This is a genomic window from Vibrio sp. VGrn 2, assembly GCF_009361695.1.
GTDB lineage: Bacteria > Pseudomonadota > Gammaproteobacteria > Enterobacterales > Vibrionaceae > Vibrio > Vibrio diabolicus.
In genome coordinates this window covers 287,925-403,267 of the sequence record NZ_RBWD01000003.1, presented here as the reverse complement: position 1 = coordinate 403,267, position 115,343 = coordinate 287,925, and the positions used below count along the sequence as shown (strand labels likewise).

At 45.1% G+C, this 115,343-nt stretch carries 102 protein-coding genes and 1 tRNA gene (2 of these 103 cut by a window edge); 45 read left to right on the top strand and 58 right to left on the bottom strand.

The features are described 5' to 3' along the window. Positions 1 to 664, bottom strand: partial view of a 2-succinyl-5-enolpyruvyl-6-hydroxy-3-cyclohexene-1-carboxylic-acid synthase gene (menD, locus tag D8S93_RS08460; protein ID WP_152812765.1) — the start only. Its footprint begins 1,055 nt before the window's first position; only the first 664 of its 1,719 coding nucleotides appear in the window; it begins with the start codon at positions 662 to 664; its stop codon lies beyond the left edge, outside the window. Next, on the bottom strand, positions 661 to 1,968 hold the full coding sequence (locus tag D8S93_RS08455) for an isochorismate synthase MenF (RefSeq protein WP_152812763.1): 1,308 nt from the start codon (positions 1,966 to 1,968) through the stop codon (positions 661 to 663). The genes menD and D8S93_RS08455 overlap by 4 nt, the downstream gene beginning before the upstream one ends. Positions 1,969 to 2,185: 217 nt before the next feature. On the opposite strand from D8S93_RS08455, the gene D8S93_RS08450 reads away from it, so the two are divergent. The 3 genes from D8S93_RS08450 to D8S93_RS08440 all read left to right on the top strand — a co-directional run bounded on the left by D8S93_RS08450 (position 2,186) and on the right by D8S93_RS08440 (position 5,413). Further along, positions 2,186 to 3,400, top strand: coding sequence for a pyridoxal phosphate-dependent aminotransferase (locus tag D8S93_RS08450; RefSeq protein WP_005390543.1), 1,215 nt, complete (start codon positions 2,186 to 2,188; stop codon positions 3,398 to 3,400). Positions 3,401 to 3,490: 90 nt separating this feature from the next. Continuing rightward, on the top strand, positions 3,491 to 4,075 hold the full coding sequence (gene yfbR, locus D8S93_RS08445; RefSeq protein WP_031780152.1) for a 5'-deoxynucleotidase: 585 nt from the start codon (positions 3,491 to 3,493) through the stop codon (positions 4,073 to 4,075). Positions 4,076 to 4,090: 15 nt separating this feature from the next. Next, positions 4,091 to 5,413: an anti-phage deoxyguanosine triphosphatase gene (locus tag D8S93_RS08440; protein WP_005390538.1), complete on the top strand. Its 1,323-nt coding sequence runs from the start codon at positions 4,091 to 4,093 to the stop codon at positions 5,411 to 5,413. A gap of 6 nt (positions 5,414 to 5,419) precedes the next feature. Here D8S93_RS08440 and D8S93_RS08435 read toward each other — a convergent pair whose 3' ends face one another. Further along, positions 5,420 to 6,034 (bottom strand): tRNA-uridine aminocarboxypropyltransferase, encoded by a 615-nt coding sequence (locus tag D8S93_RS08435; RefSeq protein WP_152812761.1) that lies wholly within the window; start codon positions 6,032 to 6,034, stop codon positions 5,420 to 5,422. A 3-nt stretch (positions 6,035 to 6,037) separates the two neighbouring features. On the opposite strand from D8S93_RS08435, the gene rrtA reads away from it, so the two are divergent. Further along, complete coding sequence (rrtA, locus tag D8S93_RS08430) at positions 6,038 to 6,589, top strand: rhombosortase (RefSeq protein WP_047009480.1); 552 nt, start codon at positions 6,038 to 6,040, stop codon at positions 6,587 to 6,589. 98 nt (positions 6,590 to 6,687) lie between these two features. Here the strand turns inward: rrtA and D8S93_RS08425 are convergent, their stop codons facing one another. From D8S93_RS08425 to tig, 7 genes are all read right to left on the bottom strand, one after another. After that, the gene (locus D8S93_RS08425) at positions 6,688 to 6,972 is read right to left on the bottom strand and encodes a ComEA family DNA-binding protein (RefSeq protein WP_031780151.1); all 285 of its coding nucleotides are present in this window, start codon (positions 6,970 to 6,972) and stop codon (positions 6,688 to 6,690) included. 255 nt (positions 6,973 to 7,227) lie between these two features. Further along, positions 7,228 to 9,087, bottom strand: a complete 1,860-nt coding sequence (ppiD, locus tag D8S93_RS08420; RefSeq protein ID WP_152812759.1) for a peptidylprolyl isomerase — start codon at positions 9,085 to 9,087, stop codon at positions 7,228 to 7,230. Between the two features lie 201 nt (positions 9,088 to 9,288). Next, positions 9,289 to 9,561, bottom strand: a complete 273-nt coding sequence (locus D8S93_RS08415; RefSeq protein WP_005382341.1) for an HU family DNA-binding protein — start codon at positions 9,559 to 9,561, stop codon at positions 9,289 to 9,291. A gap of 191 nt (positions 9,562 to 9,752) precedes the next feature. Further along, on the bottom strand, positions 9,753 to 12,104 hold the full coding sequence (gene lon / locus D8S93_RS08410; RefSeq protein ID WP_005390529.1) for an endopeptidase La: 2,352 nt from the start codon (positions 12,102 to 12,104) through the stop codon (positions 9,753 to 9,755). A gap of 130 nt (positions 12,105 to 12,234) precedes the next feature. After that, entirely contained in the window at positions 12,235 to 13,515 is a 1,281-nt protein-coding gene (clpX, locus tag D8S93_RS08405; protein ID WP_005390528.1) for an ATP-dependent protease ATP-binding subunit ClpX, read from the bottom strand. Between the two features lie 70 nt (positions 13,516 to 13,585). Continuing rightward, positions 13,586 to 14,212, bottom strand: a complete 627-nt coding sequence (clpP, locus tag D8S93_RS08400) for an ATP-dependent Clp endopeptidase proteolytic subunit ClpP (protein ID WP_005382347.1) — start codon at positions 14,210 to 14,212, stop codon at positions 13,586 to 13,588. Positions 14,213 to 14,317: 105 nt separating this feature from the next. After that, positions 14,318 to 15,625 carry a trigger factor gene (tig, locus tag D8S93_RS08395; protein ID WP_005390526.1) on the bottom strand — a complete coding sequence of 436 codons (1,308 nt, stop codon included), beginning with the start codon at positions 15,623 to 15,625 and terminating at the stop codon, positions 14,318 to 14,320. A 526-nt stretch (positions 15,626 to 16,151) separates the two neighbouring features. Between tig and D8S93_RS08385 the strand changes: the two genes are divergently transcribed. From D8S93_RS08385 to D8S93_RS25000, 3 genes are all read left to right on the top strand, one after another. Next, positions 16,152 to 17,957, top strand: coding sequence for a sensor histidine kinase (locus tag D8S93_RS08385; RefSeq protein WP_152812758.1), 1,806 nt, complete (start codon positions 16,152 to 16,154; stop codon positions 17,955 to 17,957). Between the two features lie 4 nt (positions 17,958 to 17,961). Beyond that, on the top strand, positions 17,962 to 19,299 hold the full coding sequence (locus D8S93_RS08380; RefSeq protein WP_005390512.1) for a sigma-54-dependent transcriptional regulator: 1,338 nt from the start codon (positions 17,962 to 17,964) through the stop codon (positions 19,297 to 19,299). Positions 19,300 to 19,377: 78 nt separating this feature from the next. Further along, a complete protein-coding gene (locus D8S93_RS25000; RefSeq protein WP_041853050.1) occupies positions 19,378 to 19,560 on the top strand; it encodes a hypothetical protein in 183 nt (60 codons plus the stop codon). A 42-nt stretch (positions 19,561 to 19,602) separates the two neighbouring features. Here D8S93_RS25000 and D8S93_RS08370 read toward each other — a convergent pair whose 3' ends face one another. The 9 genes from D8S93_RS08370 to D8S93_RS08330 all read right to left on the bottom strand — a co-directional run bounded on the left by D8S93_RS08370 (position 19,603) and on the right by D8S93_RS08330 (position 32,386). Continuing rightward, on the bottom strand, positions 19,603 to 20,964 hold the full coding sequence (locus D8S93_RS08370) for a TRAP transporter large permease (protein WP_053807126.1): 1,362 nt from the start codon (positions 20,962 to 20,964) through the stop codon (positions 19,603 to 19,605). Positions 20,965 to 20,967: 3 nt separating this feature from the next. Further along, positions 20,968 to 21,642, bottom strand: a complete 675-nt coding sequence (locus D8S93_RS08365) for a TRAP transporter small permease (protein ID WP_005390505.1) — start codon at positions 21,640 to 21,642, stop codon at positions 20,968 to 20,970. Positions 21,643 to 21,712: 70 nt separating this feature from the next. Then, a complete protein-coding gene (locus D8S93_RS08360) occupies positions 21,713 to 22,711 on the bottom strand; it encodes a TRAP transporter substrate-binding protein (RefSeq protein WP_005390503.1) in 999 nt (332 codons plus the stop codon). 212 nt (positions 22,712 to 22,923) lie between these two features. Next, positions 22,924 to 24,393, bottom strand: a complete 1,470-nt coding sequence (locus D8S93_RS08355; protein WP_152812755.1) for a protein adenylyltransferase SelO — start codon at positions 24,391 to 24,393, stop codon at positions 22,924 to 22,926. A 176-nt stretch (positions 24,394 to 24,569) separates the two neighbouring features. Next, positions 24,570 to 25,382, bottom strand: coding sequence for a sugar transporter (locus tag D8S93_RS08350; RefSeq protein ID WP_152812753.1), 813 nt, complete (start codon positions 25,380 to 25,382; stop codon positions 24,570 to 24,572). Between the two features lie 174 nt (positions 25,383 to 25,556). Then, positions 25,557 to 28,541: a M6 family metalloprotease domain-containing protein gene (locus D8S93_RS08345; protein WP_193621590.1), complete on the bottom strand. Its 2,985-nt coding sequence runs from the start codon at positions 28,539 to 28,541 to the stop codon at positions 25,557 to 25,559. Positions 28,542 to 28,897: 356 nt separating this feature from the next. After that, positions 28,898 to 30,265 (bottom strand): TrkH family potassium uptake protein, encoded by a 1,368-nt coding sequence (locus D8S93_RS08340; RefSeq protein WP_152812751.1) that lies wholly within the window; start codon positions 30,263 to 30,265, stop codon positions 28,898 to 28,900. After that, positions 30,262 to 30,924, bottom strand: coding sequence for a potassium channel family protein (locus D8S93_RS08335; RefSeq protein WP_006742864.1), 663 nt, complete (start codon positions 30,922 to 30,924; stop codon positions 30,262 to 30,264). Before D8S93_RS08335 ends, D8S93_RS08340 begins: the two co-directional genes overlap by 4 nt. A 253-nt stretch (positions 30,925 to 31,177) precedes the next feature. Next, entirely contained in the window at positions 31,178 to 32,386 is a 1,209-nt protein-coding gene (locus D8S93_RS08330) for a DEAD/DEAH box helicase (RefSeq protein WP_046874220.1), read from the bottom strand. 143 nt (positions 32,387 to 32,529) lie between these two features. Between D8S93_RS08330 and D8S93_RS08325 the strand changes: the two genes are divergently transcribed. Next, a complete protein-coding gene (locus tag D8S93_RS08325; RefSeq protein WP_104970040.1) occupies positions 32,530 to 33,867 on the top strand; it encodes a hemolysin family protein in 1,338 nt (445 codons plus the stop codon). 9 nt (positions 33,868 to 33,876) lie between these two features. Here the strand turns inward: D8S93_RS08325 and D8S93_RS08320 are convergent, their stop codons facing one another. From D8S93_RS08320 to D8S93_RS08305, 4 genes are all read right to left on the bottom strand, one after another. Further along, positions 33,877 to 34,617, bottom strand: a complete 741-nt coding sequence (locus tag D8S93_RS08320; RefSeq protein ID WP_152812749.1) for a transglycosylase SLT domain-containing protein — start codon at positions 34,615 to 34,617, stop codon at positions 33,877 to 33,879. A 220-nt stretch (positions 34,618 to 34,837) separates the two neighbouring features. After that, on the bottom strand, positions 34,838 to 36,082 hold the full coding sequence (locus tag D8S93_RS08315) for an NAD(P)/FAD-dependent oxidoreductase (protein ID WP_152812747.1): 1,245 nt from the start codon (positions 36,080 to 36,082) through the stop codon (positions 34,838 to 34,840). A 7-nt stretch (positions 36,083 to 36,089) separates the two neighbouring features. Continuing rightward, a complete protein-coding gene (locus D8S93_RS08310) occupies positions 36,090 to 37,157 on the bottom strand; it encodes a methyltransferase (RefSeq protein WP_319802972.1) in 1,068 nt (355 codons plus the stop codon). Between the two features lie 27 nt (positions 37,158 to 37,184). Further along, entirely contained in the window at positions 37,185 to 37,583 is a 399-nt protein-coding gene (locus D8S93_RS08305) for a hypothetical protein (protein WP_005390458.1), read from the bottom strand. 77 nt (positions 37,584 to 37,660) lie between these two features. On the opposite strand from D8S93_RS08305, the gene D8S93_RS08300 reads away from it, so the two are divergent. From D8S93_RS08300 to D8S93_RS08220, 17 genes are read left to right on the top strand one after another with little or no spacing between them, the layout of a single operon-like run. Beyond that, complete coding sequence (locus D8S93_RS08300; protein WP_152812743.1) at positions 37,661 to 38,389, top strand: beta-ketoacyl synthase chain length factor; 729 nt, start codon at positions 37,661 to 37,663, stop codon at positions 38,387 to 38,389. Beyond that, the gene (locus tag D8S93_RS08295; RefSeq protein ID WP_006742871.1) at positions 38,386 to 39,153 is read left to right on the top strand and encodes a lysophospholipid acyltransferase family protein; all 768 of its coding nucleotides are present in this window, start codon (positions 38,386 to 38,388) and stop codon (positions 39,151 to 39,153) included. Before D8S93_RS08300 ends, D8S93_RS08295 begins: the two co-directional genes overlap by 4 nt. 13 nt (positions 39,154 to 39,166) lie before the next feature. After that, complete coding sequence (locus D8S93_RS08290) at positions 39,167 to 39,427, top strand: phosphopantetheine-binding protein (RefSeq protein WP_005382278.1); 261 nt, start codon at positions 39,167 to 39,169, stop codon at positions 39,425 to 39,427. A gap of 15 nt (positions 39,428 to 39,442) precedes the next feature. After that, the gene (locus tag D8S93_RS08285) at positions 39,443 to 39,700 is read left to right on the top strand and encodes an acyl carrier protein (protein ID WP_005382279.1); all 258 of its coding nucleotides are present in this window, start codon (positions 39,443 to 39,445) and stop codon (positions 39,698 to 39,700) included. Beyond that, on the top strand, positions 39,700 to 40,260 hold the full coding sequence (locus tag D8S93_RS08280; protein ID WP_152812739.1) for a hypothetical protein: 561 nt from the start codon (positions 39,700 to 39,702) through the stop codon (positions 40,258 to 40,260). The genes D8S93_RS08285 and D8S93_RS08280 overlap by 1 nt, the downstream gene beginning before the upstream one ends. Positions 40,261 to 40,264: 4 nt before the next feature. After that, a complete protein-coding gene (locus tag D8S93_RS08275) occupies positions 40,265 to 41,665 on the top strand; it encodes an AMP-binding protein (RefSeq protein ID WP_152812737.1) in 1,401 nt (466 codons plus the stop codon). Between the two features lie 10 nt (positions 41,666 to 41,675). Continuing rightward, on the top strand, positions 41,676 to 42,044 hold the full coding sequence (locus D8S93_RS08270; RefSeq protein WP_021449611.1) for a hypothetical protein: 369 nt from the start codon (positions 41,676 to 41,678) through the stop codon (positions 42,042 to 42,044). Further along, the gene (locus D8S93_RS08265; RefSeq protein WP_258686016.1) at positions 42,037 to 43,743 is read left to right on the top strand and encodes a glycosyltransferase family 2 protein; all 1,707 of its coding nucleotides are present in this window, start codon (positions 42,037 to 42,039) and stop codon (positions 43,741 to 43,743) included. The genes D8S93_RS08270 and D8S93_RS08265 overlap by 8 nt, the downstream gene beginning before the upstream one ends. Next, complete coding sequence (locus tag D8S93_RS08260) at positions 43,727 to 45,280, top strand: HAL/PAL/TAL family ammonia-lyase (RefSeq protein ID WP_152812735.1); 1,554 nt, start codon at positions 43,727 to 43,729, stop codon at positions 45,278 to 45,280. Before D8S93_RS08265 ends, D8S93_RS08260 begins: the two co-directional genes overlap by 17 nt. Further along, positions 45,280 to 45,726 carry an acyl-CoA thioesterase gene (locus D8S93_RS08255; RefSeq protein WP_152812733.1) on the top strand — a complete coding sequence of 149 codons (447 nt, stop codon included), beginning with the start codon at positions 45,280 to 45,282 and terminating at the stop codon, positions 45,724 to 45,726. The genes D8S93_RS08260 and D8S93_RS08255 overlap by 1 nt, the downstream gene beginning before the upstream one ends. Continuing rightward, positions 45,726 to 46,346, top strand: coding sequence for a LolA family protein (locus D8S93_RS08250; RefSeq protein ID WP_152812731.1), 621 nt, complete (start codon positions 45,726 to 45,728; stop codon positions 46,344 to 46,346). The genes D8S93_RS08255 and D8S93_RS08250 overlap by 1 nt, the downstream gene beginning before the upstream one ends. Next, the gene (locus tag D8S93_RS08245; RefSeq protein WP_152812730.1) at positions 46,318 to 48,660 is read left to right on the top strand and encodes an MMPL family transporter; all 2,343 of its coding nucleotides are present in this window, start codon (positions 46,318 to 46,320) and stop codon (positions 48,658 to 48,660) included. Before D8S93_RS08250 ends, D8S93_RS08245 begins: the two co-directional genes overlap by 29 nt. Then, the gene (locus D8S93_RS08240) at positions 48,657 to 49,268 is read left to right on the top strand and encodes a DUF3261 domain-containing protein (protein WP_152812728.1); all 612 of its coding nucleotides are present in this window, start codon (positions 48,657 to 48,659) and stop codon (positions 49,266 to 49,268) included. Before D8S93_RS08245 ends, D8S93_RS08240 begins: the two co-directional genes overlap by 4 nt. Positions 49,269 to 49,288: 20 nt before the next feature. Continuing rightward, positions 49,289 to 50,476 (top strand): beta-ketoacyl-[acyl-carrier-protein] synthase family protein, encoded by a 1,188-nt coding sequence (locus D8S93_RS08235; RefSeq protein WP_152812725.1) that lies wholly within the window; start codon positions 49,289 to 49,291, stop codon positions 50,474 to 50,476. Next, positions 50,469 to 50,933 carry a hotdog family protein gene (locus tag D8S93_RS08230; RefSeq protein WP_152812723.1) on the top strand — a complete coding sequence of 155 codons (465 nt, stop codon included), beginning with the start codon at positions 50,469 to 50,471 and terminating at the stop codon, positions 50,931 to 50,933. The genes D8S93_RS08235 and D8S93_RS08230 overlap by 8 nt, the downstream gene beginning before the upstream one ends. Beyond that, entirely contained in the window at positions 50,930 to 51,655 is a 726-nt protein-coding gene (gene fabG / locus D8S93_RS08225) for a 3-oxoacyl-ACP reductase FabG (protein ID WP_047123143.1), read from the top strand. The genes D8S93_RS08230 and fabG overlap by 4 nt, the downstream gene beginning before the upstream one ends. Beyond that, positions 51,652 to 52,875, top strand: coding sequence for a beta-ketoacyl-ACP synthase (locus D8S93_RS08220; RefSeq protein WP_152812721.1), 1,224 nt, complete (start codon positions 51,652 to 51,654; stop codon positions 52,873 to 52,875). Before fabG ends, D8S93_RS08220 begins: the two co-directional genes overlap by 4 nt. Positions 52,876 to 52,969: 94 nt before the next feature. On the opposite strand, the gene D8S93_RS08215 is transcribed toward D8S93_RS08220, so the two are convergent. Both D8S93_RS08215 and D8S93_RS08210 read right to left on the bottom strand, forming a co-directional pair. After that, positions 52,970 to 54,661: a class I SAM-dependent methyltransferase gene (locus tag D8S93_RS08215; protein ID WP_152812718.1), complete on the bottom strand. Its 1,692-nt coding sequence runs from the start codon at positions 54,659 to 54,661 to the stop codon at positions 52,970 to 52,972. 163 nt (positions 54,662 to 54,824) lie between these two features. After that, positions 54,825 to 54,901: transfer RNA gene (locus D8S93_RS08210), tRNA-Arg, on the bottom strand. A gap of 203 nt (positions 54,902 to 55,104) precedes the next feature. Here D8S93_RS08210 and folD point away from each other — a divergent pair. Continuing rightward, on the top strand, positions 55,105 to 55,965 hold the full coding sequence (gene folD / locus D8S93_RS08205; RefSeq protein WP_005396027.1) for a bifunctional methylenetetrahydrofolate dehydrogenase/methenyltetrahydrofolate cyclohydrolase FolD: 861 nt from the start codon (positions 55,105 to 55,107) through the stop codon (positions 55,963 to 55,965). 67 nt (positions 55,966 to 56,032) lie between these two features. Here the strand turns inward: folD and D8S93_RS08200 are convergent, their stop codons facing one another. The 4 genes from D8S93_RS08200 to D8S93_RS08185 form a co-directional block, all read right to left on the bottom strand. Further along, complete coding sequence (locus D8S93_RS08200; protein WP_104969178.1) at positions 56,033 to 57,232, bottom strand: NupC/NupG family nucleoside CNT transporter; 1,200 nt, start codon at positions 57,230 to 57,232, stop codon at positions 56,033 to 56,035. Between the two features lie 256 nt (positions 57,233 to 57,488). Next, complete coding sequence (locus D8S93_RS08195) at positions 57,489 to 58,433, bottom strand: LysR family transcriptional regulator (RefSeq protein ID WP_017634801.1); 945 nt, start codon at positions 58,431 to 58,433, stop codon at positions 57,489 to 57,491. A 91-nt stretch (positions 58,434 to 58,524) separates the two neighbouring features. Next, entirely contained in the window at positions 58,525 to 59,496 is a 972-nt protein-coding gene (locus tag D8S93_RS08190; RefSeq protein ID WP_046874238.1) for a lytic transglycosylase domain-containing protein, read from the bottom strand. 48 nt (positions 59,497 to 59,544) lie between these two features. Further along, complete coding sequence (locus D8S93_RS08185; RefSeq protein ID WP_005382303.1) at positions 59,545 to 59,826, bottom strand: YcgL domain-containing protein; 282 nt, start codon at positions 59,824 to 59,826, stop codon at positions 59,545 to 59,547. 197 nt (positions 59,827 to 60,023) lie between these two features. On the opposite strand from D8S93_RS08185, the gene minC reads away from it, so the two are divergent. Genes minC through minE form a run of 3 tightly spaced genes read left to right on the top strand, consistent with a single transcriptional unit; the run spans position 60,024 to position 61,782 of the window. After that, positions 60,024 to 60,686, top strand: a complete 663-nt coding sequence (gene minC, locus D8S93_RS08180; protein ID WP_005382304.1) for a septum site-determining protein MinC — start codon at positions 60,024 to 60,026, stop codon at positions 60,684 to 60,686. 17 nt (positions 60,687 to 60,703) lie between these two features. Continuing rightward, positions 60,704 to 61,516 carry a septum site-determining protein MinD gene (minD, locus tag D8S93_RS08175; protein ID WP_005388331.1) on the top strand — a complete coding sequence of 271 codons (813 nt, stop codon included), beginning with the start codon at positions 60,704 to 60,706 and terminating at the stop codon, positions 61,514 to 61,516. Between the two features lie 2 nt (positions 61,517 to 61,518). After that, complete coding sequence (gene minE / locus D8S93_RS08170; protein WP_005396037.1) at positions 61,519 to 61,782, top strand: cell division topological specificity factor MinE; 264 nt, start codon at positions 61,519 to 61,521, stop codon at positions 61,780 to 61,782. 76 nt (positions 61,783 to 61,858) lie between these two features. On the opposite strand, the gene rnd is transcribed toward minE, so the two are convergent. From rnd to D8S93_RS08135, 7 genes are all read right to left on the bottom strand, one after another. Next, positions 61,859 to 62,977: a ribonuclease D gene (rnd, locus tag D8S93_RS08165; RefSeq protein WP_082244853.1), complete on the bottom strand. Its 1,119-nt coding sequence runs from the start codon at positions 62,975 to 62,977 to the stop codon at positions 61,859 to 61,861. A gap of 79 nt (positions 62,978 to 63,056) precedes the next feature. After that, the gene (gene fadD, locus D8S93_RS08160; protein ID WP_268979821.1) at positions 63,057 to 64,748 is read right to left on the bottom strand and encodes a long-chain-fatty-acid--CoA ligase FadD; all 1,692 of its coding nucleotides are present in this window, start codon (positions 64,746 to 64,748) and stop codon (positions 63,057 to 63,059) included. Between the two features lie 106 nt (positions 64,749 to 64,854). Continuing rightward, positions 64,855 to 65,709: an alpha/beta fold hydrolase gene (locus D8S93_RS08155; RefSeq protein ID WP_152812716.1), complete on the bottom strand. Its 855-nt coding sequence runs from the start codon at positions 65,707 to 65,709 to the stop codon at positions 64,855 to 64,857. Positions 65,710 to 65,715: 6 nt separating this feature from the next. Further along, positions 65,716 to 66,273 (bottom strand): Slp family lipoprotein, encoded by a 558-nt coding sequence (locus tag D8S93_RS08150; RefSeq protein WP_152812714.1) that lies wholly within the window; start codon positions 66,271 to 66,273, stop codon positions 65,716 to 65,718. A 41-nt stretch (positions 66,274 to 66,314) separates the two neighbouring features. Continuing rightward, a complete protein-coding gene (locus tag D8S93_RS08145) occupies positions 66,315 to 66,620 on the bottom strand; it encodes a hypothetical protein (RefSeq protein ID WP_012842040.1) in 306 nt (101 codons plus the stop codon). A gap of 60 nt (positions 66,621 to 66,680) precedes the next feature. Continuing rightward, a complete protein-coding gene (tsaB, locus tag D8S93_RS08140; protein WP_005396049.1) occupies positions 66,681 to 67,382 on the bottom strand; it encodes a tRNA (adenosine(37)-N6)-threonylcarbamoyltransferase complex dimerization subunit type 1 TsaB in 702 nt (233 codons plus the stop codon). 29 nt (positions 67,383 to 67,411) lie between these two features. Continuing rightward, positions 67,412 to 69,352, bottom strand: coding sequence for an ATP-dependent DNA helicase (locus tag D8S93_RS08135; protein WP_152812712.1), 1,941 nt, complete (start codon positions 69,350 to 69,352; stop codon positions 67,412 to 67,414). Positions 69,353 to 69,570: 218 nt separating this feature from the next. Between D8S93_RS08135 and purU the strand changes: the two genes are divergently transcribed. Then, positions 69,571 to 70,404 (top strand): formyltetrahydrofolate deformylase, encoded by an 834-nt coding sequence (gene purU / locus D8S93_RS08130; RefSeq protein ID WP_005382206.1) that lies wholly within the window; start codon positions 69,571 to 69,573, stop codon positions 70,402 to 70,404. Between the two features lie 74 nt (positions 70,405 to 70,478). Here purU and D8S93_RS08125 read toward each other — a convergent pair whose 3' ends face one another. Beyond that, positions 70,479 to 71,078: a VOC family protein gene (locus D8S93_RS08125; protein WP_152812710.1), complete on the bottom strand. Its 600-nt coding sequence runs from the start codon at positions 71,076 to 71,078 to the stop codon at positions 70,479 to 70,481. 220 nt (positions 71,079 to 71,298) lie between these two features. Between D8S93_RS08125 and argS the strand changes: the two genes are divergently transcribed. Then, positions 71,299 to 73,032 carry an arginine--tRNA ligase gene (gene argS / locus D8S93_RS08115; protein WP_047009521.1) on the top strand — a complete coding sequence of 578 codons (1,734 nt, stop codon included), beginning with the start codon at positions 71,299 to 71,301 and terminating at the stop codon, positions 73,030 to 73,032. Between the two features lie 126 nt (positions 73,033 to 73,158). After that, positions 73,159 to 73,587, top strand: a complete 429-nt coding sequence (locus tag D8S93_RS08110) for an HIT family protein (protein ID WP_152812706.1) — start codon at positions 73,159 to 73,161, stop codon at positions 73,585 to 73,587. A 93-nt stretch (positions 73,588 to 73,680) separates the two neighbouring features. Here the strand turns inward: D8S93_RS08110 and D8S93_RS08105 are convergent, their stop codons facing one another. The 5 genes from D8S93_RS08105 to znuA all read right to left on the bottom strand — a co-directional run bounded on the left by D8S93_RS08105 (position 73,681) and on the right by znuA (position 81,705). Beyond that, positions 73,681 to 73,911, bottom strand: coding sequence for a FeoC-like transcriptional regulator (locus D8S93_RS08105; protein WP_005396058.1), 231 nt, complete (start codon positions 73,909 to 73,911; stop codon positions 73,681 to 73,683). Beyond that, complete coding sequence (gene feoB, locus D8S93_RS08100; protein ID WP_152812705.1) at positions 73,908 to 76,184, bottom strand: Fe(2+) transporter permease subunit FeoB; 2,277 nt, start codon at positions 76,182 to 76,184, stop codon at positions 73,908 to 73,910. Before feoB ends, D8S93_RS08105 begins: the two co-directional genes overlap by 4 nt. Further along, entirely contained in the window at positions 76,184 to 76,411 is a 228-nt protein-coding gene (locus D8S93_RS08095; RefSeq protein ID WP_005382190.1) for a FeoA family protein, read from the bottom strand. The genes feoB and D8S93_RS08095 overlap by 1 nt, the downstream gene beginning before the upstream one ends. Before the next feature lie 827 nt (positions 76,412 to 77,238). Continuing rightward, the gene (locus D8S93_RS08085) at positions 77,239 to 80,616 is read right to left on the bottom strand and encodes an AraC family transcriptional regulator (RefSeq protein WP_152812703.1); all 3,378 of its coding nucleotides are present in this window, start codon (positions 80,614 to 80,616) and stop codon (positions 77,239 to 77,241) included. A gap of 201 nt (positions 80,617 to 80,817) precedes the next feature. Then, positions 80,818 to 81,705: a zinc ABC transporter substrate-binding protein ZnuA gene (znuA, locus tag D8S93_RS08080; protein ID WP_006742703.1), complete on the bottom strand. Its 888-nt coding sequence runs from the start codon at positions 81,703 to 81,705 to the stop codon at positions 80,818 to 80,820. Positions 81,706 to 81,783: 78 nt separating this feature from the next. Here znuA and znuC point away from each other — a divergent pair, with 78 nt between their 5' ends. Both znuC and znuB read left to right on the top strand, forming a co-directional pair. Then, entirely contained in the window at positions 81,784 to 82,572 is a 789-nt protein-coding gene (gene znuC, locus D8S93_RS08075; RefSeq protein WP_006742704.1) for a zinc ABC transporter ATP-binding protein ZnuC, read from the top strand. Further along, on the top strand, positions 82,565 to 83,350 hold the full coding sequence (znuB, locus tag D8S93_RS08070) for a zinc ABC transporter permease subunit ZnuB (protein WP_005396067.1): 786 nt from the start codon (positions 82,565 to 82,567) through the stop codon (positions 83,348 to 83,350). Before znuC ends, znuB begins: the two co-directional genes overlap by 8 nt. A 71-nt stretch (positions 83,351 to 83,421) precedes the next feature. Here the strand turns inward: znuB and sucD are convergent, their stop codons facing one another. The 8 genes from sucD to sdhC form a co-directional block, all read right to left on the bottom strand. After that, complete coding sequence (gene sucD / locus D8S93_RS08065; RefSeq protein ID WP_005382181.1) at positions 83,422 to 84,294, bottom strand: succinate--CoA ligase subunit alpha; 873 nt, start codon at positions 84,292 to 84,294, stop codon at positions 83,422 to 83,424. Then, on the bottom strand, positions 84,294 to 85,460 hold the full coding sequence (gene sucC, locus D8S93_RS08060; protein WP_046874251.1) for an ADP-forming succinate--CoA ligase subunit beta: 1,167 nt from the start codon (positions 85,458 to 85,460) through the stop codon (positions 84,294 to 84,296). The genes sucD and sucC overlap by 1 nt, the downstream gene beginning before the upstream one ends. A gap of 213 nt (positions 85,461 to 85,673) precedes the next feature. Next, positions 85,674 to 86,882, bottom strand: a complete 1,209-nt coding sequence (gene odhB, locus D8S93_RS08055; RefSeq protein WP_005393012.1) for a 2-oxoglutarate dehydrogenase complex dihydrolipoyllysine-residue succinyltransferase — start codon at positions 86,880 to 86,882, stop codon at positions 85,674 to 85,676. Between the two features lie 28 nt (positions 86,883 to 86,910). After that, on the bottom strand, positions 86,911 to 89,736 hold the full coding sequence (sucA, locus tag D8S93_RS08050; RefSeq protein WP_005393014.1) for a 2-oxoglutarate dehydrogenase E1 component: 2,826 nt from the start codon (positions 89,734 to 89,736) through the stop codon (positions 86,911 to 86,913). A gap of 170 nt (positions 89,737 to 89,906) precedes the next feature. Next, positions 89,907 to 90,617 (bottom strand): succinate dehydrogenase iron-sulfur subunit, encoded by a 711-nt coding sequence (locus tag D8S93_RS08045; RefSeq protein WP_005382174.1) that lies wholly within the window; start codon positions 90,615 to 90,617, stop codon positions 89,907 to 89,909. A gap of 15 nt (positions 90,618 to 90,632) precedes the next feature. Continuing rightward, positions 90,633 to 92,399: a succinate dehydrogenase flavoprotein subunit gene (sdhA, locus tag D8S93_RS08040; protein ID WP_005393016.1), complete on the bottom strand. Its 1,767-nt coding sequence runs from the start codon at positions 92,397 to 92,399 to the stop codon at positions 90,633 to 90,635. Further along, positions 92,400 to 92,744, bottom strand: a complete 345-nt coding sequence (sdhD, locus tag D8S93_RS08035) for a succinate dehydrogenase, hydrophobic membrane anchor protein (protein ID WP_005382169.1) — start codon at positions 92,742 to 92,744, stop codon at positions 92,400 to 92,402. Next, positions 92,738 to 93,130 (bottom strand): succinate dehydrogenase cytochrome b556 subunit, encoded by a 393-nt coding sequence (sdhC, locus tag D8S93_RS08030; protein WP_017634811.1) that lies wholly within the window; start codon positions 93,128 to 93,130, stop codon positions 92,738 to 92,740. Before sdhC ends, sdhD begins: the two co-directional genes overlap by 7 nt. Before the next feature lie 396 nt (positions 93,131 to 93,526). Between sdhC and D8S93_RS08025 the strand changes: the two genes are divergently transcribed. Further along, positions 93,527 to 94,816, top strand: a complete 1,290-nt coding sequence (locus D8S93_RS08025) for a citrate synthase (protein WP_005382163.1) — start codon at positions 93,527 to 93,529, stop codon at positions 94,814 to 94,816. 92 nt (positions 94,817 to 94,908) lie between these two features. Here the strand turns inward: D8S93_RS08025 and D8S93_RS08020 are convergent, their stop codons facing one another. Further along, a complete protein-coding gene (locus D8S93_RS08020; protein WP_152812701.1) occupies positions 94,909 to 95,667 on the bottom strand; it encodes a Nif3-like dinuclear metal center hexameric protein in 759 nt (252 codons plus the stop codon). Positions 95,668 to 95,899: 232 nt separating this feature from the next. On the opposite strand from D8S93_RS08020, the gene D8S93_RS08015 reads away from it, so the two are divergent. Next, positions 95,900 to 96,673, top strand: a complete 774-nt coding sequence (locus D8S93_RS08015; protein WP_152812699.1) for a DUF1853 family protein — start codon at positions 95,900 to 95,902, stop codon at positions 96,671 to 96,673. A gap of 62 nt (positions 96,674 to 96,735) precedes the next feature. Here the strand turns inward: D8S93_RS08015 and pgm are convergent, their stop codons facing one another. Continuing rightward, positions 96,736 to 98,382 carry a phosphoglucomutase (alpha-D-glucose-1,6-bisphosphate-dependent) gene (gene pgm, locus D8S93_RS08010; RefSeq protein WP_152812696.1) on the bottom strand — a complete coding sequence of 549 codons (1,647 nt, stop codon included), beginning with the start codon at positions 98,380 to 98,382 and terminating at the stop codon, positions 96,736 to 96,738. Between the two features lie 92 nt (positions 98,383 to 98,474). Continuing rightward, positions 98,475 to 99,017: a replication initiation negative regulator SeqA gene (gene seqA, locus D8S93_RS08005; RefSeq protein WP_152812694.1), complete on the bottom strand. Its 543-nt coding sequence runs from the start codon at positions 99,015 to 99,017 to the stop codon at positions 98,475 to 98,477. A 92-nt stretch (positions 99,018 to 99,109) separates the two neighbouring features. On the opposite strand from seqA, the gene D8S93_RS08000 reads away from it, so the two are divergent. The 3 genes from D8S93_RS08000 to fldA all read left to right on the top strand — a co-directional run bounded on the left by D8S93_RS08000 (position 99,110) and on the right by fldA (position 100,793). After that, a complete protein-coding gene (locus tag D8S93_RS08000; RefSeq protein ID WP_012842048.1) occupies positions 99,110 to 99,877 on the top strand; it encodes an alpha/beta fold hydrolase in 768 nt (255 codons plus the stop codon). Between the two features lie 112 nt (positions 99,878 to 99,989). After that, positions 99,990 to 100,211, top strand: coding sequence for a DUF2788 domain-containing protein (locus D8S93_RS07995; RefSeq protein WP_005393038.1), 222 nt, complete (start codon positions 99,990 to 99,992; stop codon positions 100,209 to 100,211). Positions 100,212 to 100,259: 48 nt separating this feature from the next. After that, positions 100,260 to 100,793 carry a flavodoxin FldA gene (gene fldA, locus D8S93_RS07990; protein WP_152812692.1) on the top strand — a complete coding sequence of 178 codons (534 nt, stop codon included), beginning with the start codon at positions 100,260 to 100,262 and terminating at the stop codon, positions 100,791 to 100,793. 50 nt (positions 100,794 to 100,843) lie between these two features. Here the strand turns inward: fldA and D8S93_RS07985 are convergent, their stop codons facing one another. Continuing rightward, positions 100,844 to 101,347 (bottom strand): DUF4442 domain-containing protein, encoded by a 504-nt coding sequence (locus D8S93_RS07985; protein ID WP_005393042.1) that lies wholly within the window; start codon positions 101,345 to 101,347, stop codon positions 100,844 to 100,846. A 200-nt stretch (positions 101,348 to 101,547) separates the two neighbouring features. Between D8S93_RS07985 and fcrX the strand changes: the two genes are divergently transcribed. Beyond that, a complete protein-coding gene (gene fcrX, locus D8S93_RS07980; protein WP_005382141.1) occupies positions 101,548 to 101,997 on the top strand; it encodes a ferric iron uptake transcriptional regulator FcrX in 450 nt (149 codons plus the stop codon). A 288-nt stretch (positions 101,998 to 102,285) separates the two neighbouring features. Here the strand turns inward: fcrX and glnS are convergent, their stop codons facing one another. Continuing rightward, positions 102,286 to 103,956, bottom strand: coding sequence for a glutamine--tRNA ligase (gene glnS / locus D8S93_RS07975; protein WP_005393044.1), 1,671 nt, complete (start codon positions 103,954 to 103,956; stop codon positions 102,286 to 102,288). 237 nt (positions 103,957 to 104,193) lie between these two features. Then, positions 104,194 to 105,765, bottom strand: coding sequence for an N-acetylglucosamine-specific PTS transporter subunit IIBC (gene nagE / locus D8S93_RS07970; protein ID WP_006742711.1), 1,572 nt, complete (start codon positions 105,763 to 105,765; stop codon positions 104,194 to 104,196). A gap of 489 nt (positions 105,766 to 106,254) precedes the next feature. Here nagE and nagA point away from each other — a divergent pair, with 489 nt between their 5' ends. The 4 genes from nagA to asnB all read left to right on the top strand — a co-directional run bounded on the left by nagA (position 106,255) and on the right by asnB (position 112,174). Beyond that, positions 106,255 to 107,391, top strand: coding sequence for an N-acetylglucosamine-6-phosphate deacetylase (gene nagA / locus D8S93_RS07960; RefSeq protein ID WP_047009534.1), 1,137 nt, complete (start codon positions 106,255 to 106,257; stop codon positions 107,389 to 107,391). A 2-nt stretch (positions 107,392 to 107,393) separates the two neighbouring features. Continuing rightward, positions 107,394 to 108,608, top strand: a complete 1,215-nt coding sequence (nagC, locus tag D8S93_RS07955; RefSeq protein ID WP_005393050.1) for a DNA-binding transcriptional regulator NagC — start codon at positions 107,394 to 107,396, stop codon at positions 108,606 to 108,608. An 81-nt stretch (positions 108,609 to 108,689) separates the two neighbouring features. Next, the gene (locus tag D8S93_RS07950) at positions 108,690 to 110,279 is read left to right on the top strand and encodes a cation:proton antiporter family protein (RefSeq protein WP_005393052.1); all 1,590 of its coding nucleotides are present in this window, start codon (positions 108,690 to 108,692) and stop codon (positions 110,277 to 110,279) included. A gap of 230 nt (positions 110,280 to 110,509) precedes the next feature. Continuing rightward, the gene (asnB, locus tag D8S93_RS07945; RefSeq protein ID WP_005393054.1) at positions 110,510 to 112,174 is read left to right on the top strand and encodes an asparagine synthase B; all 1,665 of its coding nucleotides are present in this window, start codon (positions 110,510 to 110,512) and stop codon (positions 112,172 to 112,174) included. A 147-nt stretch (positions 112,175 to 112,321) separates the two neighbouring features. Here the strand turns inward: asnB and rfaH are convergent, their stop codons facing one another. After that, complete coding sequence (rfaH, locus tag D8S93_RS07940; protein ID WP_005393056.1) at positions 112,322 to 112,822, bottom strand: transcription/translation regulatory transformer protein RfaH; 501 nt, start codon at positions 112,820 to 112,822, stop codon at positions 112,322 to 112,324. 334 nt (positions 112,823 to 113,156) lie between these two features. Here rfaH and D8S93_RS07935 point away from each other — a divergent pair, with 334 nt between their 5' ends. After that, complete coding sequence (locus D8S93_RS07935) at positions 113,157 to 114,545, top strand: peptide MFS transporter (RefSeq protein WP_005393058.1); 1,389 nt, start codon at positions 113,157 to 113,159, stop codon at positions 114,543 to 114,545. 47 nt (positions 114,546 to 114,592) lie between these two features. On the opposite strand, the gene hemH is transcribed toward D8S93_RS07935, so the two are convergent. After that, positions 114,593 to 115,343, bottom strand: partial view of a ferrochelatase gene (gene hemH, locus D8S93_RS07930; RefSeq protein ID WP_152812690.1) — the 3' portion only. The gene runs 212 nt beyond the window's last position; 751 of the gene's 963 nt are visible here — the last part of the coding sequence; the start codon falls outside the window, past its right edge; the stop codon is at positions 114,593 to 114,595.

The window sequence follows — 115,343 nt, the reverse complement described above, 5'->3', positions numbered from 1 at the left end:
TATCCGCACAAGACGGGATTTGCGCCTGTGATAAGTGGCTAAAACGCTGGGTATAACTACCACTTCCTTTTCGCCATCCGGCTACCGAGTCTAAGTAGGTTTGATAATCCGCTTTTGCACCGTTGGAATACAAAGGCTCTGGAAATGCACAGTTTATATGAACAGCACTGCCTTGCAGTTGCTGAGTAAACATCACTTCGTCAACAGAGGTCAGCAACCAATTAAGCGATGTTGTTAAAGTTGGGCTTGGTAAATTCAAGCTCGCCGAGACATGATGTGAAAAAATACCCAACTGGTTAATCGCTTGGTTTGCGCCACAGCCAACGAGCTCCACCGGACGATCCGCAGTGAGCAGCACCAGCTTTTCACCAGTAAGCCTAGCCTCCGCAACGGCTGGTAATAAATTCGCCACTGCCGTACCAGAAGTAACGATGATTGCCACTGGATCTTGAGTAGCTTTCGCTAAACCAAGCGCCATAAAGCCGAGACCACGCTCATCAAAGTGAGTATGAATAGAAAAATTGGACTGTTCTGCCGCCTCTAAAGTTAAAGGAGTAGAACGAGAGCCAGGAGCGATACAAACATGCTTAACGCCAAATCGCTGAAGCTCAATCAATATGGTTTCTGACCAAATTCGATTGAGCACCGCTTGGTCATGATTCATGATGCGACTCCCAACGGAGGGTGATCAGAAATCAGCGTAAGTAACGTCGACATTTTCTTATCAAGTTCCGCCCACTCATGCTCTGCTACAGAACCTGGCACAATACCTGCGCCCGCAAACAGTTGTACTTGGTCACCGAGCACAAGCGCGCTTCTGATCGCGACACAAAACTCTGCTCGTTCATGGCTTATGTACCCCATTGACCCCGCGTACCAGCCGCGTGCAAAGGGCTCATTATCAAGAATAAACTGCATGGATTCTTGTCGAGGTAAGCCAGCAACCGCTGCCGTTGGCTGAAGCGCCGATAACAACTGAACACCGTTTATTCCCGTCTTTAGGCTCGCGTGAATATTTCGCTTGAGGTGTTGCACTTTTCGTAGCCTAACCAAACTTGCCTCGGCCTCCACTTCAACCGCTTCGGAATGTGGTGATAGGCGATCAATAATATCATCAACTACATATTGGTTTTCGTTGAGGTTCTTTTGGTCTTGGGATAACCAATTCGCCAACTCCATATCGTGAGTGGCATTGTCCCCTCGACCAATCGTGCCTGCTAACGCTTCGGTATGAAGTTCGTGCCCTACGCGAGAATACAAACGTTCTGGCGTAGAGCCCATAAAGCTGTGTTTGCTGTCTAAGCTCAGCATGAAATGGAAACTATGATGGTTATTTAAGTAACTCGCTTTCAGCAACTGTGCAGCGCTTAATGTGTTATCAAGCTGCACGGTAGAGCGACGCGCCAATACCACTTTCTTAAAATCATCATTCTTTATACCAGTCAGAACTTTATGAACTAACTCATTCCATTGAGGCTGACTTGGCGTATGAAAAATAGAGCGGATGTGAGAAGAAATCGGAGCTAAGGTCGCGACCTCACAAACCAGTTTATGCAGTCCTGCTAGGGTTCGCGCTTTGTCTTCTGAAATATTAACTGCGAGAGACCATTGTTGGTCAAAACGAATTAACTCAATTTGAGGCAAAAAGAAGAAAGAAGGCATACAGCGACGATTCTTCTCATGCTGGCCGTCAAAAGAGCGTCCGCCCCAGACTCGTTGCCCTTCACCTAAAATGGTATAAGCAGGGCCTGGCTCAACAAAAGCGTGTAATTGCCCTAGTGCAACGACCTCTTCACGAGTATCACGGGACTGCCAGTAGAATTTAGGGAAAAGTGGTTGTGCATCAAGCCAATCAATAAATGAGAAATTAGGTTTCTCGCTCAGGGGCTCGACCAGACGTGTTTGATTGCCTTCCGCTTGCTGAACTCGCTCGATAATTCTCTTTACGGCTTGATGGAACTGTGACAAATCAACCTCGTAGTATGTGAGGATAAATGGTAACTGACGGCTACTCTAAGTTTAGACCCAAAGCAAATCAAGGTCGTATGCGATCTTTTGCAAAATCCTGTGATAGCAAACGAGCAAAACTTAACCAGCAAACAGATAATTTACAGATATATATTCTAATAAAAAACAAATTATTGTATTTTAATAAAGAAATTAACGAATTTTTAGGAATTATACAATGCAAAATATCGGGATGTCGTCAAAACTCGATAATGTCTGCTACGACATTAGGGGTCCTGTACTCAAACATGCTAAGCGCATGGAGGAAGAAGGGCATAAAATCCTAAAGCTAAACATTGGTAACCCTGCCCCATTTGGTTTTGACGCCCCTGATGAGATTTTAGTCGACGTGATTCGTAATCTGCCGACTTCTCAAGGCTATTGTGATTCCAAAGGCATTTACTCTGCTCGTAAAGCCGTGGTCCAACACTATCAACGTAAAGGTATCCGCTCTCTAGATGTCGAAGATGTGTATGTGGGTAACGGGGTGTCTGAGCTGATCGTGATGGCCATGCAAGCGCTATTAAACAATGGCGACGAAATGCTGATCCCAGCACCTGATTACCCGTTGTGGACAGCTTCAGTTGCACTATCAGGCGGTAAGCCGGTTCATTACCTATGTGATGAAGGTGCAGACTGGTACCCAGATCTTGAAGACATCAAAAAGAAAATCACACCAAAGACACGTGGCATTGTTCTGATCAACCCGAACAATCCGACAGGTGCGGTATACAGCCGTGATTTCCTACTTGAAGTGATTGAAATCGCGCGCCAGCACAAACTGATCATTTTCGCAGATGAGATCTACGACAAAGTGTTGTACGACGGTGCAACACATACCTCAGTCGCAACACTCACTGAAGACGTGCTCGTCATGACATTCAATGGCCTTTCAAAAGCCTACCGCGTTTGCGGTTTCCGTGGTGGCTGGATGTTCCTAACGGGGCCTAAACATCTAGCTCAAGGGTACGTGAATGGCTTGGAGTTGCTTTCATCGATGCGTTTATGTGCAAACGTACCAATGCAACATGCAATTCAAACTGCGCTAGGTGGATACCAGAGTATCAATGAACTGATTTTACCTGGCGGACGCTTATTAGAGCAGCGCAATAGAGCGTATGAACTGATCAATCAGATTCCTGGTGTTTCTTGTGTCAAACCTAAGGGTGCTATGTACCTCTTCCCGAAAATCGACACAAAAATGTACAACATCAAGAACGATCAGCAGATGGTTTTAGATTTCTTAAAACAAGAGAAGGTCTTACTGGTGCAAGGTTCCGGTTTCAACTGGCCAAAACCAGACCATTTCCGCATCGTGACACTGCCACACGTTGAAGATCTAGAAATCGCCATTGGACGTTTTGAGCGATTCCTATCAACCTACAGCCAGTAATGAATCACTGGTAGTAATTAGTGCTGTTCTCTCATATGCTTAGAGGAACTCCTAGTGAGTTCCTTTTTTACACCAGAAACGGAGAAAGCCATGAAAGAAAGCCATTTTTTCGCCCACCTGGCTCGAATGAAGCTGATCCAACGCTGGCCTTTAATGCGGTCCGTCTCACCAGAAAACGTTTCAGAGCATAGCTTACAAGTTGCTTTTGTCGCTCATGCCCTTGCCCTAATTAAAAACAAAAAGTTCGGCGGCAACCTCAATCCAGAACGCATCGCGATTCTTGCCATGTACCATGACTCTAGCGAAGTATTAACGGGTGACCTTCCAACCCCAGTGAAGTATTACAACCCTGAAATTGCCAAAGAATATAAGAAGATAGAATCAGCAGCGGAACAAAAATTACTCTCAATGTTACCGGAAGAGTTCCAAGATGAATTTGCCCCCTATCTTCTTTCTCACTCTGCACACGAAGAGGACGCAAAAATCGTCAAGCAAGCCGACTCCATCTGTGCCTATTTAAAATGTCTCGAAGAACTAAGCGCAGGCAATCATGAGTTCGCTCTGGCAAAAAAACGCTTAGACATCACTTTGCAAGAACGTAGAACGCCTGAAATGGATTACTTCCTCAATACCTTTGCCCCAAGTTTCGAATTATCGTTAGATGAAATCAGTTAGCTTACGGAGATAATCGTGTCGTTTGAATTACACCCGCAATGGCAAGAGCGCCATGATGATGAGCATAAAATCCGTCGTGACGACCATCGGAGCCCGTACCAACGAGACCGAGCGCGCATTCTTCACTCGGCTGCATTTCGACGCTTACAAGCAAAAACCCAAGTACACGGCAATAGCTTGGAAGACTTTCACCGCAGTCGGTTAACACACTCCTTAGAAGCGTCGCAACTCGGGACCGGTATCGTCGCCCAGTTAAAGAAAAAACAACCAGAGTTCCGTGATCTATTACCATCAGACAGCTTAATTGATTCATTATGTTTGGCGCACGACATCGGGCATCCTCCATACGGTCATGGGGGAGAAGTCGCTCTAAACTACGTAATGCGCGAACATGGCGGCTTCGAGGGGAACGCCCAAACCTTTCGTATAGTCACTAAGTTAGAGCCTTATACCGAGCATTTCGGAATGAATTTATCACGCCGCACACTGCTTGGTTTGATTAAGTACCCTGCCCTCATTAGTCAAACACGCTCCGTCAAGTTGCCTCAACCAGCCGAGCATCAACGTAAACTAAAAGCAAAAGATTGGAGCCCAGCTAAAGGCATTTATGATTGTGATAAAGACTTATTTGATTGGGTAATTGCACCGCTTTCTGACAACGACAAGGCATTGCTTAGCCTAATGCGCTCAAAACCAGAATCGGAGTTTGAGCACAGTAAAACGCGTTTTAAATCACTCGATTGCTCAATCATGGAGCTAGCAGATGATATCGCCTACGGTGTTCATGATTTAGAAGATGCAATCGTACTTGGTATGGTGACACGTCAGCAATGGCAAGAAGGCGCAGCAAGTCAATTAGCGGACTGTGGCGACCCGTGGTTTGAAGCTCATATCGATTCCATCGGACAGATGCTATTTAGCGGTAAGCACCATGAGCGGAAAGATGCCATCGGTGGTATGGTTAACGCCCTGCTGACCAGCATTTCAATTAAGGCGGTGGATGAGCCTTTCAATAATCCATTACTGTCTTGGAATGCGTGTTTAGAGCCACAAATGGCACGTGCACTTGACGTACTCAAGCACTTTGTCAGCACCTTCGTTATCCAAGTCCCGCAGGTCCAGATCGTTGAATATAAGGGTCAGCAAATTATTATGGACATTTTTGAAGCGTTAACAGCGGACCCAGAGCGCTTGCTGCCCGTTCATACAAAAGAACTGTGGTGCCAAGCGAAAAGCGAGAGCAATAAGATGAGAGTCATCGCCGATTACATTTCTGCTATGACCGATGGACACGCGCAAAAGCTTCACCGTCAGCTATTCTCTTCCATCGTTCTTTAGTCACACTCAACCTTTCAAGTAATTCTTTTCAAATACGCCCGGCGGCATCTGGGCGATTTGGAATTCGATCATCTTTTCAAAGGCATGCATAAGCGGTGTAAAGTCTCTCTCGGGTTCAAGCAAACGAAGCGAATGATAACCCGCCTCGACTGTCGATAAGCTATTCTCAGAGGGCGCCTTACGAATGGTGTAATGCCCGTGCAATTGCTTCGGTAATTGCACGGTTGGGAGTGGATGTAAATTGCTAGAAAGCTGCCACATTTTGTACGCTTTTTTCCACGTTCCATCGAGCAAAACCAAACGTATTTTCTTAGATACACTACGGCTCACTTGATTGATTTCAGAGATGCATCGTGACTGTTCCGATGGGTAAAGAACAAAATGTTGATATGATTCATCCGCCAACAAGTGATTTAAGACATCATCACCAGAAAAGTCCTCTCCTATCAGACAAATACAGTTATCTAAACTCAAATTGAGAATCCGTGCCGTACCAAGCGGACGATGTTCTTCACTCGTGTGCTGAAGAATGATAAGTTCTACCTCGCTTGCCAACGGTACAATCCATTGGCAAATACACGCTTTTTGCGATTTTCCACAACGAGAACAATAACGAGACATAGAGTGAACCTTTATACCTTGCTGAGTATTATCAGCGTGATCTGTTTGATACTTCAATTCGAACCAATGGCAAGCCTAACCGAGTGGCACAGCTACAATATACGCCATGGCGAATGGTGGCGAATCGTAACAGGAAATCTCACACATACCAACTTTGCGCACTTAGGGATGAACTTGGCAGGATTGTGGATCATTACTTTTATTTTTCGTCCAAGCACTCGCAACTTCCTTATCGTTTTCTCACTCTTGTGCGCATTTGTTGGCGCAATGAATTTATTTACCAACATGTCGGTGTACGTGGGATTATCTGGCGTACTACACGGACTATTTGGATTCTGGGCACTCAGAGAAGTCTTTGAAAGCAGAAGAAGCAGCCTGTTGTTGGTCGGCGGGCTTATTGCCAAAGTAGCATGGGAGCAGATCTATGGTCCATCCAGCAGCACTGCTGCGCTTATCGGCGCAAACGTTGCTATTGATGCTCATTTATTTGGTGCGTTCGGTGGGTTAACAATGGCTCTAATGGAAAAAGGTTTTCGCCGTCGTTTATTCGGATAAAAAATCCCGAACCACGAAAGAGGGGTTGGTTCGGGAAAGCAGTAATAGGGAAACAGATATTGTTCTGAATTCAGACTCAATATCTGAAATACATCAAGCTACAGTAAAATGCGGTCTTCGTTTTTCTTAACTGTCGCTTCACCAATGCCTTTTACGCTCTTCAAATCTGCTGCTGTTTTAAAAGGGCCATGCTCCTCGCGGTAGTCCACGATACTCTGCGCTTTCTTCTCACCAATACCTTTCAACATGGTCGCTATTTCTTCAGCAGAGGCCGTGTTGATATTTACGGTAATTTCAATTCCTTCATATTTGTCAGTGGCTGAATCCGCAGCCATGCTAAAAGGCGCAAAAACAAATAAGCACAATGTCAAAATCCATTTCATATTGAACATACAATCTCCAAAATAGTAGGCTAAAACCAGTCATCGGGAGCAAGTCACTACCAAGTTCGTAGTGAAAAGCAACGTGATTATGCATTTAACAAACTTAGATGACCCGATATTCGCAATGACTGGTATCACTTAAACGCGCACTAATTTAAGTAATGCTTATTGATGATTGAAGTTAATAAAGACAAAAATAAAACGGACCGCTTATGCGGTCCGTTTTAGTTAACATGCAAATTACACTAATTGTGCTTAGTTGCTCACAATAAAGTACTCAATGTCAGTGTTTGCGCGCAGTACAGCTAGCACAGAGGATAGGTCTTGCTGAGAAGATGCTCGCTGCATTTGCATCGCAACTTGCTCTTCTAACTCACTATCTAGCTCAGCATTTACAGCATCAAGCTCGATGATAACAATGTTACCTTCAAGATCTTTAGACTGACCATATACTGGCTTGCCATCGACTGGTTTTGCCATCGCGAATACCGTTGTTGCCAACGGAGAACGGCGATCTACTGTCTCTTGTTCACCAAATGCAAGGTTGTTTTCAGTAAGCACATCTGTCTTACCTTCTTTCAATGCAGCAACAACCTGTGTACCAAGTTCCATCGCATCTTGCTCACCCTTAACGCGAGAAAGCTCTGCAATAACCTGATCTTTCACTTCTTCTAGTGGAAGAACCGTCTCATCACGTGCATCTTCAACACGAACAACAATAATATGTTCAGGTGCAACTTCGATAGCTTCAGAGTTTAAGCCATCTTCTTTTACTTCAGGGCTAAGGATTGCTTGCATTACCGCAGGGTTACGAAGCACTTCAGGTGCGTCAACCTGAGAAATAAAGTCCGTTGTCTTCACTTCTTGGTTAACGGCTTGAGAAGCGTCATACAATGAGTCTGGGTATTCAAACGCTACGCGCTCAAGCTCGCTTTGTAGCTCGTAGAATTGATCAACTGCTTGTTGGTCAACCATTTCTTGTTTTATTTCAGCGGCTACTTCTTCAAATGGCTTCGCCACAGAGTCTTTTAGCTCTTCAAGCTTGATAATATGGTAACCAAAGTCCGACTTTACTAGACCCGACGTATCGCCTGGATTCTTCAACGCGAATGCCGCTTCTTCAAAAGCAGGGTCCATCACATCACGCTCAATCCAACCTAAGTCACCGCCGTTTTCAGCGCTGCCAAAATCGTCAGATTTCTCTTGAGCAAGCGTTGCAAAGTCTGCACCCGCATTTAGCTCATCTAGGATAGCCTGCGCTTTTGCTTCATCGTCCCCTTCTACAAGAATATGAGCGACACGGCGCTGCTCTTCTGAAGAGTATTTGCTTAAGTGCTCATCGTAGTACTTTTTCACCTCAGCATCAGAAACATTAACTTGTTCCTTTAGCGCTTCAGCAGACAGTTCGATATAAGCGACTTTTACCTGCTCTGGGCGAGTAAAGTTGTCAGGGTTTGCTTTGTAGTACTGTTGAATTTCTTCGTCAGTCAATTCAATGTTTTTCGCAAACTCTGCTAAGTCGATTTTAATCGTGCGAATATCACGAGTTTGAGTAAACAGCTTACCTTCTGCCTGTACTTCACCTGGCAGAATAAATTCACTGTTTTGTAGTGCATTCAGCAGTTGTTCACGAACCAATTCACGACGCATGTACTCAGCAAAAGAGTCTGGCGAAAAGCCTGCACGACGCAGAGAAGCTTGATAGATCTCTTGATCGAACTGACCATTAGATTGGAATTGAGGCATGTCTAGAATCATGCTGCGAACTTGGGTGTCGCTGATTCGCAGACCTAAAGCTTCTGCTTGTTGGTCAAGCAACACGTCATTGATCATTCGATCTAAAACGGATTTGCGGAAAGATTCAACATATGCAGGGTCAGCCAGCATTTGAGAGAAGTAGTCACCCAACTGAGCTTGCATACGGTTACGCTCATTTTGGTATGCCATCTCGAACTCACCACGAGGAATCTCAGTGTTACCGACTTTCGCTGCAGAGTTGTTGTTACCACTAACGATGTAGCTACCCACACCTGCAAATACGAAAGACAGGATGATAAGCCCAAGGATAATTTTGACCGCGATGCTATTCACGCCTTCGCGTAGTCGATCCATCATAATTTAACTGCTCTCCACAATTGAAGCCTACTGCTTCTATCTAATAGAAATAATGGCGCAATAATATCAGAAAAAGAAATGCGCATCAGTATGATGCGCATAATTTAAGAAAGTTCGGCTCGAAGTTTGTAAATTTTTGTTCGAAACTTATTGTTTGAGCAAAAGTTAAGCAAATGGCCGGTTACAGAATTAACGCTGTGATTAGTTACAAGCGTCTTTCAGTGCTTTACCAGCTTTAAAAGCTGGTACTTTTGCTTCTGCGATTTGGATTTCTTCACCAGTTTTTGGGTTACGACCAGTACGTGCAGCACGAGTACGAACGCTGAATGTACCAAAGCCAACTAGAGCAACTTGATCACCAGACTGAAGAGTACCGCTTACTGCTTCGATGAATGCATCTAGAGCACGACCCGCTGACGCTTTAGAAATGTCTGCATTTTCTGCGATTTGTTCTACTAACTGAGTTTTATTCACTGTAATTTCCCCTTTGTGTCATCTGTGATTATTTTTGTGATGACTTTCGTTCCATTGTTAAGAAAATATGCTCCATCCCTTATTCGTCAAGGGCTGGCAGCTATCGAAACTAACTTAGCGCCCAAAAAAAACGCTGACAAGCCTTTTTAGACTTATCAGCGTAAACTTTTACTTATTTTTGCTGCACATCACTATTTTTGAGACTCAAACTCAACGCCCGTCGGGTCTCGCTCTAGTGCGACTTTCAGTACTTCATCAATCCACTGTACAGGGATGACTTCCAGATCAGCGATAACATTATCAGGAATCTCTTCCAAATCACGCTCGTTGTCTTTTGGAATTAGCACAGTCTTAATGCCGCCACGGTGTGCCGCAAGTAACTTCTCTTTTAGGCCACCGATAGGTAGGACTTCACCACGCAGTGTGATTTCACCCGTCATCGCTACCTCTGCTTTCACAGGATTACCTGTCAGAGCAGAAACCAAGGCAGTACACATTGCAGTACCCGCACTTGGGCCATCTTTTGGCGTCGCGCCTTCAGGTACGTGCACGTGAATATCTTTCTTCTCGTAGAAGTCAGTATTGATACCCAGTTTTTCTGCACGAGAGCGAACTACTGTCATTGCGGCTTGGATAGACTCTTGCATCACGTCACCAAGAGAGCCCGTTTGCGTCAGCTTACCTTTACCTGGCATGGATTGAGTTTCAATCGTTAGCAGGTCGCCACCCACTTCTGTCCAAGCAAGACCTGTCACTTGACCAATTCGGTTACTTTCATCCGCTTTACCGTAATCGAAACGTTGAACACCCAAGTACTCTTTTAGGTTGTCCATCGTTACCGTGACTGACTTGATGTCTTTATCCAGCAAGATGTTCTTCACGGCTTTACGGCAGATCTTAGAGATCTCACGTTCTAAGTTACGTACACCCGCTTCACGAGTGTAATAACGGATGATGCCAATAATTGCAGAGTCTTCAATGATGATCTCATCTGGTTTTAGACCATTGCGCTTCACTTGCTTATCAACAAGGTGACGTTTTGCAATGTTCAGCTTCTCGTCTTCGGTGTAACCAGATAAACGAATAACTTCCATACGGTCTAACAATGGACCTGGAATGTTCATCGAGTTCGACGTTGCAACGAACATAACGTCAGAAAGGTCGTAATCCACTTCTAAGTAGTGATCGTTGAACGAGTTATTCTGTTCAGGATCAAGTACTTCTAGTAGCGCTGATGCCGGATCGCCACGCATATCTGAAGACATTTTGTCGATTTCGTCCAATAAGAACAATGGGTTCTTCACGCCAACTTTCGACATCTTCTGGATTAATTTACCTGGCAATGAGCCAATGTAAGTACGACGGTGACCGCGGATTTCTGCTTCATCACGTACACCACCCAGCGCCATACGAACGTACTTACGACCTGTAGCAGAAGCAATTGAACGACCAAGAGACGTTTTACCCACACCTGGAGGACCAACAAGACAAAGGATTGGACCTTTTAACTTATTGATTCGGTTTTGAACCGCCAAGTATTCAAGAATACGCTCTTTTACGCGCTCTAGACCGTAGTGGTCTTCATTAAGAATCTCTTCTGCTTTCGCTAAATTTTTCTTAACTTTTGAGCGTTTAGCCCAAGGCACGCTGACCATCCAATCGATGTAGCTACGAACCACTGTTGCTTCGGCAGACATTGGAGACATCATCTTAAGCTTTTGCAGCTCTTGCTCAGTCTTTTCACGTGCCTCTTGAGGCATTTTTGATTCGTCAATCTTCTTCTGCAGCGTTTCGAACTCGTCTGGTGCGTCTTCCATCTCACCAAGTTCTTTCTGAATCGCTTTCATTTGCTCATTCAGATAGTACTCACGCTGAGATTTTTCCATTTGCTTTTTAACGCGACCACGAATACGTTTTTCAACTTGCAGCAAATCGATCTCTGATTCCATCTGGCCCATTAGGAATTCCAGACGCTCAGTGACATCAACAATTTCAAGTACTTGCTGCTTATCCACCAGCTTCAACGGCATATGAGCTGCAATGGTATCCGCTAAGCGTGCTGCTTCGTCGATACCGTTGAGTGAGGTTAAAACTTCTGGTGGAATCTTCTTGTTTAGCTTAATGAAGCCTTCAAACTGATTAATCGCACTGCGAACAATCACTTCTTGCTCACGCTCATCCAATTCTGGCGTAACCACAAATTCCGCTTCCGCTAGGAAGAAGTCACTCTCTTTAAAGTGATTAATTTTCGCACGTTGCTGGCCTTCAACCAGTACTTTTACTGTGCCATCCGGAAGCTTCAGTAGCTGGAGAATGGTGGCTACCGTACCTACTTCAAATAGGTCGTCAACCGTAGGCTCATCAGTATCAGCTTGCTTTTGTGCCACAAGAAGAACTTGTTTGTTGGTTTCCATCGCCGTTTCTAAACAGCTAATCGATTTCTCACGACCAACAAACAATGGAATAACCATGTGCGGGTAGACCACTACGTCACGTAGAGGTAGTACCGGGATCTCGATACGCTCGGAACGTTCCAAGTTCATATAATTCTCTCTTCCGCTTTCACGTTTACGTATTACTTATCGATTTATATGGGGGCTAATTGTTTGGATTCAATAAGAGAAATAAAAAAAAGGAGGTAATTACTTACCTCCTTTTTCATTACGGCTGAATTTATTCTGCTCCAGCGGCCTGATTGTCTGAGTTGCTATAAATAAGCAATGGCTCTGACTCACCATTGATGACGGACTCATCAATCACGACCTTACTTACGTCTGTCGCAGATGGCAGTTCGTACATGGTTTCCAGTAATACGCCTTCAAGGATCGAGCGTAAACCACGAGCACCTGTTTTACGCTCCATTGCTTTCTTAGCGATAGCGCGCAGCGCATCTTCTCGGAACTCAAGTTCAGCGTTTTCAAGCTCAAACAATGCTGCGTATTGCTTGGTTAATGCGTTCTTCGGTTCACATAGGATCTGAATCAACGCTTCTTCATCAAGCTCAGTCAGTGTTGTTGTCACAGGAAGACGACCAATGAATTCTGGAATGAGTCCGTACTTCACTAGATCCTCAGGCTCAACCTGAGTAAATAGCTCACCCACGGTCTTCGATTCGTTTTTAGAACGAACTTCAGCACCGAAGCCAATACCTGTACCTGTTGCAACACGCTGCTCAATCACCTTATCTAGGCCAGCAAATGCACCACCACAGATGAACAGGATCTTCGACGTGTCCACTTGTAGGAATTCTTGCTGAGGGTGCTTACGACCACCTTGAGGTGGAACCGATGCAACCGTACCTTCGATAAGTTTTAGTAGCGCCTGCTGAACACCTTCACCAGATACGTCACGCGTAATAGATGGGTTTTCAGCTTTGCGTGAAATTTTATCAATTTCATCAATGTAAACGATGCCGCGTTCAGCTTTAGCTACATCGTAATCACATTTTTGCAGAAGCTTTTGGATGATGTTTTCAACGTCTTCACCCACATAACCAGCCTCGGTTAGTGTGGTTGCGTCTGCCATTGTAAATGGCACATCCAAGAATCGAGCTAATGTCTCAGCAAGTAGTGTTTTACCGCTACCTGTTGGGCCAATTAGAAGGATGTTACTTTTACCAAGCTCCACACCTTCACTCGTTGTATCACCATTGCGTAAACGCTTGTAGTGGTTATATACCGCAACTGCGAGCACTTTTTTCGCGTAATCTTGCCCGATCACATAGTCATCAAGGTGTTCACGGATCTGTTTTGGCGTTGGTAACGCTTCAGATTCTTTCTTAGGGAGAACATCCTTGATTTCTTCGCGAATAATATCGTTACATAAGTCGACACACTCGTCGCAAATGTACACTGACGGACCTGCGATTAGCTTGCGAACTTCGTGCTGACTTTTGCCGCAGAAAGAACAGTACAGCAATTTACCGCTGCCACTTTCTTTGCTTTTATCTGTCATTCGCTAACCTCTTAGCCTTTACTCTTCATGAATGAGTGTATATCAATTTTTGCCAAAATGCGCTGGCTAATTACTCGCCGCGGTGGCTTAACACTGCATCCACGATACCGTATTCCACAGCCTGCTCTGATGACATGAAGTTATCACGATCAGTATCGCGCTCAATGACTTCAAGAGGTTGGCCAGTATGTTCTGCTAACAACTTGTTTAGCTTCTGCTTAATGGTCAGAATTTCCTGAGCATGGATTTGGATATCAGAAGCTTGACCCTGGAAACCACCCAATGGTTGGTGGATCATTACACGAGAGTTAGGCAGTACGTAACGCTTACCTGGCGCACCACCCGCTAACAGGAAGGCACCCATTGAACATGCTTGACCCATACATACAGTGCTAACATTTGGCTTAATAAACTGCATAGTATCGTAGATAGACATACCAGCTGTTACGCTGCCACCTGGCGAGTTGATGTATAGGAAAATATCTTTATCTGGATTTTCAGATTCTAGGAAAAGTAGCTGAGCCACGACAAGGTTTGCCATGTGGTCTTCCACTTGACCCGTTAAAAAAATCACGCGCTCTTTCAGCAGACGTGAGTAGATGTCGTAAGAGCGTTCGCCGCGGGAAGTTTGTTCAACCACCATTGGTACTAGCGCGTCCATAATTGGCGACATTGCATTTTTTTCTTGGTAGCTCATATTCTTATGTCCCTAAAATAAATGGCCCGGATGATGACTATCATACGGACCATTGTTAGCAGAATAGTTAACGTTAAGTCAACCTTCTACGCAAGATATTGCTTATTAAGCAGCAGGTTGTTGTTGGTTAAGTAGCTCGTTGAAGCCTACTTCTTTCTCAGAAACCTGTGCTTTAGCGATGATCGCGTCGATTGCTTGCTCTTCTAGAGCTACATTGCGCATGTTGTTCATCATTTCTTCGTTTTGCTCGTAGTAAGCAATAACTTCTGATGGATCTTCGTATGCAGTAGCCATTTCTTCAATTAGAGCTTTAACTTTCTCGTCGTCCGCTTTTAGCTCTTCAGACTTGATTACTTCACCTAGTAGAAGACCAACTACTACGCGACGTTTAGCTTGCTCTTCGAACAGCTCACGTGGAAGCTGAGCAGCAGCTTCTGGGTTACCACCGAAGCGTTGTGCAGCTTGTTGACGTAGAACTTGAATTTCTTGCTCGATAAGCGCTGATGGTACGTTGATGTCGTTTTGCTCAACTAGACCGTCAATCGCTTGCTCTTTGATGCGGTTCTTAACAGCTTGCTTAAGCTCGCGTTCCATGTTTTTACGAACTTCAGCTTTAAGTGCTTCAACACCGCCTTCAACAACACCGAACTTAGCAACGAACTCGTCGTTTAGTTCTGGTAGTTCACGAGCTTCAACTTTGTTCACTTTGATTGCGAACTTAGCTGCTTTACCTTTTAGGTTTTCAGCGTGGTAATCTTCTGGGAAAGTCACATCGATGTCGAATTCCATACCTGCAGTTTTACCTGCGATACCGTCTTCGAAACCAGGAATCATGCGACCAGCGCCCATTTCTAGTGGGAAGTTCTCAGCTTTACCGCCCTCGAATTCTTCACCGTCGATAGAACCAACGAAGTCAATGCTTACGCGTTTGCCATCTTCTGCTGCTTCTTCAACTTCAACCCAAGTAGCTTGTTGCTTACGTAGAGTATCGATCATCTCTTCTACGTCTGCGTCTTTAACTTCAGTTAGCGGTTTTTCAACAGTGATGTTTTCTAGGCCTTTAAGCTCAACTTCTGGGTAAACTTCAAAAGTTGCAGTGAAAACTAGGTCTGAACCTTCTTTGTTTTCTACAGGAGCGAAAGTTGGAGCGCCAGCTGGGTTGATTTTCTCTTTAACGATAGCTTCGATGAAGTGGCGTTGCATAACTTCACCAAGAACGTCTTGACGTACTGCTTTGCCGTACATCTTAGCAACCATTTTTAGAGGCACTTTACCCTTACGGAAACCATCGAAACGACGGTTTTTAGCGATGTTGCGTAGTTCAGCTGTTACAGCGTCTTCGATGTTTGCAGCTGGAACAGTAATGTTTAGACGGCGCTCTAGGCCCTCTAGCGTTTCAACAGTAACTTGCATTATATATAAACCTCTAAAGTGGCTCGGTTTTCCGAGCGTATGAGCGAAACTCAGCGGAGCTTACGCTTCATCCTTGTGTAGTGTTCTGTCCGAACACCTAATTTAAATCGAGTATCGATACTGTTTGTCAGTACCGGACTAATCAGTGATATCTTCGATAAAATTACCAAAGGTATCTCCTATTAGCCTCAGGACAGAATTTTTAGACGCGACATTCTAGCGATCTGTCGCAACCCTGTCGAGCCAATAGCCACTATGTGGACATTGTCTGCGCTAAATTCTCGAATGCTGACCCATTTTTTCTTCAAAAATGCGATTCAAACACCGTCTAAGTATCGTCAGCATATCTAGAATGGGGACAATAGCGACTTTTTCAAGAGAATCGACCGGTTTTTTTATCGAAAAGCCTAAAAAGAGATCTTGCTCTTGTTTTACTCCACAGAGTTGAAAACTAAATCCCTAATCCTCCCTACAAACTATTAACATTTTCTTACGTGACCAAAGGAAAGGTTTAAGGAGTGTAAGGATGTCGCAAAAAAACCGGATTCTGCTGACTTTTTTTGCCTTCTATTTCCTTTGCGCAATCATAGGTGGTCATTGGGTTTGGCAGACTAGTTATCAATCATTGCTTGATAAACACCAGTCCCAACTTGAGCAATTTTCTAGTCATATTAAAAACAAACTCGATAAATACGCCCATATCCCTAACCTTCTGGCCAAAGATGACCCTCTCCATCAAGCGTTACTGCATCCAAATAACAGTGCCCAACTGGAACTCACCAATCGGTATTTAGAATCCGTTAATGACGTGATTGAAGCGGCAGATACCTATTTAATCGATCAATGGGGTACGACGGTCGCGGCCAGCAACTGGCGTAAAGAGCGATCTTTTCTTGGACGAAATTTTGCGTTCCGCCCTTATTTCAAACAAGCAATCGTTGGGGAACGAAGCCAATACTACGCGCTGGGTTCGACTTCGGGTAAGCGTGGCTACTACTATTCTTATCCGATCATATATGCGGGCGGCGTCCTTGGTGTGGTCGTGGTTAAGATGGACTTGAGTAAGATAGAAGACAACTGGCAGCAGCCAAATAGTGTGTTCGTCGCGAGCGATCCGCACGGGATTGTTTTCATGAGCAGCCGAAGTGATTGGCTACTCAAAAGCTTACAACCACTGACTGAGAATGAAAGAAAACAAGTTTGGGCAAGCCGACAATACCTTGATGAGCCAATTGAAACTCTAGGACTGGTGGGCAATGTGGAGGAAACGCATTCTGAGCTAAAACAAGGTTACCCATATAACAAAGGGACCTTGGTGGTCTCTTCGTTGCCCCTACCAGAGCTCAAGCTGACCATCCGTGTACTATCTCCTAAGCAGTCTATCGTCTGGCTCACAATGGGTTACATTTTTGTACTTACTCTTGCATTCACCGTGTTGTTTTTAATTGGCCAGCTCATCTATCACCGTCAACAACGCCACTTACAACTTGAGAGAATTCAGCAAGAGGCCAATCAAAAACTTGAATATCAAGTCATGGCTCGCACCGCAGAATTGCAAGCAGAAATCGCCCAGAGAATAGAAACCGAACAAACACTTCGCCTAACGCAAGACGAACTCGTTCAAGCTGCGAAACTAGCAGTATTAGGGCAAATGTCAGCCAGTATCAGTCATGAACTGAATAATCCACTTGCGGCCATTCGCAGCTTTGCTGAAAACGGCAAGCTGTTCCTCCAAAAAGAAAAATATGAGCGAGTGGAAGATAATCTAACTCGCATCTCAGCCCTCACTGATCGTATGGCAAACATCAGTCAGCAGCTTCGTTCTTTCGCTAAAAAAACCAGTGGAAACGAGCTGGCTCAATCTCGTTTGTTTCCAGTAATTGCCTCAGTCAAAGAGCTGATGAAACCCGCACTTAAATCTGCACGTGTCACGCTAGAAACGCAGGTACCAGAGCACGATGTTGAAGTTCAGATCAATATCATTCAACTTGAACAAGTGTTGGTTAATTTGCTGACCAATGCGATAGAGGCTCTCAAAGAGCAACAAGACAAACAAGTACAGTTATCCGTAGAGCAAGACGAACATGCCGGTTTGGTTTGGATTCATGTAGATGACAATGGTCCAGGGCTTGGAGATTTCTCACTTTCGGACTTATGTGAGCCTTTCCTAACTACCAAACAAAATGGGTTAGGTTTAGGACTCTCTATCTCGCAACAAATCTTAGCCAGTATGAACGGAAGATTATGTGCCCAAAATCGAGAACAAGGCGGAGCTCGATTTTCATTGTGTTTACCTATCGCTCCTAACAACACAGAACAATCAAAAGGATGAGATCATGTGTCAGGTGTTTTTTATTGATGATGAAGCCGATCTTAGACTGGCAATAGAACAAACGTTTGAATTGGCAGATATCGATGCCACATTCTTTCCAGACGCTGAATCTGCCTTACTCGCCATTAAGCAGGGAGCCGAGCCAGGTGTGGTGATTACCGATATTTGCTTACCCGGTATTTCAGGGATGGATTTACTGAATACCCTTGTACGAAAAGACACCCATCTTCCCGTGATTATGATTACTGGTCATGGCGATATCTCAATGGCAGTTAATGCGTTACACCAAGGAGCGTATGATTTTATCGAAAAGCCATTCCCACCTGAGCACCTAGTTGAAACCGTCAAGCGCGCCATTGAGAAGCGCCAATTAACGGTTGAAAACGAGAAGTTACGCCTGTCTCTCAAGGCAAGTAAAACGCTCGGACCTCGTGTTATCGGAGAAACGTCTAGCATTCAAATGTTACGCGAAACCATTGCTCACATCGCCGATACTGATGCAGATATCTTATTGTTTGGCGAGACTGGTACAGGTAAAGAGTTAATCGCCCGCTCTTTGCATGAGCAAAGCTCTCGACGGAACCAAAACTTTGTCGCAGTAAATTGTGGTGCAGTACCAGAGAATTTGATTGAGAGCGAACTCTACGGGCATGAAAAAGGCGCATTTACTGGCGCAGAAAGCCGCCGTATCGGTAAATTTGAATTTGCTCAAGGCGGTACACTTTTCTTGGATGAAATCGAGTCAATGCCAATCCAAGCCCAAATCCGTTTACTGAGAGTACTGCAAGAGCGTGTGATTGAGCGTGTCGGCTCGAATGAACTCTTGCCCTTAGATATTCGAGTAATTGCCGCAACCAAAGTCGATTTGAAACGCGCTGCTGAAGAGGGAACCTTTCGCCAAGATCTTTACTATCGACTGAATGTGGTTACCTTAGATCTCCCGCCACTGCGTGAACGGAAAGAAGACATCCCTGCCCTCTTCCATCATTTCCTATTGGTAGCGGCTTCACGTTACGGTAAAAGCTCTCCTAGCTTGTCATCCCACGACCTCGCCCAACTGATGAACCATGACTGGCCAGGCAATGTTCGCGAGCTAAGAAATGCAGCAGAGCGTTTCGTGCTATTGGGTAAATTAATTCAGTTAGGAGAATCGACTCCAGTTGCCAAGCCTTCTTCAAGTCTTGCAGAACAAGTAGCAGAGTTCGAGAGAGCAGCCATTGAAGGCGCATTACTGGAAAATAACGGCAGCATTAAACAGACAATGGCGCAATTGAATGTGCCTCGAAAAACTCTGTATGACAAAATGCAACGCTATCAAATAGATAAAGAGCTCTATAAATAAAACGATTCTCAAGGATTGGTATTATATCCAACTTGAATCATAATTTTTAATAACTGATTCATCATGGTTGTTACGGATATGAACGAGAAAGTGAGAATACCGATCATTACAGATACCGTGATGGTAGACGGGCAATATCAAGAAGAGAGACGTTCAGGCGAGGAGCGGCGCAAGAATAAAAAGAAGTGGCGAAGCTACGAGCGGCGAGTCCACCCAGACCCTCGTAGGCCTAGCTACAAACCCATAGACGAAGAGGTGTGAATCATCACACCTCTTTTGTTTTTCTTCAAATATCTGGTGCCATTACTTAGTAATGATTTCTGGCCCCATCAAGGTCGTTGGTAACCAAGTCGACACCCATGGCACGTACGTTACAATAATGAGGAATAGGAACATCACCGCCACCCATGGCAGTGCGGCTTTTACTACATTCATCATCGACATTTTGGCGACACCTGCAGTAACAAACAAGTTAAGCCCAACAGGTGGTGTTATCATACCTATCTCCATATTCACCACCATCATAATACCTAAGTGAATTGGATCGATCCCCAGTGCTATCGCAATTGGGAACACCAGTGGTGCAACAATGATCAATAAGCCTGATGGCTCCATAAACTGACCACCAATCAACAGCAATACGTTCACCACAATCAAGAAGGTGATTGGTCCTAGACCAGCTGACATCATCGACTCTGTGATCATTTGCGGGATGCGTTCTTCCGTGAGAACGTGCTTCAAAATTAACGCATTGGCAATAATGAAAAGCAGCATGATGGTGAGTTTACCCGCTTCATACAGCGTGTGTTTGGTGTCTTTATGAACGAAGGTTTGGAAGATTTTAACGAGCGCAGGTTTAGTGTTTTTATTGTCTGCAAATGGCCCCATGTCTTTGTATACAAAGTTGGCAATAAAGAACGAGTACACAGCAGCAACCGCAGCGGCTTCTGTTGGGGTGAAAATACCGCCATAAATACCACCGAGAATGATCACCACCAGCAACAAGCCCCAGCTTGCATCCTTAGCTGCATCAAACGTCTCTTTCCAACCGACAAATGGTTGTTTTGGCAGGTTCTTAATACGGGCCGCAATATAGATCGCTATCATCAACATGACACCCGCTAGCAAACCGGGAATCACACCACCGAGGAACATACGTCCAACTGATACATCGGTCGCGGCAGCGTAAACCACCATAACGATAGACGGCGGAATCAAAATCCCTAGCGTACCTGCGTTACAAATTACGCCGGCCGCAAACTCTTTTGAGTAACCGTTTTTGATCATACCTGCGATAACGATGCTACCTATGGCAACAACCGTTGCTGGAGATGAACCTGACAGCGCGGCAAACATCATACACGCGACAACCGAAGCCATCGCTAAACCACCACGGAACCAGCCTACAATCGCAATCGCGAAACGAATGATCCGTTTCGCTACACCACCTGTCGACATAAAGCTTGAAGCTAAAATGAAGAATGGAATTGCTAATAGAGTGTAGTGTCCAGCAAATGCATTAAACAACGTTTGAGCAACAGACGCCAAAGACGCATCCGAATGAATCAAAAGGAAAAGAATACTGGAAAGACCCAGAGAAACTGCGATTGGCACGCCGACGAGCATGAAGCCAATCACCATCAAAAATAGAAATAAGATATCCATGGCTTATTGCTCCTTGCTCTTAGAATTGTCTGAGGCCTTTGGAGCCATAAGATCACCGGCATCACTCATCTCTTCTTGAAGCGCCTCTAGCTCTTCTTCTGCTTCATGCCCTGCAATCAGTCGGTCGAGCTTTCCGGTAGCAATTTGCCATGTTGCCTGAGCAAATCTCAGCGTTAGCAACGCCATACCAAGCGGCAAAGCGAAATAAGGAATAAAACGTGGCAGCTTTTCGTAACGCTCTCCCTCGTTTAACCAATCCGCCATAAACTGAAGCATTTCCGGCATTGGAATATCATCCGTTTCATACCACGCTCGGTCTGTGGCGAACGGATACCAGTAGTTCCAAGAGCCAATTAAAAGCAAAATAGAGAAGGCTAAACAGCATATTGCAGCAAATAACGCCAAGGCTTTTCGTTTGCCCTCTGGCACTATGTTGATGATCACATCAACACCAATATGAAAGTGTTTTTTCACACCGTAAGAAGCGCCGACCAACACCATCCATGCGAACATAAAGACGGTGAGCTCAAGCGCCCAAAGAATATTGTCGTTAAAGACATAACGAAAGATGACATTGGCAAAGGTTAACAAGGTCATGGCACCTAAGAAGAAAGCAATCAAAGTCTCTTCAATGGCATCGGTGATTCGTCCAGCCTTGGCAAAAAAAGTCTGTTCCATAATTACATCACGTCGTCTGTAGGGGAAAAGAGCCCCCTCCAATCGAGAGGGCTAAGCGTGCTAGGCGTTATTATTTTTGGTTAGAAGCCAAAGCGGCTTCAATTAGGTCAGAACCAATGTCTTTTTCAAACTTCTTCCATACTGGCTGAAGTGCAGTGACCCATTCTTGGCGCTGCTCTGGCGTTAACGTGCGAACCACACCACCAGCTTCGATGATGTTGTTTTTGTTCGCCAGGTTCACTTTGGTCGACTCAGCATTACGCTGCGCTGTCACCTCTTGGATGATTGTGTTTAGCTGCTCGCGCTGATCGTCTGGTAAGTTTTTCCAGAAGTCGTTTGACGTCACCACTAGGTAATCCAGAATCCCGTGGTTCGTTTCCGTAATGCCATCTTGAACTTCGAAGAACTTTTTGCCGTAGATGTTTGACCAAGTATTTTCTTGACCATCAATAACCTTAGTTTGCAGGCCACCGTACACTTCTTTGAATGACATTTTTTGCGGGTTTGCGCCTAGCTGTTCAAACTGAGCAACGAGAACGTCAGAAGCTTGAACACGGAACTTAAGCCCTTCAGCATCGGCTGGAGAAATGAGCGGCTTGTTGGCTGACATTTGCTTCATGCCATTATGCCAAAACGCAATACCTTGTAGGCCACGTCGTTTCATTGAGTTTTTCAGCTTTTCACCGGCTTCAGAGTTTTGGAAGCGGTCAACAGCGTCGACATCGTCGAATAAGAAAGGCAGATCGAAAAGGCGGTACTTTTTGGTGAATTTCTCAAACTTAGAAAGAGAAGGTGCAGCGAGTTGAACATCACCATTTAGTAGTGCTTCCAACACCTTATCATCATCGTAAAGCGTTGAGTTCGGAAACACCTGCATACAGACTTTACCGTTCATCTCTTCGTTAACGCGTTTTTCAAGTAACGAAGCCGCAATACCTTTTGGGTGTTTGTCCGCGTTCGTTACATGGCTGAACTTGATGACCGTTTCACCTGGGTCACAATTCGCGGCAGCGTTAAAGCTCGTTACAGCAAGCGCAGAGACAGATAGTAGAGTTAGAGGCTTAAACATTATTATTCTCCTTGTTGAATCACATCCCATCCCGTCCATGAATAACTAGGTATTAGGCGATGGGTACGGATGTTCAACAAAGAGCAATTAATGGACCATGTTAAAATTCATATGCATTTCAATAAATTAACAAAGCCCATTAACATGAACACAGAGTATAACGAGTGAATTCCACCCAAGAAAAAGATTCAAATGGGTGGGAAATGACCCATTTATGAAGAACAGCTTATCTCCATTTTCTTCCCCCATTCCGGTGGCAATTTCGCGTAATCATCAAACTCGGGTTGCTCATCAAATGGGCGCTTTAACAGTTCGGCCAATCGGTGTAATTCACTAAAGTCCCCTTCTTCCGCTTTATCAATCGCCAACTGAGCCAAGTAGTTACGCAAGATGTATTTGGGATTGGCTTGACGCATCTGTTCGCAACGCTGTTCGGCTGAAATCAGATCCCCTAGTTCATCAACCTCTAGCTCACACCGAGCTAAATACAGATCAAGCCAAGCTCGCGCAGCTTCTCGGTCGAGAAATAAATCGATTACGGCTTGAGAAGAATCAGTATCAAGATTTGAAAGCGTTCTAAAGAAGCGAGTGTAATCCGTGTTATTTTGGTGAAGGAGCTCAAACATTGCTTCAAATAAACGTCCATCTTCCGCGATCTTGGTTTTTAAACCCAACTTCTCACGCATTAGGCGGCTGAACTGCTGACTCAACCGGACTTCAAATTGACTCAACGACGCTTCTAAATCTTCTCGCTCAACGAGTGGCGATAGCGCATGCGCGAGTGCTGATAGGTTCCAAAGCGCAATTCTTGGCTGTTGGTCAAATGCATAACGGCCTTGGTAGTCGGAATGATTACAAATATATCCCGGCTCATAATCATCAAGAAAACCAAACGGGCCGTAATCAAACGTTTGACCAAGGATCGACATGTTGTCGGTGTTCATTACCCCATGAGCAAACCCATACGCTTGCCAATAAGCAATCATGTCCGCTGTTTTCTGAACAATTTCACCAAACATTGCAGCGTATGGCTTCTCTGCCGATGCACAATCAGCAAAGTGCCACTCGATCACTTTGTCCGCCAGCAACTTCTGCTCTGCCAATTGATTGGTATAGAAAAAATGCTCGAAATGGCCAAAACGCACGTGGGTCTCCGCCATACGAATCAACATTGCGCCGAATTCTGTTTTCTCGCGATAAACCGGCGTGTCACTGACCATCATGCCAAGAGCACGAGTCGTCGGGATCCCAAGCCCCGCCATGGCTTCACTACATAGATACTCACGAATGGTTGAGCGCAACACCGCCCTGCCGTCCCCCATTCGCGAGTAGGGGGTTAGCCCCGCGCCTTTAAGGTGAATATCAAACCAAGTGCCATCTTGATGCTCAATTTCCGCCAACAGCAATCCACGTCCATCGCCCAAGTCTGGGTTGTAAACGCCAAACTGATGTCCTGCGTATTTCATCGCCAGAGGGCGAAACGGTTCGAATTCGCTTTGCCCAGAAAAAACCGCCAATAGCTCATCGCTTTGCTTTGCTGGTAAACCAAACTGCTGCGCAAACTCACCATTCCAAACGACCCAACGAGTATTATCCAAGGGTTGCGGCTCGACCAAAGTATAGAAAGCTGACGGTAATTGACTAAAGCGATGGGTGAAACTGACCCGTTGCCAAATGGACATGTGGGGTTCCTTAATAAAAAGAAGTACTGCTGTCAGTATACGTGTGAACATCACTGTCATTCAGCCATGAAATGGGCATGGGTATTTTGCGTGAATAACGTGAAGGCGGTAGGAAGGTATTAACCCGCTGCATACCACCTCACAAACGGAAGTGGCATGTAAAAGCGATCAAATGATTAAGCGGAAAACTCTTCACCCGTTTTTGGTGGCTCTGATGGTGTATCAAAACGAGCGCGTTCAATGTCCACGACCGTTTTATAGCTCAACGATAACAAAGCCAACTGGTACGCACCGAAAATACCATAGGCAACACCCACAAGACTCAGCATGAAAAGGTTAGTAAAGTGACTAAAGATAAGCTGACTGAGCAATCCCGCGCCCAATGGAATTAAGCCCATCAAAATGAATACTTGTTTGTTGTATGGTCTGCTTTGGTTCCACGAACGACGCAAGCTGCGCGGCTGATGATCCATTGCGGTCGCTGGCAACACTAACGACCAGCGCGCCATCACCCAATAGCCCGGAATGCTTGCAACCGTTGTGATAAATGCCATGGCGACAAAATCAGGTTCACCACTTTCTGCAATATAGAGAAACGACAACACAAAGATTGGGATACCAATGACGAGCATCATCATCAACCCAAATAATATCCACCAGCCAATGAAACGGAATTCTCTGGCTGACAAGCGAAATACATCCAACGCTGAGTGCATGTAATCGCCAACCAAATAAATTCGGTGTACACGCACAGCCGCCATCGCGGCAACAAGTGGGTATAAAATGATTGTGACGAAATAAAATCCCGCGATGTTTCCTTCTTGAGCGTTCGCTTGATCTTGCCCCGTCATTTCAGGATACATAAACACAAAAATTGAGTGCACGATGATCAATGGAATACAAGCAATGACAATTGCGAGTAGGTTCCTTCTGACCATCACTGCTGCTTCTCGGCATATTGCCGAAACAGAAAAGTCCTCGGTTGACATACAACATCCTTAATTTATAAAAATCTGCCCATAGGGTAACCGCTGAATAGAAAAATCGCTTTAAAAATAATGAGAAACACATCTCATAAGATAATGAGAGACACTAGGAAGTAAAACAGGCACAAAAAATAAGCCACTCAATGTGAGTGGCTTATACCGTAATTCGATATCGTTTTAGACGCGGCGTCGCCAGCCCAATGCAACAAGTAACATCAGAGCCCAATAAGAAACACTGCCACTACCTTCAGAGTTCTTGAATGTCGTTGTTTTCAAAGAAGCGACAACCGTCACGGTCACTTCACCTATTGCGGTAGCACCGTGGCCATCTGAAACCGTATATTGCAGCTTGATGTTATCAACCGCACTATCCGGAGCTTGAAAACGAATTTTGCCATTTTCTACACTCGCACTTCCCACGCCCGTTAGGTTCTGTACGCTTTCTACAACCAGTTTATCGCCATTCACATCCGAATCATTGCCAGCAGCATCAATCACAATGCTTTCACCAACGGCAACGGTCGCCGTATCTGCTAACGTGACTGGCGCTGCGTTTTGCATGGTTAAATTGACGGTAGCACTGGAGGTTTCATTACTTGGATCAGTAACAGTTAGACGGAATGTCAGAACCTCACCCGCTTTTATACCTTGAGGCACTGTAAAGCTTGCCGTAGCACCGGTCGAGTTTCCGATAGAAACTGAAGTACCAGCCAATTGCTCCCATCGGTAGTTCAACACATCGCCATCCGCATCTGTGCTGTTTGCCGCCGACAATGTTACTTTCTGTCCAGCAGTAATCTTTTGGCTATCCACATCGATGAGCGCTTTTGGTGCTTCATTACTACCAAGTACTTCGACCTGCACGCTCACAACCGAAGACGAATACACGCCGTCCGTAGACAGCAAACGATATTGGAAGCTGTCCAAACCAACAAAGTTAGCTTCAGGTTGGTATTGGTTGCCAGAAATGGTGCCGTGCTCAGGCTTCTGCACAATGTCCACATTGAACTGATATCCTATGTCCATGAAATCATTGTCCATCAGGTTCAGATCGATTGGCGTATTCTTATCGGTTTGCAGTGAATCAGCTTTCGCTTCAACAATGTTGTTCGCCTCCACATTCAAGAGTGCTGCAAACGGAACATAAGAGAACCCGGCTTGCTCTAAACCAAACGTACCTATCTCATTGTAATTACCAGTCCACATTACAGGCAGGGATGATTTTTCAGTTTTTAGTAAGCGGCCAAAGTCAAAGTTCGATTCAAATTCACCGCCTTCTAATTCCACTACTAACAGGTGCTGACCCGCACTTAATTGGCTCGGTTGAGGGAATAAAATTCGGGATGGCTTTTGGAAGCTACCTTGCTGTAAAAGTTCAGCATTGTTCTGATCCAATATTAATCGGTAGCCCACGTTACCTGAGAATGGGAATCGCCATACTCGATAAGTCATGTCACTTTGAGCGCTATTGCTTTGCGCGTAAAGTTGAAGACCATCAAGCTTTGTCTCAGCATTCAAATCCAATGATACCGCCAGAGTGTTACTGCCACTTGCGTACACATAACCTTGGTGAAGAGAGTTCAACCATGCCGATTTATTTGGCTCGTTTATATGCTCAAGAGAAAAACTGCCGCCGTTGGTATTGCTGGCAATGTTGGAAATACGAACCCCGGTATCAAACCCGGCGATCGCTCTCAGACCCGGGGTCGATGTATCTGAAATGACATTGCCACCATTAGGATACAAATCGCCGGCATCACTGCTTCCATCATGTTCTAACTCATTCAGACCATCGGCCTGCATGATTTGAACCTGCATCGCGCCAACATCGTTAAAGCGATTCTGGACATTAACCGACGTCGCTAGTATGCCTTCTGCCGCCAATGCTCGGTCGTAACCGCTAAAGGTACGGTTTTCCAAATAAACGCGTGGGCCAAACTCTTTCAAGTATGGGTCGAGATACACCAGTTTGACATCGTCGTTATTCACGGAAATAGGCATCGGGCTTTCATGAGTGATCGTTGGTACAACGAAACCAGCGGCGTGTTTACTCCACGCGCTCATGTTCACTGGCGTGTCTCCTGCGTATGAGTCTCCCGGTTTCTGTGCCCATGAACCACCGCCCATCACGCCCCAAGAACCGATCGAAGCATCACTGTTCCTTGCGTACAAATCCGGCAAGCCAAGCATTAAGTGGCCAAGCTCATGTACGATCACGCCTAACGTCGCTTGATGATCAACTTGGTAGTCAGCAAACACACAATAATCGGCAATTTTTTTGCCATCTAGGGCCACATCATCGTGAGAGAATTTATGCGGCCAAATAGAAGGACGATCAAGGAATCCGGTTGAACGGTCGCCACCAGCAAAAATAAACATCACTGACAACTCTGACGGTTCTACGGTACCATTTTGATTGCTGTCGTAAGCCGAAAGATTAAAGTACGGATCCAGTTTTTGATACGCTTCGGTGAAGACCGCATTCAACTTGGCAGTGCAAGTCTTGTCAGTTGAGCTAGAGTGGCAATTTGGGTGGCTTTGCGCCACGGTCACATTGATCACACCATCATTCGCGGCACCATAACTCTCAATCGCAGGGACAACTTTGAATTTCCCTTGAGAGTTTTTATCAAAATAATCGACAACGCTTTGGCCATCGGTATTAAACACACGTTGTTCGAAGTCATGCACCATCACTTGATCATCAAAGGAGACTTGCACAACCAACAGTGGTTGTTGCTTCACCGATGAGCTACTCATCGCCTGATAACCTTGCGCCGAACGCAATAGATTTTGGCGCGCCATCGGTTCAATGGTTTTTAGAGAAGATAACTGCGGCTTAACTTGTAGATCCGGGCGAAACTTCGCCGATTCAGGCGCATCACTCGATTGAGTTTTAGCAACACCCGTCGAGCGTAACGTTGGGATGTCTGACTCGCGCTGAATCTGTGCAAAAAACCAAATGCCATCTTCATGAACCAAGGCATTACCTTGTTTATCTTCAAACCAGTGGAAATCGGCAGTGCCGCGTAAAATTGCCTCACTAGAGGTACCATCGCTCAACGCAATAGTATGCCAAACTGGTGATGGCGGAGTAGTTGCCATGCTCTTACCTGCAAGAAGCGCAGTTAGCATAGTCAAGGCGAGTGTGTTGAATTTCAAAGTACGGCTCCATCTTTTCGATTCGTTTAATACCAAGCACAGCCAGTACACAATAGCCCATAAACATAGAATGAGGTTGAGTGGCTAACGACTAAGGCTGGTATCAATTCGCTCAGATAACACAATATTATTTAGCATCACGTTACAAAAGCGTCGGATGCCCAAATACTTTTGTAAGTGTGGCTTCCGAGGGTATAAATTGAGTGAATGAATAGTATCGAAACAAAAGGAAGAAGAAATAAACTTCTGCGACTTTGTAGATAAAATTGGGCAACGTCCCACATATTTTATAAATGTACGAGCACTGCTATTAATCAGTGCTCGTTATGGTCGGTGGGGTGCAGATAAAAGCTACTTTAACCTGTAAGAACGGCGTCTTCTGGGTACTTGATTAAGGTAGGTTCAGGGCGGGCTAACATGTAGGCAAGCGTGAGTGGCCCGATACGACCAATGATCATCACCACGATCATAATGTACTTGCCAGGTTCAGAAAGCTCTGCCGTCAAACCAGCGGTAAGTCCTACCGTCGCAAATGCGGAAATGGTTTCAAACATGACCTTATCAAAGCTTGCCTTCTCTGTGAGCATCAATAAAAACATCGCGCTTGTCAGAATGGCGCCGCTCACAACGATAATGGCAAGTGACTTAGTCACGGTTTGCCAGTTTACGGTTCGTTTAAACATAACCACGTGTTTCTTTTGGCGCAAAAAGGTCCACGTAGCCATGAACGCAACGGCAAATGTGGAAACCTTAATACCGCCCCCCGTTGAGGTGGACCCAGCACCAATCAACATCAGAACAATCATGATCAATAACGCTGGCTGGGTAAACTGCGCCAAGTCGACACTGTTGAATCCGGCCGTTCGAGCACTAGCGGATTGGAAGAATGCCGCCAACCATTGACCCGCCAAAGGTAACGATTCCATTGTATTTGGATTACTCCGCTCGAGTAACCAAAACATCACCGTTCCAACGAGGAGCAATATCGGTGTCGCGATAAGCATGATTTTGGTATGAAGATGCAAAAAGTGGAAACCTTTACGCCAGTTCAGCCAGATGTCTCCGACAACAGTAAAACCAAGCCCACCAAAAATGAATAACCCGGCCAGGGTAAAGATGACCAGCGGGTCATTCACAAAGCTCATCATACTGTCTGAAAACAGAGCAAACCCTGCGTTGTTAAACGCAGAAATCGCATGAAATAACGCGTAAAACATGCCAGTTTGCCAGCCCATTTCAGGAACCCAACGAACGGAAAGGAAAATAAACCCAATAGATTCTGCGACAAGCGCAAAAATCACAATCCGCTTCACCAGTCGGTTTAAATTGACCTGTCGATCTTGCCCTAGCGCTTCTTTCGCTAACGCTTGCTGGCGTAAGCTTAAACGCACACCAAACATATAGAGTAAAACCGCCGACAACGTCATCTGACCCAACCCACCTATTTGCATTAAAAGCATCAGCAAGATCTTCCCGGCTAACGTAAAGTGTTGCCCGGTATCGACAACACCAAGCCCTGTCACACTGATGGCAGATGTTGCGGTAAACAAAGCGTCCGTTATCGAAAGGCCTGTAACAGAAAAAACTGGCAAGGTTAACAGCACGGCAGAAGGCAGCAACACACCGAGAAAACTCAGCAATATAATCCGCGGCTCGTTACCCTTACCTTTTTCTCGTTTACCATCTGGCGCGTAAAAAACGCCTTTTTGATGAAACTGCGTCATAGTGATTTTAATTTATTTGCCAGCGCATCTTGCGGGCCAACCACAATAATGAGATCGCCAATTTCCAGCTTGGTATTAAGGTCTGGCGCCTTGGTTATTTCTGGGCCCCGTTTAAACCCGAGTACTTGCACACCGTCGACTTTGCACAGTGCGAGGTCACTTAATGTCTTACCCATCCAACGAGATCCAATCACAAACTCCGTCATGGCTAAGCCACTACCTAAAGGGTGGAACTCAAGAACCCGTTTATCGAGCATTTTACGCGCGACACGTATCCCCATGTCACGTTCAGGCATGATAATGTGGTCCGCACCAATCTTTTGCAGGACACGCGCTTGAAATCGATCGTTGGCTTTAACCCATACTGACTTCACTCCCGCTTCTTTGGCGATCAGTGTGGCGAGAATACTGGCGTTAACGTCCGCTCCAATAGCAATCATCACCATGTCGTAATCATCAAGCTTAAGCTCAGCAACCGTCTCTTCGTGAGTGCAATTAGCCACAATTGCCTGACTAACAAAACTGGCAGCTTCTTTAACTCTGTCTTCGTTGATATCAACCGCTAAAACTTGAGCTCCTGAATCTTGTAGCTCTTTACACACTGCCAAACCAAATCGGCCAAGACCAATAACGGCGAATTGCTTATCACCTGTTTTCATTTATGCCTCATCTTATGCATTCACTAGCAAGCGAAAAAGTCTGCGCCCATTCCTAACCTTGTGCAAACCTGAGGACAGAGAATTGACAAAAGCTTTACGAAAGCTGACTCACTTTGAGTGTTAAGCGTATGACATAAATTAACTTTTTTCCTCATTACGGCATAAAAGCCAACACTGTCAACCCATGAGTGAATCTCCCTAAAACGCAAAAAGCCGCAACAATGCGGCTTTTGGATCGTAGAGATAAAACAGGCTATTTTGATTCGCGCTTATCGTGCGGTTTACGTTTGTTCTTAGGTACGTAATTTAAAATAGAAATCGGCACTGGCTTTCTTGGTGCAAAGCCGTCAATTTCCACTCGCTCTAGCAAGTGCCCTAAACGGCTCTCGATCATACAAAGGTTTTTAAAATCATCTTTTGAGACTAATGAGATCGCTTCACCTTGTGCGCCAGCACGACCAGTACGACCAATACGGTGTACATATTCATCTGCTGGATACGGTAAGTCGTAGTTAATAACAACGGGCAAGTTATCGATATCAATACCGCGCGCTGCAACACCAGTTGCGACTAGGTACTGGATTTCACCGGCTTTGAACTTTTCTATTAATTCTTGGCGAACACGCTGATTACGGCCGCTGTGAAACGCTTCAGCCACAATGCCGCGCTTTTCAAGTTGGCTAACAAGCTTGGCAGCACCGTGTTTGGTTTCAATAAATACCAGTACTTGTGACCAGTCGTTTTCTTTGAGCATGTGACTTAACAGCGACGACTTCATGTCCTTATCGACGGTGGTGATCCACTGCTTGATGTTCGACTTAGATGCACTGTGTTTTGCAATCGTGATCTCTTCAGGATCAATAATCGCGTTTTTCGCCAAATCACGAACAGGGTTAGATAGCGTTGCCGAGAACAGCAGACTTTGAACATGTTCTGGCATGCAATCAACGATCTTATCGATCGCATCGATGAATCCCATGTCCAACATTTTGTCCGCTTCATCAAGCACTAGCATTTCCACTTCATCAAAGTGAATGGCGCGTTGACCGTACAGATCAATCAAGCGCCCAGGCGTGCTTACCACAATATCGACACCCTCGATCAAGGCTTGTTTTTGTGGCGCATAATCCACACCACCAAACATCGCCATTGAGCGCAGCGGTAAGTTTTTACCATAAGCTTCAATGCTTTGATGAACCTGAAGCGCAAGTTCGCGTGTGGGCGTAAGAATAATCGCTCGAGCACGTTTTTTACGTTGCGTTTCGCCTTGACTAAGCTTTTCTAAGATTGGTAGAACAAAACTGGCCGTTTTACCTGTCCCCGTTTGTGCTGCGGCAATTAAGTTGCTACCACGCAGTACGATTGGAATGGCTTTTTGCTGGATAGAGGTCGGTTTTTCATAACCTAGCGCTTTTACTGCATCAGTAATCGATGCGCTTAAACCAAGCTTAGAAAATGGCATAGAAACGTCTCAACAGAGGAAATGGGCGCGTAGTGTATCAGAATCCCAGTGAAGTAACAGAAGGATTCATGCGCGTAGAGCCCGATAATAGAGCGCTGCATGATTTACTCGCAACATCACATTTCTTGCGCGTGAATCTAGTTATGCTGCTAACGTGTACATTACTGGGAAACGTTATGGACGTATTACTGCTGGTTGGATTAATCGCACTCAATGGCGCGTTTGCGATGTCAGAGATCGCTCTAGTCGCAGCCAAAAGCGGAAGGCTAAAATTAATTGCAGAGCACAACGCCTCTGCCGCTTTAGCGCTCGAACTTAAAAACAATCCGACTCAGTTTCTTTCCACGATCCAAATAGGCATTACAGTCATCGGGCTATTAAGTGGTATTTTTGGTGAAGCAACGCTTTCAGTACCATTCGAAAATTGGTTAGTAACCCAAGGGCTAGAAAGAGAGATAGCCACGGTACTTTCAACGACGAGCGTCGTGCTCATGATCACCTACTTCGCGATTGTGGTGGGAGAACTCGTTCCCAAGCGCTTTGCACAAAACAACGCAGAAACCATCGCTATTATCGTAGCTTATCCGATCCACTGGCTCGCCAAGCTCACCACTCCTTTTGTCTTCTTATTGACGTTTTCAACCGATACTTTTCTCCGATTATTGCGCCAAAACGACAGCAACGGTGAGATTGTTACCGAGGAGGATATTTTTGCTATTGTTAGCGAAGGCTCTGAGTCCGGTGCGATTGAGCCACAAGAGCAATTGATGATTCGCAACTTACTCCACCTTAACGATCGTTTAGCATTATCGTTAATGACACCACGGTGCGATATCCATTACCTAGATGCCAACCAACCTATTGATGTCATCCTTACTGACCTTCGCCAAACCCAACACTCCGTATGGCCAGTCTGTAAGGGTAGTTTGGACAATATTATTGGTACCATTTCATCCAAAGTCCTACTCGATGAATATGACGAGTTGTCTATCAGTAAACTGGCTAAACAGCTCAAGCGTCCGCGTTTTGTACCCGAGTCCATGAAAGGGTTACCTCTCCTTAACTACATGCAACAAACCAGTGCGGAAATGGTCTTTATTGTCGATGAGTATGGTGATGTACAAGGCCTAGTAACCCTTTACGACTTGTTAAAGTCGATTGCTGGAGAACTGGGCATGGCGCCACAGCAAGTGTGGGCCAAGCAACAAAAAGATGGAAGCTGGTTGATGGACGCGTTGATCCCGCTCAATGAGCTCAAGAATAAACTCGAACTGAGCAGCATAGAAGGTGAAGAGCGAGAAGGCTTTCAAACATTAAATGGGCTTTTGACATGGCTTTATGGTCGAGTCCCAAATGTTGGGGAGCACATTCACTACCAAGGTTGGCGATTTGACATACTCCTCGTTAAAAAACATCGCATTATGCAAGTCAGAGTCACCAAAGACACCGATACACCAACCAACAATAGCGAAGTGGAATAAAGCACGGCCCTATCCCATCAAATTGGGCTGTAAACCTTTCTCTAGTTTTTTCCGTACTTTATAGGAAACATCATCAAGCGTGATTTTTCCTGTATTGTGACGATCGATACCCGCATTTTGTCGGTATGCAATCGAGCCTTGCTTGAACAAAACGAAAGAAGACGGTTTGCCAATCGCAGCAGGATAGAGAATTGCCATATACGCATCTTCCAGACTATTGATTTTATGGCGATATGGCCAGTAATAGGCTTTTACATAGTCAAGTTGCTCGACCGCGCTCATCCTCGCAAGAGTTTTCGTACTCACTCCTAATGACTCAGCGGTAGAGGGCATAAATTGAATTAACCCTGTCGCCCCACTTCCTGAACCATTTTTGATGCTTGGACTGAAGGTTTCAGCGGTTTCAAATGCCATGCAGGCCATCAGATGATTAGGGTTGATCTCCAGCTCTTCACTAATACGAATGACTTTGCGTTTGAACTCTGGAGAAACTTTGCCTCCCCACGCCACCGCGTTCTCGGGATCAACAACCGAAGAGACTGTTGACGCGTCGTGTTCTTTGACAATTCGAGAAAGTAAAGGAAGTGTTTGGCGCAGTCGATGGTTCGAACTCACCAAGCGAATTGATTTGGCAAGAAACTTATCTTTTTTTTGGTGCAGTTTTTGGAACTTTACTAATTTATACAGTTGCTTATAAACCGTTTTCACAACGAAGCCGGATTTAGGGAACACTCCCAAAATGTAATCCATTTCCTACACGTTTAATATAAATATCAGCAACAATGAGTATGTATGTGATCATAATCACTATAAATTTTCTCAAATTCGATACACCTCGAAACAAGTGGTCAAGATGTCTCCAGTAAGCTCGAAGTACAAATAAAAAGGTATTGTCGAGAATAAAAAAGGTCTTACCAATTTCTCGGTAAGACCTAGGTTTACGCATCCTCAGCTAAGAGAATTTATACTCTTACAGTTCCGCTTCTCGAACCAGCTCAGCGAGCGTCGACAAACGTTGTTCGCTTTGTTTTACGTAAGGGTTGTTTGTATCCCAAGCGTATCCAGCCAAAATCGCGCTAATCATCTGCTTAATACGTGGATTCGGGTTTTGATAGAAGATCACATCTTGCAATGTGCCGCTGTACCACCCCTCTACATAAGTGCGGAATGTGTTCACCCCCACCATCAAGCGTTCCGAATACTCTTCTTGCCAATCAACCACTTCACCATTTAATTGACGAACCACGCAATCGGCCGCAAATTCCGCCGACTTCATGGCTATGGTGACACCCGATGAAAACACAGGATCAAGAAACTCGCCGGCATTACCAAGCAGTGCGTAGTTTTCTGTCGCTAAGCGTTTGACGTTCGCTGAATAGCCACCCAACTCTCCTGCTGGATTTGGGTACTTCGCGTTTCGCAACAAAGAAGCCAACCCCGGCTCTTCATTCGCCAACTGCTGCAAAGCTGCAAGCTTATCCTCTGGGTATCGCTCAAAAAACTCAGGCTCACCCACCACACCAAACGAACATGTACCATTCGAGAATGGAATTAGCCAGTACCACACATCGTGATTTTCAGGATGCACGGAAATCAGAATTTTATTACGATCGTACTCTGGCTCTTGTGGAGAGATACGATCTTCAATGTGAGTAAATATCGCTTTTCTTGGAGGAAGACAAGAAGGCTCTTCAAGATCCAACAAGCGTGGCAAAACACGGCCAAAACCACTCGCATCCAAAACAAAATCAGCTTCGATTTGATAGGTCTGTTTATCCGGCCCAACAACTTCTAAGCGCGATTTTTTGCCTTCAAACGCCAAGCTAACTAGCTCATGTTGATAACGAATATCGACGCCCTGCTCTGCGGCACTGTCGGCGAGCACTTTATCAAAACTGGCACGTTGCACCTGAAACGTCGTACCCGGCCCTGGGGTATATTTGTCCGTAAAATCGAACTGGGTGTAAACACCATTGCGACGAAATGCAGCGCCATCTTTATATTGGAAGCCAAACTGCTTTACCGCATTGGTCATTCCGGCTTGCTCGACAACCTCCATACATGCAGGAAGCAGGCTTTCTCCGATAGAGAAACGTGGAAAGGTGGCTTTTTCTATGACAACGACATCTATGCCACGCGATTTTAATAACGCAGAAACGGTGGAGCCAGATGGGCCCGCTCCTACGACGACAACTTGCTTGAGCTCTGTTTTCATTCTGAATTTAGTTTGCTTGTAGTTTTAATAAGGTGTGACCAAGGCCAATGTTGTCGGTTCTTTCGGCGACAGATAAACCTGCCGCTTCGACAATTTCTAAGAAATCATCACTGCGATAAAAACGACTATTGCCGTTGGCTAAACAGGTAAAGTAGAGAGAGGTTGCATTAAGACTATAGGAAGCACCCGCGTATTTTTGGGCATCCCAAAATAGCTCCAATACGTAAATAGTATCTCCCTTCGTTAACTGGGCTTTGACTTTTTTAAGGATATTTAGGATCTCAATTGGTGAAAAGCAATCCAAGAACTGGCTCATCCACCATACGTCAGCATGCTCAGGCAATGTTTGTGCTTTATCAAGCATGTTGGCAGGGTATGGACGTACACGCTCGGCGAACTGGTTCTCTGAGACATTTGACATCGCCACTTCTAGTTGCTGCGGCAAATCGACAATGGTAACTTCAACATCAGGATCATGCTTACAACACTGAATAGCCCATTTCCCGGTATTTCCGCCAATATCTACGAGGTGCTTTGGCTTGCTTGCAAACACTTCTTTAAGCAGTAATGGAAACGAGCGATCGGAATAGAAGTGATCGAACTTAAACCAACTCTGCTTAGCTTGGTCTGGCAGCGTCGACAGACCTTGATAAATCGTCTCCCAATTGCCCAACTCTTTCAAACCTGAAGGCTTACCTTCTTTAATCGCTTCCGTCAGATGCATCATCGCGGCGTAACAGACATCAGCCGTAAAATCCATGTTTGCGTTCGTCATACCATCGTGAAGAAGGTAAAAACCAAGGTTCGCAAGCGAATAGTTAGGTCTTTCCCATAAAACAATATGTGCGCTAATCGCCATATCCAACAATACTTTGACACCATATTCTGACACGCCCGTTTTCTTGGCAATGTCCGTGGCACTCATGCCTTGTGAACCGGCGCTGTCTAGCGCGGCTAAAATACCTAAATCTCGGAGCGTTCTGGCGGTCTGGAACACGATTGGTGCAAAAGATAACTTCTGAGCTTCTGTTTTTGCTTCAAAAGCATTAAAAGGGTCATTATTTTGATTTAACACGGAAAAACCTAACTGCAATTAATATTTTTATTGTTTAGACTGAGAGCCTAACAATGCAATAGCTCGTTGAATATCAACATTCAAGTTGTTTATCCAACGATTGTAATTGCGATGGATTTTGCCATCACTGGCTTTTAGATTTACTGAGTTGAGATAAATAATTGAGTAATATTTGTTGTTATATGGAATTTTTACTTCTGCAAAGTGTTTACGAACGTGAATTTTTGCAATAAGAACGCCTGGGCTTACTTCTTCAATCGTCCAACCTCGGTTGGTTGCCGATTGCACAATGGCCATTTTTACTTGTTTATTTTGAAGATCATAAGCAACTGGAGTATCCTCCACATTCATCACAGGTTGTACTCGTCCACAACCGACAAGAAGCAAAGTTAATAATAACGAGACATACAGCTTAAAACGCGACATGATAATTTCCTTTTTTATTATGACTTTGGGTAAAACCCAATTTGTATCGAGCTGTAAAATAAACAATTTAACCCAATATGCCAAACTCGAAGATCAACATTTCGTTCAATATTGATGCGTGGACTGCGAATTCATTCGGTTTATCCGAATCCAATGAATGGAAACAATGGGCAACAGAGATAACATGGCCAGAAGATGGCAAAATCAATGTTGCAGATATTCCTGCGATGATGCGCAGAAGAATGAGTCCACTTAGCAAACTGGCAGTGCAAACGGCAATCGAATTGCTTAATCAACATCAGGTTGATTACCTCGTATTTTCGAGTCGTCATGGCGAATTGCATCGCAGTGTCGCGTTAGTTAAAGATATTATTAACGATGAAGAAGCGTCTCCGATGGCTTTTTCTCAGTCAGTGCATAATACCGCCGCAGGGCTTGCCACTATTGCAACCAAACAGCCCATCCCCCTAACTTCGATCGCTGCGGCAGAAAACACATTCCAAAGTGCAATATTAGAAGCATGGCTGTTTTTGTCCGACAATCCTGACAAAAAAGTCCTGCTTGTTGATTTTGATGAGCCTATGCCTGACTCTTATTTAGAATATGAAAACCAACAATACCAAGGGTTTGGACTCGGCTTGATACTTTCTCATGGAGATGGCTTCACGGTGCAAAGCGGCATCAGTGCAAAATGCTCAAACCACCCGTTGCCACAAGGCTTAGCGTTTTTGCAACACTACTTGTCAGATGAAAATCAGTGGACTATTCACGCTCCGCAACAAATTTGGGAATGGCAAAAGCAATGAGTCGCTTAAATCAGTATTGGCGTGTGCTAGCAACCGGCTTTTGTTTTTCAGTATTTGGGTTAGGTGGTTTAGCACTAAGCTTCATTGTTATTCCGACCATTCGTATTTTCGTTTCGGATCAAACCGAACGTGAATATAAAGTTCAAGGTGCCATTCGATATTCATTCAACACCTTTTGTAAATTGATGAAGTTAAGTGGAGCAATCGATTACGAAATTATTGGTGCCGATATTCTTCAACAAGATCGTAATTGTTTAATTGTTGCCAACCATCCTAGTTTAATCGATTACGTTCTCATTGCTTCACAATTAAATCGCTGCGACTGTTTAGTAAAATCGGCAATATGGTCGAATCCTTTTATGAAGCACATCGTAAAAGCAGCCGGATATATTCCCAATGAAGCGCCGGATGATTTATTAGCACTTTGTGATGAACGATTTAACAAAGGCAACGTGTTGCTTATATTTCCTGAAGGGACAAGAACAACACCTGGTGTAGAACCAAAATTACAACGCGGCGCAGCACAAATTGCGGTAAGAACAGAGCGAGATTTAAGGGTTGTCCATATTACAGTAACGCCAAGTTTCCTCACAAAAGAGAAAAAATGGTATCAAGTACCGGCAACAAAGCCTTTTTTCAGGGTTGAAGTTAAGGATAAAGTTGAGATTGACCCTTTTATAAAGCAAACTACGTCGCCGACAATAGCGGCGCGACGCTTACAACAGCACCTAGCTGAAAACATTTTTCCAGAAAACTTTTATTAATAAGCAGGTCCCAGTGGAACAGTTACACAACGACATTAAGCAACTTATTATTGATGCTTTAAACCTTGAAGATTTAACCGTAGATGATATTGAAACGGATGCACCACTTTTTGGTGATGGACTTGGCTTAGATTCTATCGACGCGCTTGAGCTTGGACTCGCAATTAAAAAACAATACAACATCGTTATTGATGCCGACGACTCAAACACGCGCGAACACTTTGCTTCTGTAGCAAACCTAGCGAAATACGTTTCTTCTCAAACTAATGAATAAGTTGTAGGTATATTCATGACTGATGTAAATAAAGATCAAGTATTTGAACAAGTTAAAGATGCGCTTGTTGAGCTGTTCGAAATTGACGCAGCCGACATTCAGTCAGATGCGCACTTATACCAAGATCTCGACCTTGATAGCATTGACGCCGTTGATTTGGTCGTACACCTACAGAATGTCACTGGCAAAAAAATCAAGCCAGCAGAGTTTAGTGCTGTAAGAACCGTTGACGATGTGGTTAACGCCGTCACTGAGTTATTGAAGGAAAGTTAATGCGCCAATTGCTGACTGGTCTGTCTGCAATTGTACTGTTTGCCTACCCCTTCGCCGTCTATTTCGGTATAGATAAATTTGGCTTGAACTTAGTCGGGGGCTTGTTAATTGCTGCGTTACTTTTGCGTGTTTTCATCGCAAATAAGACCCCACTAAAAGAGTTTAAATTCTTGGCGCTCGCTACGGGCGCTGTTGGCATTGTTCTAATTACACTTGGCATGGTGTTTAAACAACACGGGTGGCTTCACTTTTACCCTGTGGTTGTCAATGTATGTATGCTGTGTGTCTTTGGACTGAGCTTAAAACAGCCGCAATCAATCATTGAAAGGCTTGCTCGCTTGCAAGAGCCTGACCTTCCGGCTAGTGGCGTGGCTTACACACGCAAAGTGACGATGGTTTGGTGCGTTTTTTTTACGCTCAATGCTGCCGTTGCGCTCTATACCTGTTTCCTACCAGTAAAAATATGGACGCTTTATAACGGCCTCATCAGCTACTTACTTGCTGGTGGCTTGTTCGCTGGAGAATGGATCGTGCGTCAATTTGTTCGAAAGGAACACTAATCGTATGAATACAACGTATTCGAGCTTTACCTCCCTAGCGACCTTGTTCGTCGCAGAGAGGCCTGAGCAATCCCCTGTCTCTTACGATCGCGACACAGTTATCACTTGGGGTGATTTCCAGCAGCACGTCGCAACGCTTGCTCAGCAGTTAGAAACCCAACCAACGCAAAACATTGCGTTGTGTTTTGGCAACAGCTACCTGTTTGCCGTTGGCTTTTTCGCTTGTTGTTATGCAGGAAAACCCATTGTATTGCCTGGTAATTACCAACCAGAAGCACTCAAAGAACTCAGCGAGCACTACGATTTATTGCTGCACGATGCCGATGTCTCGGTTCCAGTACAGGTGAGTTCGCTTTTAATCGAAGCTAGTTCATTGTTAGAAACCACATTGACTAACAAACAACAGGTTGACCAACCTTATGTTTGGCGTGAATTGAATCTGGCACAAATACCAGTGACGCTATTCACTTCTGGTTCAAGCGGCAAACCAAAAGCCATTGCAAAAACGCTGAAACAGCTCGATATCGAAGTTGCTATTCTAGACAACCTGTGGGGCGACACGGTTGCCAACACACGCGTTGAAAGCACCGTCTCTCATCAACACATTTACGGCTTGCTGTTCCGCGTATTGTGGCCTTTGTGCTCTGCACGTCCATTTTCAGCACACAACCTTGAGTTCCCAGAGCAAATTGTCCATCACGCTGATGCTGACACCAAGCTAGTAAGCAGCCCTGCGTTACTAAAACGACTCAGTGAAGAGCATAATCCGGTTGCAATTCGGTGCGTATTCTCTTCTGGAGGCCCCTTGCCAAACCAAGCCGCGCAACACAGCCAGCTGTTGTTTGGGTCACTTCCTATTGAAGTTTTTGGCAGCACAGAAACCGGCGGCATCGCTTACCGTCAGCAGCACGTAGCCAGCACTCCTTGGACGTTATTCCCAGGTGTTGAAGCAAAGCTTAACCATGAAAATTGTTTAAAGCTCCGCTCGCCACACATTGATGAAAACACTTGGTACCAAACTGCGGATGAATGCTATTTCCATGATAGTATTTCTTTTGAATTGCGTGGACGCACTGACCGAATCGTCAAAGTCGAAGAAAAGCGTATTTCCCTTGTCGAAGTGGAAAAACGTTTAGAGCAACTGCCGTGGGTTCAAGAAAGCGTGGTGATCCCAATGGAAGAATCAGGTCGCCTCACGTTAGTCTCGATCATCGTACTTAACGATAAAGGCAGCAATGTGCTTGATGAACTTGGTAAAGGCAAGTTTTGGCTTGAGCTTCGCAAGGCACTGCGCAATTGGCTAGAACCGATCGCTATCCCGAGAAAATTCCGAGTGGTCGACGAAATTCCATTGAACAGCCAAGGCAAACGCCAAGTTGCTGAAATTGAAAAACTATTCCAATAAAGCTAGTAACATGGATAAAAGAAAACCAACTATTCAGAATATTGAAGTGAGTGACCACACCGCAGAGCTGTCGCTGCGTGTGGATGCTGACATCTTAGATTTCCAAGGTCATTTCAGTCACTTCCCTCTTTTACCCGGCGTCACTCAAATTGACTGGGCGTTGTTCTACGCCGTTCAATATTTGAATACTCCCAAGGTATTTAAAGGAATGGAAGTCATCAAATTTCAAGAGCCGATTCTGCCAAACGCCGACGTTTGTCTCTCACTCTCTTGGGACAATGAGCGCGAGAAATTGACCTTTAAGTACACATCGAAAAACGGTGAAACCTTGGTGACTCACTCTTCAGGCAAAATGAAACTGGGTGAGTCACGTGAGTGATTACCGTCCCTGCTTTTTAATTCCTTGCTACAACCACGGCAGCACAATTGCAGACGTGGTTGCATCGTTATCCTCTTTCGATTTGCCAGTGCTGGTCGTGGACGACGGCAGCAATGAATACACCAAACAAGCGCTTTCAGCTTTGAGTGAGCAAGGACTGATAAAACTGATTAGTTTGAGCGAAAACCAAGGTAAAGGTGGCGCGGTAATGGCAGGCCTACATCAAGCTCACCAGCTTGGTTTTACGCACGCCATTCAAATCGACGCAGACGGTCAACACGACCTAGAAGCATTGCCGAAGTTGCTCAGCGCCAGCAAAACAAAACCAGATAACCTGATTTCGGGCCAACCGATATACGACGAGAGCGTACCTAAATCCCGTTTGTATGGTCGCTACGCTACGCACGTTTGGGTGTGGATAGAAACCTTGTCACTGTCTATCAAAGACAGCATGTGCGGTTTTCGCGCCTACCCAGTGGCGAAAACGGTCGCCGTGTTGAACAAGTACAACATCGGCAAACGCATGGATTTTGATATCGAGATTCTGGTGCGAATGTACTGGGAAGGCGTCGATATTGCTTTTGTTCCAACGCGCGTGATCTACCCTGAAGGTGGCATTTCCCACTTCGACGCATTGTGGGATAACGTCAAGATAAGCTGGATGCACACTCGACTATTTTTTGGCATGTTGCCGCGCATCCCTTCGCTACTCGCAAGAAAGTGCCGTCACACAGACGACAGTAATGCCCACTGGTCGAAACGAAAAGAACAAGGCACGATTTTAGGCATCAAAACCTTACTCGCGGTTTACCGCTTATTCGGCAGAAAAGCGTTCGACCTGATTTTGAAGTTAGTCATGCGCTACTACCACTTCACGGGTAAATCTGCCCGTGAAGCGTCTGAGATTTACCTGCAAAACTTGCAGCGCTACGCAGCGCAGCAGAACATCGCACTGCCAAAACAGTTGGACAGCTATCATCATCTACTTTCTTTTGGGCAAACCATGCTCGACAAACTGGCAGCATGGCAAGGTGACTTTAATGTCGACAACCTAACCATTCACGGCCAACATCATTTCGAAGAGATGGCGCAGAAAAAACAAGGCGTGGTCATTTTGGGCTCGCACCTTGGCAACATCGAACTCTGCCGCGCGCTTGGTCGTCGACATTCTCATGTCAAAATCAATGCCTTGGTATTTACCCAACACGCTGAACAATTTAATGCGGTAATGAAGGCGGTAAACCCAAATTCGGAACTGAATCTGATTCAAGTCAGCTCAATGGGACCAGACACCGCGATTCTGCTTCAACAAAAAATCGAGCAAGGCGAATGGGTAGTGATCGTTGGCGATCGCACTTCCACCAGCAAAGAAAATCGTGTCGTTTGGGCAGATTTTCTTGGTAAACCCGCACCATTCCCGCAAGGCCCATTCATGCTAGCCTCGGTATTAAAAGCGCCGGTTTACCTACTCTTCGGCCTACGCGACGACGAAGCAAACACTCCGCATTTTAATGTGTACTTTGAACACTTTAGTGACCAAATCACGCTACCGCGCAAGGAGCGTCAGCAGGCACTAGAACACGTTGTTCAACAGTACGCACACAGATTAGAACACCACACACTGCAAGCGCCGTTACAGTGGTACAACTTTTTTAACTTCTGGACTTTAAGTAATCAGCCACATGACAAACAACAATAATCACAACATCACTTTTGGTGCCCAATCTTTAACCATCGAAGATGTCGTTGCCATTGCTCAAGGTGCAAAGGCAAACATGAACACCTCGCCAGAATTTACCGCGAAAATCGATCGTGGCGTGGCGTTTCTGGAACGATTACTGAAAGAAGAAGGCGTTATTTACGGCGTGACCACGGGTTACGGCGATTCATGCACTGTGGCGATTCCACCCGCGCTTGTAGATGAACTTCCGTTGCACCTTACGCGCTTCCATGGCTGTGGCTTAGGTCAAATCCTCTCTCATGAGCAAGCTCGCGCGGTGTTGGCGACACGTTTATGTTCATTGTCGCAAGGCGTATCTGGCGTGTCTCACGATCTGTTGAACCAAATCGTTACGCTTATCAACCACGACATTGCGCCGCGTATTCCACAAGAAGGCTCGGTGGGCGCAAGCGGCGATTTAACGCCTCTGTCTTACCTAGCGGCGACCTTAATTGGCGAGCGTGAAGTGCTTTACAGAGGCGATGTGCGACCAACACAAGAAGTGTTTGCAGAGCTGGGCATTGAGCCAATTCGCCTAAAACCAAAAGAAGGTTTGGCGTTAATGAACGGTACATCCGTGATGACTGCCCTCGCCTGTCTTGCCTACAAACGCGCAGAATACCTAGCGCAGCTATGCACCAAGATTACCGCGATGGTCTCTGTGGGTATGCAAGGTAATGACTTCCACTTTGATGAAGCGCTGTTTGCGGTAAAACCTCACCCTGGTCAACAGCAAGTTGCGGCTTGGCTACGTGATGATCTCAATGCTGAGCGTCCGCCACGCAATAGCGACCGACTGCAAGATCGCTACTCGCTGCGTTGTGCGCCACACGTGATTGGCATGGTGCAAGACTCCCTGCCTTGGCTACGTCAATTGATTGAGAATGAACTAAATAGTGCCAACGACAATCCAATTATCGATGGCGACAACGAGCGCGTTCTCCACGGCGGTCACTTCTACGGTGGTCATATCGCAATGGCGATGGATACGTTGAAAGTGAACATTGCCAACTTGGCTGATTTGCTGGACCGTCAGATGGCGCAACTGATGGATTACAAGTTCAATAACGGCCTGCCGTTTAACTTAACCGGTGCAGAAGGCGAGCGTAAACCGATCAACCACGGCTTTAAAGCGGTTCAGATTGGTATCTCAGCTTGGACGGCAGAAGCGTTGAAAAACACCATGCCAGCGAGCGTTTTTTCTCGCTCAACCGAATGTCACAACCAAGACAAAGTGAGCATGGGCACCATTGCGGCTCGTGACTGCCTACGCGTACTTGAGTTAACAGAGCAAGTTGCTGCGGCTTCACTCCTAGCAAGCGTTCAAGCGGTTGAGGTTCGTCGTCGTCATAACGAATTGGACGAACACCACATGAGTCAGAGTTTGCGAGTAATTCGTGACGCCGTGCTGAGCGAGTTTGAGTTTGTGATTGAAGATCGCCCATTGGAACAAGATTTGCGTCATTTCATTGAACGCATTCAGCAACGTCATTGGCCACTCTACGCGGAGGTATAATGCAAGAGCAGGTTCTCTACCCATTAGAAGCGGAGGTGACTATGGTCACCTCATTCCAAGATGCTGACCCGATGGGCGTGATTTATCACGGCAACTTCTTTCGGTATTTTGAAGAAGCGCGTCGTGTGCTGATGGAGAAGATCCAATACAGCTATCGCGATATGCAAGACTCTGGGTATATGTGGCCGATCATCGACACGCGCGTTAAATACGTGAAGGCGATTCCGTTTAATCACACCATTCGTATTACCGCGCAACTCACTGAGTGGGAAAACCGCTTACGTGTGGATTACGTGATTTACGACGCCGAAACGAATCAACGTATGTGCAAAGCGCACACGACCCAAGTCGCCGTATCCATTGAAAAGCAAGAGATGTGCTTTGTTTCTCCAGCAATCTTTTTAGATAAAGTAGAGCAATGGCATCACCATGGGAGCCTGAACTAATGCAAAAGTGGTTACTCTCTTTTTTGCTGATATTGTCTGTTTCAGTACTGGCCACACCGGCAGCAAACGTAACGGATTTGGCATCGCTTCAGCAGCAGTTGTCTCAGCATGAAATCGTGCGCGGAGATTTTACGCAGCAGCGTCATCTGGAAATGTTCAGTCAACCTTTAACCTCTAAAGGTCAGTTCACACTGAGCAAAACACATGGCTTGTTGTGGCAACAAGCAGAACCTTTCGCAGTCAATTTGGTATTGACGGAAAACAAACTTCGTCAGACTTTTGCCGACCAAGCTCCGAAAACGATCTCTGCAGAAGAAAACCCAATGGCGTTCTACTTTAGCCATGTGTTTTTATCCGTGTTCCACGGGGATACTTCTGCACTGCAAGAACAATTCACACTCGATTTTTCAGTTGAGAACAATCAGTGGCAGCTCATTTTAGAGCCAAAACAGTCGCCATTAAATGCAGTGTTTAAAGCCATCACCCTTTCAGGTAAAACGCACATTGATCGCCTAACCCTACAAGAGCTGCGTGGCGATAAAACCGAAATTACGTTTACGAACCAGACCTCTCTACCTCAGGAACTCACGGATGCCGAAGTCGCTCAATTCCGTTTCTAAACTCAGTCTCGGCACTCATACCTTTGCTCTGGTTTGGCTCAATCTCGTTGTTTTAGCGGGCGCGTTGCTACTCAAACAATGGGTTTGGAGTGCAGAATCTCCGATTGAGACCAACATTTTAAAACTGCTGCCGAAGAATCAGCAAAACCCGGTGGCTGAGCAAGCCTTTGAGTCGGTCTCGGCAAGTATGAGCGACAAAGTCATTTTCGTGATCACAGCGCCGGACAAAAATGCCCTTTTTGCAGCGGCCGCTGAATTTGATAAGGGGTTACGCCAAAGTAATCATTTTCGCGATGTGGTAGGAAAAATCTCACCTCAAGAACAGCAAGCTTGGGCGAGTTACTACTTTAAGCACCGATTCCAATTGCTGACGTCTGAACAACGAGAACGTTTAAGCCAAAACCCAGAACAGCAAGTACAGCATGTGATTCAGTCGCTGTATAACCCGTTTTCTGGAGTGACCGGACAAGAGTTACAAAATGACCCTTTCTTGCTATTTCGTGATTATTTAAGCCAAGTTACCCAGCAATCGTCCTCTTTCCGATTGGATAACGGCTATCTGTCCGTCGAAAAAGACGGTGCTCAATACTTGCTTATTACTGCCGAACTAAAAGACTCGCCTTATAGCCTAACTGGGCAGCTTGCAGTCCCTGATATTCAAGCGCTAGAACACAGCGTCGCGCAGAAATATGGCGCTGAAGTCGCACATACTGGCGTTCTATTTTACGCCGACTTTGGTACGCAAAGTGCAAAATCGGAGATCAGTACCATCGGTGTGTTCTCTCTGCTCGGTATCATTGCATTGTTCGTGTTGGTCTTTCGTAGTGTGATGCCACTGTCTCTGGCACTGCTTTCCATCACCATTGGTTTGCTCGTTGCGTTGTCCGTTACGACGTGGATTTTTGGAAAAGTCCATTTGTTCAGCTTAGTGTTTGGCGCAAGTTTAATCGGTGTGTCTATCGACTACGCATTCCACTACCTAACGGAACGTCTTGCGGCGGGAAATGAATGGGATAGCGAGCAAGGGTTAAAGCATATTTTCATAGCTATCACACTTGGCTTAATCACCAGTTTGATCGGCTATTTGGGCATGTTAGTGGCACCGTTTCCTGGTTTGCAGCAGCTTGCGCTGTTTTCATCCATTGGTCTGATTGCCGCTTACATCACCGTGGTGGCTTGGTATCCGATACTGGCTCGTAACCCATCGCGCACCATTTCGAATTTACCGGGACAATCACTGTTGGCGAAATGGTTAACGCTTTGGAATCAACCTCGAATTAAAGTCGGATTACCGATGTTATGTGTGGTTGCGAGTGGCTTTTTCTTGCTGCAATTGAACTACGATGACGACATTCGTCTGCTGCAAACGATGCCGAACGATCTCAAGCAGCAAGAAACCTTGATTACGACGCTCAGTGGCATGCAATCTTCACAGCAAATGCTGGTCGTTACCGCCGACGATGACGAAAACCTAATGAAAAAGCTGGAGTCTTTGACGCCAACTTTAGAAGCGTGGAAAGCGGACAGCACCATCGAAAGCTACCAGAGTCTGAGTCGCTACTTGAGCTCAGTGGAACGTCAGCAACAAGACTATCAATTGATTCGCGATCTTTACGCGACACAATCCAGCCCACTTGCATCCGGGCTGGGCTTAAGTAAAAAGCCCAAAATGGACACCGACTTTATCCCTGTTACGGTTGAGCAGTACTTGCAAAACCCGGTATCAGCGCCTGTACGTTTTCTTCATTTGGGTAAGATCAAAGGAAAATCGGCAACGGTTGTGGTGTTAAACCAATTGCAAGACTCCGCTGTTGTTAAGGCATTTGCTAAATCACAGTCTGATGTTGTCTACCTAAACAAAGCAGAAGAAATCTCCGCCCTATTTGGTGAATACCGAATCAAAATCATGGAGCTATTGGTAGCCGCCAGTGCTGTGATCTTTCTGGTGTTAATCAAGCGGTACGGTCTGCAACACAGTTGGCGAGTTTTACTGCCATCATTGATTGCTTGCGCGTGCGGTCTGGCAACTGCTGTCGCGATGGGAACAACATTAAACCTGTTCAACTTGCTTGGCTTGGTGCTCATTCTTGGTATAGGGATCGATTATACTCTGTTCTTTGCCGAGAAAGCCCGCAGTGTGAGCACACTATTGGCGATCACCCTTTCGGCAATAACCACTGTGCTGTCATTTGGGTTGCTGTCACTAAGCCAAACTCACGCGATTCACAGTTTCGGCATTACGGTGTTAAGTGGTATTTTTGTCGCTTGGCTACTCTCTCCGATTGCGATTAAAACAGAGGAAACGACGTCATGATTTTTAACCATGCTTTTCGCTGCGCGACGTTAATCGCACTGAGTCTATTTTTAAGTGCATGCAGCTTGGTACCTCACCAATCGACGCCTCAGGTCGACATTGACGAGCACACCCAAGTTAGCTTGCCCACTCCCGCAAGCTTGGGCTATCAGTTGTCTGCCAGTCAGTTAATTACGGCTTCTTGGGCAATAGATGGTAAAACCACATCTGAGCAACTTCCGGTACAACTGCAAGTAACCAACAACGAAGTGGTGCTGGCAGGCTTCTCATCCTGGGGGACAAGAGTACTGTCATTGTCTTACGATGGAGAACAAATCCAAACCGAAGTACTCAACGGTTTACAAGGTTCGCTACCGCAGCCAGAACAGGTATTATTTAACCTGATGATCACGCTCTGGCCGAGTTCCGCTTGGGAAGGATCGTTAAATGAGGTAAGGTGGCGAATTATTGATAAAAATAATTCTCGCGCCATCTTTGATAGCGACGGTGAAAAGATCATTGAGATTCAATACAGCTCTTCGAACAAGTTAGAGGGTGAGATTGATTTTCATCACCTCAAACATCAGTTTTCAATTTCTATTCAAACACTGCAACATCAGATTAATTAAGAACAATTTAGAATAACAATATGCCTATTCGCTCTTCTCAACCTTTGTATATTCAGGCCTGTGGCTTTCACTCTGCCATGGGACAAGATGACGCGCTCATCCATCAGTGTTTATCGGGAGCGAAGCCATCCAACATGGTGGTTGACCAAGATATTTTAAATTCAGGCCGCCAAACAGTAATCGGTCGAATTGCACAGACGTTACCGCAATTACCGACCGCACTCAGCCAGTTTGATACGAGAAACAACCGCCTCGCACTGTCAGCTTTGCAGCAAATCGAAAGCGACGTGCGTGAAGCCATTGCTAAATATGGTCGTGACCGTATCGCAGTCGTGATCGGCACCAGCACATCTGGCATTTCAGATGGCGAAATCGCATTTGGCGAAAAGCTGGCAAGCGGTGAGTTTCCTGCCGACTACCATTACACCAAACAAGAGCTTGGCAACTGCAGCGATTTTATTGCCACCTACTTTGATTTGAGCGGCCCACATTACTCAGTTTCAACCGCTTGCTCTTCTAGTGGTCGTGTCTTTTTAACCGCGCAACGCCTGATTCGCTCTGGCATTGTTGATGCAGTCATTGTAGGTGGCGTGGATACCATTTGTCGCCTAACGCTAAACGGCTTTAACGGTTTAGAAGCTCTATCCGATACCCTTTGTAAGCCGTTTGACCAACATCGCAACGGCATCAATATCGGCGAAGCCGCAGCATTAATGTTGCTAAGCAAAACACCTGCGCCCGTTGCTCTTCTCGGAGCTGGCGACAGCTCAGACGCACACCATATTTCCGCACCACATCCAGAAGGGTTAGGCGCAGAAGAAGCGATGAAAAAAGCGTTGGCCAATGCAGGACTTACAGCGCAAGACATTGGTTACATCAACGCGCATGGCACAGCAACGCCGTTAAACGATGCGATGGAAAGCAAAGCCATTCATCGCTGCTTTGGTGACTCCGTCCCTGTGAGCTCTACAAAGCCACTTACCGGACACACATTAGGCGCTGCAAGTGCAACGGAAGCCGCTATCGCTTGGCATATTCTCAAGTACAACCTTGACTTGCCAATGCAACACTGCGAAACCAAAGCAGACGATATCCATATATCGTTAGTTGAGACGCCAACCAAACTGGGTAACAAAGCGATTCTCAGTAACTCTTTTGCTTTTGGTGGCAATAATATTAGTCTTATTTTTGGTTACGCTCATGACTAAACTTCCTCCCATCGAACAACTTTTGCCACACGACAAACCAATGATCTTGGTTGATCGTGCGATGGATGTTCAACAAGATACGATTCACTGTCAGGTTGATATCGCAGAACACAATCCGTTCTTCGACTCGGCATCACACACCGTGCCAGCTTACGTTGGCATTGAGTTTATGGCGCAATCTGTCGCGGCGTGGTCTGGTTACCACGCATTAATGAAAGAACAAGCGCCACCGATTGGCTTTTTGCTTGGTAGCCGTCGATACACTTCTGAATGCGATGCGTTTTCTCACGGACAAGTACTCGATGTGTATGCCGAAAAAGTCATGGAAGATAACGGTATGGCGGTATTTTCTGCCCGTATTGAGCTACAAGGAACTGTTGTAGCGACTTGCCAATTGAACGTTTACGTTCCATCAGAAGAAAAATTACAAGAAATGAAAATCAGGAGTCAACAATGACCCGACAAGTCCTCGTTACAGGTGCCAGCAAAGGCATCGGTAAAGCCATTGCCGTTCAGTTAGCCAAAGATGGTTTCCAAATCATCGTCCACTACATGGGCGATCAACTAGGCGCGCAAGATACCCTAGACACCATCGAACAACATGGGGGTAGCGGTCGTCTTATCCAATTCGACATCAGTGACCGCGCAGATTGTCGTGAGAAGCTAGAAGCCGATATCGCCGAACACGGCGCTTACTATGGCGTCGTGAACAACGCTGGCATCACAAAAGATACCGCTTTCCCTGCGATGACCGAAGAAGAATGGGATGGCGTGATTCATACCAACCTAGATAGCTTTTACAATGTTCTTCACCCTTGTGTTATGCCAATGGTGCAAAAACGCAAAGGCGGCCGAATTGTTACGCTTGCATCAGTCTCTGGCCTGATGGGTAACCGCGGTCAAACTAACTACAGCGCAGCGAAAGCGGGCGTAATTGGTGCAACAAAATCACTCGCACTTGAACTGGCAAAACGCAAAATCACCGTCAACTGTGTTGCTCCGGGGCTTATCGACACAGGCATGGTAGACGAACACGTAAAAGAACACGCGATGCCGCAAATTCCTTTGCGCCGCATGGGAGAGCCAGAAGAAGTCGCTGGTTTAGTCAGTTACCTTATGTCTGACATCGCAGGCTATGTAACTCGCCAAGTCATTTCGGTAAACGGAGGCCTAGTATGAGCCGTCGAGTTGTTGTAACCGGAATGTCGGGCGTGACTGCGTTTGGTAACGATTGGCAATCTGTCGAGCCAAAACTGCGTGACTGCCAGAACGCGACGCAATACATGCCTTCTTACGAACAGTATGATGGTTTGAACACCAAGCTCGTGGCACCAATTTTAGATTTTGAACTGCCAAAGCACTACAAGCGCAAACAAGTACGTGGCATGGGGCGTGTTTCCAAATTAGCGACCGTCGCAACAGAAAACGCGCTAAGCCAAGCAGGTTTGATTGGTAACGACGTACTCACCAATGGCCAAACGGGTATCGCATACGGCTCATCAACAGGCAGTACTGACGCAATCGGCGCATTTGGTGTCATGCTGAATGAGAAAACCACTAAAGCGATCACCGCAACGACTTACGTGCAGATGATGCCGCACACTACGGCAGTGAACGTTGGTCTATTTTTCGGTTTGAAAGGCCGAGTGATCCCAACCAGCAGTGCATGTACCTCCGGCAGCCAAGCAATCGGCTACGCCTACGAAGCGATCAAGCACGGCTACCAGACAGTAATGGTTGCTGGTGGCGCTGAAGAATTGTGCCCAACGGAATCCGCTGTCTTCGATACCCTTTTTGCCACCAGTCTGAAGAATGAAGACCCGAAAAGCACACCAAGACCTTATGACTCCGATCGCGATGGTTTGGTGATTGGTGAAGGTGCGGGAACACTGGTTCTGGAAGAGTACGAACACGCCGTCGCTCGTGGCGCGAAAATCTATGCAGAAATTATAGGTTTTGCCAGCAACTGTGATGCCGCACACGTCACTCAACCACAGATGGAAACCATGCAAATCTGTATGGAAATGGCTTTGCAAAACGCGGGGATTACTGCTGAGAAGATCGACTATGTATCTGCTCACGGCACTGCCACCGACCGCGGCGATATTGCAGAAAGCAACGCAACAGCGAATGCTCTGGGCAAAGTGCCAATCAGCTCACTCAAGAGTTACTTTGGCCACACACTAGGCGCGTGTGGCGCAATTGAAGCGTGGCTAGGTTTAGAAATGATGCACACGGGTTGGTTCAACCCAACGCTCAACCTAGAAAACCTCGACGAGCAATGTGGCGATTTAGACTACATTGCCGGACAAGGCCGAGAGCTGGACGTGAGATATTTGATGAGTAACAACTTCGCCTTTGGCGGCATCAACACCTCCATCATCTTTAAAAAGATGTAATGCCCTTAATAAATGCAAAAGCGCTGGTTAACCAGCGCTTTTTTATTGGTTGCCTATCAGGTTCATATATCACGCTGTAACGGCAAACAAGACATTACCATTCCGCGATACAAAGGCGACTTTTAACACCACGAATTTGTAATCCCATCGCTTCAAAGACATGCTCAAAATCTTGGCAAGATGCAGGCACATTAGGTAGCGACAATGAAGCCTCGGTAAAAAATGTACGACTCAAATTATCCGTCTCTCCCCAAGCTAACTGCCACCAATCCAAAATTCGCGGCTTGGATGCGTTTAATCGATAGCTAGCAGGAATACGATCACGCTTGTTTAGGTTTTCAACCTTAGATGTTGGTAGTAAGTTCCACTTATCATTGTTGGGCCAATAAGCAAAAGGCAAACAGTGATCAACGTGATACTCATTTCGTAATTTGCTTCCACTCCATACACTGACAATGTCGCAATGGCTGAGCTTCAACTGTTCAATTCTCTTTCGCACGACTCGCGTATCATGGTCTTTATCAATCCAGACCAAACAATCATGATACGTTTGCAGTGGAATACCCCGCTCTTGATTAGACCGAAATCGTTGCATTTCCATAATCCACTGGTTGACCACCAGCGGCTCAATCCAAGAGTTATACAATCGAAAACAATCCCAAAGGCTTTCATCCAACACAAACAGCCCATAACTTTCGAGGAATTCGCTATCCACAACAATTGAACTTTTTGGCTTCTTAGCTGAACGAATCATTTCAAAGTAAGGGTTTGATTTATCACCTTGATAGGTAAAGGTGACGGGACCATCTTTTATGGTTTTTAAGCTGTCTTTTATTGCTTTATCAAGCGCCACTGCATCTTCACCCAAAAATGTCGTGCCTATAGCAAGATCATCAGGACTTAAATGGGAAAGTCTGCCCCAGCCATCGGGCTTTATAAAACCTAGCCCTTTAGACGAGTTCGAGCTTTGCTGGATGTTCTCTTTATCGATTAAACGCTTAAATTGACGAATCCAATATAAGCCAACTAATCCTAATGGGATTGCAACTTTACCTTCGCTGCGATCAACCACTGCACCAGAATGAGCGTCTGCAATACGTAGTAAAGTACGTAGTAGTGCGAGTTTATAGGTAGCCGATTTGGAATCATTGACGATAATGTGGCGAACCTTATTCAGATCACCAGAACCATCATCAGGCAAAGACATCACTACCGTTTGCCAAGATACGCCCGTTCGCTTTAACTGATCATCATCGAGAGATACGTTTCTCACCATTAAAGCGCTATTCTTTGCAAACTTTTCGAGCTCTTCAACCGATACCGGATAAGCTTTACGACCGTCAGAAAAGTCACCGTGACGAAGGCTAATCACCAATCGACCATTAGGCGCTAACAAATTTGCAAGTTTGCGAAATGCACGTTCACGGTGCGTAGGCGCAAGATGCATCCACACCGCACTGACAAGAATTAAATCGAAGCGAAAGCCAAGATTAATGGTTTTCTCAAGCTTAGGTAATGCATCTTCAAGCCAAGTAACGGAATCGCCACAGTAAGACTTACCAAGCCTTAGAAGTGCTTGAGCAGGCTCAATCGCAACAACTTCACACCCATGTTCAGCCATCCATTTCGCGTCTCGACCAGAGCCCGCGCCAACATCTAACACGCGATCTCCAGCCTGGGGCCAGAAAACTCTCCAACTCGCGTGGACATCCTCAAACTGGAGCGATGTGTATTGCTTCGCGAAAGAGTCGGCGTGTTGGTCATAAAAATTAGAAGTGGCAGGCATAAAGACTAACGAAAGATAATTAATATGCGTCCATATTAATTGCTAGAAATTGCAATGGCTAGAATGCCATTCAAAAGTTGTAGATAGAGTGGTAATTACAGCCAAAAACCTAAAAACGACAAAGCCCCGACAACTCAAAGAGTTATCGGGGCTTTTGAATAAATGGCACGCCCTATTGGATTCGAACCAATGACCACATCCTTAGAAGGGACGTGCTCTATCCAGCTGAGCTAAGGGCGCGCTACAGGGACAGGATTATACGAGTTCAAACGGGTAAATCAACGGGTTTTCATAACATTCTGATCTGAATGCCTAAAAAAAGTCCATCAAAACGCTTAATGTTCAAAAACACCACAAAGCAAACGTTTGCGTATGGATGTTAATAAGAAATTCTGCGACAATGCGCCGCAGATAATTTGCCTTCTTAATTTATAAGGAAAGTCATGACTGCTCAAAATATAGACGGAACTCTCATTTCCCAAACTGTTCGATCCGAAGTGGCAGCACGTGTTAAAGCTCGTGTTGAAGCTGGGCTACGTGCCCCTGGTTTAGCAGTGGTTCTAGTTGGTGAAGATCCTGCTTCTCAGGTTTATGTCGGCAGCAAACGCCGCGCATGTGAAGAAGTTGGGTTTGTTTCTAAGTCTTTTGACCTTCCTGCGTCTAGCTCAGAAGAAGAGTTACTAGCGCTGATTGATGAATTAAACAACGATGATGAAATTGACGGCATTCTAGTGCAATTACCCCTTCCTGCGGGCATCGACACAACACATGTTTTAGAGCGCATTCACCCAGAGAAAGACGTGGATGGCTTCCACCCTTACAACGTTGGTCGTCTTGCACAACGTATTCCAAAGCTTCGCTCTTGCACGCCAAAGGGCATCATTACCCTACTAGACCGTTACAACATAGAGCTTCGTGGCAAACATGCTGTTGTGGTTGGTGCATCAAACATTGTTGGTCGTCCAATGACACTTGAACTGCTGCTTGCGGGCTGCACGACAACAACATGTCACCGTTTTACCAAAGACCTAGAGAGTCATGTGCGTCAAGCTGACGTTGTCGTGGTTGCGGTTGGTAAGCCAAACTTCATCCCTGGAGAATGGATTAAGAAGGGTGCAGTGGTTATCGATGTCGGCATTAACCGTCTTGATTCAGGCAAGCTAGTTGGCGACGTGGAATACGATAAAGCACGTGAAAGTGCGAGCTTTATTACTCCTGTCCCTGGTGGTGTTGGCCCAATGACCGTCGCAAGCTTAATTGAGAACACGATGCTCGCTTGCGAGCAGTTCCACACAGACAAATAACGTAAACTTCAGATACGAAAAAGGCTCCGCAAGGAGCCTTTTTGCTAATTGTTGATATCTATTTCAGTTACAGACTTAAAATCACGCCCGCAATAGAAGCGCTCATTAAGTTCGCCATGACACCAGCGATAATCGCACGGAAGCCATGCTTAGAAACAAATGCACGCTTTTCTGGTACCAATGAGCCCAACCCACCAATCAGCATCGCCATGCTTGAGATGTTTGCAAAACCACACAAAGCAAACGTCACGATTGCTTGTGAGTGTTCACTGAGTTGAGACTTCACTTCAGCAAGCTGGATGAAAGCAACGAACTCATTCACCACAATCTTATTACCAATCAGCGAGCCTGCTGTGGTTGCTTCTTGCCATGGTACACCTAATAACCAAGCGACAGGTGCGAATACATACCCTAGGATCAGCTCGAAGCTTAGTGGCGTCCCAACAAGGTCACCAATCCAACCTAGCATGCCGTTTAACATTGCAATGACACTGATGAAAGCCAATAGCGTACCACCTACCGATACAGCAATGCGTACACCCGCCATGGCACCATCGGCTAATGCTTCTACTACGTTGGTTGCACGTGGAATTTCAACTTGGCTAATGTCGATATCTGCTGCTTTATCCGTATCTTCTGGCATTAAAATTTTTGCCATCAGCAAGCCCGCAGGTGCCGACATAAATGCAGCAGCAATAAGATAGTTAAGGTCGACACCCAGTGATGCGTAACCGACCAACGTTCCACCAGCAACTGATGCCAAACCACCTGTCATCACCGCAAAAAACTGCGAGTCAGTCATGTGTTTTAGGTAAGGCTTCACCATCAATGGCGCTTCAATGGTGCCAACAAAGATATTCGCCGTAGCAGACAAAGACTCCGCACGACCGATACCCAGCAGCTTTTGAATACCGCCACCGATAAAGTTGATGATTCTTGGCATCACACCAATGTGATAAAGACCTGAGATAAGAGAGGAGAAGAAAACGATGATACCCAGAACATTGATCGCAAAGGTGAAGCCCCCTGTCGCCAAATTACCGAATAAAAACGCAATGCCCTCTTGACCATAGTTGATCAAATTCGACACTACGCTGCTCACTGAATTCAGCGCATCTCGTCCTGCTGGTACATATAAAACCAACAACGCAAACAGTACCTGCAAAGCAAACGCAAACGACACTGTTCTCAGCTTTATATTTTTTCTATTTGTAGAAAGTAGCCATGCTACGAATAGTATGGCTACGATACCAATAATTGAGTTCATAAAATGAATCCGACAGAAGGGGATATGGAAGGCACCGGATTGTATAGTGGACTCAAAATGCTGCAAGTTGAGGATGTTAACAGTGTGAAAAGTTTAAGCGCCCAATAATTGACCTTAATTATAAGGTATTGAATTATATAAATATAAACGTTTGCTTATTTTTATTATTTCTATATGGAAAAGATGTTTCTAGTTCTGGAAAAATTTTTGTGAAGTGAATCACCTTACGTGCCGTTCAATACCGTCATTGATCCTGTTACTTAGGAATAGAGATGTAAGGCGCTAGACGTTGATCCCAATGACACGGGTTACCGATCTTCTGTTTGATGAAGTTAATCACTGCGGATATTTTTTTGGGCATATGTTGGCGGCTTGGATACACCGCATAAAACGGCATCGACTGGCTGGCTTTCCAATCCGGTAACAATTGTATTAACTTACCCGTCCTAAACTCATCACCCAGCAAGTAAGTGGCAAGGTAGGCAATGCCCCAACCTGCAATGGCTGCATCCCGAACGGCTTCTGCCAGATCCACTGAATAGTTACCCGAGACTTTTACGTTCAATTCTTGCTGATCTTTGGTAAACGCCCACCCCGTATAGTCACGCTCCCAGCTTCTGTATATGAGGCAGTTGTGAGCAGATAGGTCATCCGGTTCTGTTGGCGTGTCATGTTTCAATAAGTAATCTGGCGATGCCGCAACAACAAACTGGCAATCCGTCAAACGCTGCGCAATGTAGCCTTCAGGTAAATGCTCGTTGTTGGTCACCCATAAATCGAGCCCTTCGGCTAACATATCGACCTTATAGTCAAACAAATGCACCTCCACTTGAAGTTGAGGATACAGTTCGCGCAACTCTTGAATTGCAGGGATAATGTGCAAGGTACCGAATGATTGCGACAAACCAAGACGCACTAAGCCTGCCACTTCATCCCGCTGGGTTTCCATCTCTAATGTAGCACTGCTCACCGCTTGTACTACTTGCTCACAGTGATGAAAAAAGGTTTTTCCTGCCTCAGTCGGCGTAAAGCTTCGCGTAGTGCGTTGAACAAGCTTGATACCAAGAGACGCTTCTAGCTGACTCAACTGCTTACTCACATGAGACACCGACACGCCTAAGCTCTTTGCAGCCGCTGTGAAGCTTTTATGTTTAAGAAGAGCGGAGAAAATCACCATTTGTGCGGCACGTTCAGATAACACGCTTTACCTCGATTTGATTATAGGAAAAACAAAGGACTCCGAAGAGCCCTCATATTGAATACTGGATGCCAAATGATTATTTGATAACAGCTCAGTATTTGATTCGGTCAGCCAAGTGACTCACGGCGAGTGCGAAGTAGTAAGAGCGGTTCCACTTCATCAGTACGTTGTAGTTATTGTAAACCAGATACGTACGACCATTTTCGTCGTCCGGCATGATCAACCATGCTTTGATGTCTTCATCCAGTTTTGGCAACGGACTACCATCGTATTTTGTGATGCCAAGTTTGCTCCACTCCTGAAGGTATTTACCTTTTTCAGCCGTGCGCCCTTCTAAGCTGTGATCAATGCCTTTAGGAACTTTCACTTGGCGACCCCAAGTGTATTTGTCATCCCAGCCGGACTTGCTCAAATAGTTAGCGGTTGATGCAAATACGTCGGCTTCAGATTGCCAAATGTCTTTTTTACCATCCCCGTTGCCGTCAGCGGCAAAACGAAGAAAAGAGCTTGGCATAAACTGACATTGCCCCATCGCACCAGCCCATGACCCCTTAAAGTTTTCTAGTTCAATATGGCCTTGATCGAGGATCTGCAATGCCGACATGGTCTCTTTACGGAAAAACTCTTCACGACGACCTTCAAATGCCATTGTCGATAGCGCGTCAATCACTTTGAAGTTACCCGTAAATTTACCAAAGTTACTTTCTACACCCCACAGCGCCACGATAAAGCGAGGCTGCACACCGTACTCATCACCTATACGCTTTAGCTCGGTGTAATGCTCTTTATAGAGCTGTCTGGCTTGCTTCACCTTCCATTCGGGCACCGCGCGAGGAATGTATTCATCCAATGTCAGTTTCTTCTCTGGTTGGTTTCGGTCCGCTTTTACTGCTCGAGGCTTGTACTCAACATTCGCAAAAGCAGCACTAATGACCTGCTCTGAGATACCTTTATCACGCGCTTCAGCACGCAGCTTATTCAAGTATTCATCGAAACCCTCGCTACTTGCAAAAGCCGAGGTACACACACCAACGCTAAGCATGGTAGCCAGTATTTTTTTCATATTGCCCTCCTTGAGCAAGGCAGAAATCCCAGATGAAAAACGATGACGTTATTCGCCTTTCTGCTGGGCTTTTTGTTCTTTGTACTTTTCTAGTAGGTTCTCCGGCGGAGGCGGAACCTGCAAAAAGAAGCCATCATTTTGCAATGAAGCCTTCACTTTTTCGATATCAACTTGTGCCAATTTACGGCCATCAAGTTTAATCGTCATAACAGCGATAGGCTTACCGAACATCTGCATTAAGGTGTCAGGAACCTGTGAAAAATCATCCTTTTTCGGAATATAGAGATAAGTACCTTCTTTTTTCGAGCTTTTATAAATAGAACAAAGCATGACACGCCTTTTATGCTGATTTAGCCGCGTTGAGTGCGGATTAGGTTGAAAACGTCAAATTCTCGCAAACTTAATAGCAAATTTGAGATTAATTCACCTATTTGCCCACGAGAGAACTTGCTGCGTCAAAGGATGAAATATAACATGACAGACCTAGTTTAAGGCAACGCTCTTTCAATAAAGGCAAGAAGTCCACGATGACCCATTCACCAGACCTTAAAGGTAGCAGTTTTACATTGTCAGTTTTACACCTTTCTGACAATGAGATCGCAAAGACTGTCGAATTTTTGCAAGAAAAAGTTTCTCAAGCACCTTCTTTTTTTGCATCCGCGCCTTTGGTAATCAATATAGCAAAAGTACAAGGCGACATTGATTTCCCTAAGCTTAAACAAGGCATCTCAGATGCTGGTTTTATTCCGGTCGGTGTAACGGGCTGTAAAGACAAGCGTGTACAAAATCTTGCTTCCGAAGCTGGCTTCGCCATTATGTCGGCGAGCAAATCACCAAGCCAAGCACCTGCCAAAATGGCACCAACGAAAGTAGTTCGCACGCCTGTTCGATCAGGACAACAGATCTACGCGAAAGATGGTGATTTGGTGGTGTTAGCGCACGTAAGTGCTGGTGCTGAAGTCATCGCTGACGGCTCTATTCATATCCATGGCACACTTCGAGGCCGTGCGATTGCAGGCGCAAGTGGTCAGCAGGAAGCGCGTATTATTTGCCACGATTTACAAGCAGAACTGGTATCCATTGCGGGTGACTACTGGTTAAGCGATCAAATTGAAAGCGAGTACTGGCAAAAGAAAGTAATGATCAGTAAAGCCGATGAATCATTGCATTTAGAAGTTCTCGCGATTTAATCTAAAAAGGAAAAAAAATGGCACGCATTATTGTAGTAACGTCTGGTAAAGGTGGCGTTGGTAAAACCACTTCAAGCGCAGCCATCGCCTCTGGTCTAGCTCTGAAGGGAAAAAAGACCGCGGTGATCGATTTTGATATCGGTTTGCGTAACCTCGACCTAATCATGGGCTGTGAGCGCCGTGTCGTGTATGACTTTGTAAACGTCATTAACGGCGAAGCGACATTAAACCAAGCGCTGATCAAAGATAAGCGCACGGACAACCTATTCATTCTTCCTGCTTCTCAAACTCGTGATAAAGACGCACTGACAAAAGATGGTGTTCAGCGCGTATTCGGCGAACTTGATGAAATGGGCTTTGATTTCATTATTTGTGATTCACCAGCAGGTATCGAGCAAGGCGCATTAATGGCCTTGTACTACGCCGATGAAGCCATTGTCACAACGAATCCAGAAGTCTCTTCTGTGCGTGACTCTGACCGCATTCTCGGTATTTTAGATTCTAAGTCCCTGCGTGCAGAACAAGGGCTAGAGCCAGTAAAACAGCACCTGCTACTGACTCGCTACAACCCATCTCGCGTCACTCAAGGCGAAATGCTAAGCGTTGAAGACGTAGAGGAGATCTTACATATTCCACTACTGGGCGTGATTCCAGAAAGCCAAGCCGTGCTTAACGCGTCAAACAAAGGTGTTCCAGTCACTTTTGACGATAACACCGATGCGGGTATGGCTTATTCTGACACCGTTGATCGCTTATTAGGCAATCAGGTTGAATTTCGTTTCCTTACTGAGGAGAAGAAAGGACTCTTTAAACGACTCTTTGGAGGCTAGACATGTCATTATTAGAATTTTTCCGTCCACAGAAGAAAACTTCTGCGAATCTAGCTAAAGAGCGTTTGCAAATCATTGTTGCTGAGCGCCGCAGCCAAAATGATCCAGCGCCTTCTTACTTACCTCAATTGAAAGAGGACATCTTGAAGGTGATCAGTAAGTACGTGGCAATTGATCCAAATATGGTTGACTTAACATTTGAGCACAAAGACGACGATATCTCAGTTCTTGAGCTCAATGTGAAGCTACCAGACGACGAGAAGTAATCAGTTTCTCTCGCGAGACGAATACTCTAATTAGAACGAAAAAGGTTGGCACCGAGGCCAACCTTTTAATCTTTTATTACTTTAATGCTTTGTTCATCTTGTCGCCAAGTAGATCCAAACGCCACCCTTGCATCAAGTCAGGCAACACTTCTGGATCGCGATCTTTTTTCCACACCCAACTGATCAACTGATTAATCTGCTTTTTAGAAGCAAGGAACTCCGTCGCTAAGCCAGACTTCTGCGACGCCGATTTCACTATGTCTTTCATATTTTTGAAGACTTGTTTGTAACCTGGATAATCCATTAAGCGTTCAATTTTCGCTGGATACTCTTCAGAAGGTGTTTGCTTCGCTTGTTTAACAATCGCGGCAATCTTCGCGCCATGGCGGTTAATCGCTCGGATATCAATATCTTCTGCTTCCATCTTCTTAAAGTTCGTTAAGCCAAGACGAGCGACTGTTAATAGGTCACCTTCTTTGAAGATAAAGTTCAGCGCTAAATCTCGTTTGATTGCTTCACGATAACGCCACGTCGCCAATGGCTTTAAAATCGCCAGTTCAGAAGGTTTTAACTGCCAAGCACCTTTAATATCAAGGTAGGCATTCTCCTCATTAGTGACGCGAATGCGTTTTGAAACCAACAAATCACTTTCTTGTTGTACGGCTTCCCACCAACCTGCTTGCGTCACCTTATCGAACAGCTTTTCGTATAACGGTAATAAGTAATGCACGTCTGCAGCAGCATAATCTAATTGCTTTTGCGTCAACGGTCGGGCCATCCAGTCAGTACGTGATTCACTTTTGTCGAGCTCTACGCCTAAATATTCTTCCACCAGCGATGCGAAGCCTGTTGATAGACCGTGACCAAGAAAGGCCGCCATCAACTGTGTATCTACCATAGGGAATGGAGTGCAACCAAATGCGTTTTGGAAAACTTCTAAATCTTCACCACATGCGTGCAGCACTTTTAGCACAGAAGTATCTTTTAATAGCGCTACGAACGGCGTCATATCCGTTAATTCGGTCGGATCAATCAGCGAGAGGCGATTACCATCGAAAAGCTGAATCAGACCTAACTGCGGGTAGAAAGTGCGAATACGGACGAATTCGGTATCCAGCATCACTACATCTGCCTCTCGGGCGTGAATGCAAACTTCTTCTAGGTCTTTGTTTTTGGTAATAATTTGATAATTCACATACTTCTCGCTATAAAAAATGCCAGCAAAACGCTGGCATTCTATCATTTTTTAAATCTCTCGACTCGACGAAATCGGCTTATGCGCTTTTCTTCGCAAGTTCAGCGTCATTCTCTTCGCGTAAAACACGACGCAAGATCTTACCGACATTGGTTTTAGGTAAGTCTTCGCGGAACTCAACCAACTTAGGTACTTTATAGCCAGTTAAGTGTTCTCGACAATGCGTAATAACTTCATCTTTGGTCAAGCTCGGGTCGCGTTTCACGACATAAATCTTCACTAATTCACCAGAGACTTCGTGCGGTTGACCAATAGCAGCCACTTCAAGGACTTTGCCGTGTAGTGCTACAACGTCTTCGATTTCGTTCGGGTAAACATTAAAGCCTGATACCAAGATCATGTCTTTCTTACGGTCAACGATGTGCAGGAAGCCTTCGTCATCGAACTTAACAATGTCGCCGGTTGATAGCCAGCCGTCTTCGTTAATCGTATCTTTCGTTGCTTCAGGTCGTTGCCAGTAGCCTTGCATAACCTGAGGGCCACGGACTTGAAGCTCACCAGTTTCAGTATTCGCAAGAGCGTTGCCTTCTTCGTCCACAATGCGAACTTCCGTTGATGGCACAGGCAGACCAATCGATCCATTGTATTCAACAAGGTCATGCGGATATGCCGCAACCAATGGAGAACACTCGGTTAGGCCGTAACCTTCTAGTAGGTAACAACCCGTGGTCTTCTGCCATCTTTCAGCCACTGAGCGCTGCACTGCCATGCCGCCGCCAACGGCTAAACGTAGATTACTGAAATCCAACTCGTGGAAGTCTTCGTTGTTGATCAAAGCATTAAATAAGGTGTTCACGCCCGTAATCGCAGTAAACGGATGCTTTTGTAGCTCTTTCACGAACCCTGGAATATCTCTAGGGTTGGTAATAAGTAAGTTACGACCACCCATTTCGACAAACAGCAGACAGTTTACGGTAAGAGCAAATACGTGATACAGCGGTAACGCTGTCACGACTAATTCACGCCCCGGAGATAAGACCGGTCCGTACGCGCCTTTTGCCTGTAAAACGTTCGCAATCATGTTGCGGTGAGTCAGAATCGCACCTTTCGCGACACCTGTCGTCCCCCCCGTATATTGCAGGAATGCAATGTCATCCCCAGACATAAACGGTTTAACGTATTGTAGACGACGACCTTTACGTAGAGCCTGACGCATTGAGATTGCACCAGGTAAATCATACTTAGGCACCATGCCCTTAACGTACTTCACGACAAAATCGACAATCGTACCTTTCGCTCGTGGCAGCATTTGACCAAGGCTGGTTAACACCACGTGTTTAACTGGTGTTTTATCGACGATTTGTTCTAGCGTGTTCGCAAAGTTAGATACAATCACAATCGTCGTCGCACCTGAGTCATTCAATTGGTGTTCAAGTTCACGAGGAGTGTAAAGTGGGTTAACGTTTACGGCGATACAACCTGCACGCAAAATACCAAACAACGCCACTGGGTATTGCAGTAGGTTTGGCATCATCAGAGCAACACGGTCACCCTTTTGCAGTTTTAACTCGTTTTGCAGATACGCTGCGAATGCGCGACTACGCTCTTCCAATTTACGGAAGGTCATAACCGAGCCCATGTTCATGAATGCTGGTTGGTCTGCATATTTTTGTACAGACTGCTCAAACATTTCTACCAAAGACTCATATTGCTCTGGATTAATGGTTTCAGGTACGTCACTTGGATAACGTGAAAGCCATGGTTTATCCACGATGTTACTCCTCGTTTATAACTGGCTAAAAAATAGCGTCCTTTTTATTTTGAAAGCTATTACAGCACAGCGAACGTGCTTGAGCACGCAACTCTCAAACACTTGTTTAAATTTTGTTAACTACACCAAGAATTCGCGCTGCGACCTCGAGTATTTGCTCTAAATGACAGTGATGACCACCCTTGACAGAAACCACTTGCGGTGGGTTCTCTCCCCAATCAGCTTGGTTAGATGGTAAATTCTGAAATCCTTGATCACCTAATACAATCAAATGAGGACAACGTATTTGGCTGGTAATCGAGTTAGCATGCGCTTGCGCCATTCGGTAAAGCGACGCACATTTTAACTTGGCGTCATGCCGCCAATACCATTTATCTCCTCGCTGCTCTGTACCACGCTCGACTATCGGTAGAAGCTGCTCAGCGGTTAATTGGTTGGCTTGCATGCGTAATTTTAACGCCAGATCGAAGGAGGCAATGGCTCGCTCTGGCTTGTTTTGCTGTCTTATTCGACTTAAAACGCCATCGCGAAGACGAGGCAAACTGTTAATAGGCTCTTCAGTAAGAGGTCCTGCTCCCTCAATTTGCACAAGACCTTCGACCTGCTCTGGAAACGCAGCACTATAGCAACTTGCGATTAAAGCACCAAGTGAATGCCCTACTAATATCAGTCTGTTTGGTGATAATTCGTCCAAAAACTGATACAAATCGGCAATATAGTCGTGAAAGGGGTAATAATTATCGTGAGATTTATGACTCGATAAACCGTGACCAAAATGATCGATGGCGAGGAGGTGTAAGTGAGGATTAAGTTGGTTCAACTGCTCCATGAGCGCTTTAAAGCTGCCCGCATTATCTAACCACCCATGAAGAAAAACGACTGACAAGTCAGCCGTTTTCTCGTTCCCTATCTCAAGGGCTGCCATTTTGCCGGCAGGAAGCTCGAATTGACGCTCATGCATCGCAGATTATTTGACCTGTTTTATCACTTTACCGTCTTGTGGGAAATCATTACGCCACATGCGGCAGTTAATCGAGTAACATGGGTAAAAGTAGGTTGGCGAGTCATACATGCGTACACGTTCTTCAATTTTCCATAAACGATACCCTTCCCCCTTAATAATCGGGAAGATGTAACCGTGCTCACCGATCTTTCCTTCTTCTTCCCCTGCTCCTTTGCCTACAACCGTCACCAAACGGCCTTCACTAAAGGCGACAGGCTCTAAATAGCCATCAAAATAGGCGACAAAACGTCCCGTAGGCTCTTCATCAATATCCGGTTTACCAGATTTACTGATTGGTAGGTTTACAATCTCTAGACGGGTTTTATCTTTAAAGTTATCCACTTTAGCGATGATTCCACCAAGGCGAACATCTTCACTCACTTGCCTCTGAGACTCAGCAAAAGCTTTATAGTCTGTAACGACCAATTCTGTGCTTGCATTTAGCTCCTCTGGCAACGAGCTACACGCAGACAAACCAACCGTAGCAAATAATGCGAGAAAAAACCGTCCAAAAACCTTCATAAACCACCTTTCAATATTAGTAACCCCAAGCAGGGGAGATCTCACACGTAAATATCGACACCAAGTAATTGAGCCAGTTCCTCTTTTTTAGCTCGATTCATGACATCCATGTACTGCTCCATTGCTTTACGTGCGCTCCCTTCAGGAAGGTCATATTGCACTTGAGCTCGGTGAATTTGGGACTCATCCACGTGTTTTATGGAGTGCGCCACAGCGTTAGCAACCTTTGAAGGCTGACCTACAGGCTGCTTTGTTTGTGATTTATCTACTTGCTTCTTTTTGCTGACTTTATTAGTGCGATTTGCACCGGGAATCAAAGAAGGAGGCAAGCCATTAATCGACGCCATAGCACTCCATAAAAATACAGGGCAAACGCCCTGCTTTTTGTCAGGTTAATGAAAAACGGACTATTCGCGACCAGGAAGTTTTTTCCATGTCACATTATCGCGTAGATAAACTGGGCTAGAATCTTCTACCGGCACAGTATTACCCTTTTTAAATTCTTGTTCAGCAAGAATCACGATGTCTTGTGAATCAGGGTACAGAACCTCACCATGCGTCAAATTAAATGGTAGGTCTGCTAATACTTCTTGGTATGCATCCCAACCAGTACCTGCTGTCGTCCACATTTTGTCGTCTGCCTGTGCTTCTTCAGTTAGACGTGCTGGTGGAATAACACACTCTTCATCAATACCAACCCATTCACCATTGTCTTGACGAGAATAGCGCGCCCAATAAACTTCACTCATACGTGCATCAATGGCAACAGCGACATTGGTCACACCATGTAAACGATGGCTACCTTGAGCCATCGCAGCCAGCGTTGAAACGCCGATCATAGGTAAGTCAGCACCGAACGCCAAACCTTGTGCGATACCAATACCGATACGAACGCCAGTAAAGCTACCTGGACCACGTCCAAACGCTAACGCATCTAGCTCTTGTAGAGTCAGGCCAGCTTCTTTAAGTACTTCATCAACCATTGGCAGTACTTTTTTGGTGTGATCGCGTGGTGCAACCGCGCTACGTGAAATCACTTGATCATTAGCCAACAACGCAACTGAACAGTTTTCAGTCGCTGTATCGATAGCAAGAATTTTTGCGCTCATTTAACTCTCTACAACTCTCATTTATTGGGTTATGCCTCAGCACTTGCGTCTGTGACAGATTGTTCTGCTTTCAGGAATGCTTTGATTCCATCTAAGTCTCGCGTTCTTGGGATAGGTGGTAGGCTTCCGAGGAAAATACCACCGTAGTCTCGCGTGACGAGGCGATTATCACAAATAATCAACGTACCGTGATCCTTCTGATCTCGAATTAATCGCCCTACACCCTGCTTTAACGTAATCACTGCATCCGGGATTTGTACTTCAGCAAATGGTTCACCGCCACGTAATCGACAATCCTCGATACGGGCTTTAAGTAACGGATCGTCAGGGGCGGTAAACGGTAATTTGTCGATAATAACACAGCTCAGCGCATCACCTCTAACATCAATCCCTTCCCAGAATGCGCCTGTCGCCACGAGTAAAGCGTTACCCAGCTCCATAAACTCTGCCAAGGTTTTCTGCTTACTCATCTCCCCTTGCATTAACACAGGCAGCTCAAGTACTTCTCGGAACTTCTCACCTAGTTCACGCATCATGCTGTGCGAGGTACATAAAAAGAAGCAGCGACCATCATTTTCTTCAATCACCGGAGCAAGCATTCGGACTAACTTATCCGCTAAGCCGTTACTGTTTGGCTCTGGCAGATACCTTGGCACACAAAGGCGCGCTTGTTTTTGATAATCAAAGGGGGACGGCAGAGAAAATTGCTTTGTAGGCTTGAGGCCAAGGCGCTCAGTAAAGTGCTTGAAGTCGCCCGATACGGCTAGGGTTGCTGACGTGAAAATCCACGCGCCTTGTTTAATCTCTATTTGCTCATGGAACTTGTCCGCGACAGAAAGAGGCGTAATGTGCAGAGCGAAATGACGAGGCGAGGTGTCGTACCAGTATGAGTAACCGGTAATACCGACATCACATACCCGGTCGATGCGGCCTTTGATCAAATTGGCACGTTCAAAGGCGGTATCCAGTAATTGACTGCGCCCTAAGGCTATTTTGAGAACATCAATCGCCAATTCGAGGCTATCAGTTAAGCGCAACAATTCTCGCTTAATAGAGCCTGATTGCAACGCCTCACGCCAGTTGCCACGAAAGCCAGGCTCACCCAGTACAATCCGCATGTCCATTGCGCTTTGCATGAGTTTGTCGCCCACTTTTTGCAATTGGCGCATATCTTTTGCTTCGGTGCGATAGGCTATTTCAATGTCTTTGGCAAGATCGTGAATTTGGCGACTTGATACTGACTGGCCGAAATATTCGCTCGCAATATCTGGCAACTGATGAGCTTCATCAAAAATAAACACATCGGCTTCTGGAATCAGTTCGCCAAATCCTGTTTCTTTGATCGCTAAATCAGCAAGAAACAAGTGATGGTTCACCACAACAATGTCGGAATCCATGGCGCGCTTACGCGCTTTCAATACAAAGCAATCGGTGTAGCTCGGACACTCTTTACCTAAACAGTTATCATTGGTTGAAGTGATGGTTGGAATGATCATGCTGTCTTCTGGCAGATCATCACAATCACCAAGGTCACCTGTTTTGGTTTCTGATGACCAAGCACGCACTTTAACCAATTGAGTTAATAGCGTCGGGTCAGATTCATTAGTATGGCTTTCGACCATTTGGCGGCTCAAGCGATCCAAACACAGATAATTAGAACGCCCTTTTAATAACGCCACTTGACCATAAAAACCAAGCGCATTGACCATGAGCGGTAAGTCACGATGGTACAACTGCTCTTGCAAGTTTTTCGAGCCTGTACTGATGATCACTTTTTTACCGCTCAACAGCGCTGGGACTAGGTAGGCGAAGGTCTTACCGGTTCCGGTTCCAGCCTCTACCACCAACTGGGTTTGATCTTTGATCGCACTGCTGACGGCTTCCGCCATATCGATTTGTGGCTGACGAGCTTGAAAGCCCGGAATGGCCTTACCTAACGCGCCATCAGAGGAAAAAGTTTTTGCGATCATGCTTGGTATTGAGTTTGAAAAATTATCGAGAGTATATCAGAGGAATAGGAGTGACATCAGCCCACAATCTGACCAGCTTGCGGCGACACACGGATATTTTGTTGAAACCAACGTAAGAATAGATTATTTATGGTGAAACATGGCAGTACAGTTACACCCGCCAGGGAATAATAACAAATTCGTACGCTAAAATATTAATGCATGGAAGTACCTGATTTATGGAAAAGAAAACACTGTTGACCCACTGTTCTGACGCCCCGGGTCTCATCTCGAAAATCACTAATATCTGTTACAAGCACCAACTCAACATCGTTCACAATAACGAATTTGTTGATAATACCAGTGGCCACTTTTTCATGAGAACGGAGTTGGAGGGATACTTCAACGATCAAACGTTTCTTGCCGATTTGGACCAAGCACTCCCGCAAGGCGCTAAGCGTAAATTGGTTGGCTCTCGCCGTAAGCGCATCGTCATTCTCGTCACAAAAGAAGCGCATTGTTTAGGCGATATTCTGATGAAAACCTACGATGGAAGCCTAGATGTTGAGATCGCTGCTGTGGTGGGGAATTACGACAAACTGCAAACTCTCACTGAGCGCTTCGACATTCCTTACCACCACGTGACCCATGAAAACCTTAGCCGTGAAGAACACGAGCAGAAGATGCTAGAAGTGATCGATCAATACGATGCTGACTTTTTGGTGTTAGCTAAATACATGCGCGTATTGACGCCTACGTTTGTTGAGAAATACCACCACAAAATCATTAATATTCATCACAGCTTCTTACCTGCTTTTATTGGCGCTAAGCCATATCAACAAGCTTACGATCGCGGTGTGAAAATCATCGGTGCAACGGCACACTTCGTGACCAATGATTTAGATGAAGGGCCGATCATCAAGCAAGACGTAATTCCTGTCGACCATACATTCAATGCCCAAGATATGGCACAAGCGGGACGCGATGTAGAAAAGAATGTGTTGAGCAAAGCTTTGAATAAAGTGATCAATGACCACGTATTTGTTTACGGCAATAAGACGGTTATCCTTTAAGTTCATAGCATTTGAAAAAAGAAAGGGTTGCTCATTTGGCAACCCTTTCTTCTTAATAGTTGTTCAGAGCTCACTTATTCAGCCTGCTCAGACTCCACAATACGCTTAAGTGAATGCGGGTGCAGCTTGATACAAATGCCTTGGTACTTAAACGCCACGGTTGGGTTGTTCAAGCGTTCGCCTTCCCCTTTCGGGCTCGACAATTTGCTCTTTACACCCAGCTCTTTTAACTCATCAAAACGCGCGCCAAACGCTGGGTAAGTGTGTTTCAAATCAGCAAGAAACTCATCTGCGGTTTCGGCATGAGACGGAATCACAAACTCCACATGTTCCCAGCTTTCATTTGGGTAGATTTTGCCTTCCGCAGGGTATGGCAGCTCTAGACACTCAATCTTCCAGCCACGGCTTTCCAACGCTTTGTCGAATTCGATAACGATGATTGGGCGACCGTTTATTTTCGCTTGTGAAATCACCTTACCGTATTGATTCCATGCTTCATGCGCGGCTTTCGCTGTTTCAGTATCATTAATACGCAGCGCAATATGGTCAGCTTGAGCAAAGCTCAGATCCAGTTTTAACAGGGTTGCAAGCTCTTCAATCTTCGCCATAAATTCGTCCAGATCTTGGATCATCAATTCAGGCGTTAGGCGCTTTTCAACTAGTTGAGTCGTCATTGTGGCTCTCTTATGGGGCGATTTATCTCATTACTTTGAGCGCAATAGTAAACGCAAACTAAGCCACATTTCCATTCAATCGAAAAAGTAAAAATTTCGCCTATTCATCTCTGTATGAAAAGCAATAAAGTTGTTATGATTAGCCCCATTTTTGTGAACTCTAACAGAGCTCGGCGTACATTTTGCCGAGTTCTTTGTCCTTGAATTGAAGGAAACGCGTGTGAATATCCAAGCACTTATTAATGACAAAGTATCTCAGGCTCTAGAAGCCGCTGGCGCACCTGCAGGCAGTCCTGCAGCCGTTCGCCAATCAGCAAAGCCACAATTTGGTGATTACCAAGCAAACGGCGTAATGGGCGTTGCTAAAAAACTGGGTACTAACCCTCGAGAATTTGCACAGAAAGTACTGGATGTTCTAGACCTAGATGGTATTGCGAGCAAAACAGAAATCGCTGGCCCTGGTTTCATCAACATTTTCCTAAGCGAAGAGTTCCTTGCGAAACAAGCCGACGCGGCGCTAGCAGACGAACGTCTTGGCGTAGCTAAAGAAGAAGCACAAACCATCGTCGCTGATTACTCTGCACCAAACGTAGCAAAAGAAATGCACGTTGGTCACCTACGTTCAACCATCATCGGTGATGCGGTAGTACGTACGCTTGAGTTCCTAGGTCACAAAGTGATCCGCGCGAACCACATCGGCGACTGGGGTACTCAGTTTGGCATGCTTATCGCAAACCTTGAGCGTGTACAACAAGAGTCTGGCGAAGTTTCTATGGAACTTGCGGACCTCGAAGGCTTCTACCGTGAGTCGAAAAAGCTGTACGATGAAGATGAAGAGTTCGCAGTAAAGGCGCGAAACTACGTGGTAAAACTGCAAAGCGGTGACGAGTACTGTGCAGAAATGTGGAAAAAACTCGTTGATGTAACCATGATCCAAAACCAGCGCAACTACGACCGTCTAAACGTGTCACTGACTCGTGACGACGTAATGGGCGAAAGCATGTACAACGACATGCTTCCTAAGATCGTTGCAGACCTAAAAGAACAAGGTCTTGCCGTTGAAGATGATGGCGCGCAAGTTGTATTCCTAGATGAATACAAGAACAAAGATGGCGAACCAATGGGCGTTATCGTTCAAAAACGCGATGGTGGTTTCCTATACACAACAACAGATATCGCATGTGCAAAATATCGTTATGAAGAGCTAAGCGCAGACCGTGTGCTTTACTTCATCGACTCACGTCAACACCAGCACCTAATGCAAGCTTGGACGATTGTTCGTAAAGCGGGCTACGTGCCAGAGTCAGTATCTCTTGAGCACCACGCGTTCGGCATGATGCTGGGTAAAGACGGAAAGCCATTCAAGACTCGTGCGGGTGGTACCGTTCGTTTGGCAGATCTTCTGGATGAAGCAGAAGTTCGCGCAGCACAGCTGATCGAATCTAAAAACCCTGAACTAGATGCAGAAGAAAAAGAGAAGATCTCTAAAACAGTTGCAATGGCAGCGGTTAAATACTCTGACTTATCTAAACACCGTACGACTGACTACGTGTTCGATTGGGACAACATGTTAGCGTTTGAAGGTAACACAGCACCATACATGCAATATGCATACACTCGCGTAGCTTCAATTTTCGCTAAAGCTGGTGTTGCTATGGACGCTCTCCAAGGTGACATCAAAATCACTGATGAGAAAGAGAAAGCACTTATTGCTAAACTTATGCAGTTCGAAGAAGCGGTGCAATCTGTTGCTCGCGAAGGCCAACCACACATCATGTGTAACTACCTATTCGAACTAGCAGGTCAGTTCTCTAGCTTCTACGAAGCGTGCCCTATCCTAGTTGCTGAAGACGAAGCAGTGAAACAAAGCCGTCTGAAACTAGCTGCGCTAACAGCGAAGACCATCAAGCAAGGTCTGTCTCTACTGGGTATCGATACTCTAGAGCGTATGTAATCCGCTTTTACGTAGTTAGCTTAAGTAGCACACGCTAAATGATGACAAAGGTTGACGTGAAAGCGCCAACCTTTTGTTTTATCTGTCGTATACTAATTCAAACTAAAAATTAATCGGACAGCAATAATGAGTTTTGAACTTCATCCTCAATTGGCAAAAGACACTTCGGTGATTGGTCACTTCCCACTTTGCGTCGCACTTCTTCATAAAGATAATGCTGTGCCATGGATTATCTTGGTGCCTAAACGCGAAAATTTGAAAGAGTTACACCACTTGCCAATGCAAGAGCAACAACAGTTTTTGCTCGAATCTCAAGCGGTAAGCCAAGCACTCGAAGCGACATTCCGCCCAGACAAGTTAAACCTTGGTGCCCTAGGTAACATGGTGCCACAGCTGCACATTCACCATGTTGCTCGCTTTAAAGACGATATGGCATGGCCGGGACCAGTTTGGGGTAACACCAAAGGTGAGTTTCGTACTGACGAAGAACAAGAAGAGATTCTTAACCGAATTCGTAATGTGTTGTCGTTAAGCTCTATCTTCCGTAAAGCGTAACCGTTATATAACTTTTAATTCAGGCAGAAAGTAAAAAGCCGCATCATTGCTGATGCGGCTTTGTTGTTTTTGCGCGATGGTTCATTGCTCTTACTACATGGTTACGGTAAGTGACAAACCATCGTGCTTTGTGACTGCATAGCGTATTCGCGTTATATGATGAGCTTTATTTGTATCTACCAAGCGAGAAATGCGACCTTTGTTAATCCATACACTTAACATGGCGTCTGCACCGTCTTCACTCATTCCGAACTGTTTTGCTAGCTCAGATTGGGAAACCGTTCCTTTTTCGGCAATATATTGATAAAGCTCTTTTAAAATCATACGACTTGCGCCTCAAACTCGCCTTGATGTTTCTTGCCTACGCGCTTGAAAACGCGGTACGTGCCAAAGAAAATCGCAATAATTGCGGCAATCCAAACGCCGCTGGTGATAGGGCTATCAGCGAAATGCATAAGCTGATGATAGAAAGTCGCACTCAAGTACGCGAGCCCCATTGTCCATACCGCTATAAAGCGCGCAAAGTTATTGCCGAATTCTCGAACATAGGCACCCATCGCAGCCACACAAGGAGTGTAAAGTAAGATAAAAATTAGGTACGCAAAAGCAGCATGACCAGAAACAAATTTCTCTTTTATGTTACCAAAGATCGATTCATCAATTTCTTGCTCCTCTGCGACTGCATGAGAATCTGCTAAATCACCGACGTCAATCCCCAGAGGATCAGAATAGCTCAGCCCTGCTAGGTTTTCAGGAATGCTCATCACCGCTTCTTCTAGGCTACCCATAAGATCAAATTCTGCATCCTCTCCATCGGTTGGCGTAGTATATAAGCTGTTCAATGTGCCCACGACTGCCTCTTTCGCGAAGATACCAGTAATAATACCAACCGTTGCTGGCCAGTTATCCTCTTGAATACCAATTGGTGCAAACACTGGCGTCACAACCTGAGCGGCTTTTGATAGAACCGATTTATCACTGTCTTCATTACCGAATGTACCGTCAGTTCCTAGCGAGTTGAGGAAGCTCAAGATAGCAACAACCACTACGATGGTTTTACCTGCACCCAATACAAAACGCTTAAGTTTTTGCCAAGTTTTGATCACGACGTTCTGCAATGTCGGAAGCTCATAGTCAGGCATTTCCATCACCAAGCTATCACTGCTGCCAGGATACAGCGTGTGCTTGAGGAACAAACCGGTAAACACCGCGGCGACAATACCAAGTAGGTAAAGTGCAAACACAATGTTTTGACCAGAGCCTGGGAAGAAAGCGGCAGCAAATAAAGCGTACACAGGTAAGCGAGCACCACATGACATAAACGGTGCCATCGACGCAGCCAACTTGCGCTCACGCTCTTGGTCTAGCGTGCGCGTTGCCATGATCGACGGAACGTTACAGCCAAAACCAAGAACCAAAGGGACAAACGCTTTACCCGGCAAGCCGATTTTCTGCATCACTTTATCAAGCACAAACGCAGCACGTGCCATGTAACCCGAGCTCTCAAGCACAGCAAGGAATAAGTACAAACACGCAATGACCGGGATAAAGGTCGCAACTGTTTGAATACCGCCGCCTAAACCATCAGCAATCACCGTAACTAGCCATACGGGGAGGTGACCATCTAATAAGTGGTGTCCACCATCAACCAGCAATGCGCCTACACCAATGTCAAAAAAGTCGATAAATGCACTACCGATGTTAATCGAGAACATAAACATCAAGTACATAACCACAAAGAAGAATGGGATCCCAATCCACTTGTTCAAAATAAACTGGTCGAGTTTTTCAGTCACGCTACGGCTTAGCTTGCCTTCGCTTCGGCGAACTTTTTTACACTGTTCATGCAGGTATGTGTACTTGGTATCCGCGACATGCAAATCGATATCCAAGTCTAAAGTCGCAGTGACTTCCAACACTTTGCTTCTATCAATATCGGAAAGGCTATTGAGAACCATCGTGTCTTTTTCAAGCGCACGAATCGCTAATGCACGATGGGCGACGGTTTGATCGTTAAAAAGTGCGGAAACAGTTTGAATCGCCGACTCCATCTTTTCACCGTAATGCAAAGATAACTCTTTAAGCGCGACCCCTTGAACAATGAACTTATGAAGTTTTTCTTTAAACTCTGCAACTTGAGTTTTATTGGTTGCAGATAAACTTACTACAGGACAACCTAACGTTTTCTCAAGCTCTGAAACGTTAATCATTTGACGTTCACGTTTTAGCGCATCCATTTTGTTGAGAACAACAATCATAGGACGGCCAAGTTCGCGAAGTTGTAACGTCATATATAAGCTGCGCTCTAAACTCGTGGCATCAACCACGTTGATAATCAGGTCGGCAGGATGAGTTAGAACCGCACGCGATGCAATGGATTCATCAATACTATTGCTATCATTACCACTGTCTAACGAGTAAATGCCAGGAAGGTCAGTGAGCAAAAACTCGTCACCCGCATGTTTGAATTGTCCCGTTTTCTTTTCAACGGTGACGCCTGCCCAGTTACCAACTTGCTGTTTTGCACCAGTCAAACCATTAAATAGCGTCGTTTTACCACTATTAGGATTACCTACGGTAAGCACTTGATATTGCATTACACTCGCTCCACTTCAATTTTCTGAGCAATGGTTTCTCGCAATGCGACAGACACACCACGGACTTCGACTTGTAAAGGATCGCCCATTGGAGCACGTCGAATCACTTTGACTTCTGTATTGGGAAGCAGCCCCATTACCATGAGTTTCTTTCTGATATCTGATGAAAGACCATCTAACAACCGAATCGTCACCGTATCGCCAGGATTAATCTCTGATAACTTCATAGTGGCCCTTAAGAGTATTGCTAATGAGAAATATTATTATTTAATAAGTTTAGGCTGCCAATATTACTCTTCTATAACCCTTCAATCCTTGTGTGAAATCAAAGATTTCATAAATGTTTTCATGCTTTCAAACGTCAACTCCGTAAATTTCCTCTCGTTATTTACGTCAAAATTAACAATTAAAAATCACGACCAATGAAATAAAAATGTCACAAACAAATGGTAAAGATAAAAATTCCCAAATAAAACAACGGTTTAGATGACATTTAAAACTTTGTCGCTTTTCTCATATCAACATGGCGTTATTTTTATAAGAAAAATAAGTAACCTCTCGTATAGTTACTCCATCGAGAGGGCAACCTCTTAAATGAATTCCAGAGGTGGCATGGCAACATGTCACTCCGGCAGCAAGCGAAGGTGTCATTGACACCCGTGGTATAGTCCCCCCGGCTATACCACGATATTTTTTTTCATCTCTCTCTAAACTCTTTATCTTATCCACCTTTTCAGCACAGTTCTGTTTTCACGAATTTCGCATACCCCCACTACTCAAATGAACCAACGCACTCTAGATACAAAAATACAACCATTCATATATTTGTCGCCGTAGGTAAATCCGTCCTCTTAAGCCATGTATGGTTATAGCTAAGAACAGCGCTACTAACAGATAGAGCGTGACCGTGCTTACGTATTGAGAATGGATTTGTAGGCTAGATGTGATGAAGAAGCAATGAGAATCACTGCATTGGTAGCTCTAGAATAGTAGAGCACTATAAGCAGCTCCCCAGTCTTTTGAATATTCACTAGGGAGTGTGTTATGAGGTTTTTTAGTTGGTTTCTTGGCTTTCTTGAGTCAAAGCAAACTTGGAAGGAGGCAAACCAAAATGCAATTTAAACTTTTGGCTAAAGTAAGAAGGATCATTAAAGCCGCAGTTAAACGCTACTTCGCTGATTTTCTCGCCCGCTAATAACTGCTCACACGCCGTTTCTAAACGAACTTCGGTTACATAATCTTTTAACGTTCTTGACGAGGCTGATTTGAAGCGCCTCTGTAAAGAGCGTTCTGACATGAACAGCATTTTAGCCGCTAAAGCAGTACCAAACTCAGGGTCATGGTAATGCTCAGCCACCAGCTGATAGACTTTTTGCAACCATTCTTTCTCTGGGGTCACTTTATCTTCGACGATAGGTTCAGACTCAAATTCTTGCAGAGGTTCATCCACATAACTCACCTCCTTCGCAGTTGGCCATGTAATTTCGGTTTTATTTTGAGCGTCGGAAGTAAACACCGCCAAGTATCCTCCACTCGTGGTCACTAACTGGGTAAGATGATCAATACTCAATTCAGAGTGGTTCATATTAGATGGACGCCAGGTCGTCACTTTATTAGGCAGTTGCGTCCCATAATCAAGAAAACTCAATGAAACAATATCATTGCCCTCTTCTAGCATAATTCTCACCGTTTGGCCTCGGAAAGAACGCTTGATGATATTGGCAAAAATGCTGTTGAAGATAACATCAAGGTTAAAGCTTTCCAGAGCAATTCGACTTGTTTTTCTCTCATCTTCAAGCTCCACCATAATCCCAGCCTTCGCAAAATCATCTTGCCATACATCAACCACCGATTGAGTTATCTGACTCAAATTGTAATTGTGACTGCCGCCGCTAGCTTCACCAGGAACACTTTTTAACTCATTTAATTGCCATGTCGTTTTCGCCAGATGATCTTCCGTAGCTGCATCCAAAGGTATGGGTAATTTTGCCGCTATAAAATCCACACTGGACTTAATAGATTGCGCCACGTGATCAACCAACAGGTTTCTGACTTGAATCTGTTTACGTAGCTGTTGGTTACTCGTCAACAACACTCGGCTTTGATGCCTCAACTGGTTAGTTTTGAGTGTCACTTGCGCAGCTAAATCACGGTTAGCCTGTACAACATAGCGAGAACGCCAGTACATAAGTAGTGCAACCATGGCAATACTCGCGACCACAAAACCTAAAATTGCGAGTTGCGATAAATACCAAGGATTAAGCACAATAAAATACGACTCGAGCCCAACCAATCCAGCAGCGACTTGAGACTCATTACTTACCTGCAGATGGTATTCACCGGAATTGAGATGCTCTAGAGTCAGTTGGCCTCCCTCTAGCGCTTGCCAAGGATCATCGCTATTCAATCGATAATACAAATTTTGGCTGTCTGGTTTTGGCATCACGCCAAATAAGAAACTTAGAGAAGAGCCATACGGTAATTTTATTCCATTCAAATCGGCGCTACCAACTTGTAGAACCTCGTTTTCAAGCACAACTTGGCTCACGATAAACTTCGACTCTGGAGGGTTGGACACAAGCAGCTGGGATGCTTCAGCTTTTACCAACCCGTATTTCGACCCTAAGACGAGCTCTCGCTCACCACCTTCTTTTTGCTGTATAACACTGCAAATTCCTGGTAGAAACTCGTTGTTCATTAAGCCAGACGCCGATGAATAATGTTTCACTAATTCACCCGAAAGGTGGTAATAGCTTAATCCGACAGAAGAGGCTAACCACACACCTTGCCTGTCTCTGATCAAGCAAGCAGGTCGCGCGTTGGGCACACTCATTTCAACAACATGTTTCTCGTCACTTCCTTTAATCGTTTTAAAAACGCCGTAAGATGACGCAAACCACTGACTGCCATCAACCGCCGTGACCATGTCTAATGATTCACCAAATTTTTCGGAGTAGCGGATGAACTGGATGTTTTCATTGCTGTATTGATAAACCCCATGATCGGTCCCTATCAATAGAGAATCTTCAGTGTCGTATAAACGCGTAACCTTAGCTGGTAAGTACTGACTTACTAGCCACTCACTTCCAAAGTTTCTTACGCTTTGCTGGGTTATATCAACATTGTAAAGATGGTATCCACTTGATACCCAGAGACGATCATTACCATCTACAGTCACGTGCTCCACTGCGTGTCCAGCCATAACCTGTAAATAAGGAAATGTCACTTTGTTAAGACCATTCAACTCGAATATTTCGAGCCCTTTAGAGGTCGCAAGCCAAAGCATCCCACCTTGAAATGCAAATTCATTGATCTGCGAATCAAGCTCCAAGACTTTGATGTTGCCACTCTCACCTGTCCGATAAAGCTTTCGGTCATCCGCGAACCAAAGTACATCATCAGGTCCTGTGGCGGTTTGTCGAATTCGCCCTGATAAAGTTTGCGAGTCATAACTACTGAAGGTTACTCGTTCAAACTTTTTACTAAACAAGGAGTAATAACGAATGCCTTGGTTAGTCGCGATCCACATCCCTCCCATGTTGTCACTCAGTAGCGAATAGATCTTTGTATTATCCAGCTCCAGTTCAAGAAAGCTTGCAGGCTCGACTTCTGTCACTTCACCTGACAAGAATGAGTATAAATACAGACCATGCTCAGTCCCCACCCAGTACTCTTGATTTGTCTCAGCGAAAGTCAATACATGAGAACCGCCAATCTTAATCACCTCTTTATCAGGTTGATAAATATTGAAAATTAATGCCCCACGCAACGTTCCTACCAGAATTTCTCTGCGCGTGTGTGAGTAGTAGATCTTTTCAATGTAGTTCTGACCTGAAGCGACTACATGGTCAAACTTATCTCCTTCTGAAAGATAAAAGCCAGAAGTTGTAGCAAGTGCCCACTTCTCTTCGAGCAGAACTGCATCGTTAATATAAACATAGCTATTGTTGCTATGTTGATAGAGCTGCAACAAAGAAAAGGACTTTAACTCGCTAGTATCGATGTTGTAAGTATAGAAATGTGCGCCATCACTAACCCAAATATAATCTTCAGAAGAACCGATTTTTCTTATTTGCGACCCGGGGTTTAAGCTAAAGACTAAACGTCTTTCTTGATTTGGATAAGTTTGGTACACCTCATTCTCAACAAAGGTCCAGAACGAGCCTTCATGATAAGCCAGTTGCTTGGCAGACGTTTGTAAAAAACTGCCTGATTTAGGTAGGATATTTTGGCCATCATAAAACAACACCCGCCCATGCACGTCGTGAATCCACAAGCCTCCTTGCTCACCCAAGAACAATTTTTTAGCCGCAATAAAAGTACCCTTAACCTGAGTCGGCAAAGGGTAAAAGATGGCATTCGCATTATGAAGAGCAAATGCTTGGAAAGATAGGAAAAAGCCCAACAAGACAAGGGCTAATTGGCGTAGCAAGACGAAAACCTTTTATATCAACTTGTGCTCGGCGCTCACCGTCCATATCTTCTACAGCATGGACTTATACGGTTATTTTGAGCTGCTAATTATTGATAATGATATCTCAATTACTGTTTGAGAAAAGGCTCGCCTTGCCAAAGGTTGTAATTCTTACTACTGGATCACGTTAAAAGGACTATTCCTACACAACAACACTACTTAATCCGTCTTTTGGCTCAAGCACTGCTCAAAATTATTCGCCATATTGTTGAGAAAAGTAAAGTAACTGCCCGGTTTTGCTTCAATTGTGCTCCCTAATGGGTCAAGTTCACCTTTGGCAACTTTGCTACCTCGCATCACGCTCTGAACGACAGCTGGAGTAAACTGAGGTTCAGAAAACACGCAGGCTACATCTCCTGAACTTAACTTTTGACGAATTTGGATTAAGGTTTTTGCGCCCGGCTTACGATCCGGGCTCACGGTGAAGTGCCCCATTTGATTTAACTCATAACGCTCTTCGAAATAACCATAAGCATCGTGAAACACAAAGTAACCTTTGTCTTTCACTGGCGATAATTTCTTCTTGATCTCTAGGTCCGTCTGGCTGAGCTCAGTTTCAAATTTTTTAAGGTTTTCTTGGTACTGTGCTGCATTTTCCGGATCAAGTGATCCCAGTTGATTCACGACAGCCTTGGCAACTTGTTGTGCTTGACTTACACCTAACCAAAAGTGCGGATCATGTGAACCATGATCGTGGCCATCATGGTCATGGTTGTGCTCACTATCAAACTCACGCAAATCTAGATCTGGAATTTGACTAATAGTCAGCGTATTCGATCTGTCTGACACGACTTTTTCCAGAAACGGTTCGAGATCATGTCCGTACCAAATAACTAAATCAGCAGAAGCGATTTTCTTAACATCCGATGGGCGTAAAGCGTAATCATGGGGCGAAGTGTTAGACTGCAGTAATACATCTGGCGAAGTCACCCCTTGAGTAAGTTCTGTCACTAATAACTGAATAGGTTTGATACTCGTTAGTACCGTTACTGCGTGTGCTGGCAACGTTAGCATCGCGGACGCAGCAAGAATTAATGCTCTTTTCATAGTTTTACTTGGGATATGGTGTAGAAAGTGTGATAATGTTACATTATAACATTATTGATTTGCAAATGAGTTTCATTCATGTCTTCCTTAGTCCATCTTGAGCACTTATGCGTCGAGTTCGATGGCCGCAGAGTTCTCGACAACATTAGTATGGAATTACAAAAGGGCAAAATAACAACCCTAATTGGTCCCAATGGAGCGGGAAAATCAACGTTAGTCAAAGTCATTTTAGGCCTTCAAAAACCGACTAGCGGCAAATTAAACCGACAAAGAAAACTAAAAATTGGTTATGTTCCTCAAAAATTGAAACTCAATGACTCTCTTCCATTGAATGTCACCCGTTTTCTAAATTTAGCAGGAAAATACAGTAAACAAGAATGTATTGATGCATTAAGGCTTGTTGGCGCTGAGCATTTAATTAGTAGTAACATGCATCGCTTATCAGGTGGTGAAAACCAACGCGTATTACTTGCGCGTGCTTTGCTTCAACGCCCAGAGCTGTTAGTGCTAGATGAACCTGCGCAGGGTGTGGATATTCAAGGTCAAATCGATCTCTACGATCTAATTGAAAGCATTCGTCACCGATTCGATTGCGGTGTATTTATGGTGTCACACGACTTACATTTAGTAATGGCCAAAACAGATGATGTCATTTGTCTGCATCACCATGTTTGCTGCTCTGGTTCACCTGCCACGATTACTCAGCACCCTTCTTACATCGCGCTATTTGGCAATGCAGCGAGAGAATCGCTCGCGTTTTATCATCACGACCACGAGCATCATCATCACGATTTATCCGGAACGCCAGTAACTGGCGATGCGACATCATGCTCCAACCATAAACACGGACATCATCACCATGATTGAGTTTCTTCTACCTTCTATTCTTGCTGGTATTGGCATCGCGATCATTGCAGGTCCTCTTGGGTCATTTGTCGTTTGGCGCAAAATGGCTTACTTCGGTGATACCCTGGCACATGCTTCATTGATGGGTTTGGCATTAGGCTTTCTGCTAAACGTGAACCTTTATCTTGCACTACTCGTTTGCTGTTTAGCACTCGCGGTATTGCTCGTGACATTGCAGAAACAACAACTGGTCGCAACCGATACGCTTCTGGGTATACTTGCCCATAGCGCATTATCTGTTGGTCTAGTTTCTGTTAGTTTCTTGGATAATGTCCGTGTTGATCTGATGAGTTACTTGTTCGGTGACTTACTCGCAGTATCTCCGCAAGATCTGATGTTCATTTACGCAGGTGTCGTTGCTGTTAGTGTGTGTCTTTACGTTTTTTGGCGACCTTTATTGTCGAGCACAGTTAGTGAAGAGCTTGCTGCCGTCGAGGGCGTCAATACAGACTTGGTTAGATTGGTGTTAATGCTTATGGTAGGTGTTGTGATTGCCGTAGGAATGAAGTTTGTTGGGGCACTTATCATGACTTCTTTGCTGATCATCCCAGCAGCAACAGCACGTAAGGTCTCTTCATCACCAGAGCAAATGGCACTGTTCGCATCTATTATTGGCTCTGTGGCAGTACTAATGGGGCTTAGCCTATCATGGCACTTCGATACGCCGGCTGGCCCATCAGTAGTAATCAGCGCAACATCTCTGTTTATGCTTAGCCAATTTATTCGCCAAAAATCGTAAAAAGTACCTTGATACAAAAAAGCCTAGCAATAATTGCTAGGCTTTTTTAGCTTTAAGCTTCGAGTTGGAAATTACCAGCCCGTTACTTCACGTAGACCTTGGCCGATCTCTGCTAGAGATTTCACAGTCTTAACGCCCGCCGCTTCTAGTGCAGCAAATTTGTCTTCAGCAGTACCTTTACCGCCAGAGATAATCGCACCAGCGTGGCCCATACGTTTACCAGGAGGAGCAGTTACACCAGCAATGTAGGAAACCACTGGCTTCGTTACGTTTTCTTTAATGTATGCTGCTGCTTCTTCTTCTGCTGTACCACCGATTTCACCGATCATAACAATCGCTTCAGTTTCAGGGTCTTCTTGGAACAGTTTTAGGATATCAATGAAGTTTGAACCTGGGATTGGGTCACCACCAATACCAACACAAGTAGACTGGCCGAAACCTTCGTCTGTTGTTTGCTTAACTGCTTCGTAAGTTAGAGTACCGCTGCGAGATACGATACCTACTTTACCTTTCTTGTGGATGTGACCAGGCATGATACCGATCTTACACTCGTCAGGAGTGATAACACCCGGACAGTTAGGACCGATCATACGAACGCCAGTTTCTTCTAGCTTCACTTTCACGTCGATCATATCTGTTGTAGGGATACCTTCAGTGATTGTTACGATTAGCTCGATGCCCGCATCAATCGCTTCTAGGATTGCATCTTTGCAGAAAGGTGCTGGCACGTAGATGACTGTCGCTGTTGCGCCAGTTGCTTCTACTGCTTCGCGTACTGTGTTGAATACAGGTAGGCCTAGGTGAGTTTGGCCACCTTTACCAGGAGAAACGCCACCAACCATCTGAGTGCCGTATGCGATAGCTTGCTCTGAGTGGAAAGTACCTTGACCACCAGTGAAACCCTGACAGATTACTTTAGTGTCTTTGTTAATTAATACAGACATTATTTAGCCTCCGCAGCAGCAACAACTTTCTGAGCAGCATCCGTTAGCGACTCAGCAGCAATGATATCAACATCAGAATTAGCAAGAACTTCGCGACCTAAGTCTGCGTTAGTACCTTCTAGACGAACAACAACTGGTACGCTTACGCCTACCTCTTTAACCGCACCGATAATACCTTCTGCGATCATGTCACAACGAACGATACCACCGAAGATGTTAACAAGTACTGCTTTCACATTGTCATCAGATAGGATGATCTTGAATGCTTCTGCAACACGCTCTTTCGTCGCGCCGCCACCTACGTCTAGGAAGTTAGCTGGTTTGCCGCCGTGTAGGTTTACGATATCCATCGTACCCATTGCTAGGCCTGCACCGTTAACCATACAGCCAACGTTACCGTCTAGTGCTACGTAGTTCAGTTCCCACTGAGCTGCGTGCGCTTCACGCTCATCTTCTTGTGAAGGATCGTGCATTTCACGAAGCTTAGGCTGACGGTACAGTGCGTTTGAGTCGATGTTGATCTTACCGTCAAGACATAGTAGGTTGCCTTCGCCAGTAATCACAAGCGGGTTGATCTCTAGCAGAGCAAGGTCGTACTGAGAGAACATAGTGCCAAGACCCATGAAGATCTTAACGAATTGTTTGATTTGGTCACCTTCAAGACCAAGTTTGAACGCAAGCTCGCGACCTTGGTAAGCTTGTGGGCCTACTAGTGGATCGATTGCTGCTTTGTGGATAAGCTCCGGCGTTTCTTCCGCAACTTTTTCGATTTCCACACCACCTTCTGTTGAAGCCATGAAAACGATCTTACGGCTTGCACGGTCAACAACCGCACCTAGGTATAATTCGTTTGCAATGTTTGAAGCTTCTTCAACAAGGATTTTTGTAACTGGCTGACCGTTAGCGTCAGTTTGGTAAGTAACTAGGTTTTTACCTAACCACTTTTGTGCAAACTCTTTAACGCCTTCTTTTGTATCGTGCAGCTCTACACCGCCCGCTTTACCACGGCCACCAGCGTGAACCTGACATTTAACTACTTTCTTTTCTGTACTGATACGGCCTGCAGCTTCAAAAGCTTCTTGTGGTGTATCACACGCGTAGCCTTCTGGCACAGGCAAACCGAATTCTGCAAACAGCTGTTTGGCTTGGTATTCATGCAAATTCATTTCGATATTCCGTTTGTTTTTCCCTTAAGGGATTTATTATTTCCATAACGCTGCAGTCTTGGCTGCTTGTACGTCTGTAGGGTCTTCTCAAATCAATCCCTCATCACGAGTACTCATGGTGTGGGATTCAAATGAAGGCCAGACGTTGAGCTAGTCTAGCCATTGAAATTTTTAACGTCTAGCTACCTACGATAACTAGACGTTTTAGCGATATTAAACGTCTAATAGGAGACGTGCTGGATCTTCTAGCAACTCTTTAATCGTCACTAGGAAGCCAACAGACTCGCGACCATCAATTAGGCGGTGATCGTAAGACAGCGCTAGGTACATCATCGGCAAGATTTCAACTTTGCCATCCACTGCCATCGGGCGCTCTTGGATCTTATGCATACCAAGAATCGCTGATTGAGGTGGGTTGATGATTGGTGTAGACATTAGTGAACCGAACACACCACCGTTTGTGATAGTGAAGTTACCGCCCATTAGCTCGTCTACCGTTAGCTTGCCATCACGACCTTTGATAGCCAGTTCTTTGATGCCTTTTTCAACATCAGCGAAACCAAGCTTGTCACAGTCTTTTAGGACTGGTGTAACTAGACCACGTGGCGTTGATACCGCCATGCTAATGTCGAAGTAGTTGTGGTAAACAATGTCATCGCCATCAATCGAAGCATTTACTTCTGGGTAACGCTTAAGCGCTTCTGTTACAGCTTTCACGTAGAAAGACATGAAGCCTAAACGAATACCGTGACGCTCTTCGAACTGATCTTTGTACTGTTTACGAAGGTCCATGATTGGTTTCATGTTCACTTCGTTAAACGTCGTTAGCATTGCCGTGTTGTTCTTCGCCTCTAGTAGACGGTTAGCGACTGTCTTACGCAGGCGAGTCATTGGAACACGTTTTTGGCTACGAGCCGCTGCCGGCACGTCAACCACTGCTGGTGCTTCTTCTTTTGGCGCAGCTTTAGCGTTCGCAAGATGCGCTTCAATATCTTCGCGCGTAATACGACCACCAACACCAGTGCCTTTCACTTGGCTTGCTTCTAAGCCATGCTCAGCCAATAAACGACGTACTGCTGGGCTTAGTGCATCATTGCTTTCTTCGCTAAGCGCAGCTTTATGACGTTTATCAGGAGATGCTTCCGTACCTTCTGTTTTATCTGCGGTAGGCTCACCTGCAACTGCACCTGGCTTCAATTTAGCAATGATTTGTTTAGAAAGTACTGTCGCACCTTCTTCTTCAACGATAGCTTCCAAAACGCCTGCTTCCGGAGCTGGCACTTCTAGCACGACTTTGTCCGTCTCGATGTCAACCAAAACCTCGTCACGCTCTACTGCGTCGCCTGGTTGTTTGTGCCATGTCGCTACGGTTGCATCAGCAACTGATTCAGGTAAATCTGGAACCAGAATTTCAATTGTCATATCTGTTTCTTCCTTTAACTTCTAGTTCTTAATTCGAAGTTTTTGAGTTCACGTTCAGAGCGTCTTCAACCAACGCTTTTTGTTGTTTCAAGTGCACCGACATGTAGCCAACTGCTGGCGAAGCAGAAGCTGGGCGACCTGCGTATTTAAGATCTGCACCTGCAGGAATAGCGGCACGGAAGTTGTGTTGGCTACAGTACCAAGCACCTTGGTTCTGAGGCTCTTCCTGACACCACACGAAGTCTTCAACGTTAGTGTATTGAGCAATCGCTGCTTGTACTTCTTCCATCGGGAATGGATAAAGCTGCTCGATACGCACGATAGCGACATCGTCTTGCTCGTTGTTACGGCGCTGCTCCAGTAGGTCAAAATAAACCTTACCTGAACAGAACACGACGCGTTTTACTTTGCTTGGGTCTAAATCATCTACTTCTGGAATTGCAGATTGGAATGTACCGTCCGCTAAGTCTTCAATTGTCGAAGTACATAGAGGATGGCGCAGCAAAGATTTTGGCGACATAACAATCAGAGGTCGACGCATTGGGCGTACAACTTGACGACGAATCATGTGGTATACCTGAGCCGGTGTTGAAGGAACTACAACCTGCATATTTTGCTCAGCACACAACTGAAGGTAACGCTCTAGACGTGCAGATGAGTGCTCAGGGCCTTGACCTTCGTAACCGTGAGGTAGAAGCATTGTGAGACCACACAAGCGTGCCCATTTCTGCTCACCTGACGAGATGAATTGGTCAATCACAACCTGCGCGCCGTTGGCAAAGTCACCAAACTGCGCTTCCCAGATAGTCAAACCACCTGGCTCTGCTGTTGCGTAACCGTATTCAAATGCCAATACCGCTTCTTCTGACAGTACTGAGTCAAACACTTGGAATGGCCCCTGATTGTCATGAATATTCGCTAATGGAATGTACGTACTTGCATCTGTTTGGTTATGAAGAACCGAGTGACGGTGGAAGAAAGTACCACGACCCGAATCCTGACCAGAAAGGCGAATACGCTTGCCATCATCAACTAATGTTGCATACGCCAATGTTTCGGCCATACCCCAGTCGATTGCTTTTTCACCGGTCATCATTGCTAGGCGATCGTTGTAAAGCTTATTAACACGGCTTTGCAGTTTATGGCTTTCTGGATACTGACAAAGACGATTACCCAACTCGATAAGACGCGTCTTGTCATATTTTGAATCCCACTCCATATCCCATTCATGCCCTAAGTAAGGGGACCAGTCTACGGAGTGCAACGCCATTGGACGCCATTCTTTAACCACCACTTCACCGCGGTCTAATGCGTCGCGGTACTCATTGACTAACTGAGTCGCTGTCTCGATATCTGATTCGTTTTTATCGATCAGAATATCCGCATACAATTTGCGTGGTGTAGGGTGTTTTTTGATTTTTTGGTACATCAAAGGCTGAGTCGCGTTTGGCTCATCGGCCTCGTTGTGACCGTGGCGACGGTAACACACCAAATCAATCACGACATCGCGCTTGAACTCGTTGCGGTAATCCAAAGCAATACGAGTAACAAAAGCAACCGCTTCTGGGTCATCGGCATTCACGTGGAAAATTGGCGCCTGAACCATCTTCGCGATATCTGTACAGTACATCGTTGAACGCGTGTCACGAGGGTTAGACGTCGTAAAGCCAACTTGGTTGTTAATAACGATACGCACCGTACCACCGACTTGGAAACCACGAGCCAGTGACATGTTGAACGTTTCGGCAACCACACCCTGACCAGCGATTGCAGAGTCACCGTGGATAGTGATAGGAAGCACTTTGCTACCTTGATTATCACCCAAGCGATCTTGGCGTGCTCGCACCGACCCCATGACTACTGGGTTGACGATTTCTAGATGCGATGGGTTAAATGCAAGAGCTAAGTGAACATCACCACCTGGGGTAGCAAAGTCGGCAGAGAAGCCTTGGTGATATTTCACATCACCCGTGCCCCAAGTTTCGTCGTGTTTACCGGCAAACTCATCGAACAGATCTTGAGGCTTCTTACCAAGCACGTTCACCAGCATGTTCAAACGACCACGGTGAGCCATACCGATAACCACTTCACGCATCCCACTTGTTCCCGCGTGACGGATCAACTCTTTCGTCATCGGAATCAGTGCGTCACCACCTTCTAGAGAGAAACGTTTTGCACCTGGGAATTTCGCTCCGAGGTAACGCTCCAAACCTTCAGCGGCTGTTAGCTCTTCTAGGAATGTGCGCTTCTCATCTTTGTTGAATGATGGCTGGCCTACGACAGACTCAAGACGTTGTTGGATCCAACGTTTTTGCTCTGTGTCAGTCATGTGCATGTATTCAGCACCGATGGAACCGCAGTAAGTTTTGTTGAGGGCTTCATAGATGTCTTTCAACTTCATGGTTTCTTGCCCAACAGCAAAAGAACCTACGTTGAAAGTTTCTTCGAAGTCATCTTCGGTAAGATTATGAAAAGCAGGGTCTAACTCCGCCACGGTTGGGCGTTGCCATAGACCTAGTGGGTCTAATTCTGCAGCTTCATGTCCGCGGAAACGGTATGCGTTGATTAGCTGTAGAACTTTTACTTGTTTTGCATCGACATCTGGGTCACTAACTTGGACATTGTAATGCTTTGTTTCTCTAGCGAGTCGACGGAAGTAGTCACGGACACGTGAATGTGGTTGTTCTGCCACTTCTTCTGACGGCTTAGGTAAGCCTTCAAAAACACGTTTCCACTCCTCACTTACCAGATCGGGATCACTTAGATACAGTTCGTAGAGGTCCTCTACATACGTTGCATTGGCGCCAGCCAAGTGTGAAGACTCGAGCCATGCCTTCATCACGCCGTTGTGCATATTTTCCCTTAACCAGTAGTTTTCACGTTTGCTTCGGTCTTTGCCGAGCTATAAGAGCCGACCAGAACTAGTCGGCAATTTTTGTATTCTTTACTCGAAATATTCTTGAAGCAGTGAAGCGGTCATATCGGGTGATCCGCAACACTGCGACATTCCTAAGAGCGAGTAAATTAAACCGAGCGATTAACCAGCATCGACTTAATATGGCCGATGGCTTTCGTCGGATTTAATCCCTTAGGACAAACACTTACACAATTCATGATGCCATGGCAACGAAAAACGCTAAATGCATCATCAAGATCAGACAAACGTTCATCTGTTGCCGTATCACGGCTATCAATTAGCCAACGGTACGCTGCAAGAAGACCAGCTGGACCGATGAATTTGTCAGGGTTCCACCAGAATGATGGGCAAGACGTTGTACAACATGCACACATGATACATTCGTACAATCCATCTAAATGCGCACGATCATCAGGCGATTGTAGGTTCTCGCGTGATGGTGGTAATGCACCATCATCAATCAAGAATGGTTTAACTTTCGCATAGTTATCATAGAACTGCGTCATGTCAACGATAAGATCGCGCACGACAGGTAACCCTGGCAGTGGACGAATAACTATCTTATCACCTTGTAGAGCAGATAACGGTGTGATACACGCTAGACCATTTTTACCATTCATGTTCAAACCATCAGAACCACATACCCCTTCACGGCATGAGCGACGGAACGCGATGCTTGGATCTTGCTCTTTTAGCAGAATCAATGCATCAAGCACCATCATGTCTGAGCCTTCGTCTACCTCAAGGGTATACTCTTTCATGTAAGGCTTGGTATCCACATCCGGATTGTAACGGTATAAAGAGAAGTTCAATTTCATAGTCGTATCCTCCCTTTAGTATGTACGTACTTTCGGCGGGAAAGCTTCACGATGCGTTGGCGTCATGTTCACATCACGCTTAGTCATCGCTTCTGTTTCCGGGTTGTAGATAGAGTGGCATAACCAGTTCTCATCATCACGCTCAGGGAAATCGAAACGTGCATGTGCGCCACGGCTTTCAGTACGGTAGTTCGCCGCTACGGCTGTAGAGAATGCTGTTTCCATCAAGTTGTCTAACTCTAGACACTCAATACGTTGCGTGTTGAATTCAGAAGACTTGTCCGCTAGATGCGCATCTTTCAGACGTTCGCGAATTACTTTCAACTCTTCTAGACCCGTTGCCATTGCATCGCCTTCACGGAATACCGAGAAGCTGTTTTGCATGCAAGCTTGTAGGTCTTTACGGATTTGAACTGGATCTTCACCACCAGTACTATTTTCCCAACGCATGGTACGCGCTAGAGATGCTTCAATATCAGATTCAGTTGCAGGGCGTGCCTCAGCTTGCGCTGCGAGCGTTTCGCCAAGGTGCAAGCCAGTCGCGCGACCAAATACGACTAAGTCTAGTAATGAATTACCGCCTAGACGGTTTGCTCCGTGTACTGATACAGAAGCAATCTCACCACATGCATATAGACCTTGTACTTCCATCTCGCTGCCGTCAGCCTTTTGCTTGATTGCTTGGCCAGACACTTGAGTCGGTACACCACCCATCATGTAGTGACAGGTTGGAATTACTGGAATTGGCTCTTTCACTGGATCAACGTGCGCGAAAGTACGAGACAGCTCACAGATACCAGGCAGACGTGACTCAAGCACTTCTTTACCAAGGTGATCCAACTTCAGCTTAATGTGTGGACCCCAAGGACCATCACAACCACGGCCTTCACGAATTTCGATCATCATTGAACGTGCAACTACGTCACGACCTGCAAGGTCTTTCGCGTTAGGAGCATAGCGCTCCATGAAGCGTTCGCCGTCTTTATTTAGAAGGTAACCACCTTCACCACGACAACCTTCTGTTACAAGAACACCTGCACCAGCGATACCCGTTGGGTGGAACTGCCACATTTCCATGTCTTGCATAGGTACACCCGCACGCAATGCCATACCTACACCGTCACCAGTGTTGATGTGTGCGTTAGTGGTCGACGCGTAAATACGACCTGCACCACCTGTTGCTAGAATCGTTGCTTTTGATTTGAAGTAACAAATCTCGCCTGTTTCCATACAAATCGCAGTACAGCCCATTACGGCGCCGTCTTGGTTTTTCACCAAGTCTAGTGCATACCATTCCGAGAAAATGGTGGTTTTGTGTTTCACATTTTGTTGGTAAAGCGTATGAAGAAGCGCGTGACCTGTACGGTCCGCAGCAGCTGCTGTACGTGCAGCTTGCTCACCACCAAACTCTTTTGACTGACCACCGAATGGACGTTGGTAGATAGTACCGTTATCAAAACGAGAGAATGGAAGACCCATTTTTTCTAGTTCGATAACGGACTCAGGGCCATTTTTACACATGTATTCAATCGCGTTCTGGTCACCGATGTAATCGGAACCTTTAACGGTATCGTACATGTGCCATTGCCAATCGTCTTTGTGCGAGTTACCCAGAGCAACGGTAATACCGCCCTGTGCAGACACAGTATGAGAACGTGTTGGAAATACTTTTGACAACAAAGCACATGATAGGCCTTGTTCTGAAATTTGTAGTGCAGCGCGCATACCTGCACCACCAGCGCCGATTACTACGGCGTCAAACTCACGAACTGGAATAGACACTTACGCACCCCACAGAATAAATAGACCAGAGAAGACATAGCCGAATAGCACGGCAATAACACCAAGTTGCAGTGCGCCACGCAGTTTCGCGCACTTAATGTAATCCGTTAATACCTGCCACAAACCGACCCATGCGTGGATCAGGATCGAGACAAGTGCCAACATGGTGAATACTTTAGTGAAGGTACCACCAAAGAATTGGGTCCAAGATGCGTAAGAGATATCTGAAAATGCACAGAAGCTAATCAGATAAATCGTGTATAGCGTCATAATGATTGCAGTTGCACGAATTAGTAGGAAATCGTGTACACCATTACGACCAAATGAAGATACGTGTTTTACCATACCAAGATCCCCGCCAATAATGATAATACTGCTGTTGCACCAAACGCGACTTTAGCGCTCATCGTGCCAGAATCTAGCTCTTCAAAGTGACCTAGATCCATCAACAAGTGACGGATACCACCTGCAATGTGGTAGGCAAGTGCAGTAAGAATTCCCCACAGGATGAATTTTACGAAGAAGCTATCGACGATGTCAGCGGCTTCCATAAAACCCATTGGGGATGACAGAGAAATGGACAGTAACCACAGTAGTATACCCACCGCAACAAACGTAATTACCCCAGACACACGGTGTAGGATGGATGCGATTGCTGTGATAGGAAAGTGGATGGTCTGTAAATCTAAATTAACAGGTCTTGACTTTCTTTCTTTCACGGGCTTGCTCACTCAGCTCCATTGAGCATTTATTGTTATAACCAATTTCAGCTTCCAAACGTACAAAAGTTAACATCTATTTAACAAATATCGCGAGTAACCACCCAGATAATTGTAAACAACTTGTTAACAATCGGAGTCCAGCAACAAACCTCACTCTTTGTTTCTAGCCCCGAATTTATAAGGATTTAACTAAAATTTTCTTAGCCAATATACGGCGAGCAACATTCTAATACAATTGGTGTAACAAATTATGCTACATAGAACAGATTTTTAACGATTTTCATGAGAAAAATCATAACAAGTGCACACAAAGATGGAGAAAAATTGACTTTAAGCTTTAACAACAGTACAAAAATGGCACATAAACATCCTGGACGGATTAAATAATAAACAAAGGAGATTGTTATGGCGGATAAGAAAGCGACCCTTCATGTTGAAGGTCAAGCGCCAATCGAACTGCCAATTATGGACGGTACGCTAGGTACACCTGTAATTGACGTTCGTAAGCTGGGAGCCAATGGTTACTTTACTTTTGACCCAGGTTTTCTTGCCACTGCATCTTGTGAATCATCAATCACGTACATCGATGGCGGCAAAGGTATTCTTTTGCACCGCGGTTTCCCGATTGATCAATTAGCCAATAACGCAGATTACTTAGAAGTATGTTACATCCTTCTTTATGGTGAAGCCCCTACCCGAGAACAATACGAGCAATTCAAGACGACCGTAACGCGTCATACTATGGTCCACGAACAAATCGCAAGCTTTTTCCATGGCTTCCGACGTGATGCTCACCCAATGGCAGTAATGTGTGGTGTAGTCGGTGCACTTGCAGCCTTCTACCACGACTCTCTTGACATCAACAACGACGAGCACCGTGAGATCGCGGCGTACCGTCTGCTATCGAAGATGCCGACACTGGCTGCAATGTGTTACAAATACTCTATCGGTCAGCCATTTATCTATCCACGCAACGATTTGAGCTACGCAGAAAACTTCCTACACATGATGTTCGCAAACCCTTGCGAAGAGTATGAAGTAAACCCTGTCGTTGCTCGTGCGATGGACAAAATCTTCACGCTACACGCGGATCACGAACAGAATGCGTCGACGTCAACTGTACGTCTAGCTGGCTCTTCTGGTGCTAACCCATTTGCATGTATTGCCGCTGGTATTGCATCACTTTGGGGACCTGCTCACGGTGGTGCAAACGAAGCGTGCTTGAGAATGCTAGAAGAGATTGGCAGCGTCGATAACATCCCTGAGTATGTAGACCGCGCGAAAGACAAAGATGACCCATTCCGCTTAATGGGCTTTGGTCACCGCGTTTATAAAAACTACGATCCACGTGCGACAGTAATGCGCGAAACGTGTCATGAAGTTCTCAAAGAGCTAAACATTCAAGACCCTCTACTAGATGTAGCAATGGAACTTGAGCGCATTGCGCTTTCTGATGAGTACTTCGTTTCTAAGAAGCTGTACCCGAACGTAGACTTCTACTCAGGTATCATTCTTAAAGCGATTGGTATTCCAGTTTCTATGTTTACGGTTATCTTCGCGATTTCTCGTACCATCGGCTGGATTGCTCACTGGAACGAAATGCACAGCGATCCACTGAACCGCATCGGTCGTCCTCGTCAGCTATACACTGGTGAGACACAGCGTGAGTTTTCTCCACTTCACGAACGTGAATGATCTTTTTAGTTAGAAGATAAACAAACAAAAGGGTTGAGATTTTGTCTCAACCCTTTTTTCTTTTCAGCGTTTCACGTTATGAATAGCGAACACTAAACCGGATTATCAATATCGATAAACTCCACATGTAGGCCATACTCATCCGCTAGCCATTTGCCTAAAGCCTGAACACCATAACGCTCAGTAGCATGATGACCTGCAGCAAAGTAATGAATGTCCATTTCACGAGCGGTATAAGTGGTACGCTCTGAAATTTCTCCAGAGATAAATGCATCCAGCCCGTGTTGTACAGCAAGTTCAATAAAATCCTGCCCTCCACCAGTGCACCAACCGACCGTCTCAATCATCTTATCGGTATTCTCTGGAGCAATATGCAGTGGTTGTCTATCAAGAACTTGATTGATCTTGCTCGCAAACTCAGCACCAGACATCGGTTTTTTCAAGCGTCCAAACATGGCTACTGATTGAGGATGTCCTTCAAGTCCACCTTCTACTTCGATTTCAAGTAAGCGAGCTAATTCGGCGTTGTTGCCTAGCTCTGGGTGAATATCCAGAGGAAGGTGATAACCATATAAGTTGATATCGTTTTTGAGCAGACTACGAATTCGTTTACCTTTCATACCACGAATTGGCTCAGGTTCACCTTTCCAAAAATAACCGTGATGAACGAGTAATGCGTCTGCATTAAGCTCAATCGCTTTATCGATTAAGGCTTGGGAGGCAGTTACGCCAGTGATAATACGCTTTACGGCTGGCGTCCCTTCTACCTGTAACCCGTTTGGTGCGTAATCTTTAATTAACTGCGGTGACAGTTTGTCATTAAGAATCTGTTCTAGCTTTAAGTTATTCATTATTACTTCCAATTTCTAGCGCATGTAAACCTAAATAACCTCTCGATGAAATCAGACCGAGAGTGTGCAACCTAGTTGATACAACAACGTTTTGACATCTGGCACCTTGATATCATTTAGGTACTTAAAGTGTATCTCGAACCCTAATATCGATGCTAGCCACCCTACCCTCAAAAGCAAATTTAGTTACAATAACAAAGCTTGTCGCCTCACCATACATATAGGGATACGGATGAACCAACTGCAACGCTTTTACCAATGGATCGCCACTTCACCTCCTCTTTTCAAGTTACGCCCTCCGTTTACAACCTTAGAGGATCTTTCGGTAACGCCTTTAAATAACGCTGAGCAATACAATGGTAATCCAAGATTGGGCTTTTTATATCAGCACTTATGCACTGCAGTTCTCTCTAGTTCAGAACGATATCAGGTTATCGCGGAAGAGGTTCAGTTAAACGACATCGAAGGTAAGACTATTGGTGCTATCGACTTGGTGTTGCGGAATACAGAATCAAATCAAATAGAGCACTGGGAAGTAGCGATTAAGTTTTATCTTCTTTATAACGGCGTTTGGTATGGTCCGAATGCTCACGACCAGCTGCATACAAAACTGAATAGAATGCTTACTCATCAGTTGAAAATGAGCGATCGCCCGGAATTTCAAAAAATAATTCCGTTAAACGACTCTCCACAAGAACGTCTATTGATGCAAGGACGACTCTATATTAATCCGTTTACTCCAGAGCCAACTCCTAGCGAGTGCTTGGGTTATGAACTAAATCCAAGTCAGATTAGTGGTTACTGGTGCTACCAGAGCCAATGGGAGTTAATCGGTAAGCCACTTTATCATTTACACAAACCATGCTGGGCGATTGGTACGGACGATTTATCTCAACCCATTGAAAAGCCTTCAGACCGATTTGTACATGCACAAACGGAGGACGGTCAATTCTGGTTTGTGGTACCGGATTCCTGGCCCGGAAACAACTCAGTTCAGGAATCTTAAAACGCAAAAGGGTTGATGCTTGCACATCAACCCTTTGTTTTCTAAATCGACTATTGAATGGTTTACAGGCCGGCAGCTGCAAACACTTGATTAACGATCTCTTGTGCTTCTGCTTCGATTTGTTTTAGGTGCTCTTCACCTTTGAAGCTTTCACAGTAAATCTTGTAGATGTCCTCTGTGCCTGATGGACGAGCAGCAAACCAGCCGTTGGCAGTCGTTACTTTTAGACCACCGATTGCAGCACCATTACCAGGCGCATGCGTGAGACGAGCCGTAATTGGATCACCCGCTAGTGTTTCAGCCGCGACCATTTCTGGTGACAACTTCTTCAGTACGTCTTTTTGAGGGCCATTCGCTACAGCTTGAATACGGTTGTATTTCGACTCACCGTGTTTCGCCGCTAGCTCTTCATAGTAGTCTTGTGGGTTCTTACCCGTTACCGCAGTGATCTCTGCCGCTAGAAGACATAACAAGATGCCGTCTTTGTCTGTTGACCATGGCGTACCATCTTTACGAAGAAAAGATGCCCCGGCACTTTCTTCACCACCAAAACCGAATTTACCAGTGTACAGACCATCAACAAACCATTTGAAGCCTACTGGTACTTCACATAGCTCACGACCTAGATCCGCCACAACACGGTCAATCAGTGCACTTGATACTAGTGTTTTACCAACCGCTACATCTTTACCCCATGCGTCACGATGGCGGTATAGGTAGTCGATACAAACGGCTAAGAAGTGATTCGGGTTCATCAAACCTTTTGGCGTAACGATACCGTGACGGTCGTAGTCAGGATCGTTACCAAATGCTAGATCGTACTCGTCTTTCAGTGCCAATAGACCCGCCATTGCGTATGGAGAAGAACAGTCCATACGTACAACGCCGTCTTTATCGAGAGACATGAATTGGAAAGAAGGATCAATCGCTTCACTTACTAGCGTTAGGTCTAGGTTGTATGCCTGACCAATTTGACGCCAGTAATCGATGCCGCTGCCACCCAATGGATCTACACCAATCTTCAGATTTGCTTTTTGGATTGCTTCCATATCGATAACGTTCACCAGATCATCGATATAGGGTTTAACCAAGTCCATCTCCACAAACAGATCCGATGCTTTTGCTTCTGCTAGTGGTAAGCGTTTAACACCTTGTAAACCTTCGGCAATCAGTGCGTTCGCACGATCTTCGATAGCTTGAGTCAACTCAGCTTCTGCTGGACCACCGTGAGTCGGATTGTATTTGATACCGCCGTCTTGTGGTGGGTTATGAGATGGTGTAATCACAATACCGTCTGCTTTTTCATCGTGCTTGATGTTGTAAGTCAGAATTGCGTGCGAGATACCTGGTGTTGGCGTGTAGCCGTTATCCTGCTGTACGATGACTTTTACGCCATTCGCAATCAAAACTTCAATCACGCTAGAAAATGCAGGTTCAGACAAAGCATGCGTGTCTTTACCGACAAACAAAGGACCTGTGGTCCCTTGCTGGGCACGAACTTCTGCAACCGCTTGAGCAATAGCCAAAATGTGGTTTTCGTTAAATGTATGCTTATCAGCGGTACCACGGTGACCTGATGTGCCGAATTGAACCTTGTGATCGGGGTTCTTAGCATCAGGTTGAAGCAAGAAGTAATTGGCAACAAGTGCCGGAATATTATAAAGATCTTCCTGCTGCGCTTTTTGCCCAGCACGAGGGTGCATAGCCATGTTTGACATCCTTTCTTTAAATACAAATAAAATTAAAAAAGCCTCATAATATCCGCTAACTGCGACACATTATGAGGCTTCTATCAGGTTTCTTAGATTGAACCTGTTACTTTTTCTATTAAGTCAGGTTGGTACCCCATGTGTGTCATCACTTGTTCAACCATCTGTCTTTTACGACTGGTATTGTTGTTCGTGATAACCCAAAACGGTGTGCCAGGAATGGCTTTTGGCTTGGTCGTGTTGCCATTTGCCAACAAGGTTTCTTCATTATCTGCAAAGTACACGCGTTTGCGTCCCTTTACATTCGTAGCCTGCGCGAAACCTTCTGGATTTAATTTATGTAAGGTCGATAGTACTAACATAAAGCGATCAATCGCTTTTTTTAGACCGGCAAACTCATCAGAAATAAGCAGCGAACGCATTTCTTTCACTACATCAACAGATTCCGTTTTACCCGCATCTTTACTTACTACAATCCCTTGTGGCCTCTCTACTACAGGCGCGGCTTCAGCTTCCTGCAACTGACCATCAAGGTTTAAAAGGCGTCGCAAAATATCCGAGGCGCTTTCACCGATATGCTTAGTTTGGCTAGCAATGTAACGGTATAGATCCTCATCAACCTCAATTGTTTTCATTCGCTTTTCACATTCTCAATGTTTAAACTCTGGGGGATTATAACGAGATCCTCTCGGATACTCCACGTTAAACCCATCACGAATAAGATAAAATGTCAGCATTACTCAACTATAAGCAGGAAGGCCAAGGCCAAACAGTTGTTTTGATTCACGGATTGTTTGGTAGTTTAAGTAATCTGGGTCTACTAGCCCGCGATCTTATTAAAGATCACACGGTGATCAGTATTGATCTGAGAAATCACGGCCTCTCTTTTCACTCAAACATTCATAATTACGCCGACATGGCAAAAGATGTGGCACAACTCCTACAACACTTAAATGTTGATCCATCTATTATTATTGGGCATTCAATGGGTGGAAAGGTCGCGATGACACTGGTGGACATTGCTCCAGAGCTCGTCAAACAGTTGGTTGTGCTCGACATGGCACCTGTCGCCTACACAGCAAACCGTCACGACAATGTGTTTAATGGTTTACACGCCGTAATTAACGAAAAGCCAGCAAGCCGTCAACAAGCGATGGATATCCTAGCTCAACATGTTGAGATCGACGGTGTAAGACAATTTCTCTCTAAGTCACTATACAAAAATGGCGATAAAATGGACTGGCGGTTTAACGTACCGAGCCTTTTTGAGAATTACGCACAAATTATCGGCTGGCAGGAAATTGCCCCAACAGACATACCCACTCTGTTTGTTAAAGGTGGTGATTCCGATTACTTAATGCCAGAGCACCAACCTGCGGTGCAAAAACAGTTCAAACAAGCAAAAGCACATATTATCGCTAATACTGGCCACTGGCTTCACGCCGAAAAACCGGCTGAAGTAATGAGAGTCATTCGGAAATACATTTCGAGTTAACAAATTCGAAAAGCAACAATAGATTATTGAAATAACCCTTCTTGTAGTGCATTAACTTTACCGTTTAACAGTGGTATAGTGCGCCCAAGATTTTTCGGCATGAAGGACTAAAATGCTTTACGACTATATGGATATGCTCGAGTCTATTGGGCTCGATCTTCTTTTTGCTGCTATCTTCTTTTTCATCGGGATGGCGATAAAAGATGTGCTAAAGCAAGGCAATGTACCTGTTTTTGGTCGTCGTATTGTATGGTTAGTCCTTTTCCTAGGCTGTGCTGGCTTTATTGCAAAAGGTGTAATTCAGCTAACTTGGGAAGGCTCTGGGTTAGGTTAAACCCTTAGTACCATCGCCAATAACAAACAATGTAAAGGTATAGACTCTATGGCAAGTGTAGGTATCTTCTTCGGTAGCGACACAGGTAATACTGAAGCCGTTGCAAAGATGATTCAAAAGCAACTAGGTAAGCATCTAGTTCACGTTCAAGACATCGCGAAAAGCAGCAAAGAAGACATTGATAACTTCGATCTTCTTCTTCTAGGTATCCCAACTTGGTACTACGGTGAAGCACAATGTGATTGGGATGATTTCTTCCCTGAACTTGAGCAAATCGACTTCTCTACTAAGCTAGTGGCTATCTTTGGCTGTGGCGACCAAGAGGACTACGCAGAATATTTCTGTGACGCGATGGGCACAGTACGTGATATCGTTGAGTCTAAAGGCGGCACAATTCTTGGCCATACTTCAACAGAAGGCTACGAATTTGAAGCGTCTAAAGCACTTGTTGAAGGCGACGACAGCCAATTCGTAGGTCTATGTATCGATGAAGACCGTCAACCGGAACTGACTGACGAGCGTGTTGAGAGCTGGGTTAAACAGATTTACGAAGAAATGTGTTTAGCTGAGCTTGAAGGCTAAATAAATCGAATTATACAAAGACCTCCGATTGGAGGTCTTTTTGAATATTTTCACAAAGCATCGGTGAGCACTTCCTCTTCACGATACTGAGGTTTCTTTCTTACATAAAGCTTGCGTTGAACCTCTGAAACCACGTTCCCCTGTTTATCTTTTACATGGGTAATAAATTCAGGAAAACACTTTTCTCCATTCCGTGTCATTTGATAAATGTTTTCTAGCATCCCTTCAGTGACCTCGAATTCTGCAAATAAATCACTTTGCCCTGGCTTAATAAAGTTAATACTCGCCTCTTTATCCCACACGTAATACTCCTCGCGTAGAATCCCCATCAGCATCAACGAGTAAATGGGATCAGTTAAAGAGAAAATACTGCCACCATACTGAGTACGATTGGCGTTTTTATTCCACCAGCGAAGTTTCAAACGCACCTTCACGGTACGAAAGTCTTCAGAAATATGTAAGATTTTAATACCAGCGCCCCAAAAAGGTGGCCAAATATTGAGTGCGAATTTTACAATTCCTGGTTTGTATATCTTCGCAAGTCGCTTATTCATCGCAGTCCGTGCCCTCTCTAAGCTCAATGTTACACAATTGTAACTGGTCAGATCTGTAATATAATCGACCTGTTTCTAATTTACAAAAAGATTCTATTAACCCTTTGAAGTTCGTGGTTTAATGTTCTGAGCGCTTATCCTATAATGGTAGGAAGATTGAATTCTGTTAAATCGCTGCAGATGATCCAACGGGAAAGTATATGTCAGATAATAATCAGGCGCTGAAGGATGCGGGTTTAAAAGTAACCCTTCCAAGGCTAAAAATTCTAGAAGTACTTCAGCAGCCAGACTGCCAGCACATCAGTGCTGAAGATTTGTACAAAAAGTTGATTGATCTAGGTGAAGAGATTGGCCTAGCAACTGTTTACCGAGTTCTAAACCAATTCGATGATGCTGGTATTGTAACTCGTCACCACTTTGAAGGTGGTAAGTCAGTCTTCGAATTATCGACTCAACATCACCACGACCATCTAGTGTGCCTAGACTGTGGTGAGGTAATTGAATTTTCTGACGATCTTATTGAAGAACGTCAAAAAGAGATTGCAGCTAAGTACAATGTCACGCTAACAAACCACAGCTTATACTTGTACGGCAAGTGCAGTGATGGTGGTTGTAAAGACAATCCAGATGCACACAAACCAAAAAAATAACGGTTTGTTGATTTAAAATAAACGTCAGCTCATGCTGGCGTTTTTTGTTTCTGAGAGTGATGTCTTTCAAAATTTGAATTGCCATACCAACTTTTGTAAAGCGTCGATTAGGCTTACCAATTTAAATCCTCATAAACATCATTGTTTTCTTCCAAACCGAACATTTATCAAACGTCCCTCGTTCTTAAGCAACTCCCTACATTACCTATAACCGCCGAATTACGATAATGAGAATAAAAAAATGCCAGCATTTGCTGGCATTTTTATCGATTTTTGCATTAATCGAGATTATTGGTTCTCAATTTTTGCCCAAGTATCACGTAGGCCAACCGTGCGGTTGAATACTAGTTTATCTGCTGAAGAATCTTTCGAGTCTGCGCAGAAGTAACCCATACGCTCAAACTGGTAGCCTTTTTCTGCTTCTGCTGACGCTAAGCTAGGCTCTACAAAACCATTGATCACAACTAATGATTCAGGGTTGATTGTAGAAGCAAAGTCTTCTGCTGCACCCGGGTTTGGAACCGTAAATAGACGATCGTACAGACGGATTTCCGCTGGTAATGCTTTATCAGCTGATACCCAATGAATCACACCTTTTACTTTACGGCCATCAGCCGGGTTCTTACCTAGTGTGTCTGCATCGTAAGAACAGAAGATAGTCGTGATGTTGCCTTCGGCATCTTTTTCAACGCGCTCTGCTTTGATCACGTAAGCACCACGTAAGCGAACTTCTTTACCTAGCACTAAACGCTTGTACTTTTTGTTCGCCTCTTCACGGAAGTCTTCACGCTCAATCCACAACTCACGAGTGAATGGTACTTCACGCACACCCATCTCTGGTTTGTTTGGGTGATTAGCGACCGTCAAGTTTTCTACTGCACCTTCTTCAAAGTTTTCGATAACAACTTTAACAGGATCCAACACAGCCATTGCACGCGGAGCGTTCTCGTTTAGGTCATCACGAATACAAGATTCTAGTGAGCTAAACTCGATCATATTTTCTTGCTTCGTTACACCAATACGCTTACAGAACTCACGGATAGATGCTGGCGTGAAGCCTCGACGACGCAGACCTGAGACTGTTGGCATACGTGGGTCATCCCAACCGTTAACCAGTTTTTCAGTGACGAGTTGATTAAGCTTACGCTTAGACATCACTGTGTATTCAAGGTTTAAGCGACTAAACTCGTACTGATGTGGACGGCTTTCGATCGTGATGTTGTCCAGAACCCAGTCGTACAGACGACGGTTATCCATAAACTCAAGCGTACAGATAGAATGCGTAATGCCTTCTAATGCATCAGAGATACAGTGCGTGAAATCGTACATTGGGTAAATGCACCACTTATCACCAGTTTGGTGGTGCGTAGCAAAACGCACACGGTATAAAACTGGATCGCGCATAACCATGAATGAAGAACCCATGTCAATCTTGGCACGAAGACACGCTTTACCTTCTTCAAATTCACCAGCGCGCATTTTTTCAAATAACGCTAAGTTCTCTTCAACAGAACGGTCACGGTATGGGCTTGGTTTACCTGGCGCCTTTAGCGTGCCACGGTATTCACGAATCTGCTCTGGACTTAGCTCATCTACGTACGCTAAGCCTTTGTTAATCAATTCAATTGCATATTCGTAAAGCTTATCGAAGTAGTTTGATGAGTAACATACTTCACCACTCCACTCAAAGCCCAACCAGTTTACATCTTTCTTGATAGACTCAACGTATTCGATGTCTTCTTTTTCAGGGTTCGTATCGTCGAAACGTAGATTACATTGACCCTGGTAGTCCTGAGCAATACCGAAGTTCAAACAGATAGACTTAGCATGACCGATATGCAGGTAGCCATTTGGCTCCGGCGGGAATCGAGTATGCACGCTAGTGTGTTTACCATCCGCTAGATCTTTATCAATGATCTGGCGAATAAAGTTTGATGGACGAGCATCAGCTTCACTCATCTATAGCACCTCAAAAATATTAGTATTGTCAGAGAAAACGGAACTCTGCATCCAAGTATGGTTTTGCAGAGTACATTGTTTCTAATGATCCACAATTCTAAGCAATTAGACAACAAGAACTCGCGCTAAAACGACAATATTTATCGAGTTAGAGCGAAAGCACAGCAGATTCAAAGTGCCAAAACAAAAAAAAGACCTCCCGAGGGAGGTCTTTAGTCAGATATCAGTTCGATGTAATTAAGGCAATTTTACATTCGATAGGTCTTCATTAGCACCGATTGCTTTCATTTCGCCAGCAACGATTTCAGCTAGAGGGCCAAGGATAACTTGAAGGTTGTTTTCACCAAGTTTAACCACACCTTTCGCACCCAGTTTCTTCAGTACTTCCTCATCAGCGACTGAACGATCTTTTAGCGTCAAGCGTAGTCGAGTGATACATGCGTCGATTGAAGTTAGGTTGTCATGACCGCCAAGTGCTTTTAAGTATTGGCGAGCTAGGTCACCACTTTTCTTCTCACCAGCAGGCGCTGCAGCTTCGCTGTCGTCATCTTCACGACCAGGCGATTTCAAGTTGAATGCGCGGATTGCGAAGCTGAATGTGAAGAAGTATAGAGCACCAAAGCCAAGACCAACTGCACCAAGTAGTAGCGGTTTAGTTGCTAGACCGTAGTTCAACAAGTAGTCAATTAGACCAGCTGAGAATGTGAAGCCGTGTAGCGTACCAAGCATGTTAGCAACAACTAGCGACAGACCAGTGAACACTGCGTGAATCGCGTATAGTGCAGGCGCTAGGAATACGAACATGAACTCTAGAGGCTCTGTGATACCAGTTAGGAATGAACAGAATGCAACAGAGAACAATGCACCACCAACTTGGCTACGTTTCTCAGCAGGAGCCGCTAGGTACATTGCAAGCGCCGCACCAGGTAGGCCGAACATCATTACTGGGAAGAAACCGTTCATGAACACACCAGCGCTCTTATCGCCGCCGAAGAAACGGTGTAGGTCACCAGATTTAACTGTTTCAGTTACTTCCTTCACTGTTGCAGTGATTTCAGGAGTGACAGAGTTAGCGAATTCAAATGTATGAGTTTGACCAGCCACAAGCGTTTTCGCTAGCGCAGGATCCACACACAGTTGTTGTAGAGCAGGAAGCGCTTGACCCGCAGCATTTGCACCAGTTACTAGCACTTCTTGACAAGACCCCATACCAAACCAGAAGAATGAGTTAAGTACGTGGTGTAGACCTACAGGAATAAGGGCTCGGTTCAGTGTACCGTAGATAAACTGACCAATAGCGCCAGAAGTTGAGATGCCATGAGCAAGCGCATCTAGACCACCTTGAATTGTTGGCCATACAATGCCACCAACTGCACCAGCAACTAAAGCGAATAGACCTGCCATAATCGGCACTAAACGTTTACCTGAGAAGAAAGCAAGCCACTCAGGAAGACGTGTAGCATGGAAAGCGTTGTAAGAGTGGCCAGCAATAATACCTGCGATGATACCACCAAAGAACGACATGTTTACTGATGCATCAATTGTTGACGCTGTCGCTGTCAGTACAAAGTACGCAACTGCACCAGCAAGGCCAGCTGCACCTTGACCGTCTTTAGATAGACCGATCGCAATACCAAGGCCAAACAACAATGGAAGGTTAGAAAAGATTGAGTTACCTGCTTGTGCCATAAATGCGATGTCAAAAACATCCGGCTGGCCCAAGCGCAGTAACAAGCCTGCGATTGGCAAAGTCGCAATAGGAAGCATAAGAGCTTTACCTAACTTCTGCGCGTATCCGAGAATATTCACCTTAAGTTCCCCCTATAGGATTAGATGTTATGTTGAATGACTTATTTCAGTCGTCCAATTTAGTCATCCTCAGTTTATGACATTAATTTTGCTCCGCAAATTAAAAGCTCACCGTTTGTGATCATAATCACCACAATTTGCCCTTTCGGAAGGTTTTTGCTAGCGAGATCATAAAACTTATTTTATTATACGAAAAAATGGCATTTTAAAGATAATATTCTCGCACTTTATGCAAGGCAGAATCAGTGTTATTTTGGTATCTAGGCGGGTAAATCACTGTAACTTTGCTCTGAAAAAGAATCATAAAAAACCATACAATTATTACTTTTCAGTTAGTTACTATGACAATAACATCGATAAAACGCGACTTGCTGTATGTGACTCGTTATCTAATTCAGTGATACAAACTAAGTACCCATATGACTAAAGCAGTCTCCACTTAGGTAACGATATAGAAATTGAATTCTCATCTATAAGGACTAGCTGACTATGTACGCGCTAAGTAACTGTAAAATTTATACCGGTAGTGATGTTCTTACCGATCATGCGGTCATCATCGAAAACGACCTTATTCAATCTATTGTGCCGGTTGCAGAGCTACCTCAGGGCATCGAAGTAAAAGACCTCGCAGGCGCAAACCTAAGTCCGGGCTTTATCGACCTGCAACTGAATGGCTGTGGCGGTGTAATGCTAAACGATGCAATCACACCGGAAACCATGCAAATCATGCACGAAGCAAACCTCAAGTCCGGCTGTACTAGCTTCTTACCAACGCTCATTACTTCATCAGACGAAGATATGCGAACTGCAATTTCTGCCGCTCGTGAATATCATAACCAATATCAAAACCAATCACTTGGTCTACACCTAGAAGGTCCTTATCTTAACGTCGCGAAAAAAGGTATCCACAACGTCGATTTTATTCGCCCGTCAGATGAAAGCATGATTGATCTTATCTGCGCAAACGCCGATATCATCGCTAAAGTAACGCTTGCACCAGAGCAAAACGATCCAGAGCATATTGCACGATTAAAAGCAGCCGGCATCGTGGTTTCTATTGGTCATACAAATGCGACCTACGCCGAAGCGCGTAAAGGCTTTGAAGCAGGTATTACTTTTGCCACACACCTATTTAATGCGATGACACCAATGGTTGGTCGTGAACCTGGAGTTGTCGGTGCAATTTACGATACGCCTGACGTTTATGCTGGCATTATTGCTGATGGTTTCCACGTAGACTACGCAAACATCCGAATTGCTCATAAAATCAAAGGTGAAAAGCTTGTTTTGGTGACGGATGCCACAGCTCCAGCAGGTGCTAACATTGATCACTTTATTTTTGTCGGTAAGAAAGTATATTACCGAGATGGTAAGTGTGTTGATGAAAATGGCACACTAGGCGGCTCAGCTTTGACAATGATAGAAGCAGTTCAGAATTCAGTTGAGCACGCGGGGATCGCTTTAGACGAAGCTCTACGAATGGCCACGTTATACCCAGCAACTGCAATTGGTGTTGAGGATCGCCTTGGCCGAGTTCGAAAAGGGATGGTTGCAAACCTAACCATTTTCGATCGTGACTTCAAAGTAAAAGCGACGGTTGTTAACGGACAATACGAGCAAAATTAAGCATGAATGGCGGACAGATTGGTAATGTAGATTTAGTAAAACAGCTTAACAGCGCTGCGGTATATAGGCTGATTGATCAGCAAGGTCCTATCTCCCGTATTCAAGTCGCAGATGTGAGCCAGCTCGCACCTGCTAGTGTTACCAAAATAACCCGCCAACTTTTAGAGCGCGGCCTTATTAAAGAGGTCGCCCAGCAAGCTTCAACTGGTGGTCGTCGTGCAATCTCTCTGACCACCGAAGTCAAACCCTTCCACTCTATTGCGGTTCGTTTAGGTCGAGATTACGTACAATTTTGTTTGTACGATTTAGGTGGCACTGCACTTGCGGAAGATCAACACGAACTGCATTACACCAACCAAGCTGACTTGATCGCTGGGCTTATCGATTTACTTAAAGAATTCGTAAACCGTTGCGAAGACAAAATTGATCAGCTCATTGCAATTGGTATTACGCTACCGGGCCTTGTAAACCCAACAACAGGCGTAGTTGAGTACATGCCGAATACCGATATCGATAATCTGGCGCTGGGTGAAATTGTTGGAGAGAAGTTTAATACCGCATGCTTTGTTGGGAATGACGTACGTGGCATGGCGTTAGCGGAACACTACTTTGGGGCAAGCCAAGACTGTCAGGACTCCATTTTAGTTAGCGTTCACCGCGGTACTGGCGCAGGTATTATCGTTAACGGCCAGGTTTTTCTTGGCTTTAACCGCAACGTCGGTGAAATTGGTCATATTCAAATCGATCCGCTTGGTGAACAGTGCCAATGTGGGAACTTTGGTTGCTTAGAAACCGTAGCAGCGAACCCAGCCATTATCCAACGAGTAAAACAACTGATTGCTCAAGGCTATGAGTCAAGCTTGACTGACCTTGAAAACATCACGATTGAAGCAGTGTGTCAGCATGCAATGGATGGTGACGAACTTGCAAAGCAGAGTTTAGTGCGAGTGGGTAACCAGTTAGGTAAAGCGATTGCAATTACCGTTAACTTGTTTAACCCTCAGAAAATTGTCATTGCGGGCGACATTACTGCTGCACAAGACATAGTCTTCCCTGCAATTCAACGTAATGTCGAAAATCAATCTCTCAAAACTTTCCATAACGACCTTCCTATCGTGGCTTCACACATTGATAAGCAGCCAACGATGGGCGCATTTGCGATGATTAAACGCGCAATGCTAAACGGAGTTTTGTTACAAAAGTTACTTGAAGACTAAGTTTATACAACTAATTGAGTTACAATCTCGGGCTGTGTTTTCACAGCCCGTTTTTGTATATCAGGAATACAGCTCAACAGTATGGAAATTATTCTAATTACAACAGCTTTTTTAGCTGGCTTTATTGCGCTTAAATGTAGCCTCCCTCCCCTCGTTGGTTTTCTACTGGCAGGATTTGGTTTGCATGCATTTGGCTATCAAAGCAATGACGTTATCGTCACTCTTGCAGATCTTGGTGTCACTCTTCTTCTATTCACGATCGGACTCAAGCTTGATGTCAAAACGCTACTGTCCAAAGAAATATGGGGAGGAGCGACCGCCCACAACATACTGTCTACCGCTTTTTTTGCACTAGCGCTATCAGGTTTAAAACTACTGGGCTTAACTTCGCTCGCCAGTATGGATAGCGGTCAAATCCTACTTTTAGCTTTTGCACTATCGTTCTCCAGTACCGTTTTTGCCGTAAAAGCATTGCAAGAAAAAGGGGAAATGAACGCGACCTACGGCACACTCGCGATCGGTATCTTGGTTATGCAAGATATTTTTGCCGTGGTATTCCTGACTGCTTCAACCGGAAAAGTCCCAGAATGGTATGCCATTGGTTTGTTCGCGTTGCCTTTCCTTCGTCCACTATTCTATAAACTGTTAGATAAAGTTGGCCACGGCGAAATGCTGGTGCTATTCGGTATTTTCTTCGCGCTTGTTGTTGGGGCAGGGCTATTCGAACTGGTCGGAATGAAACCAGACTTGGGCGCGCTGATTTTAGGCATGCTACTCGCTGGCCACTCTAAAGCTTCAGAGCTATCCAAATCGCTATTCAATATGAAGGAGCTGTTCTTAGTCTGCTTCTTTTTAAACATTGGCTTGTCCGCTTCATTGAGCGTCAATGGCGTCGTACTCGCCCTACTATTTATCTTACTGTTGCCAATAAAAGGGCTCTTGTACTTCGTCACGATTAATCACTTTAAGTTTCGAGTACGTACCTCTTTGCTCGCCTCTTTATCGCTGTTCAACTACAGTGAGTTTGGCCTTATAGTCGCAGGGTTGGCCTATAAAATGGGCTGGATGCCAAGCGATATGCTCGCTGCGATTGCGGTTGCGGTGTCCGTGTCCTTTATTATTTCTGCGCCACTTAACCGCCTTAGCCACAAAATTTATCAACACTCCGGCAAGTGGCTGCAAGAGACAGCCGCAGAAAAGCTTAACCAGCGTGACCAACTCATTAACCCTGGGCATGCCCAGGTATTGATCTTAGGCATGGGGCGCATCGGGACTGGGGCCTATGATGAATTACGTGCGCGCTATGGCAAAATTTCACTAGGCATAGAAATTCGTGAAGATGCAGCACATCAGCACCGTTCAGAGGGAAGAAACGTGATCGCTGGCGATGCCACAGACCCAGATTTTTGGGAACGAATTTTAGATACAGGTCATGTCAAACTGGTGCTGCTTGCCATGCCTCATCATCAAGGTAACCAAACCGCACTTGAGCAGCTTAAACGCAGAAAATATAAAGGGCAAATAGCTGCTATCGCCGAGTACCCAGATCAGTTGGAAGGTTTGCTGGAAAGCGGAGTTGACGCCGCATTCAATATATACAGTGAAGCAGGTAGCGGTTTTGCTCGACATGTGTGTAAACAACTTGAACCTCAGTTCACACCAATAAAATAAGCAACCATACTAATATTTTTTAAAAGCCTTTCTATCAATAGAAAGGCTTTTTTGTATGGTTTTTATACCAAACCTTGATTCCATTCACCAAACCAGCCATTAAATTAAATAATATTTACACAACAAGGCTTTTTATCATTTTTATAATCACAAAACGTTGCTTTTTTTACTAGTAATGGCAAATTGAAGCCATACCGATTAGAAATTATTTAGTTTAGTAAGGATGTAGTATGTGTTCAGTATTTGGCATTTTAGACATTAAAAGCGATGCAGCCGCATTGCGCCCTATCGCATTAGAAATGTCGAAAAAACTTCGTCATCGTGGCCCTGACTGGTCTGGGATTTACTCTTCAGAGCGCGCTATTTTAGCGCATGAGCGCTTGGCGATTGTTGGTCTAAATAGTGGTGCACAACCGCTATACAGCCCTGATAAAAAGCTCATCCTTGCAGTCAATGGTGAAATCTACAACCATAAAGAAATTCGTGCTCGTTACGAAGGAAAATACGAGTTTCAAACCGATTCAGACTGTGAAGTCATTCTTGCACTGTACCAAGATATGGGTGCAGATCTCCTTGAAGAACTAAACGGTATTTTCGCTTTTGTTCTGTACGATGAAGAAAAAGACGAATACTTAGTCGGTCGCGACCACATTGGCATTATCCCTCTTTATCAAGGTCATGATGAGCATGGCAACTACTATGTTGCATCAGAGATGAAGGCACTTGTTCCAGTATGTAAAACAGTGAGCGAGTTCCCTCCTGGTAGCTACTACAGCTCAAAAGATGCCGAGCCAACGCGTTACTATGTTCGTGACTGGAACGAATACGCTGCCGTTCAAGGTAACACCACCAGCAAAGAAGAACTGACTGAAGCGCTAGAAGCAGCGGTTAAACGCCAACTAATGACTGACGTGCCTTACGGTGTACTTCTTTCAGGTGGTCTAGATTCTTCTATTACATCTGCGGTAGCAAAACGCTTTGCAGCGATGCGAATTGAAGACGATGAAAAGTCTGAAGCTTGGTGGCCACAACTGCACTCTTTTGCTGTGGGTCTAGAAGGCGCGCCTGACCTGAAAGCCGCTCGCGAAGTTGCCGACCAAATCGGTACCGTTCACCATGAAATGACTTATACAATTCAAGAAGGTCTCGACGCGATTCGCGACGTGATTTACCACATCGAAACGTACGATGTGACCACCATTCGCGCATCCACGCCTATGTTCTTAATGGGTCGCAAGATCAAAGCGATGGGCATTAAGATGGTACTTTCTGGTGAGGGCGCTGACGAAATCTTTGGCGGCTACCTGTACTTCCACAAAGCACCAAACGCGAAAGAGTTCCACGAAGAAACGGTACGTAAGCTGCTTGCTCTGAACATGTTTGACTGCGCGCGCGCAAACAAATCGCTAGCGGCATGGGGGGTTGAAGGCCGAGTACCGTTCCTTGATAAAGAGTTTATCGACGTTGCAATGCGCCTGAACCCAGCAGATAAGATGTGTGGCAACGGCAAAATGGAAAAACACATTCTACGCGAGTGTTTTGAGCATTACTTGCCAGAGTCGATCGCATGGCGTCAAAAAGAGCAGTTCTCTGATGGCGTAGGTTACAGCTGGATTGATACATTGAAAGAAGTCGCAGAGCAAAAAGTGACGGATCAGCAGATGGAAACGGCTCAATACCGCTTCCCATACAACACGCCAACTACAAAAGAAGGTTACGTGTACCGAGAAATCTTTGAAGAGCTATTCCCACTACCTTCAGCGGCTGAGTGTGTGCCAGGTGGTCCTTCAGTAGCTTGTTCATCAGCGAAAGCGATTGAATGGGATGAGTCATTCCAAAACTGTGTAGACCCGTCAGGTCGTGCAGTGCAAACCGTCCATAACGACGCTTACTAAGCGACTAAGTAGGGTGTCATGCCCTACTCCTAATCGGTAATCATCGTTGTTTTGCTAAGCTCGCTAACAGCGTCCCACTGCTGGTGATCACTAGCAAGATTAAAAAAGAGGTGCCAAAGCACCTCTTTTTTTGTTTGTACGCATTAGCTATTTCAAGTCTAAATCGCTGTTGTCAATGCTGACAGGCACTCGTTTAGTGATCATCTGCACTAACATGATTGAGCGTTTCTCACCATCTTGCTCTTGGAAGATAGCATCTATACCTGCAAACTGACCGCTCTTAACTCGGATTTGATCACCTGGTTTTGGCATACACTCAGAAGCGGTATTTTCATTACAGCATTTTTCTAGCTGCATCAATTCAAAGACTAAGTCACCTTGGACTTCTTTTGGTTGAGCACCAAAACGCACAAAATCAACAACCCCTCGAGTGGAGCGGACTGAGGTGAAGTTAGGTCCCTGTTCATAATCAAAGTAAGCAAACACATAACAAGGAAACAGCGGCTCTTCGACTTTTTGTCTTTTCCCGCGCAAAATCTTCTCAACTTCTACAGTTGGATAAAAGCACTCTACACCTTGGTTTTCAAGGTGCTGTTTCGCCCTAACCTGCTCCCCACGTTTACAATAAAGTAGATACCAACGTTTCATCTTTTTTACTAGCCAATTCTATTTTGTTTTTATCCTAGCATTAAGCCCAAGTTGAGTCATTGACATTCAGTTTATCTATAAAAGTATGATTATACATCGCTCGCATTAACGGTATCTTTTCAAGAACTTACGAGAAAAAGTCCATAGACAAAAATGGAAATTAAGTTTGTAACACAGCCAACACACCATCATATCATCTGCAAATTCACCCAAAAACAGTTACTTAACAAACAACTTTAGTCGTAATACAAAATTTTATTGTTTGTCACTCATTAAATTGCAATGTATACGTAGAAGTCGTTAAAAAATGTAATAACTATTATTAGAAGAGCTTATGTCAAACCAACATCAATATTTCGGCCATCCTCGTGGCTTGTTCTTATTGTTCGGTACTGAACTGTGGGAACGCTTTTCTTACTACGCAATGCGCGCCATTCTAGTACTTTACCTTACAGATACAACGATGAATGGCGGCCTTGGCTGGTCAACCAAAGACGCACTAGACCTATACGGTATTTATACTGGTCTTGTGTATATCACACCTCTCATCGGAGGTTACTTAGCGGATAACTATCTAGGTCAACGCCGTTCAATTTTGCTTGGTGGCGCGTTAATGGCTATCGGCCAGTTTACACTCGCACTTCCTGCTGACGCTCTGGGTATTGGTTCGCTACACAGTTTCTATTTAGGTCTTGGTCTGCTTATCACTGGTAACGGCCTCTTTAAGCCGAATATCTCAACCATGGTTGGCGATTTATATAAAGAGGGTGACAACCGTCGTGACGGCGCATTCACTATCTTTTATATGGGTATCAACTTAGGTGCGTTACTTGCCGGCGTCGTTTCTGGCTCTGTGACAACCTCGTACGGTTGGAAAGCAGGTTTTGTGGCCGCAGGTGTAGGTATGATTATTAGCCTAGTGATGCAAATGGTGCTAGCTCAGTCTTGGCTTGGTGACATCGGTCGCGAGCCCGCAGCAAAACGAGATCTAAGCAACAAAAACTCAACCACGAAGCAACCCTTAACGAAAGAAGAAGTAAACCGACTAAAAGTAATTTTGGTCATGAGCTTATTCACTATCGTCTTCTGGGCTGGCTTTGAGCAGGCCGGTGGCCTGATGAACATCTACACTCAACAATATACTGATCGTATGATTGGTGGCTTTGAAGTACCTGCTGCGTGGTTCCAATCGCTAAACCCATTTTTCATTATTACCCTAGCACCGGTTCTAGCGGTCCTTTGGGTAAAACTGGGTAAACGCGAACCTACGTCGCCAGTGAAATTTGCAATGGCACTATTTTTCTTGGCAATTGGCTTCCTATGTATGGTTGGCGCTGTGCTAGAACAAGGTGGAGACACAACGGTAAAAACATCAATGTTGTGGCTGGTGGGTGCTTTCTTCTTCCATACATTGGGCGAACTGTGCTTATCTCCAATTGGTCTTTCACTGGTGACCAAGTTAGCACCGCTTCGCTTAGCTTCACTCATGATGGGTGCATGGTTTGGCTGCAATGCGATTGCAAACTACGTTGCGGGCTATGTGGGATCTCACGTAGGAGAATTGGGCGCAATGGCTATCTTTAGTGGCATTGCAGTCAGCGCTACCGTGAGTGGCGTCATCCTACTTCTGTTCTCGAATACGCTCGTTCGCTGGATGCATGGTGCAGAGAATACTCACAGCACAGCAGAACAAGTAGAAGAGCAGCAAGTACAAGTCGCTTAATCGCTCTACAAAAAATGAAAGGGTCGCTTTTGCGACCCTTTTTGTACCTAAAGCTTAGAGTGAACTAACTCAGCCATCATTTCTATATGAAGCTCACTATCGTTCAAACAAGGAATGTAAGTAAAGCTTTCACCACCTGCTTCAAGGAAAATCTCTTTACACTCTTCCGAGATCTCTTCCAACGTTTCTAAACAATCCGAAGAGAATGCTGGTGTCACTACATTGATATTTTTTACCCCTTTTGCAGGAAGTGCCCCTAGGGTTTTATCGGTATAGGGCTGTAACCACTCTTCCCGGCCAAATCGAGACTGATACGTCATACCTATCTGTTGCTCGTTTAACCCTAACGCTTCAGCGAGTAAGCGAGTCGTTTCTTCACAGTGCTGAGGGTAAACATCTCCATTATCAGCGTAACGTTTTGGAATACCGTGATAAGAACATAGCAAGTAGTCTCCCTTACCATACTCTTGCCAATGTTCACGAACTGAATGCGCTAACGCTTCAATGTATTTCGGGTGATTGTAGTAATCCCGAATAAAGCTAAAGCCCGGTATCACGGGCAGGTTTTTAAACGCTTTAGTGATTCCGTCAGAAACCGCTGCCGTTGTTGTGCCCGAGTATTGCGGATACAAAGGTAAAACGATGACTTCTTCTACCCCTTGAGCCAACAGCGCTTCAAAACCTGATTGCAAACTTGGATTTCCATAAGTCATGCCAAGTTCGACTGGCATATCAAGCTTTTGAGCCAACTTTTCTGTTTGACGCTTAGAGTACACCATCAGTGGCGAGCCCTCTTCC

Coding starts and splice junctions, on each gene's coding strand:
- D8S93_RS08450 (WP_005390543.1), top strand. CDS start 2,186: ATGCAAAATATCGGGATGTCGTCAAAACTCGATAATGTCTGCTACGAC.
- yfbR (WP_031780152.1), top strand. CDS start 3,491: ATGAAAGAAAGCCATTTTTTCGCCCACCTGGCTCGAATGAAGCTGATC.
- D8S93_RS08435 (WP_152812761.1), bottom strand. CDS start 6,034: ATGTCTCGTTATTGTTCTCGTTGTGGAAAATCGCAAAAAGCGTGTATT.
- D8S93_RS08425 (WP_031780151.1), bottom strand. CDS start 6,972: ATGAAATGGATTTTGACATTGTGCTTATTTGTTTTTGCGCCTTTTAGC.
- ppiD (WP_152812759.1), bottom strand. CDS start 9,087: ATGATGGATCGACTACGCGAAGGCGTGAATAGCATCGCGGTCAAAATT.
- lon (WP_005390529.1), bottom strand. CDS start 12,104: ATGAACTTGGAACGTTCCGAGCGTATCGAGATCCCGGTACTACCTCTA.
- clpX (WP_005390528.1), bottom strand. CDS start 13,515: ATGACAGATAAAAGCAAAGAAAGTGGCAGCGGTAAATTGCTGTACTGT.
- clpP (WP_005382347.1), bottom strand. CDS start 14,212: ATGAGCTACCAAGAAAAAAATGCAATGTCGCCAATTATGGACGCGCTA.
- tig (WP_005390526.1), bottom strand. CDS start 15,625: ATGCAAGTTACTGTTGAAACGCTAGAGGGCCTAGAGCGCCGTCTAAAC.
- D8S93_RS08385 (WP_152812758.1), top strand. CDS start 16,152: ATGTCGCAAAAAAACCGGATTCTGCTGACTTTTTTTGCCTTCTATTTC.
- D8S93_RS08380 (WP_005390512.1), top strand. CDS start 17,962: ATGTGTCAGGTGTTTTTTATTGATGATGAAGCCGATCTTAGACTGGCA.
- D8S93_RS25000 (WP_041853050.1), top strand. CDS start 19,378: ATGAACGAGAAAGTGAGAATACCGATCATTACAGATACCGTGATGGTA.
- D8S93_RS08370 (WP_053807126.1), bottom strand. CDS start 20,964: ATGGATATCTTATTTCTATTTTTGATGGTGATTGGCTTCATGCTCGTC.
- D8S93_RS08365 (WP_005390505.1), bottom strand. CDS start 21,642: ATGGAACAGACTTTTTTTGCCAAGGCTGGACGAATCACCGATGCCATT.
- D8S93_RS08360 (WP_005390503.1), bottom strand. CDS start 22,711: ATGTTTAAGCCTCTAACTCTACTATCTGTCTCTGCGCTTGCTGTAACG.
- D8S93_RS08355 (WP_152812755.1), bottom strand. CDS start 24,393: ATGTCCATTTGGCAACGGGTCAGTTTCACCCATCGCTTTAGTCAATTA.
- D8S93_RS08350 (WP_152812753.1), bottom strand. CDS start 25,382: ATGTCAACCGAGGACTTTTCTGTTTCGGCAATATGCCGAGAAGCAGCA.
- D8S93_RS08340 (WP_152812751.1), bottom strand. CDS start 30,265: ATGACGCAGTTTCATCAAAAAGGCGTTTTTTACGCGCCAGATGGTAAA.
- D8S93_RS08335 (WP_006742864.1), bottom strand. CDS start 30,924: ATGAAAACAGGTGATAAGCAATTCGCCGTTATTGGTCTTGGCCGATTT.
- D8S93_RS08330 (WP_046874220.1), bottom strand. CDS start 32,386: ATGCCATTTTCTAAGCTTGGTTTAAGCGCATCGATTACTGATGCAGTA.
- D8S93_RS08325 (WP_104970040.1), top strand. CDS start 32,530: ATGCTGCTAACGTGTACATTACTGGGAAACGTTATGGACGTATTACTG.
- D8S93_RS08320 (WP_152812749.1), bottom strand. CDS start 34,617: ATGGATTACATTTTGGGAGTGTTCCCTAAATCCGGCTTCGTTGTGAAA.
- D8S93_RS08315 (WP_152812747.1), bottom strand. CDS start 36,082: ATGAAAACAGAGCTCAAGCAAGTTGTCGTCGTAGGAGCGGGCCCATCT.
- D8S93_RS08305 (WP_005390458.1), bottom strand. CDS start 37,583: ATGTCGCGTTTTAAGCTGTATGTCTCGTTATTATTAACTTTGCTTCTT.
- D8S93_RS08300 (WP_152812743.1), top strand. CDS start 37,661: ATGCCAAACTCGAAGATCAACATTTCGTTCAATATTGATGCGTGGACT.
- D8S93_RS08295 (WP_006742871.1), top strand. CDS start 38,386: ATGAGTCGCTTAAATCAGTATTGGCGTGTGCTAGCAACCGGCTTTTGT.
- D8S93_RS08285 (WP_005382279.1), top strand. CDS start 39,443: ATGACTGATGTAAATAAAGATCAAGTATTTGAACAAGTTAAAGATGCG.
- D8S93_RS08280 (WP_152812739.1), top strand. CDS start 39,700: ATGCGCCAATTGCTGACTGGTCTGTCTGCAATTGTACTGTTTGCCTAC.
- D8S93_RS08275 (WP_152812737.1), top strand. CDS start 40,265: ATGAATACAACGTATTCGAGCTTTACCTCCCTAGCGACCTTGTTCGTC.
- D8S93_RS08270 (WP_021449611.1), top strand. CDS start 41,676: ATGGATAAAAGAAAACCAACTATTCAGAATATTGAAGTGAGTGACCAC.
- D8S93_RS08260 (WP_152812735.1), top strand. CDS start 43,727: ATGACAAACAACAATAATCACAACATCACTTTTGGTGCCCAATCTTTA.
- D8S93_RS08255 (WP_152812733.1), top strand. CDS start 45,280: ATGCAAGAGCAGGTTCTCTACCCATTAGAAGCGGAGGTGACTATGGTC.
- D8S93_RS08250 (WP_152812731.1), top strand. CDS start 45,726: ATGCAAAAGTGGTTACTCTCTTTTTTGCTGATATTGTCTGTTTCAGTA.
- D8S93_RS08245 (WP_152812730.1), top strand. CDS start 46,318: ATGCCGAAGTCGCTCAATTCCGTTTCTAAACTCAGTCTCGGCACTCAT.
- D8S93_RS08240 (WP_152812728.1), top strand. CDS start 48,657: ATGATTTTTAACCATGCTTTTCGCTGCGCGACGTTAATCGCACTGAGT.
- D8S93_RS08235 (WP_152812725.1), top strand. CDS start 49,289: ATGCCTATTCGCTCTTCTCAACCTTTGTATATTCAGGCCTGTGGCTTT.
- D8S93_RS08230 (WP_152812723.1), top strand. CDS start 50,469: ATGACTAAACTTCCTCCCATCGAACAACTTTTGCCACACGACAAACCA.
- fabG (WP_047123143.1), top strand. CDS start 50,930: ATGACCCGACAAGTCCTCGTTACAGGTGCCAGCAAAGGCATCGGTAAA.
- D8S93_RS08220 (WP_152812721.1), top strand. CDS start 51,652: ATGAGCCGTCGAGTTGTTGTAACCGGAATGTCGGGCGTGACTGCGTTT.
- D8S93_RS08215 (WP_152812718.1), bottom strand. CDS start 54,661: ATGCCTGCCACTTCTAATTTTTATGACCAACACGCCGACTCTTTCGCG.
- folD (WP_005396027.1), top strand. CDS start 55,105: ATGACTGCTCAAAATATAGACGGAACTCTCATTTCCCAAACTGTTCGA.
- D8S93_RS08200 (WP_104969178.1), bottom strand. CDS start 57,232: ATGAACTCAATTATTGGTATCGTAGCCATACTATTCGTAGCATGGCTA.
- D8S93_RS08190 (WP_046874238.1), bottom strand. CDS start 59,496: ATGAAAAAAATACTGGCTACCATGCTTAGCGTTGGTGTGTGTACCTCG.
- D8S93_RS08185 (WP_005382303.1), bottom strand. CDS start 59,826: ATGCTTTGTTCTATTTATAAAAGCTCGAAAAAAGAAGGTACTTATCTC.
- minC (WP_005382304.1), top strand. CDS start 60,024: ATGACCCATTCACCAGACCTTAAAGGTAGCAGTTTTACATTGTCAGTT.
- minD (WP_005388331.1), top strand. CDS start 60,704: ATGGCACGCATTATTGTAGTAACGTCTGGTAAAGGTGGCGTTGGTAAA.
- minE (WP_005396037.1), top strand. CDS start 61,519: ATGTCATTATTAGAATTTTTCCGTCCACAGAAGAAAACTTCTGCGAAT.
- D8S93_RS08155 (WP_152812716.1), bottom strand. CDS start 65,709: ATGCATGAGCGTCAATTCGAGCTTCCTGCCGGCAAAATGGCAGCCCTT.
- D8S93_RS08150 (WP_152812714.1), bottom strand. CDS start 66,273: ATGAAGGTTTTTGGACGGTTTTTTCTCGCATTATTTGCTACGGTTGGT.
- D8S93_RS08145 (WP_012842040.1), bottom strand. CDS start 66,620: ATGGCGTCGATTAATGGCTTGCCTCCTTCTTTGATTCCCGGTGCAAAT.
- tsaB (WP_005396049.1), bottom strand. CDS start 67,382: ATGAGCGCAAAAATTCTTGCTATCGATACAGCGACTGAAAACTGTTCA.
- D8S93_RS08135 (WP_152812712.1), bottom strand. CDS start 69,352: ATGATCGCAAAAACTTTTTCCTCTGATGGCGCGTTAGGTAAGGCCATT.
- purU (WP_005382206.1), top strand. CDS start 69,571: ATGGAAAAGAAAACACTGTTGACCCACTGTTCTGACGCCCCGGGTCTC.
- D8S93_RS08125 (WP_152812710.1), bottom strand. CDS start 71,078: ATGACGACTCAACTAGTTGAAAAGCGCCTAACGCCTGAATTGATGATC.
- D8S93_RS08110 (WP_152812706.1), top strand. CDS start 73,159: ATGAGTTTTGAACTTCATCCTCAATTGGCAAAAGACACTTCGGTGATT.
- D8S93_RS08105 (WP_005396058.1), bottom strand. CDS start 73,911: ATGATTTTAAAAGAGCTTTATCAATATATTGCCGAAAAAGGAACGGTT.
- feoB (WP_152812705.1), bottom strand. CDS start 76,184: ATGCAATATCAAGTGCTTACCGTAGGTAATCCTAATAGTGGTAAAACG.
- D8S93_RS08095 (WP_005382190.1), bottom strand. CDS start 76,411: ATGAAGTTATCAGAGATTAATCCTGGCGATACGGTGACGATTCGGTTG.
- znuA (WP_006742703.1), bottom strand. CDS start 81,705: ATGAAAAGAGCATTAATTCTTGCTGCGTCCGCGATGCTAACGTTGCCA.
- znuC (WP_006742704.1), top strand. CDS start 81,784: ATGTCTTCCTTAGTCCATCTTGAGCACTTATGCGTCGAGTTCGATGGC.
- znuB (WP_005396067.1), top strand. CDS start 82,565: ATGATTGAGTTTCTTCTACCTTCTATTCTTGCTGGTATTGGCATCGCG.
- sucD (WP_005382181.1), bottom strand. CDS start 84,294: ATGTCTGTATTAATTAACAAAGACACTAAAGTAATCTGTCAGGGTTTC.
- sucC (WP_046874251.1), bottom strand. CDS start 85,460: ATGAATTTGCATGAATACCAAGCCAAACAGCTGTTTGCAGAATTCGGT.
- odhB (WP_005393012.1), bottom strand. CDS start 86,882: ATGACAATTGAAATTCTGGTTCCAGATTTACCTGAATCAGTTGCTGAT.
- sucA (WP_005393014.1), bottom strand. CDS start 89,736: ATGCACAACGGCGTGATGAAGGCATGGCTCGAGTCTTCACACTTGGCT.
- D8S93_RS08045 (WP_005382174.1), bottom strand. CDS start 90,617: ATGAAATTGAACTTCTCTTTATACCGTTACAATCCGGATGTGGATACC.
- sdhD (WP_005382169.1), bottom strand. CDS start 92,744: ATGGTAAAACACGTATCTTCATTTGGTCGTAATGGTGTACACGATTTC.
- D8S93_RS08025 (WP_005382163.1), top strand. CDS start 93,527: ATGGCGGATAAGAAAGCGACCCTTCATGTTGAAGGTCAAGCGCCAATC.
- D8S93_RS08020 (WP_152812701.1), bottom strand. CDS start 95,667: ATGAATAACTTAAAGCTAGAACAGATTCTTAATGACAAACTGTCACCG.
- D8S93_RS08015 (WP_152812699.1), top strand. CDS start 95,900: ATGAACCAACTGCAACGCTTTTACCAATGGATCGCCACTTCACCTCCT.
- pgm (WP_152812696.1), bottom strand. CDS start 98,382: ATGGCTATGCACCCTCGTGCTGGGCAAAAAGCGCAGCAGGAAGATCTT.
- seqA (WP_152812694.1), bottom strand. CDS start 99,017: ATGAAAACAATTGAGGTTGATGAGGATCTATACCGTTACATTGCTAGC.
- D8S93_RS08000 (WP_012842048.1), top strand. CDS start 99,110: ATGTCAGCATTACTCAACTATAAGCAGGAAGGCCAAGGCCAAACAGTT.
- D8S93_RS07995 (WP_005393038.1), top strand. CDS start 99,990: ATGCTTTACGACTATATGGATATGCTCGAGTCTATTGGGCTCGATCTT.
- fldA (WP_152812692.1), top strand. CDS start 100,260: ATGGCAAGTGTAGGTATCTTCTTCGGTAGCGACACAGGTAATACTGAA.
- D8S93_RS07985 (WP_005393042.1), bottom strand. CDS start 101,347: ATGAATAAGCGACTTGCGAAGATATACAAACCAGGAATTGTAAAATTC.
- fcrX (WP_005382141.1), top strand. CDS start 101,548: ATGTCAGATAATAATCAGGCGCTGAAGGATGCGGGTTTAAAAGTAACC.
- glnS (WP_005393044.1), bottom strand. CDS start 103,956: ATGAGTGAAGCTGATGCTCGTCCATCAAACTTTATTCGCCAGATCATT.
- nagA (WP_047009534.1), top strand. CDS start 106,255: ATGTACGCGCTAAGTAACTGTAAAATTTATACCGGTAGTGATGTTCTT.
- nagC (WP_005393050.1), top strand. CDS start 107,394: ATGAATGGCGGACAGATTGGTAATGTAGATTTAGTAAAACAGCTTAAC.
- D8S93_RS07950 (WP_005393052.1), top strand. CDS start 108,690: ATGGAAATTATTCTAATTACAACAGCTTTTTTAGCTGGCTTTATTGCG.
- asnB (WP_005393054.1), top strand. CDS start 110,510: ATGTGTTCAGTATTTGGCATTTTAGACATTAAAAGCGATGCAGCCGCA.
- rfaH (WP_005393056.1), bottom strand. CDS start 112,822: ATGAAACGTTGGTATCTACTTTATTGTAAACGTGGGGAGCAGGTTAGG.
- D8S93_RS07935 (WP_005393058.1), top strand. CDS start 113,157: ATGTCAAACCAACATCAATATTTCGGCCATCCTCGTGGCTTGTTCTTA.